The organism is Thermomonospora echinospora, assembly GCF_900108175.1.
In the GTDB taxonomy this organism is placed as follows: Bacteria; Actinomycetota; Actinomycetes; order Streptosporangiales; family Streptosporangiaceae; genus Thermomonospora; species Thermomonospora echinospora.
In genome coordinates, this window is the sequence record NZ_FNVO01000001.1 from 679,624 (window position 1) to 791,099 (window position 111,476).

A 111,476-nucleotide genomic window follows, 5' to 3' on the forward strand; every position below is an offset into this window, starting at 1 on the left:
CGACCATCCACTGGCGGCCGGCGAGACCTACGTGGTGGAGTACGAGTTCAGCTGTGGCGGCGGGCAGCCGGAGGCGCGCCGGTACGTGCGCGGCTTCCGGTTCCCCACCCGTGAGTACCTGCTCCAGGTGAGGTTCGCCGCGGAGGCGACGCCCCGGCGCTGCTTCCGGATCTGGCAGCCCAACATCGGCGCCGTCTGCACCGACCGGCAGGAGCTGCGGCTGAACAAATGGGACTCGGTCCACCTCCTCGAACATGGAGTGCAGCCCGGGCTGTACGGCATCCGCTGGGAGTGGGCCTAACGGCGGCCCTCCCGGTCCCCGGGCCCGGCGTCCGGCAGCCAGCGGCGCAGCTGGTCGCCGGTGAGGTTGGCGCCGCAGGCGACCGTGCCGACGGCCAGGCCGGCGAAGGCCGCCGGGTCGGCCAGCACCGCCGCCAGGCCGGCCGCCCCGGCGGGCTCGGTGACCAGGCCGAGCGTGCCGTGCAGCAGCCGCATCGCCGCCACGATCGCCTCGTCGGGCACCACGACGACCTCGTCCACGGCGCGCCGCATGACCGCCAGGGCGTAGGGGACCGGCACCCGCACCGCGATGCCGTCGGCGATCGTGTCCACCCCGGGCGTCCGGACGACGCCGTGCGCGCGCCAGGAACGGGCCATGGCGGGCGCGCCCTCGGCGGCGACGGCGATCACGCGTGTGCCGGGCCAGGCGTGCCTGAGCCAGGTCCCGACGCCGCCCGCCAGCGCCCCGTTCCCGAGCGGGACGAGCACCGCGTCCAGCGGGTCGCCGACCTGCCGGGTGAGCTCCCAGGCGATGGTGCCCGCGCCCTCGGCGACATACGGGTCGTCCCCGTCCACCACCAGCCGCCCACCGCCGTCGCGCGCGTACGCCACGGCCTCCGCCTTGGCCGCGTCGAAGTCGTCCCCGGCCAGGCGGACCCGGGCGCCCAGCCGCTGCATCGCCTCGATCTTCACCGGGCTGGCGGTACGCGCGGCAAAGACGGTCAGCTCCCGGCCGCGGCGCCGGGCCGCGTACGCCAGGCCCTGCCCGAAGTTGCCCACCGAAGCGGTCACCAGCGGCTCGTCGTCCGCCTCGGCCAGGTGCGCCACGAACCAGTCGGCGCCCCGCCCCTTGAACGAGCGGATCGGGGTGCGGGTCTCGTCCTTGACGACGGCGCGCCGCACCCCCAGGGCCTTGGCCGTCTCGTCGGCGTCGGCGACGGGGGTGCCGGTGAACACCGGGTCGATGGCGCGGGCGGCCCGCTCGATGCCGCCGACGTCGGGGAAGGGCCGGAGAGATGCGTCCATGTCCCCGAGCCTAGTGATCACCTGTGCGCGGAAAGTGCGCATACTATGCTGATCACGCAAGCAACGTGCGTATCGGGCCCCCAAGGCGGTGAACCATCGATCTGGACGAGGTGGACCGGCGGATCCTGGCACTGGTGCAGCGGGACGCCCGGCTCACCGCGGCGCAGATCGGCGAGCGGGTGGGCCTGTCGGCCTCGGCGGCGCACCGCCGGCTGCAGCGGCTGTGGCAGGGCCGGGTGGTGGAGGCCCAGGTCGCGGTGGTCAACCCCAGGGCGGTCGGCCGCCCGCTGGTGATGATCGTGGGCCTGGAGATCGAGCGGGAGCGCCCGGAGGACCTGCACGAGCTCAAACGCTGGCTGGCCGCCGAACCGGCGGTGCAGCAGGCCTGGTACGTCACCGGCGACGCCGACTTCACCCTGGTGATCACCGCGCGGGACACCGAGGACTACGACGGGTTCATGCAGCGCCTGGTCGCCGAGAACCGCAACGTCCGCAAGTTCAAGACCAGCGTGGTGCTGTCCACCCTCAAGCGCGGCCTGGCCGTTCCCGTGGACGGCGGGGACTGACGGCCACCGGCCGGTCGCGGCGGCGCCGGGAACGAGCCGCGGGGCGGGGTCAGCGCAGCGGGGCCACAGGGCCGTCCGGCCGCTCGTGGCGGGCGGCGACGACCGACTCGGCGAGCGCGGCCACGTCCTCCTCCGGCAGCCGCCGGTATCCGTCGGCGGTGACCGCCGCAATGATCGGGAAGACCCGGCGGGCCAGGTCGGGTCCGGCGGTGGCCGAGTCGTCCTCGGCGGCGTCGTAGAGGGCCTGCACGCACACCGCCGCGGCCTCGTCCTCGGTCAGGTCCGGCCGGTACAGCTTCTTGAGCGAGCCGCGGGCGAAGGGCGAGCCCGACCCCTCGGCGTGGAAGTCCGTGGACTCCTGCGGCATCCCGGTGACGTCGTAGCTGTAGATGCGGCCGGTCCCGGCGTCCAGGTCGTAGCCGGCGAACAGCGGCACGACCGCCAGGCCCTGCATGGCGTAGGCCAGGTTGGCCTGGACGATGGCGCCCAGCCGCCGCGCCTTGGCCGGCAGCGACAGCTTCGCCGCCTGCATCTTCTCGTAGTGCTCCAGCTCCACCTGCAGCAGCCGGACCATCTCCAGGGCCAGCCCCACCGTGCCGGCCAGCGCCACCGCCGAGTGCTCGTCGGCCGGGTACACCTTCTCCAGATCCCGCTGGGCGATCACGTTGCCGGAGGTGGCGCGGCGGTCGCCGGCCACCATCACCCCGCCGGGGTAGCGCAGCGCCAGGATGGTCGTGCCGTGCGGGATGTCCGGCCCCTCGCCGACCCGGTTGACCGGCAGCAGCCCCGGAGCCGACCGGCGGATCAGGTCCGTGAACGAGGCCGTGCCCACGGCGAAGAACTCCGGCGGTAGTCCCCGTCCCTCGGCCGAACCGGTCATCGCCGCCTCCTCTTGATGCCCGCGCGCTCCCGGTGCCCGCGCGTCGTCCATGATCCTCGCACGGCCGCGCGGTCGGCCGCACCACCCGCCGCACCGCCATCGGCGCGGGGTGAACGCGATCACCGGACAGGGCGCCGCGACCGGGGCGAAGATCGATATCGCCCCGACCCGGCCTAAGCTGACCCGCGACCCATGTGAGGAGACCTCCCGATGCCGCTCGTCCCCGCCTCCGGCGATCCCGTCCTGCAGATCAAGGACGTCGATCTGGTCCGTGACCGGCGGCTGCTCCTGGAACAGGTCTCGCTGCGGGTGCAGCCCGGCGAGCACTGGGCGCTGCTGGGCCCCAACGGGGCGGGCAAGAGCACCCTGCTGAGCATCCTGGGGGCCTACCGGCATCCCACGCGCGGCACCGCGGAGATCCTCGGCCAGTTGCTCGGCCGTGTCGACGTCCACCGGTTGCGCGGGCTGATCGGGCAGGTCAACCCCCACCACCCGGTGCAGTCGCAGTCCCGCACGGTCCACCAGGTGGTGCTGACCGGCGCCACCGGGACCACCGAGCCGGTGCCCCGCTGGACGCCGACCCCGGCGGAACTGGACCGGGCCGCGGAGCTGATGGCGCTCATGGGCCTGGAACGGCTGCGGGACGCCCGCTGGGCGAACCTGTCGCACGGCGAACGCGGCCGCACGCTGATCGCCCGCGCCCTGATGCCCAGCCCCCGGCTGCTCCTGCTGGACGAGCCCGCCACCGGCCTGGACGTGGCCGCCCGCGAACGGCTGCTGGAGAGCATCGACGGGCTGCGCGAGCGCCATCCCGACATGGCCAGCATCCTGGTCACCCACCATCTGGAGGAGCTGCCCGCCAGCACGGGACACGCGATGCTGCTGCGCGCCGGCCGGGTCCTGGCCTCGGGGGCCGTCGACGACGTCCTGACCACCGAGAACGTCAGCGCCTGCTTCGACCACCCCATCGCCATCCACCGGCGCGCCGGACGGTGGACCGCCACGGCGGGCCGGGTGCCTCAGCGGCCCGCCGAGGGCTGACGGGCCGGACGCACCGGCGGGGGACCACGGCGGATCTGTGTGCCGTTTGTGGCAGGTGAGACCCGATGCCATCAGTTGAGGGCAATTCACTTAATTTTTCGTACTTGATCGGTAACGGGTTGTTCATCACGATTTGGCGTGGATCCAGGGAGGGTCAACCGGACCCCTCCCTCCCCCGCAGGAGGCACAGTGAGGATGAGATCCGTCCACCCAGCCGCTCTGGCCGGCGCCGCCGCGATGGCGGCCGCCACCACACTGCTGGCCGTACCGGCGGCGAACGCCGCCCCGGCACGGCCCGACCCCGCCAAGCTGGCCACCACCCTGGCCGAGCGGCTGGGATCGCGCACCGCCGGCTCCTACTACGACTCCGCCAGCGGCAAGCTCGTGGTCACCGTGGCCGACGACACCGCCGCCCGGACCGTCAGCCAGACCGGCGCGGTGCCGCGCCGGGTCGCCCGCAGCGGCGCCGACCTGGAGAAGATCACCGCCGCCTTCGAGCGCTCCATCAAGGTGCCCGGCACCGCCTGGGCCGTCCAGCCCGCCGCCAACCAGGTGCTGCTGTCGGTCGACGAGAGCGTCACCGGCGCCAAGCTGGCCAAGGTGCGCGCCGTCGCCGCCAGGTACGGCAGCGCCGTGCGCATCGAGCGGGTCTCCGGCAAGTTCGAGACCACGATCGCCGGCGGCCAGGCCATCTACACCGGCGGCTCGCGCTGCTCCCTCGGTTTCAACGTGCGCAGCGGCAGCACCTACTACTTCCTGACCGCCGGGCACTGCACCAACATCGGCTCGACCTGGTACGCCAACTCCAGCCAGTCCACCGTGCTGGGCACCCGCGCCGGCAGCAGCTTCCCCGGCAACGACTACGGCATCGTCCGCTACACCAACACCAGCATCGCCAAGCCCGGCACCGTGTACCTGTACGGCAGCGGCGAGCAGGAGATCACCTCCGCCGGTAACGCCTACGTGGGCCAGGCGGTCCGCCGCAGCGGCAGCACCACCGGCGTCCGCAGCGGCACCGTGACCGCGCTCAACCAGACCGTCGTCTACTCGCAGGGCAGCGTCTCCGGCCTGATCAGGACGACGGTGTGCGCCCAGCCGGGGGACAGCGGCGGCTCGCTGTTCGCCGGCACCACGGCGCTGGGGCTGACCTCGGGCGGCAGCGGCAACTGCACCACCGGCGGGACGACCTTCTTCCAGCCGGTCACCGAGCCGCTGAGCGTCTACGGCGTCAGCATCTACTGATCCCCGGCCCCCCGAACCGAAGCTCCCGACCCGGCCGGCCGCAGGTCCCCGCTCGCGGCCGGCCGGCCGAAAACCGGCCCCCGCCCGCATGGCCCGCCTCCCTCCGGTCAAAACGTCCATTGGGACCGTGAGAGGAGGCCGATGTGCACGAACGTGTCTCCCCGGAGGTCGAGACCCTCTGGGAGGAGTTCCACCACGCCGTCAACATGAGTTCGCAGGAACTGCGGACGTGGCTGCTGACCGAGGCCAGCGGGGAGGTGGAGTTCCCCGCGGACCCCGACCTGAACGTGCCAGAACTGGGCGGCCGTGTGCTCCAGGTGCTCAGCAAGCGCAAGGTGGACCTGACCGGCGACGACATCGAGACGATGCGCCAGGTGGTCGGCACCGTGTCCCGCCGGCTGGCCGACCCGCCCCGCAAGGGGGCCGGGGACGACCACTGGCGGCACGCCCTGATGACTCTGGGGCACGACCCGCTCAAGCCCGCCTGACCCGCGTTCGGGGAACGGGCCTCGGCCCCCGGAACGCGGGTCGGGTGTTTCCCCTGGGCCGCTACCCGTCCAGGACGTGCTCGCGGAAGCGCTCCAGGCACAGCGCCAGGACCCGCGGGCCCGGCATCGCCCACAGCTCCTCGTTGAAGATCTCCACCTCGATCGGGCCGTCGTAGCCGGCCGCGTCCACCGCCTGCCGTAGCCGCCGCAGCTCCACGCAGCCGTCTCCGAGCAGGCCCCGGCCGGTCAGCACCCCGGCCGGCAGCGGGGTGGTCCAGTCGGCGACCTGGAAGATCGCCAGGCGGTCCTCTCGCCCGGCCCGGCCGATCATGCGGTAGGCGTCCGGGTCCCACCACAGGTGATAGGTGTCCACCACCACCCCGACCTGTTCGGGAGGGTGCGGTGCGGCCAGCTCCAGCGCCTGGCCGAGTGTGGCGACCACGCAGCGGTCCGAGCAGAACATCGGGTGCAGCGGCTCGATCGCCAGCCGCACCCCGTACCGGCCCGCGTACGGGGCCAGCTCGGCCAGCGCGTCGGCCACCCGGTCGCGGGCGCCGTCCAGATCCCGCGACCCGCCCGGCAGGCCGCCGCTGACCAGCACCAGCACCGGGGCTCCCAGCTCGGCCGCCTCCTCGACGGCCCGGCGGTTGTCGGCGAGCGCTCCGTCCGCGGTGAAGAAGCCGCCCCGGCACAGGGAGGTGGCCCGGACCCCGGCCTCCCGCAGCAGCTTGGCCGTGCGGGTCAGGCCGTACTCGGCGACCGGCTCCCGCCACAGCCCGACGCCCCGCACCTCGGCGGCGGCGCAGCCCGCCACGACGTCCGGCAACGGCCAGTACCGGGTCGTCCACTGGTTGAGGCTGAACCGCTCGATCACCGCTCCACCCCCTGGACGGCCAGCCAGGACCGCAGCCGGGTCACGGCCAACTCCGGGTCGGGCAGCAGCCCGGCCGCGTCCGCCAGCCGGTAGAGGCCGGCCAGGTGCGGCACCGAACGCGCGCTCTCCATCCCGCCGACCATGCGGAAGTGCCTCTGGTGCCCCGCCAGCCAGGCCAGGAAGACCGCGCCGGTCTTGTAGTGGCGGGTGGGCGCGGCGAAGACCGCCCGGGCCAGCGGCACGGTCGGCGCCAGGATCTCCCGGAACGCCGCGGGAGCATCGGCGTCCAGCGCCTGCAGCGCGGCGGAGGCGGCGGGGGCGATCACGTCGAAGATCCCCAGCAGCGCGTCGCTGTGCCCCGACCCGTCGCCGGCGATCAGCTCGGGGTAGTGGAAGTCGTCACCGGTGTACATCCGCACCCCGGCCGGCAGGCGGCGGCGCAGCGCCACCTCCCGGCCGGCGTCCAGCAGTGAGACCTTGACGCCGTCCACCCGGCCGGGATGCGCCTCGATGATCGACAGCAGCAGGTCGGCGGCGGCGTCCGGATCCGGCGAGCCCCAGTAGCCCGCCAGCGCGGGATCGAACATCGGGCCCAGCCAGTGCAGCACGGCCGGGCGGCGCAGCCCGCCCAGCAGCCGCCCGTAGACCTCGGCGTAGTCGTCCGGCCCCCGGGCGGCGGCGGCCAGTTGGCGGCTCGCCATGATCACTGGGATCGCCCCCGCGTCCTCCACCACCGCCAGCTGCTCCTCGTAGGCGGCGATCACCCGGTCGAGCGGGGCCGGGCCCGGCCCGAGCTGGTCGGTACCCGCCCCGCAGACGATCCGCCCGCCGCAGGCCCGTGCCTCCGCGCCGCTGCGCCCGATCAGCTCCCTGGCGGCCGGCCAGTCCAGGCCCATGCCGCGCTGGGCGGTGTCCATCGCCTCGGCGACCCCGAGCCCGTAGGCCCACAGATGGCGGCGGAACGCCAGCGTCGCCTCCCAGTCGACCGCGGCCGGGGAGCCGGGCGTGTTGTCGGCGAACGGGTCGGCCACCACATGGGCGGCCGCGTAGGCGATCCGCGAGGTCAGGGGGGACGACGGGCGCGGGTGGGCGCGCGGCTCACCCGGGGTGTGGGCGTACAGCGCGCCACCCTCGCCCGGCAGCCAGATCTTCACCTGGCCAGCTCCGGGACGTCGAGGCGGCGGCCCTCCCGCCAGGAGCGCAGGCCCAGCTCGGCGAGCTGGACGCCGCGCGCCCCCGCGTAGAAGTCCCACGGGAACGGGCCGTCCTCGGCGACATGGCGCAGGAACGCCTCCCACTGCACCCGGAAGCCGTTGCCGAAGTCGGCGTTGTCGGGCACCTCCTGCCACTGCGCGCGGAAGTCCTCGGTGGCCGGCAGGTCGGGGTTCCACACCGGCTTGGGCGTCGTCGCCCGGTGCTGGACCCGGCAGCGCCGCAGCCCCGCCACGGCGCTGCCCTCCGTGCCGTCCACCTGGAACTCCACCAGCTCGTCGCGGAACACCCGGGTCGCCCACGAGGAGTTGATCTGGGCGACGATGCCGCCCTCCAGCTCGAAGATCCCGTAGGCGGCGTCGTCGGCGGTGCAGTCGTAGGGCTTGCCGTCCTCGTCCACCCGTTCGGGGATGTGCACGGCGCCCAGGCACTGTACCGACCGCACCGGTGCGATGATCTCGTCCAGCACGTACCGCCAGTGCGCGAACATGTCCAGGATGACGCCGCCGCCGTCCTCGGCCCGGTAGTTCCAGCTCGGCCGCTGAGCCTGCTGCCAGTCGCCCTCGAACACCCAGTAGCCGAACTCGCCGCGCACCGACAGGATCCGGCCGAAGAAGCCGCCCTCCACCAGCCGCCGCAGCTTGCGCAGGCCCGGCAGGAACAGCTTGTCCTGCACGATGCCGTGCCGCACGCCGGCCTCCTCGGCCAGGCGGGCCAGCCGCAGCGCCTCCGCCAGTTCCTCGGCCAGCGGCTTTTCGGTGTAGACGTGCCGGCCCGCCGCGATGGCGGCCTCGATGCCCTGCACCCGCTCGGAGGTGACCTGGGCGTCAAAGTAGACCTGCACGTCGTGCCGGGCCAGCGCCGCCGCCAGGTCGGTGGACCACTCGGTGAGCGCGTGCCGCTCGGCGATGGCGCGCAGCTTGGCCTCGTTGCGGCCGACCAGGATGGGCTCGGGCCACAGCACCGTGCCGTCGGCCAGGGCCAGCCCGCCCTGCTCCCGGATCGCCAGGATCGAGCGGACCAGGTGTTGGCGGTATCCCATCCGGCCGGTCACGCCGTTCATGACGATCCCGATGGACCTGCGTGTCATCCCTGGGGGTTCCTTCCTGCCGGGGTACGGGGCGGACGTGTCATTCGGCGGCGTCCGGCGGGGGAGCGGCGCTGCCCAGGAGCCGGCGGATGCGGGCGGTGGCGTGAGCGAACTCCGGCCGCCCCACCGTCTCGGTGTAGTCCCGCTCGGCCGGCAGCCCGGGTTCGATGACCTCGGTGATGGTGCCGGGCCGGGCGCTCATCACCACGATCCGGTCGGCCAGGTAGACCGCCTCGGCGATGGAGTGGGTGACCAGCAGCACCGTGGTGCCGGTCTCCCGCCAGATCCGGCGCAGCTCGATGTTCATCTGCTCGCGGGTGAGGGCGTCCAGCGCGCCGAACGGCTCGTCCATCAGCAGCACCGGCGGCTCGTGCAGCAGCGCCCGGCACAGCGAGACCCGCTGCTGCATGCCGCCGGACAGCTCGTGCGGCAGTGCCTCCTCGAAGCCGCGCAGCCCGGTCATGGCGATCAGCTCGTCGGCGCGGCGGCGGGCCCGGTCGGCGGGCATGCCGCGCATCTCGGCCTGCAGCAGGATGTTGCGGCGGGCGCTGCGCCACTCCAGCAGCGCCGCCCGCTGGAAGACGTACCCGATGTCGTGCCGGGGGCCGGTGACCGGGTCGCCGTGCAGCCGCACCGTGCCCGAGGAGGGCTTCAGCAGCCCGGCCACCAGCTTCAGCAGCGTCGACTTGCCGCAGCCCGAGGGGCCGACGAGCGAGACGAACTCGCCCATGGGCACGCTGAGGTCGATCCGCTCCAGTGCTGTGACGTCCCGTTTCTTGGAACGGAACCGGACCGCCACGTCCTTCACATCGACGGCCGCGGGCTGCGCCTGCCGCGGCGCGGATTCCACCATCACCGGTTTTCCGACGGTCTCCTCGGCCACGCTCATCCCTTCAACGCCGCGTCGTTGGCCCAGTAGTCCGCGGGCGGCTTCGGGTCGGTGATCATTCCGGCCTGGGCGAAGACGTCGATGGTCTGCTGCCAGTCGGCCTCGGTGTTGACGCCGGGGGCCTTGCCTTGGGTGGAGTCGGTGTGCAGCAGCGTCAGCGTCGTCTTGAACTGGTCCGCCAGCACCTGGGGCGGCGGGAGCTGCTCGGAGGCGCCCTTCATGGCGTCCACCGCGCCCTGCGGGTCGGACTGTGCGGCCGTCCACGCCTCGCTGGTGGCCGCCACCATCCGCTTGGCCAGGTCGGGCTTGCCGGTGATGAGCCGGTTGCCGGCCAGCAGTCCGTTGGAGTAGAAGTTCAGGCCCAGCTCGGAGTAGCGCAGGTACGACACCGGCTTGCCGGCCTTGTGCTGCATGGTGGGGCCCTGGTCGCTGGCGTAGCCGATCAGCGCGTCGGCCTTGCCGGAGATGACCGCGGCGATCTTGCCGGCCGGGTCGACGTTCTGCAACTGGACGTCCTTGTCGGTCATCCCGTTGCGCTTGAGGAACACCGGGAAGGTTCGCGACAGCGCGTCCCCGGCGGTGATGGCGATCTTCTTGCCCTTCAGGTCGGCCGGGGACCGGTAGTTCTTCTCGGTGAAGAACTGCAGCGAGGCCGGGGTGGTCTGCAGGAAGACGCCCAGGCTCTTGACCGGCACGCCCTGGCCGACGCCCGCCAGCAGCGCCGGGGTGTCGGCCCAGCCGAAGTCGCTCTGCCCGGCGCCGGTGGCCTGCACGGTCTTCTGCGACCCCTGGCCGGGCCGGATCTGCAGGTCGATGCCGTGCTTCTCGTAGATCTTGCGGGTCTTGCCGTAGTAGAACGGCGCGTGCTCGCCGTAGGGGTACCAGTTGAGGGTCAGGGTGACCTTGTCGAGCTTCTTGCCCCCGGCGGTGGTGGTGGTCTCGCCGTCCCCGCCGCAGGCGGCGGTGGCCAGCAGGAACGCCGGGATCAGAGCGATGATGAGGCCGCGCGGTCGCATGGGCCCTCCTCGGTGGGGCGGGGGTGGTGGTCTCACAGAGTGGTGGTCACGGAGTCGGCGCGGCGGCTGGCGTGCCAGGGCAGCAGGACCTTCTCGGCCAGCTCCACCAGCGCGAACAGCACCACGCCGAGCAGGGACATGATCAGCAGCCCGGCGAACAGCATCGGGGTGTCGAGATTGCCGTTGGCCTGCAGGATGACGTAGCCCAGGCCCTCGTTGGCGCCGACGAACTCGCCGACCACCGCGCCGGTGACGGCCAGCGTCACCGCCACCTTGAGCCCGGCGAACAGATGCGGCAGCGAGGCCGGGAAGCGGATCTTGGCGAAGGTCCGCCAGGGGCCGGCGCCCATGGTGGCCGACAGCTCCAGCATCTCCGGGTCGATCGACTTCAGCCCGGTGACCATCGAGATCACCACCGGGAAGAAGGCGATCAGCACCGCCACCACGATCTTGGGGGTGATGCCGAAGCCCAGCCACACCACGAACAGCGGCGCGATGGCGATCTTCGGGATGACCTGGGCGAACAGCAGGACGGGGTAGAGGGTCTTCTCCAGTTCGGCCGAGTGCACCATCAGCACCGCCGACAGCACTCCCAGGACGACCGCGATGGCGAAGCCCAGCAGCGTCTCGTAGGTGGTGACCCAGCTGTGCTCCAGCAGGTAGCCGGCCCGGTCGCGGACGACCTGCAGCGTGGTGCCCGGTGAGGGCACCAGGTAGGGCTCCACCAGCCTGGCGGCCGAGACCGCCCACCAGGCGGCGAGGCAGGCCGCCAGCAGCGCGACCGGCCGCCAGGTCCGTTCGGCCGCGGCGGCGAGCCGCTCGCCGGCGCCGGGGCCGGCCCGCCGGGCGGGCGTGTCCGGCCCGCCGGTCCCGGACGGCGCGCCCGGGACGGGGGCCGTCGTGGAAGGGGTCTGCCGACTCACGTGAACTCCTCCGGTCCCCGCTCGCTTCCGCCGCGGTGATCTCGATGGTGGAAACGGCCGCGCTCCCGAGAAAGCGCATTCTGAAAGCGCTTTCTGATACCGTAGATACCGCCGCGCGGAGCGGTCAATAGGCAGCCGGAGGGTTTCCCCCAAAGATCCGGCGGACGGTCATCGGCTGGGACGGGGCGGCGCTGTGGGCGAACGGGAAGCACGGACGCATGTGACGTTGGAGGACGTGGCGCGCTCGGCGGGCGTGTCGCTGGCCACCGCCTCGCGGGTGCTGGGCGGCACCGCCCGGGTCCGCGAGGACCTGCGGGAACGGGTGTTGGCCGCCGCCGACCGGCTGTCGTACATCCCCAACGCGCACGCCCGGGCGCTGGCGGGCTCCTCCAGCCAGGTGGTGGGTGTCATCTGCCACGACGTCAGCGACCCCTACTTCGCGGGCATCGCCGGCGGGGTGATGCGCGCCGCCGCCGCACACGGCCTGCTGGTCATGCTGGCCAGCACGTTCCGCGACCCCGCCCAGGAGGTCGCCTACCTGTCGATGCTGCGCGCCCAGCGGGCCCGCGCCATCCTGCTGATCGGGTCCGGCTTCGAGGACCGGGCGTGGGAGCGCGCGATGAACGCCGAACTGGAGCCGTACCTGCGCAGCGGCGGCCGGGTCGCGGTGGTCAGCCGGCACCGCGCCCTGAAGGTGGACGCCGTCCTGCCGGAGAACCGGGCGGGCGGCGCGGCGCTGGCCAGGGCCATGCTCGACCTCGGCCACCGTGACTTCGCGGTGCTCAGCGGCCCGCGCACCCTCACCACCGTGGCCGACCGCCTGGCCGGGTTCCGCGAGGCGCTGGCGGAGGCCGGGGTGGAGCTGCCCGACGACCGGATCGTCGAGGAGTCCTTCACCCGCGACGGCGGCTACGCCGCGGCCACCGAGCTGATCCGCCGGGGGGTGCGGGCCACCTGCCTGTTCGCGGTCACCGACGTGATGGCCGTGGGGGCGCTGGCGGCCCTGCGCGACCACGGGCTGCGGGTGCCGCAGGATGTGTCCCTGGCCGGATTCGACGACATCCCCATCGTCCGCGACCTCACCCCGCCCCTGACCACCGTCGCCCTCCCGCTCGCCGAGATGGGGGAGCGGGTGATGGCGCTGGCGCTCCGCGAGACCCGGGGCAGCCGGGCCCGCATCGAACGCGTCGGCGGCGAGGTCATCCTCCGCCCCAGCACCGCCCCGCCCCGGCGTCCCTGACCCACCGGGTGCGGCGTCCGCGGGATACGCCGCGGCTGTGGAAGGACGCCCGGGAAAAGCGCACGGAAAGGCGTACGGGACGGCCCCGTCCCCGAGGTGGGGATGGGGCCGCCTGCGCCGGTGCCCGCTAGGGACGGCCGGCCATGCGCCGGTACTGTTTCCAGATCTCCTGGGCGCTGACCGTGCGGTCCAGGAACATGAGGCTGTCCATGCGGCAGTCGCACGGGTTCCGCTCGGCGGTGTTCTGCGGGAAGCTGCCGCCGATCTTGATGCCTCGGGGGTCGGTGGGCGAGGTCAGGTCCGGCTCCGGGGGACCGGAGACCCCCCACGGGTCGCCGGAGACCGTGAAGAAGCCGGTCAGCGGGCGGCCGTCCTTGTAGAGGGCCATGGTGCCCTGGTCGTAGTCGAACGTGGCGGCCAGGAACACCCAGCGGCCGATCGGCAGGATCGACCGCCAGTCCTCGTCGGCGGCGAAGGTCTGCGAGGCGCCGCCGTCCACCCGGCGGCCGAGGGCGACCACCCGCAGCTCGCCGCCGACGTTGATGATCTCCAGCAGAGCCCGCACGCCGTGCCCGTCGGAGTCCCCGGTGAGCACCCCGGCCAGCCCGATCGCGTTGTAGCGGTCACCGGGGTCGGCGGTGCCGGAATTGGGGGCCGGGCCCTCGCCGGTGCGCTTGAACCAGCCCATCACGGTGATCTGGCGCGCCCCGTTGAAGGCCCGCAGGGTCGGCACCCCGGTCGCCGAGTACACCCCGGCCTTCCAGTCGTCGTTGCCCGCGACCTGCGGATCGACCTGCCGGGTCTGGAGGGCCGAGCGGCTTCCCCGGTGGGCGTGGTCCTTGACGCGCATGGCCGCCCCGCCGTTCACCAGGTCCAGATCCGTCCCCGACCGGCCCCGGTCGCGTTCCCGCGCGGGGTCGCCGGGGACCGGGTGGTCGAAGTCGTAGTACATGACCAGGTGCGGCCGCAGGCTCGGCAGGACGTCGGGCCCGCCGGCCCGGGAGTGGGCCGACGCCGAGGCCGGGGTCCCCTGGACGGCACCGGCGGCCAGCGCACCGGCCAGCAGCGCGACCAGGAGGGCCGCCCGCAGGCGGCGCGTCATGCCGGTCTTCACATCGGTCATTGCGTCAGCTCTCCGCCGCCGTGCCGCGCACCCGCAGGTCGCGCAGCCGCCCGATGTTGTCGAATGAGCCGAAGCCCACCCGGCCGGAGCCGAACGTGGTATCCACCGCCGTCATCAGCGGGTCGCGGGCGCCGTCGACGTACACCGCGATCTCGCCGGTGTCCGCGCAGTGCGTCACCCGCACCCGGTGCCAGCCGGAGTCGGTGACGGCCGGGGGCGCGCCCTTGGACTTGAACGCGTTCCACTGGTCGTCGATGCGCAGCCGGTCGGCGTCGTTCACCACGAAGATCCCGTTGTGCGGGTAGATCCGGTTGTCCTGCGACAGATGGACGTAGTAGAAGCGGGTGTCCGACTGGTGGCCGAACACCAGGATCACGTCCCGGTTGCTCACCGAGGGCGGCGTGTCCAAGCGGACCTCGCCGTCGATGCGCACGGAGCCCAACCGCGGCCCCTTGGTCAGCACCGCGTACTCGAACGGGCGGCGCGGGCCGGGACGTTCGGTGCCGGCCTCGGCGAGGACGACCTCGCGCCCGGGGAACTGCCACTTGGCCGGGGTGACCGGAGCCCAGTCGGCGGCCTCATCGGCGTGAGAGACCTTGACGCCGCCCGTCTTGCAGTCGGCGAACGTGCGGGTGCCGACGACCTTCCAGATCGTGCCGGTGGCCTTGGCCAGCACGTACAGCTCACCGCGCAGGTCCTCACCGAACCGCAGGTCGACGCGGCTGCTGCCGACCAGTTCCTGCATGGTGGTGCGCTTGCCGTCGGCGTAGACCATCAGCTCGTGGATCGGCGCCCGGGGCTTGCCGCGGCGCATCTCGGCGTTGTCGGTGGCGAGGATGCGGCCGTTGACGATGTCCCCGAAGACGTACTTGCCGCGCAGCCCGGGCACGTCCTTGCCGCGGTAGACGTAGCCGCCGGCCACCGCGTTGCCGCTGTCGCTGGTGCACGGGTGGCCCGCCGGCGGGTCATGGTCGTAGGCGGCCACCGGGTAGTTGTAGCCGTACTGCGCGTCGTCGGCGGGCAGCGGGTAGAGGTTGCAGCGGTCCTCCTGCTTCCACACGAACGCGCCCTCGCGGCGGCTCCAGCCGAGGTTGTCACCGGCCCGCACGTCGTAGATCGCCTCGATGGCGTGCTCGCCGATGTGGCCGAGCAGGATGCGGTGGCCCTTGCCCGGGTCCCAGCTGAAGCGGTGCGGGTCGCGCATGCCGACGGCGTAGATCTCGCCCAGCGTGCCGGGCCGTCCCGCGAACGGGTTGTCGGCCGGGATTCCGTACTCGCCGTTGGCGCTGTCGCGGCCCATCGGGTCTATCCGCAGGATCTTGCCGTACGGCCTGCTCATGTCCTGCGGGTCGTTGCCGGTCACCCCGCGCCCGCCATCCCCGGCGGCGATGTAGAGCTTGCCGTACTCGGGCGAGCCGGGCCGGGCGTACGGGTTGAAGGAGATCTGCTGGAACCCGTGGATCTGGGTGCCGAAGCCGAACCGCATCACCTCGCGGCGGGTGCCCTGGAAGACGTCGGCCGACGGGTCCTCGGCGGTCCACTCGGTGATGACGCCGTGGTTGTGCGGGTTGTCCTGGTTCCAGTCGGGGGTCTTGGTCTGCAGCGCCGCCCCCCACTCGGTGTGGACGGTGTAGAGCTTGCCGTTGCGGGCGAAGTCGGGGTGGAACGCCACGAAGCCCGAGCCGGTGCCCAGGCCGCGTCCGGAGAAGAAGTCCGGGGCGAACGCCGCGCCGACGTCCAGGTAGACGCGCGGGGTCGGCTCCTTCGGGTCCAGCAGGTAGATCCTGCCGTTGAGGTCGGGGACGTACATCCGCCCGTCGGGCAGTTGGCCCAGATGGTTGATGCGGGCGTGCCGCATGAGCCGGGGGTCGGTAGGGGCGGGAGTCGGCTCGGTTTTGGGGAACTGGGCGAACTCCTCCAGCACGAGTCCGAGCCGGGACTGGACCGGGTCCTCGGGGATCGGGTCGGAGATGGGGGCGTCGTCTCGGGCGGCCGCCGGCGGGGCCGCCAGCGCGGCCAGGAGCACGGCGATCAGCAGCGGGAACCATCGGGGCTTCGGCATGTCGTCCACCCTGGGGTCGGAAGTGCTGAAAGCGCTTTCCGAAAGCGCTTTCCCGCACCGTACAGAGCCCCGCGAGGGCCGTCAAGCAATCGTTTGGTGAGTGCGCCGCATCCGGCGGCGGCCGGGATCGGGGCCGCACCACCGTGCGCGTGTCGCCGAGATGTCCCCTCGCGGGCCCTTCGCGGTGGGACACTGGACGCTGCGCACCATCCGTACCGACTCACCGTCCCAGGGGGCAGGTGTGAGAGCGCCGCAGCCGAACGAGGAGCCGTCTCCGGGGGCCCGTGTGCACCAGCTCGCCCAGAGCGGGCCGACCGTCCTGCGCATCCTGCTCGGCGGCCAGCTGCGCAGGCTGCGGGAGGCCAACCGGATCTCCCGCGAGGACGCGGGCGAGGCGATCCGCGCCTCCGGCTCCAAGATCAGCCGGCTGGAGCTGGGCCGGGTCGGCTTCAAGGAACGCGACGTCGCCGACCTGCTCACCCTGTACGGGGTGACCGACCCCGTGGAACGCGACACGCTGCTGTCGCTGGCCCGGCAGGCCAACGCGCCGGGCTGGTGGCACCACTACAACGACGTCCTGCCGCCCTGGTTCGAGGTCTACATCGGCCTGGAGGAGGCCGCCGAGCGGCTGCGCGTCCACGAGACCCGGTTCGTGCCGGAACTGCTGCAGACCGAGGAGTACGCGCACGCCGTGCTCAGGCTCGCCCACCCCGAGGCGCCGCCCGCCGAGATCGCCCGCCGGGTGAGCGTGCGGATGCGCCGCCAGCAGATCCTGCGGCGGCAGGACGCGCCCCAGCTGTGGGCGCTGGTGGACGAGACGGCGCTGTGGCGCCGCCCCGGCGGGACCGAGGTGCTGCGGGCGCAGCTGGCCGCCCTCCGCGAGGCGGTACAGGCCCGGCACATCACGCTGCAGGTGGTGCCGATGCAGCGCGGCGCGCTCGCGGCGGCGACCGGACCGTTCTCCCTGCTGCGCTTCGCCGAGCCGGCGCTGCCCGACGTGGTCTACGTCGAGCAGCTCACCAGCGCGCTGTACCTGGACAAGCCCGCCGACCTGGCCGTGTACAAAAAGCAGCTGGACCGGCTGTCGGTGCAGGCCCTGCCGCCGACCGCCACCTCCGGCATCCTCACCGGAATCCTGGAGGAGTTGGGCTGAGCCGGTCGGCGGTGACCTTTTTCCGCCTTTTCGTCATGGTTGCCAGCTTCCCACCACCCGCGCCACACTGGCCGCCGTAGCCCCGTCGACGACGCCGTCTGGGAGGCGCCCCCGTGACCGGTCAACCGCCCGGCCAGGAGCCGGACATCGAGCCCGAGATCGAGCCCGAGATCGAGATTGACACGACCGTGGCACACCCCGCGCGGGTCTGGGACTACTGGCTCGGCGGCAAGGACCACTACCCCGCCGACCAGGCCCTGGGCGATCAGCTCAACGAGACCATGCCCGAGGTGGTGATCTGGGCGCGCGCCGACCGGGAGTTCCTCGGCCGGGCCGTCCGGTACCTGGTCGCCGAGGCCGGCGTGCGGCAGTTCCTCGACATCGGCACCGGCATCCCCACCGCCGACAACACCCACGAGGTGGCCCAGCGGCTCGCCCCCGACAGCCGCGTCGTCTACGTCGACAACGACCCCGTGGTGCTGGCGCACGCGCGGGCGCTGCTGACCAGCACCCCGCAGGGCGCCACCGACTACATCGACGCCGACCTGCGCGACCCCGAGACGATCCTCAAGGCCGCCGAGCGCACCCTGAACCTGTCCCGGCCAGTGGCGATCATGCTGCTGGGCATCCTGGAGTTCCTGCCCGACGAGCAGGCCTATCCGATCGTGCGCCGGCTGGTGGAGGCGGTGCCCTCCGGCAGCCACCTGACCGTCGCCTGCCCCGCCTCCGACGTCAACACCGAGGCCATGGCCGAGGTGGTGCAGCGCTGGAACGAGAGCGGGGCGACCCCGGCGGTGCTGCGCAGCGGCGCCGGGATCGCCCGGTTCTTCGACGGGATGGAACTGCTGGAGCCGGGAGTGGTGCCCCTGCCCAAGTGGCGGCCCGACCCCGGCACCCTCTTCCTCGACCGCGAGATCGGCTTCTTCTGCGCGGTGGGCCGCAAGCCCTGAGGCGACGCCGTTCTGTGCCGTTTCGTCGGTCCCCGCCGCTACCGTGGCCGCGTCGCGGCGGGCGGAGGGAACGCGCGGTGCCTGCCGAGCATCGGTGACACGGCCCGCCGCCCGTCTCTGCGCACGTGTCCGTAGCGGGCGATCTCGCTCGTCGTCTGGGTACGGAAGCCACGAGCGAGAGAGGAAGACAGCCGATGCACAAGGTGACCTCCCGTGATGGGACGCCCATCGCGGTGGAGCGGCGGGGGGACGGCCCACCGCTGATCTCTGTGGGCGGGGCCTTCAACGACCGGTCGGCGGGCGCGCCGCTGGCCGAACTGCTGGCCGCCCGCTTCACGGTGTACTGCTACGACCGGCGGGGACGGGGCGACAGCGGCGACACCCAGCCGTACGCCGTCGGCCGGGAGATCGAGGACCTGCAGGCGGTCATCGCCGACGCGGGCGGATCGGCCTGCGTCTATGGCATGTCCTCCGGTGCCGCGCTGGCCCTGGAGGCGGCGGCGCGGGGCTCGGCCATCACCCGGCTGGCGCTGTTTGAGCCGCCGTACAACCCGGCCGGGGACGGCGAGCTGATGAGGGGCGCCAAGGAGTACGAGACCAAGCTCGTCGCGCTGCTGGCCGACCGGCGTCACGGCGAGGCGGTCGAGCTGTTCCTGACCGTCGTGGGGATGTCGCAGGAGATGATCGCCCAGGTCCGCACCGCGCCGATGTGGGCGGGCATGGTGGCGATGGCTCCCACGCTGGCCTACGAGGCGGCCGTCATGGGCGACAGCGAGGGCGGCTGCCTGCCCGCCGAGCGCGCCGCCGCCGTGGCGGTCCCCACGCTGGTGCTGTCCGGCGGCCGGAGCCCGCAGTGGATGGGTCAGGTGGCGCAGCAGGTCGCCGACGCCGTCCAGCACGGGCGGCACGCGGTGCTGGAGGACCAGACGCACGACGTGGACCCGCGGGCGCTGGCCCCCGTGCTGGAGGACTTCTTCGCCCGCTGACCGGTACCGCCGGGCCGCGATTCCCCGTGCCGGCATCACCCGGTCGGGTTCCAGGGGCTGCAGCCGTGCCGGCCGCGCCTCAGCCCGGTTCGCCGGGCTCCCGCGCTTCGCCGCCCCAACGCCGGCCCGCCTCATGGCCGCGAGGTCCGGTCATGAGGTACAGGAGAGCAGCCGCGGTGGAGCCGGAGCGGATCTCGCCCCGGGCGATCAGCTCCGGCACCGAGGCCAGCGGCACCCACTCGATCCGCTCGGCCTCCACGTCGGTCGGCTCCCCGGCGAGCACCGCGCCCTCGGCCCGGAAAATGTGATGAACGCCATCCGACAGGCCCGGGGAGGGATGCAGATCGAGCAGATGATGGAGCGGTCCCGGCCGCCAGCCGGTCTCCTCCTCCAACTCCCGGGCCGCGGTCTCGGCGGGGTCCTCACCTGCCTCGACGCGCCCGCCCGGGATCTCCCACCCCCAGCTGTCGCAGATGAAGCGGTGTCGCCAGATCAGCAGCGCATGGCCCTGTCCGTCGACCGCCACCACCCCCGCCGACGGCCTGACCCGCACCAGATGGTGGTCGAGCCGGCGGCCGTCCGGCAACTCCACGTCCGCCAGCCGCACGTCCAGCCACGGGCTGGCGTAGATGGACCGTTCTCCGTGCCGCGTCCACTCCATGGGGAGGACGCTATCGGGGCCCCGCGGATCCCGGCAGGTAGGGTCAGGAGCACCGGGACTGGAGGTGAGCGGGGTTGGAGACACCGGTCGAGCCGGTCGAACGGGTCACCGATCGCGTGTGGACGGTGCCCAACGCGCTGAGCTTCGCACGGCTGCTGGGGGTTCCGCTCTTCCTGTGGCTGGTGCTGGCCGGGCACGACTGGTGGGCGCTGGGCCTGCTGATGTTCGCCGGCCTGTCGGACTGGCTGGACGGCAGGCTGGCCCGCGTGCTGGGCCAGACCAGCCGGCTGGGCGTGGTGCTGGACCCGGCTGCCGACCGCCTCTACATCCTGGCCACCCTGGTTGGCCTGACCGTACGGGACATCATCCCGCTGTGGCTGACCCTGCTGCTGGTGGGCCGGGAGGTGGCGATCACCCCGATCGTCCCGGTAGTGCGCAGACTCGGTTACAACGGCACGCTGCCGGTGCACATGGTGGGCAAGGCGGGCACGATGTGCCTGCTGTACGCCTTCCCGCTGCTCCTGCTGGGCGACCACTCCGGCGCGGTGGCGACCGGAGCCAGGATCATCGGTTGGTCCTTCGCCATCTGGGGAACGGCACTGTACTGGTGGGCGGCCGTCCTCTACTGGGTCCAGGTGCGACAGCTGGCCGACCGCACCGGCAGACCCGATCCGCCCGGTGCCCCGCCGCGTGGTCAGGGCCTGGACCCCGGACCGTCGGCCGGCTGACCGAAGGGAGCGCGACACCCCCATGAAGGCCGTTGTGATGGCGGGCGGCGAGGGAACCCGGCTGCGACCGATGACCGCCAACCAGCCCAAACCGCTGCTGCCGGTCATCAACCGGCCGATCATGGAACACGTGCTGCGGCTGCTGCGCCGGCACGGTCTCACCGAGACCGTGGTGACCGTGCAGTTCCTGGCTGCGCTCATCCGCAACTACTTCGGCGACGGCGAGGAGCTCGGCATGTCGCTGAGCTACGCCACCGAGGAGATCCCGCTCGGCACCGCCGGTAGCGTCAAGAACGCCCAGGAGGCGCTGCGCGACGACCGGTTCCTGGTGATCTCCGGGGACGCCCTGACCGACATCGACCTCACCGACATGGTGAACTTCCACAAGGAGAACGGGGCGCTGGTCACCATCGGGCTCAAGCGGGTGCCCAACCCGCTGGAGTTCGGGATCATCATCGTGGACGAGGCCGGCCGCATCCAGCGCTTCCTGGAGAAGCCCACCTGGGGGCAGGTCTTCTCCGACACCGTCAACACCGGCATCTACGTGATGGAGCCCGAGGTCCTCGACCACGTCGCCGAGGGCGTGCCGGTCGACTGGTCCAGCGATGTGTTCCCCAAGCTGCTGGCCGAGGGCGCCCCGCTGTACGGGTACGTCGCCGACTGCTACTGGGAGGACGTCGGCACCCACGAGAGTTACCTGAAGGCGCAGGCCGACATGCTGTCGGGCCGGGTCGAGGTCGAGATGGACGGCTTCGAGGTCTCGCCCGGCGTGTGGGTGGCCGAGGGCGCCGAGGTCGACGGCGACGCCGTGCTCAAGGGCCCGCTCTACATCGGCGACTACGCCAAGGTCGAGGCCGGGGTCGAGCTGCGCGAGTACACCGTGCTCGGCAGCAACGTGGTGGTCAAGGAGGGTGCCTTCCTGCACCGCGCCGTGGTGCACGACAACGTCTTCGTCGGCCCGTCCACCAACCTGCGCGGCTGCGTCGTCGGCAAGAACACCGACGTGATGGCCGGCGCCCGGGTCGAGGAGGGCGCGGTCATCGGCGACGAGTGCGTCATCGAGGCCGAGGCGTACGTCTCCAATGGCGTCAAGGTCTACCCGTTCAAGACCATCGAGGCCGGCGCCGTCGTCAACACCAGCGTGATCTGGGAGTCGCGTGGCCAGCGCACCCTGTTCGGCCCGCGCGGGGTCTGCGGCCTGGTCAACGTGGAGATCACCCCCGAGCTGGCGGTCCGGCTGGCCAGCGCCTACGCCACCACCCTCAACAAGGGCGCCACCGTCGTCACCGGCCGCGACGCCTCGCGCGCCGCCCGCACCCTCAAGCGCGCCGTGATCAGCGCGCTGACCTCCAGCGCCATCAACGTGCAGGATCTGGAGGCGTGCGCGCTGCCGGTGGCCCGGTTCGAGACCGCCCGCGAGGACGCCGGCGGCGGCGTCTATATCCGCACCACGCCCGGCGACCCGCAGGGCGTGGACATCATCTTCCTGGACGCCGACGGCGCCGACCTGTCGCTGGGCGCCCAGCGCAAGCTGGAGCGGGTGTTCGGCCGCCAGGAGTTCCGCCGCGCCTTCCCCGGCGAGATCGCCCAGCTGAGCTACCCGGCCCGCATCCTGGAGACCTACACCCGCGACCTGCTGCGCTGCGTGGACCAGGACGGCGTCCGTGAGGCCGAGCTGAAGATCGTGCTGGACTGCGCCGGCGGCACCGCCTCGCTGGTGCTGCCCCCGCTGCTGGGCCTGATGGGCGTGGACGTGCTGACCATGAACAACCGGCTCGACGAGGCCAACCCCACCGAGACGCTGGCCGAGCGGATGCGCGACCTGCAGCGGCTGGGCGACCTGGTGTCGTCCTCGCGGGCGGCCTTCGGCGCCCGCTTCGACCCGGTCGGTGAGCGGCTGTCGCTGGTGGACGAGAACGGCGAGCTGATCAGCGACGACCGGGCGCTGCTGGTGTTCCTGGACCTGGTCGCCGCCGAGCGGCGCGGCGGCCGGGTGGCGCTGCCGGTCACCACCACCCGGGTCGCCGAGCAGGTGTGCCGCTTCCACGGCGTCCAGGTGGAGTGGATCTCCACCTCCCAAGACGTGCTGACCAAGGCCGCCGCCGCCCCCGACGTCATCTTCGCCGGGGACGGCCGTGGCGGCTTCGTGTTCCCCGAGTTCAGCAACACCGTCGACGGGATCGCCGGGTTCGTCCGGCTGGTCGGCCTGGTCGCCCGCACTCGGCTGACCCTGTCGCAGATCGACCGGCGCATCCCCGAGGCCCATCTGCTGCGCCGCTCGGTGCCGACCCCCTGGGCCGCCAAGGGCAGCGTCATGCGGCACGTGGTGGAGGCGGCCGGCAACCGCACCGTCGACACCACCGACGGCGTGCGGGTGGTGGAGGACGACGGCCGTTGGGTGCTGGTGCTGCCCGACCCGTCCGAGGCCGTCACCCACCTGTGGGCCGAGGGCTCCGACGACGACGGCGCTCAGGCCCTGCTGGAGGAGTGGGCCGACGTGGTCGAACGCGCCGGCTCGTAGTCGGAGGGCATGCCCCGCGGCGCCGCCCCCGGACCGGTGCCGCGGGGCGTGCTCGCCGACGGTGACCGGTCCGCTCCAGTAGAGTCTGGCGCCATGGCACTGACGAACGACCGGCCCATCTTCGTCGTCGGTTGCCCCCGGTCGGGGACGACCATGCTGCAGCTCATGCTGCACGGCCACCCGCGGATCGCCATCCCCCCGGAGACCCGGTTCCTGATCCCGGCCTACGAGGCCCGGGGCGAGTTCGGCGACCTGTCGGACCCCAGCAACCGGGAGAGGCTGGCCCGGTGGATCGTGGAGCGCAAGAGGACCCGCTTCGCCGACCTCGGGCTCGATCCGGGACAGGTCGTCGACGAGATCGTCGCCGGGCCCGGCACGCTCGGATCGGCGCTGGGGATCGTGCTGCGCGCCTACGCCCGGCGGTTCGGCAAGGACCGGTGGGGCGACAAGCGGCCCGGCTACTTCCAGAGCATCCCCGTGCTCGTCCGGCTGTTCCCCGACGCCCAGATCGTGCACCTGATCCGGGACGGGCGCGACTGTGTCGCGTCGCTGAAGGAGATGCCCTGGTACAGGCAGGACTCCTTCCACGCCCTGGCGACCTGGATCGAGGCGGTAGAGGCGGGGCGGCGCGCGGCCCGCGTGCTGGGACCCGGCTCCTATCACGAGATGCGCTACGAGGACCTCATCGACGACCCGGAACGGGAGCTCACCGGGCTGTGCCGTTTCCTGCAGGTCGACTACGACCCGCGGATGGCCGACCCTTCGGCGATGGCATCCGAGGCCGTGCCCAGCCGCAAGACCTGGCACCGGCGCACCCACGAGAAGGTCAGCGCGGCCCGCTCGGGGACCTGGGATCGGCGGCTCGAACCGTGGGAGATCGCCCTGTGCGAGGCCGAGGCCGGCCCCCATCTGCGGTCGCTGGGCTACGAGCTGTCGGGCGCGGCCCGGCCGTCGGCCGGGGACCGTGCACGGTTCCTGCGGGTGGCGGCCCGGCGGCGGCTGGCCGCCCACAAGCGGCGGATCCGGGACCGCTGGCAGCGGCTGCACGAGCCGTCCCCGGTCGAGGCGCTGCTCACCTCCGGGCAGCGGGCCGCCGTCGAGGGTGAACGGCGGGACGGGCTCTCCGCGGCCTGACCGGCCGGCCGCCTCCCGGCGTGGTCAGCCGATGGGCCAGGCCGCGATCTCCTCGTCGCTCAGCGGCAGCAGGCACCACAGGGCGTCCTGGTAGGTGGCGCACAGCGGGAGCCGCTCGTGCAGCCCGAAGGCGCGGAACAGCCCCTCCAGATAGGGGCGCAGGCCCACCATGGCCACCGGAACGTCCCGGCGGGCGCACTCGGCCGTCACGGCGGAGATCGTCCGCAGGGCGCTGCCGTCGCAGAAGGCGATCCCGCTCATGTCGAGGACCAGCGGCCGGTCCAGCCGCGCGGCCAGGTCCATCAGCCGCGCGTACACGTCCGGACCGGTGCAGCAGTCGATCTCGCCGCAGAGCATCGCGACGGTGTGCCCCTCGCGCTCCACGACGACCATGTCGACGACGATGTCTGCCATGGCTGTCCTGAGGCTGTAGTGACTGTTTCGGTTCCCGCGACATACCAGCATGGCGCGAATACCGTGCGTTGCCAAGACAGGGCGGGCGGCAGGCGACCGATCCTTTCTCGCTGCGCGTCTCGCCGCGCGGCGCGTTGCCGGTTCCGTCCGGAAGCGGGGATTTCGGCGTCCTGGGCCGCCGGGTCAGATCCTGCCGACCCCGGCGCCCGCGGTCACCACCGATTTGACGGTGGGGGCGCCGTCGGGCGTGTAGGGATAGGGGATCGCGGCGACCGCGGCGGAGTTGCGCGACACCGGGGAGCCGGAGTTCACCAGGTGGTTGTTCAGCAGCTTGATGTTGCCCGCCGCCGAGTCGCCGGTCTGGGTCACCGTCGGCTTGGCGGTGTTCTCGAAGTAGTTGCGCTCCACGTAGACGCCGGCGTTCTCGGTGGAGGCGACCCCGTAGCTTCCGATTCCGCTGTAGTAGTTGTTCAGCACGTGCACCGGGTTGGCGAAGCGGACCCGGGGATGGCGCTGGTTCGTACCGTCGAACCAGTTGTGCACGTAGGTCACCCGCAGACGCCCCCTGTCCTGCGCGCCGTTGTCGTCGGAATGCCCCAGCAGGAACGTCTTGTCGTGATGGTGCACGCGGTTCCAGGAGACCGTGACGTAGTCCGAGCCGCGTTTGACGTCGATCAGCCCGTCGGCGGCGCCGGACAGGTCGTTGTGGTCGATCCAGACGTTGCCGGACTCCTCGACGTTGATCGCGTCGTCTGGTGACCCGGTGAAGGTGAGATTGCGGATGATCACGTTCCGGGCGCCGCGCAGGGTGAGCCCGCCCCCGGTGATTCGGCCCGCGGTGCCCACCCCGATGATCGTCTTGTCGGAGGCGACCCGCTGCATCCCCGACAGTGCGACGGTGCCGCTCACCCTGATCACGTACCGCCCGCTCGCGCCGGCGTACTGGGCGAACTGGGACGCGCTGCTCACCGTCACCGTGGTGCCGCCCGCGCCGCCCGTGGTGCCTCCGTTGAGGCTTGCGTAGCCCACCGGGGCGCTTTCGTAGGCGGCGACCCGCCGTACGTGGACGGCGGGAACACAGGCCGTGACGGCCAGGACGAGCGCGGTGCCGCCGCCCACGAGCGCGGCCGAACGCGTGGTGGTCATGGGGCTCCTCCTCAGTTGCGGGGGCGTCAGTCCAGCACGGTCTCGTACGGCCGCTCCAGAGCCGGAGCGCAACTCTGGGAGCGCTACCACCACGCCGGCGGGAGCGGCTGTGAACCCTCACGCACGGCCGCCCGCGCCGCCCGGTCAGGCATGGAGGACGGCGTCGTGGGTAGGCGGGGTGACACCGGGCGACCGGCGCGAGGAACGACGGGGAGGGGATGGATGACGCGGCACCGGACAGCCGACGGTGAGCAGGTGCGGCAGATCTCGGTACCCGACACCGTGCGCCTGGGCGGCGCCCTGTTCGTGCCCTGGCGGACCTCCGGCCTCGTCCGGCGCCGCTCCCGCCTCGCCGCCCTCGCCGTCCGGTTCGGTACCGACCGTCGTGCCGTCCGTCTGCTGGCACGTCTGCGCCGCAGGTACGGCCCAGGGCCGCTGCGCATCCCCTGGCGCGGGCAGCGAATGGTGCTGTTGCTGTCGCGCGAGGACGTCCGCCGGATCCTGGCGGACAGCCCGGAGGAACTCTTCACCTCTCCGCAGTTCCTTCCCGCGGACACCGTGGCGAGGAAGGTGCCGGCGCGTTTTCAGCCCCACGGCGTGCCCGTCCCCCCGGGAGAGAACCGGGGGGAGCGGCGCCGCGCCGACGAGACGGCGCTGGACACCTACCAGCAGGTCCACGGATCCGCCGGCCCGTACATCGTGCGCGTCTACCAGGAGGCCCGCGCGCTCCTCGACGGGATCTCGGCCGAGGGCGTGCTCACCTGGGACGACTTCACCGCCACCTACGAGCGCGTCACCCGCCGGATCGTGCTCGGCGACTCCGCCCGCGACGACCGGATGCTCACCGACCTGCTCGTCCGGCTCGGCCGCGCCCGCCGGCCGTGGCGGGAGGGCGGGCGTGACGTGGCGCGCGACACGTACCTGCGCCGACTGCGGATGTACATCGAGCGCGCCGAGCCCGAGAGCCTGGCCCGGCTGCTCGCCCAAACCTCGCCGGGGTCGAGTGTCGAGCCGATGTACCAGGTCACGCGGTGGCTGGCAGGCTTCGGCGCGGCCGGGATCGTCGCCTACCGGGCGCTGGCGCTGCTGGCCGCCCACCCGGACCGGCTGAGACGGGCGCGCGCGGACCTCGCCGGGCTGCCCGGCGAATCGCTGCCCAGCCCGGTCGCGACACCCTACCTGGGCGCCTGCGTGCTGGAGTCGGCGCGGCTGTGGCCGCCCACCCGGGTGATCCTGCGGGAGAGCGCCGTCGGCACCCGCTGGCACGGTCGTGTCGTCCCGGCGGGGACCGTCTTCGTAGTCGTCGTGCCGTTCTTCGGCAGGGACCGCGCGGCGCTGGACTACGCCGACCGGTTCCTCCCGGAGGTGTGGCTGGACGACAGGGCCGCCACCGATGGGGCGATCGTGCCTTTCGGAGGAGGGACGGGCCGGTGCGCGGGGGAGAACCTGGCGATGCTGGTCGCCAGCACGTTCCTGGGGGCCTTGGTGCGCGGGCACGAGATCCGGCTGCTGGATCCCAAGAGGCTGCGGCGCTCCGGCCGTCCCGTTCCGTACGGCCTCGACCCTTTCGCGGTGCGCCTGGGCTTCAGGCCCCTGCCCCAGCGCTGATGGAGGGGACGCGGGAACGGATGCGACGATCACGATGCGCGGCCGGCGCCGTGCCGGCGGTGAGCCCGCCCGCCGGGCGGGGTGGCCGGAAGTGGCCCACAAAAGATCTTCAAGGTGACGACGGGGGCCGGGAGGAATATGACCTTCGCCACTGCTCGCGGGGGCGTTCCGGCCCGGATCCCGACCGTCGCCGTCGCCGCGCCGACCGGGCGGCGCCAGTGCCGCCCGCCACCGGAACCGACCCGACCGGTGTCCCGTCCCAGGACATCATGATCGACGCGATAGGGTCCGGGGGCCGTGCACCGGCCGCCGACGGGCGCAGGTCGTCCCGCGCGGCGGCGTAGACCTGCGATCATTGACAAAGTAGCTTGGGGGGTCCCGGTGCTCGGTGTCGGTTGACCCTCCGGGCTCACCCGGCATAAGTTGCGGCGACCGTCGTCTTGACGGGGCGGGAGCCGGGAAGAGCAGTGCGGGTCGTCGCGCTCGTGAACGCGGGCGCGAAGGAGTACGCCGAAGGTAGGAGGCCGAGCCGATCGATGCCGAGCGTCTACTGCACGCAGTGCGGTCACGCCAATCCGGATGATGCCCGCTTCTGCTCCCAGTGCGGAACTCCGCTGACCCGGAGTGCTCCGCCGCCCATGCCCCCGCGGGAGTCGCCTGGCGAGTCCACGTCCACGATCTCCATCAGCGGGATCGAGGCCTTCGAACCCGACGCCCAGCCCGTCGAGGAGCCGGGAGCCGACCACGTTGCGGTGGAGGCGCTGCCGCCCGGCACCGCCCTGCTGGTGGTCAAGCGCGGTCCGAACGCCGGCAGCCGTTTCCTGCTGGACAAGGACCGCACCTCGGCCGGCCGCCACCCCGAGAGCGACATTTTCCTCGACGACGTGACGGTCTCCCGGCGGCACGCCGAGTTCGCCCGGCACGGCGCCACCTTCTCGGTGCGCGACGTGGGCAGCCTCAACGGCACCTACGTCAACCGCGAGCGCATCGACCAGGCCGGTCTGTCCGGCGGCGACGAGGTCCAGATCGGCAAGTTCCGGCTGGTGTTCCTCACCAACCCGCACCACGGCTGACGGCGGCGGAGCGACCGGTGGCAGGCGCGTGAGCGGGCCGCGAGCGCAGTGGGCGGCGGGCGTTCCCGGCGCGCGGGCGGGACGCGCGGGCGTCCCCGGGACGCCGGAGGGTCCCCGGTGACCGCCGGGCCCGCCCGCGGGGCGATGACCATCGGGGACGCCCTCGGCCTGCTGCGGGCCGACTTCCCCGACATCACCGTCTCCAAGATCCGTTTCCTGGAGGCGGAGGGGCTGATCGAGCCGCAGCGCACCCCCTCCGGCTACCGCAAGTTCGGCCCGACCGATGTGGAGCGGCTGCGGTTCATCCTGTCCGCGCAGCGCGACCACTATCTGCCACTGCGGGTGATCAAGGAGTATCTGCAGGCCATCGATCGCGGGGAGACGGCGCCGCCGCCCTGGGCGGCCGGGCGCGGCCCGCGCCGGCTGGTGGCGGCCGACAGCACCGCCGAGTCCCCGGCGGGCGAGCCGGGCCCGCAGGTGCGGCTGACCCGCCGCCAGCTGCTGGACGGCGCCGCGATCGACGAGGACCTGCTGGCCGAGCTGGAGGAGGCCGGTCTGGTGCGACGCTCGGGCCGGCACTACGACGGCCATGCGCTGGTCATCGCCCGCACCGCCGCCGCGCTGGGCACCTACGGGCTGCAGGTGCGGCACCTGCGCGCGGTCAAGGCGGCCGCCGACCGCGAGATCGGGCTCATCGAGCAGGTGGTGGCCCCGCTGCTGCGGCGGCGCGGCCCCGGCGGGCACGAGGAGGCCGAGCGGACCGCCCGCGCCATGGCCGATCTGTCGCTGCGGCTGCACGCGGCGCTGGTCTCGACCGGGTTGCGGGAGAGTCTGGAGCCGTGATCCGGGGTACGGGCAGGTGAGCCCCGGCGGAGGAGCGCGACCGAGCGGAGGGTGTACGTTGGCATACAGGGTTCGTCAGGGGTCGATCTAGAAAGCCGAGAAGCAGCAGGGAGCCGCTGTGAAGCAGATGGAGGTCGTCGGCGTCCGGGTCGAGATGCCCTCCAACCAGCCGATCGTCCTGTTGAAGGAGACGGCCGGGGACCGGTACCTGCCCATCTGGATCGGCGCCGTGGAGGCCACCGCGATCGCCTTCGCCCAGCAGGGCGTGCTGCCCGCGCGGCCGCTCACCCACGACCTGTTCCGGGACGTGCTTGAGGCGCTCGGCGTACAGTTGCGCACCGTCAACATCACCGCCCTGCGCGAGGGCATCTTCTTCGCCGACCTGGTGTTCTCCAACGGGGTGGAGGTCAGCGCCCGGCCGTCGGACTCGATCGCGCTGGCCCTGCGCACCGGGGCCACCATCTTCGCCAGCGAGGACGTGCTGGAGGAGGCGGGGGTGGCCATCCCGGACGAGCAGGAGGACGAAGTGGAGAAGTTCCGCGAGTTCCTCAACACCATCTCCCCGGAGGACTTCGGCCGGTCCGGCTGAGCCGGCGCCGCACCGCGTCCGGGCCGCCGGCGCCCGCGCGGAGCGGCCGGATGCAAGATCATACTGTCCGGCGGGTGACCTTGCATCGTGTCCGGTATCGGCGGTTGGTTACTCTGGGAAACGGGGTAAGGGAACCAAGAGGGCGACAGCGCGCAGTTTGCCCACGTGAAGCCGGTTCATCCGGGCATGCGACGCGCCGACGCCGAACGTTGACCACACCCTGACCGGCACCTACCGTGCTGGTGGAACACCCGTGGTGTAATTCGTCAAACCCCCTTGACGAAGCGGCACGGGCTGATAGAAGCCGGAGGTCCGCGTGGCGGTGAGCAGCGGCGAGGGCAAGGCGCACTCTGAGCACCCTGACAGGCACGTCGCCTCACAACGTGCCGGAGAGCAGGGACTGCTGTTCGACACCCAGGTGTCCGCGCCGCCCGAGAACGTCGGTTACCGCGGCCCCACGGCGTGCGCGGCGGCCGGGATCACCTACCGCCAGCTCGACTACTGGGCCCGCACCCAGCTGGTGGAGCCCAGCGTCCGGGCCGCGCACGGGTCCGGCAGCCAGCGGTTGTACAGCTTCCGCGACATCCTGGTGCTCAAGGTGGTCAAACGGCTGCTGGACACGGGGGTCTCGTTGCAGCAGATCCGTACTGCGGTCTCGCACCTGCGCGACCGCGGGGTACGGGACCTGGCCCAGATCACCCTGATGAGCGACGGGGTCAGCGTCTACGAGTGCACCTCCGCCGACGAGGTGGTGGATCTGCTGGCCGGCGGCCAGGGCGTGTTCGGCATAGCCCTGGGCCGGGTCTGGCAGGAGGTCGAGGGCAGCCTTGCCGAGCTGCCCGCCGAGCGCGCCGTCCGTGACGAGGACCCCCACCCGCACGACGAGCTCGCCCGGCGCCGTGTCCGCCGCAGCGGATGACCTTCGCGAAACCCCCATATCCTCGCAAACGATCATACAACCGGATGAGTTCCCCCAGATACCGGCTTCCCTCCGCGCCATGGCCGGCGCGGGCTCAGATCGCCTCCTTGCGCTGCAGATAGGCGAACGCCGCCCAGCCCGGCAGGACCGGCAGCCAGAAGGTCAGCAGCCGGAACAGCAGTACCGCCGACGTCGCGGTCTCCGCCGGTAGCCCCGAGATCGTCAGCCCCACCGACAGCGCGCCCTCCACCGCGCCCAGCCCGCCCGGTGTGGGCGCCGCCGAGCCCAGCGCGTTGCCGGTCAGGAAGACCACCACGACCGCCGTCCACGCCAGTTCCCCGCCGAACGCGCGGATCGAGGCGTCCAGGCAGACCACGAACCCGGCGGTCAGCAGCAGCGTCCCACCGAAACCGGTGACCAGCTTGCGGGGCGTTTGCAGCACGTCCACCAGCCGCGGCACCACCCCGGAGAACATCGAGCGCAGCCGGTCGGCGACGATCCGGCGCACCGGGGGGATGGCTGCGGCGATCCCGGCCGCCACCGCCACCGCCAGCAGCACGATCACGATCATCCGGGAGGGGGCGAGGTTCTTGGTGGCGTTGTCGGTGGAGCCGGTGATGAAGCCGAACAGCACCAGCAGCAGGATGTGCACCGCCAGGCCGACGAGCTGCGAGGCGCTCACGCTGGCCACCGCGGGACCGGGCCGGATGCCGGCCCGCTGCAGGTAGCGGGTGTTCAACGCCACACCGGTGACTGCGGCGGGCGCCACCAGCTTCACGAACGAGGCGGCCAGCTGCACCAGCAGGGTGCGCCCCAGCGGCAGCCGCTCGGGTACGAACCCCATGAGCATCCAGGCCGCGGCCAGGTAGGTCGCCACCGTCCCGGCCGCCCCGACCGCGATCCACCACCACTCGGCCCGGGCCACCAGCCCGCCGATGTCGACATTGCTGAGCTGCGGGAAGACGATGTAGGCGGCGATGGTCAGGGCGACGATGCTGACGATGGTGCGCAGCCGGAACCGCTCCAGCCGGATCGGCGCGACCTCGATCTCCGGCTCCAGCCGCAGGATCTGCTCGCGGATCCGGGTGAGCAGCCCCCGGTCCTGCCGTAGCGCCGCCCTGGTGTCCCGGTTGAGCGCCACCCGCTGCAGCAGCGGCACGGCCGTGGCCAGCGTCCGGACGCCCAGCACCTCGACGGCGGTGCGGACGGCCCGCTCGGCCCCCACCCGCAGTGCCAGCGTGGTCAGCAGCTGCGCCAGGTCCAGCCGCAGCTGCAGGTCGGTGGCGGCGATCTCCCCGGCGCGCAGGTCGACGATCCAGGCGGTGCCGTCCTCACCGCGCAGGATCGCGTCCCGCTCCAGCCGCCGGTGCGCCAGCCGCGCCTGCTGCATCACCTCCAGCTGCCGCCACAGGTCGGTGAGGAAGCCATCGGTCAGCTCCTCGTCGTCCAGCTCGGCCAGCCTGCGGCCGGGGGCGTGCTCGTAGGCCAGCAGCGCCGCCTCGGTGCCCACCTCGCTGGTGCCGAGCAGCCGCGGGGTGCGCACCCCGGCCGCATGCAGCGCGTAGGCCATCAGCGACTCCTGCTCCAGCGAACGGCGCAGTGAGCGCACGGCACGGCGGGTGGAGCGGTCGCGCAGCCGCACCAGCCGCCACACCCGGTACAGCATCCCGGCGGTCTGCTGGTCCCGGTCCAGGACGGTGACCTCCAGCCGCCGCTCGCCGGCCGGGTGCCCGGCCCGCTCGCAGTCCTCGACCGCGACGTCGTACCGGCGCACCTCGTTCAGGTCCGGTAGCCGGCGGGCGCGCAGCGGCCGCAGGCCCAGCCGGCGCAGCGCTACCAGCACGGCGGTGCCGGGTGGCCGCGGGTTGGGGGTGCCGACCGCGTACAGCGTGCCGTAGCCGATCGCCCGTCCCAGGCAGTAGGTGGCCACCAGCGCCGACACCGAGGCGTACTGGGCGGTCAGCCCGGTCAGCGCGGCCAGCCCGATCATCGTCCAGGTGACGGCCTGCCAGCGGGGCCGTCCAGTCATCCGTACCGCCGTGACGAACGCGATGACCGGGGTGATGTCGGTGTGCAGCGGCGCGGTCTGCGAGCCGCCCCAGATCAGCGAGTCCAGCACCCCGCCGGGCGCGGCCGGCACCTCCCAGCCGTCCAGGGCCACGGTGAGCGCGAACGCGATCACCGCCGCCAGCAGTCCCACCGCCACCCGCAGCCCCTCCCGGCGCAGCAGCCGGTCGACGGCGAACGCCACCGGGACCGCCAGCACCCCGAAGCTGGACACCAGGGTGGCCAGGCTCAGCAGCAGGTGCGGGGCGCGCTCGGTGCCCTCCCGGATGTCGGTCTGCAGCCCCTGGGTGGTGCCCTGGGCGATGTTGACCAGCAGCAGCACCCCGGCCACCCCGGCGACCGAGGCGGCGAACTTGAAGGCGTCGGCCGGGCGGCGGATGCGCTGCGGCTGGGACGGCTCCTCCACGACGGCGGACGCCCCGGCGGTCGGGTCCGGTCCGTCCGGCACGCCGCCGGTCTGGCGCTCTGCGGGTCGTTCTGCGGGGGCTTCGGCGCGTACTGCGGGATCCTGTCCGCCGGGCTCGCCGGGGGAGGCGGCCACCGGGCGGGTCACCTCGTTGTCGTGGGCTGGTGTCACCTGGCACCGCCGTCCGGGTGCTTCATCGCGCTCAGCGTCCCAGAATCGGCGGCGACGCGTCGAGGGCCCCTCGCCAGCTCCACGTGCTGCCAAACCCCCAGCCCCGCCCGCCGTTCCCGGCCCTGGGGTTGTCGTAGTCCCTGTGTGCAGGGGCCATCGTAGCGGTCCTCTTGGCACCCTCCTCACCCCCATGGCCTGGGTTTTCCCCGGCGAGGACGGGTCGTTGAGATCGCTTGCCCGCGGTGTTGGATAGAGTTTCAGACGACAGCCGTCAAACCCTGTGCGGGAGAGATCCCACGCCGCCAGCGTGGGGCGCCGAAGGGGCAAACCTCCCCGGAACCTCTCAGGCAAAAGGACCGCACGGGCGAGGCATCTCTGGAAAGCAGGCGTGTTCCCGGCCCGGGAACGGCGTCTCACCGACGGTGCAAGTCCGTCCCGCGGGCCGGACGAAGCTCTCAGGTGCAGATGACAGAGGGGGAGACCGATCACCGGCCGCGCGCGGCCGGTGGTCCGGACGACCGCCAGCCCGCCGCGCCGGCCGCGGTGCAGCCCAGAGAGGCTCCCCAGCCATGACGACAGCCCAGACCACGTTCGCCGACCGGCACATCGGCCCCTCTCCCGACGACCACGCCCGCATGCTGGCCCGGATCGGCTACGCCGACGTGGACGCGCTGATCGCCGACGCCGTGCCGGCGGCGATCCGCACCGGCCGCCCGCTGGAACTGCCCGCCGCGCTGAGCGAGAGCGCCGCGCTGGAACGGCTGCGCGAGCTGGCCGCCCGCAACCGGGTGCTCACCTCCATGATCGGTCTGGGCTACCACGGCACGATCACGCCCGGTGTGATCCTGCGCAACGTGCTGGAGAACCCGGGCTGGTACACCGCCTACACCCCGTACCAGCCGGAGATCTCCCAGGGCCGGCTGGAGGCCCTGCTGAACTTCCAGACCGTGGTGTCCGACCTGACCGGGCTGCCGGTCGCCAACGCCTCCATGCTGGACGAGGGCACCGCGGCGGCCGAGGCGATGGCGCTGGCGCACCGGCTGTCGAAGTCCAAGGAACCCGGGGCGTTCCTGGTGGACGCCGACGTGCTGCCGCAGACCATCGAGGTGGTGCGGACCCGCGCGGTACCGCTGGGCATCGAGGTCGTGGTCGCCGACCTGTCGGCCGGGCTACCGGACGACGGCGCCCTGTTCGGCGTGCTGCTGCAGTACCCGGGCACGAGCGGGGTCGTCCGCGACTTGGCCCCGGTCGTCGCGCAGGCCAAGGAGCGCGGCGCCCAAGTGGTCGTCGCCGCCGACCTGCTGGCCCTGACGCTGCTGCGCCCGCCCGGCGAGCTGGGCGCCGACATCGCCGTGGGCTCCTCCCAGCGGTTCGGCGTCCCCTACGGCTTCGGCGGCCCGCACGCCGGGTACATGGCGGTCCGCGAGGGCATCCAGCGGCAGCTTCCGGGCCGGCTGGTCGGCGTCTCGGTGGACGCCGGCGGGCGCCAGGCGTACCGGCTGGCGCTGCAGACCCGGGAGCAGCACATCCGCCGCGAGAAGGCCACCAGCAACATCTGCACGGCGCAGGTGCTGCTGGCGGTGATGGCCGGGATGTACGCGGTCTACCACGGCCCGGAGGGGCTGCGGGTGATCGCCGAGCGGGTGCACGGGCACGCGCGGGCGCTGGCGGCGGGTCTGCGGGCGGGTGGCGTCGAGATCGTCCACGAGACCTTCTTCGACACCGTCCTGGCCCGTGTGCCGGGCCGCGCCGCCGAGGTCGTGGCGGCGGCGGTCGAGCGGGGGATCAACCTGCGGCCGGTCGATGCCGACCACGTGGGGGTCAGCTGTGACGAGACCACCACCGCCGAGCACGTCGGCCTGGTGCTGGAGGCGTTCGGCGCGGCCTCGGCGGCCGCCGAGCCGCCCGCCGGCGACCAGCTCGCCCCGCTGTGCCGCGACAGCCTCTACCTGACCCACCCGGTCTTCCACGCGCACCGCTCCGAGACCGCGATGCTGCGCTACCTGCGCCGCCTGCAGGACAAGGACCTGGCGCTGGACCGGACGATGATCCCGCTGGGCTCCTGCACGATGAAGCTCAACGCGACCACCGAGATGGAGCCGATCACCTGGCCGGAGTTCGCGCAGATCCACCCGTTCGCGCCGCTCGACCAGGCCCGCGGCTACCTGGAGCTGATCGCCGAGCTGGAGGACCGGCTGGCCGAGATCACCGGCTACGCCAAGGTCTCCGTGCAGCCCAACGCGGGCTCGCAGGGCGAGTTGGCGGGCCTGCTGGCGATCCGCGGCTACCACGCCTCACGCGGCCAGGAGCACCGCGACGTGTGCCTGATCCCCTCGTCCGCGCACGGCACCAACGCCGCCAGCGCGGTCATGGCGGGCATGCGGGTGGTGGTCGTCAAGTGCGACGCCGGCGGCAACATCGATCTGGACGACCTGCACGCCAAGCTCGGCCAGCACGGGGAGAAGCTCGCCGCGATCATGGTGACCTACCCGTCCACGCACGGGGTCTTCGAGGAGACCATCACCGACGTCTGCCGGGTGGTGCACGAGGCCGGCGGGCAGGTCTACGTGGACGGCGCCAACCTCAACGCGCTGGTGGGCCTGGCACGGCCCGGCGAGTTCGGCTCCGACGTCTCCCACCTCAACCTGCACAAGACGTTCTGCATCCCGCACGGCGGCGGCGGGCCCGGGGTCGGGCCGGTCGGCGTCCGCGAGCACCTGGCGCCGTTCCTGCCCAGCCACCCGCTGCGGGCCGAGGCCGGCCCCCAGGACACCGGGGTCGGGCCGATCTCGGCCGCGCCGTGGGGCTCGGCGGGCATTCTGCCGATCTCGTGGGCCTATATCGCGATGATGGGGCCCGACGGGCTGCGCGAGGCCACCGAGGGCGCCATCCTGGCCGCCAACTACGTGGCCCGGCGGCTGGCCCCGCACTACCCGATCCTGTACACCGGCCGCAGCGGGCTGGTGGCGCACGAGTGCATCGCCGACCTCCGCAAGATCACCAAGGACACCGGGATCACCGCCGAGGACGTGGCCAAGCGCCTGATCGACTATGGTTTCCACGCCCCGACCCTGTCGTTCCCGGTGGCCGGCACCCTGATGATCGAACCCACCGAGAGCGAGGACCTGGCCGAGCTGGACCGCTTCTGCGAGGCGATGATCGAGATCCGCCGGGAGATCGAGCGGGTGGCCGACGGCTCCTACGACCGCGCGGACAACCCGCTCAAGAACGCCCCGCACACCGCCGAGCAGCTGGTCGGCGACGACTGGAAGCACTCCTACGGCCGGGAGGAGGCCGCCTACCCGCTGCCGTCGCTGCGCGAGTCCAAGTACTGGTCCCCGGTGCGCCGCATCGACCAGGCCTATGGCGACCGCAACCTGGTGTGCTCCTGCCCGCCCCCGGAGGCGTTCGAGGACTGATCCGAGGACCGATTCGAGGACCGATCGGCCGGCCGGTCCCCGCCCGGACCGCGGGCGGGGACCGGCCGATGATCATTTCCGGCGGCGCCCGGCGTTTCCCCCGAGTGGGGGAGCGGTCGCTGGGTAGGCTCGGACGGACCCGCCAGCCGACCCCCAGAGGGCACCCATGAGCACGACGCCGGACGAGGCGACCGCAGACCCGTCGCTGTTGTGTGAACAGGCCCGCCGACTCGCCGAGAGCGGCGAGCCCACCGAGGCCGCCCGGTTGTTCGGGCGCGTGCTGGAGCTGGGCGAGGGCCCGCACCGGGCCCGCGCCGCGCTCGGACTGGCGGTCGTCCTCGACGACGTGGGGGACGTGGCCGGAGCCCGCGAGGCCGACTGGACCGCCATCGGCACCCAGGACCCCGAGTACGGCCCGCGCGCCGCCTACCATCTCGCGCTGCTGCACGAGCGGGCCGGCGAGCGGGACGAGGCGGGCCGGGCCTGGCGGATCGTGGTCGACTTCGGCAACCCCGGCTACCTGCCGCCGGCGCTGCTGGCGCTGGCCCAACTCGCCGACGACGACGGCGACTTCGAGGCGGCCCGGGACTGGTGGGAGCAGGTGATCGGCACCGGCCACCCGCAGTACGCCCCGGTCGCCGCGCACGATCTCGGACAGCGGCTGTTGGAACGGGGTGAGCCCGCTCGCGCCCAGCGGGTGCTGGCCGGGGCGCTGCGCCTGATCGACCGGGAGTCCTCCCCGTACGCCTACGCCCGGCTGGCCACCTGCATCGGCATCGCCTACCTCGACCAGGCGATCGGGGCGTTCGATGCGGTGCTGGACGACGAGGAGGCCGCCACCGACCCGGACGTGGGGCCGCTGGCCACCGAACTGCTGGCGCGCACCCTGCCGTTGCGCGGCCGCGCCGAGGAGGCCCGCGAGGTCTGGGCGCGGGGCCTGGCCAGGCCGGGCGTGGCCGGGCAGGTCCGGGCCAGGCTGCGCCGCGAATTCGCCGAGCCCGCCGGACGCGGCGAGGAGGCCGGGACGTCCTGGTGGGAGCCGCTGGTGGAGTCGGCGGTCGCCGATGGCAGCCTGCCCGCCCTCACCGGCGAGGCGTTCGGCGCCCTGGATCACATGTACGCGGTGGCGGCGCTGCGGCTGGCCCAGGGCCCGGCCGACGCTGGGGACGCCTATGAGGCGCTCGGCCAGGCGGCCGAGGTGCCCGGCGGCTACCCCTGGGGCGGCCTGCTCCACGAGAGCTTCACCGACCGGGCCCGCCGCGCCCTCGGCCCGGACGCGCCGAACGTGCCAGACGTGCCGGACCCGTCCGGCCGCTGACCGGCCCGCGGGCCTCAGTCCGCCCTCAGTCCGCCCTCAGTCCGCCCTCAGTCCGCCCTCAGTCCGCCCTCAGTCCGCCCTCAGTCCGCAATGTCCCGTTGGGCGACCACGTGCGTGATCCGCACCCGGACGAGCACCTCGCCGGGCACGGCGTTGCGGGCGCCGTACTCCTCGGCCCGGTCGGCGCCCATGTATCGGCGGCCCAGGGCCGTCGCCCACGGGCGCATCTCGTCCACGTCCTCGCTCAGCGTCGCCTCACCGTCCATCAGCACGAACGAGTACGGCGGCTTCTCGTCGTCCACGCAGAACGAGATGCGCGGATCGCGCCGCAGGTACCTGCCCTTGACGCCGTCGGCGGCGGTGGTGAACACCAGGTCGTCGCCGTCCAGCACGAACCACACCGGAGTGACGTGCGGCCGGCCGTCGGCGCGGACGACGGCGGCCTTGCCGGTGCGGGTGCCCTCGGACACGAACTGCCGCCACTCGGCCTCGGTCATCTTCTGCATGACGGGTACCTGCCCCCTCCGATGATCGACGAGTCCGTGCTGACGCTAGCGTGGGCGCATGCGCATCGCGACCGCCCACGGGCCCGCGGAGATCACCCTGGACGAGCCGGCCGGCCCCCGGTTCTGGCTGGTGCTCACCCACGGCTCCAACGGGGGAGTGCAGGCTCCGGACCTGCTGGCGGTACGGGAGGTCGCGCTGGGGCTCGGCGGGGCGGTCGCCCGTGTCCTACAGCCGTTCCGGGTGGCGGGGCGGCGGATGCCCGGCTCGCCCGCCCGGCAGGACGCGGCGTGGCTGGAGATCATCGGGGCGCTGCGCGGCCGTGTCGGCGACCGGCCGCTGATCCAGGGCGGCCGCAGCAACGGCGCGCGGGTGGCCTGCCGTACCGCGCGGGAGGCCGGCGCCGCCGGGGTACTGGCGCTGGCCTTCCCGCTGCACCCGCCGCGCAGGCCCGAGGTCTCCCGGGCCGACGAGCTGCGCGGGGCCGGGACCGAGGTGCTGGTCGTCAACGGGGACCGCGACCCCTTCGGCGTGCCCGACGCGGCGGACGCCGCGCATGTGACGGTGCTACCGGGGGAGCGGCACGAGCTGTCCAAGGACCCGGCCGCGGTCGGGGCGGCGGTGGAACCCTGGCTGCGCCGCTGGGCCGGTCTCGGCCACGGCGCAGCGGCCCAGACGGGATGAGGGCCGGGTGAGGGCCGGAGAAGAAGGGACTCCGGGCCGCAGGGGCCCGGAGATCCGCGGTCGGTAACCGGATCGATGGTGTCTACGGGCAGGTGGCGATGCCCCCGAGGATGATCACCCTGATGAACTAGTCCCCCGTGGGACGGCTCAGGCCGCGGGCGTGGCCGACCTCACGGACGGCCGGTGCGGTGCGATGACTTCCCCGTCGGGCAGCAGCTCACCGGTGTCGTCGAACACCACCACGCCGTTGCACAGCAGGCTCCACCCCTGCTCGGGGCGGCGGGCCAGCGTGCGTGCGGCGTCGCGGTCAGGTGCGTCGTGCGACGGACAAGGCGGCTGGTGCGGGCACATCGGCGTGCCTCCGGTCTTCAACTACAAGCGGGCGTATGGATCTGTCTCTGTAGGACGTTCACCAGTTTGCTGTGGTTCACGTCACCGCGGTATAGCCCGTTGGGACGATTGTCGATCTGGCACTTCGGGCGTACCCCGTGGCCGCGGCCCGGCCGGGAACGACCCCCGGTGATCATGAAACCTTCCTAAGATGCCGGGGGAGGGGAGGACCGATGCGTGTCGCGCTCTTCGTCGCATGCTTCAACGACGTGCTTTTCCCTCGTACCGGCGAGGCCGTCGCGTCCCTGCTGACCCGGCTGGGCTGCGAGGTCTCCTTCACCCCCGAGCAGACCTGCTGCGGCCAGATGCACTGGAGCACCGGCTACCAGAGGGAGGCCGCCGGGCTGGCTCGCGGGTTCACCGAGGTCTTCGGGCCGCAGGACGTGGTGGTGACCCCCGCGGCCTCCTGCGCGACCACGATCCGTGACGCCTATCCCCGGATCGCCGAGGCCACCGCGGACCCCGGGCTGGCCGGGGCCGCCGCCCGCCTGACCGTCTATGAGCTGACGGAGTTCCTGGTGGACGTGCTGGGCGTCACCGACGTCGGGGCGTACTTCCCGCACCGGGTCGCCTACCACCCCACCTGCCACTCGCTGCGGGCGCTGCGGCTGGGCGACCGTCCGCTACGGCTGCTGCGCGCGGTGCGGGGGCTGGAGCTGGCGGAGCTGCCGGCGGCCGAGGAGTGCTGCGGCTTCGGCGGTGCGTTCGCGATGAAGAACTCCGACGTGTCGGTGGCCATGGTGGCCGACAAGGTCCGGCACATTCGGCAGTCCTCCGCCGACGTGGTCTGCGCGGTCGACAACTCCTGCCTAGCCCACATCGGTGGCGCCCTGTCCCGGCTGCGCGGCGGTGTGCGGGCGATGCACCTGGCGGAGATCCTGGCCGCGACGGAGGCCTCCCGATGACGTCCGGTCCCATACCGCTGCCCATGCCGCGCGTGCTGGGCGCGCTGGGCGGAACGGGACCGGGCGAGGCCGCGCGGCCCAGGTTCGCCACCGCCGCGCGGGAGGCGCTGGCCGATACCGGCCAGCGCCGTAGTCTGCGCGAGTCCATGGCCGTGCTCCGCGGCCGCCGGGAGGCCGCCACCGCCGAGGCGGCCGACTGGGAGGAGCTGCGCGAGGCGGGCCGCGCCGTCCGCGACCGGAGCCTGCTCTCCCTGGACACCCATTTGGAAACCCTGGAAGGGGCCGTCACCGACGCTGGCGGCACGGTGCACTGGGCCGCCGACGCCGCCGAGGCGCGCCGGATCGTGGTCGGACTGGTCCGGGCGACCGGGCGGAGCGAGGTGATCGAGGTCCGGTCGCCGGTGACCCGTGAGATTGGGCTGGACCGGGCGTTGGCCGGGGCCGGGGTGGACGTCGCCGAGACCGGGGCGGCCGACCTGGCGGTGCGGCTGGCCGGCGAGCGGCCCGCGCACTTCCTGCTGCCGGCCGTCCACCGGGACCCGGCCGAGATCCGCCGGACGTTCCTGCGGCGGATGCCCGGCGCGCCCTCGGACCTGACCGACGACCCGCGGGAGCTGGCCGACGCCGCCCGGGCCCACCTGCGGCGGCGGCTGCTGTCGGCCGACGTCGCGGTGATCGGGGCGGCCTTCGCGGTGGCCGAGACCGGCACGCTGGTGATGCCGGAGGGTGACGGCGGCGGCCGGATGTGCCTGACCCTGCCCGAGACGCTGATCTGCGTGCTGGGCATCGAGCAGGTCGTGCCCTGCTGGCGGGACATGGAGATCCTGCTGCAACTGCTGCCGCGGTCGGCCACGGGCGAGCGGATGAGCCCGTACGTCAGCACGTGGACCGGCGTGTCCGCGCAGGACGGCCCCCGTGACCTGCACGTGGTGCTGCTGGACAACGGCCGTACCGCCGCGCTGGCCGACGAGGTGGGGCGGGCGGCCCTGCGCTGCATCGGCTGCGCGGCCTGCCTGTCGGTGTGCCCGGTGTACGAGCGGACGGGCGGCCACGCCTACGCGGCCGGCGGGTCGGTGCTGTCCGGGCCGATCGGCGCGATCTGGACCCCGCAGACCCGGGGCGTGCGCGGCGCCGCCGAGGCCTCGCTGCCGTTCGCCTCCACCCTGTGCGGGGCGTGCGGCGACGTCTGCCCCGTCAAGATCGACATCCCGGGGATCCTGGTGCACCTGCGCGGCAAGGTGGTCCAGGCGCGCCGCCACCGGCCGGTGCCGCCGCCGGAGATGGCGGTGATGCGCGCCCTGGCCTGGGCGATGGGCGACCGGCGGCGGTACGAGCCGGCGCTGCGCCAGGGCGTCCGCTGGGCGCGGCTGCTGTCGCGGGGCGGGCGCATCCGGCGGCTGCCGGGCCTGCTGGGCAAGTGGACCGAGGCCCGGGACCTGCCCGCACCGCCCCGGGACCCCTTCCGCGTCCGCTGGAGGGAGCGGTGAGCAGGGAGCGCGTTTTGCGGAGCGTGCGCGCGGCCCTCGGCGAGGCGCGCGGCACGGAGGTGAACGTCCCCCGGGACTACCATCACAGGCTCACCGGTGAGGAGGCCGGCAGCCGCGCCGACGTGGTCGCCCTGTTCAGCGAGCGGGTCGCCGACCACCGGGCGACCGTCCGTCATGTGGGCGCCGACGAGCTGGCCACCACGGTCGCCGCCGCGCTGTGGGCGCGGGAGGCCAAGCGCATCGTGGTGCCGGACGACCTCCCCTACGGCTGGTTGGCCCAGCTTGAAGGGGTGCAGGCGCTGGCCGACGCCGGCACCGTGGACGTGGCCGTGCTGGACGCCGTCGACGGGGTGGTCACCGGGTGCGCGGCGGCGGTGGCCCGGACCGGCACGGTCGTGCTGGACGGCGGCCGGGCGCAGGGCCGCCGGGCGTTGACGCTGGTGCCCGACTACCACCTGTGCGTGGTGCACGCCGACCAGATCGTCGGCACGGTGCCCGAGGCCGTCGCCCGCCTGGACCCGTACCGCCCGCTGACCTGGATCAGCGGCCCGGCGGCCACCCTCGATCTCGGGCTGCGCCGGGTGCCCGGCGTGCACGGCCCCCGCGAGTTGGAGGTCCTGGTCGTCGAGGACTGATGCCGCGGCCGGGCGGGTCCGGGTGTCTTTGGTCCCGGCAAAACATGTCTTCGGCCTGGGCAAAGGAGGACCCGTACCTCTGGCGTCGTGCACCGGGGTGGGGGAACCTGAAAGTAGGCCTGTGAGACGAGCGAGGGAGCTCGACTGGAGAACCTCTGAAAGGTCAGTCCCGACAGAGGAACGACAGGAGGGCTGAGAGGCCGGAACGTCGCAAGACGGTACGGCGACCCCTAGCCACCTGATCCGGACAATGCCGGCGCAGGGAGAACGCCTCACAGGTCTTCAGCATGCCCAGCGCGTGCCCATGCGGCCCTTGGCGCGGCACCGCCGGCCTGTCAGACCCCGGCGAAGAGCGCGTTTCCGCGACCGGCGATCCGTCCGCTCCGGTCAGCCCTGTCTCGCTCAACGTCCCGCCTTCCGTACAACCGGTCACCGAGCCCGCATGGTCACCGGCAGGGCCGGTGAGGAGCGTTCCGCCGGTTCCGTACGATGATCGGACCGTTCCCTTTCCAAGGCGCCGCCTTGACCTGCTCCCCGACGACGGGAACGGCGAGGACGGTGAACAGGCCCATGGGCTCCGCTCGGATGATCGCGTCGACGGCCGTCTCCCCGGATGCGGAGAGACGGCGGCTCGCCGCGGTGCGCCGGTACGCGGTCCTGGACACCCTCCCCGACGGTACGTTCGACAGGGTCACCTCGCTGGCCTCCCGGATCTTCGACACCCCCATCGCCACGGTGTCGATCGTGGACGAGCGCCGGGTGTGGTTCAAAGCTGCCCGGGGTCTGCCGCAGGGACTCCGGCAGACCACCCGGGAGCCGGGTCTGTGCGCCACGGCCATCCTCCACGAGGGCGCTTATGTGGTGAACGACACGCTGGCCGATCCGCACGCCGCCGTTCACCCGCTGGTGACGGGCGAGCCGGAGGCGCGCTTCTACGCCGCGGCCTCCATCACCACCTCCGACGGTCAGTGCCTGGGCACCGTCAACGTCCTGGACGTCCGGCCCCGGCAGGTGACCGACGAGCAACTCGCCGCCCTGGAGGACCTCGCCGCGCTGGTCATGGACGAGCTCGAACAACGTCTGGCCGCGGTGCGCACCCTCACCACCGAACGCAGGCTGCGCACCGACGCCGAACGCCTGGCCCGCACCCTCCAGCGCACCCTGCTGCCCCCGGCCCTGCCCAAGGTGCCCGGCCTGCAGGCGGCGGCTGCCTACCACACCGCCTCCGTCTACGAGGTCGGCGGCGACTTCTACGACCTGTTCCCGCTCAACGACGGCCGCTGGGGCTTCTTCCTCGGCGACGTGTGCGGGAAGGGCGCGGACGCGGCCGCCGTGACCTCCCTGGTCCGCTACACCCTGCGGGCCGCGGCCGTCTACGACCCCGACCCGCTCGCGGTGCTGGTCAATCTCGACACCGTCATGCAGCAGGAGACCCAGGACCACAACGCCCGCTACTGCACCGCCGTCTTCGGCCTGCTCCAGCCGGACGGTGACGACTTCGTCCTCACCCTCGCCGACGGCGGCCACCCTCCGCCCCTGGCGGTACGCCGCGACGGCGCCATCGAGCCGATCCACGCCCCCGGCGGGCAGCTCATCGGGATACTGCCCAAACCCAATTTCGTCCAGTCCACCGCCCGGCTGCATCCCGGAGACACCCTGCTGCTGTACACCGACGGGCTCACCGAGGCCCGCACCTCGACCGGGAGCATGCTGGGCGAGGAGGGCCTGACCGCGCACCTGGCCGCCCATCTGCCCGCCGCCCGTCCGGGCGCCCACGGCATCCTGGCGGCAGTCCACGAGCTCATCGACGGGCTGGGCGGCGGCGTCTCCGACGACACCGCGCTGCTGGCCCTGTCCGTGGCCGACCGACCGATCCACCCGTCCGCTGAGGAGGCACGGTGACCGAACACGAGCTGACCACCACCCTCCGGCTGCACCCCGCCGGTCCCCACGTGCTGACCGTGACGGGGGAACTCGATCATCACACCGCTCCCCGGCTGCGCACGGCTCTGGAGGAGATCGAACTCGAGGCCGGCTCGGCACTGGTGATCGACCTGTCCGCCGTCACCTACTGCGACTCCACCGGCATCACCGTCCTCGTCACCGCCTACCACCGCACCCAGGCGGAGGGGGCGTCGCTCGCGCTGGCCGGGCTGACCCCGGACCTCACCCGGGTGTTCACCGTCGTGGGGCTGGACCAGATCTTCTCCTTCCACCCCACCGCCGAAGACGCCGTGCGCGCGCTGAAGTCCTGACCGCGCTCCCCGGAGCGCCGGCGAGGGGCGCGCAGGGCGGCCGCCGGCAGAGCACGGCGGGCGGCCGCCGGTCGCGGACGCGGTGATCGCCGCCGCGATGTTGACGAGGACGGAGGGGCGTCTCTACCCTTCCGGTAAGTGGACAGACAGGTCTGTCTGTTCAAGGGCCGGGCGACCGCGGGCGGGAACGCCTCCGGGTGTCGAGGGCGCGGCGCCCGCGAGTGGAGCAGGAGTGCCCATGGGCGTGTACGACTTCGAGGTGACCACGGCGGACGGCGCCACCCGGAGCCTTGGTGACTTCTCCGGCAAGGTGCTGCTGGTGGTGAACGTCGCCAGCAAGTGCGGGCTGACGCCGCAGTACGAGGGACTGCAGGCGCTGTACCGCGAGTTCCGGGAGCGCGGGCTGGAGGTCCTGGGGTTCCCCTGCAACCAGTTCGGCGGCCAGGAACCGGGCACCGACGAGGAGATCCAGGACTTCTGCGCGACCAACTTCGCCGTCACCTTCCCGGTCTTCGGCAAGATCGACGTCAACGGCCCGAACGCCCATCCGCTGTTCGTCCACCTGCGCGCCGAGGCCCCGGGCGACTTCGGCCCCGACCACGGGTTCCTGTACGAGCACGTCAAGAACACCCGCCCGGAGGCCATCGGCACCGACGAGGTCAAGTGGAACTTCACCAAGTTCCTCGTGGGCGAGGACGGCGAGGTCCGGCGCCGCTACGAGCCGACGGTCACCCCAGAGGAGATCGGCAAGGACCTCGACGCCCTCCTGCCCGCCGCCTAGCGGCCGTACGCGGTGCAGGGCCGGCGCGGCCGCCACCCGGCCCGCCGGCCCTGCCCGCGCAGTGAGCCTGCCGTGGTGCTGGCCCGTCTCGGCCGGTGGTGCTGTCCCCACCACCGATCGGCGAGGCCGCACCACTGATCTTGGCGCCCGAAACGGGTTGGCTGGACTCAGGTGGGGCAGAAGGTGCCCGCCGGCCGGTCACTGTGGAGGAAACGATGGTTCAGGGCGTCGTCTCAGCCGGGCGTCCGTCCGCTCGGGGGATTCCCGGCCGGATGCCCGCCGTCGGTCGCGAGGCCGTCCGGTCATGGGCGGCGGGCCGGGGGCGGACCGTCGTGTGGGCGGTGGTCGGGGTCGGGTTCGCGGCGGGTGCGGGTCTGTTGCTGTCCAACGGCGAGGCGGCCGCCACGGTGTCCGGGGCGGCCGACGTCTTGGCCGAGGTGCACTGGGCCGTGGTGCCCGCGCTGGCCGTGCTCGTGTTCGTGCATTTCTGGTTCTCCGCCGTGGCCCTGCGCGGCGTCGCCGGCCGGCGCCTGCCCCTGCTGCACGCGACCATGGCCCAGTTCACCGGGGCGACGGCGAACAGGATCACCGGGGGCGGTGTCGGTACCGTGGCGGTCAACGCCCGCTACCTGTCCGGCCAGGGGGTCCCCGCGTCCCGCGCGCTGGCCTTGGCCGGCGTTCTCCAGGTCGGCGGCGCGCTCGCCGACCTATTGCTGTTCGCGGCGATGGTCCCGATCGCGATGACCGCGGGCGACGGCCTCCTGCTGCCGCATCTGGGGGAGCAACTGCGCGGCATGGCCCGCCCGGTGCTCATCATCGCCGCCGTCGTCGTGGTCCCGGCCGTGGCGGCGGCCTGGTTCCTGCGCGACCGGCTGTCCGGCCCCGTCGCCGCCGGGGCACTGCTGCTGCGCCGTCCCCGCGATCTGGCGGTCATGCTGGTCGCCTCGGCCGCCACCACCCTGGTCATGGGCGTGGCGTTCGCGCTGAGCGTGCTGGCGATCCCCGGCGCCGTCTCCTGGGACCGGTTCGGCGTCCTGATCGTCGTCTACATGGTCGGTGCCGCCGCCGGGGGCGTCATCCCGGGGCCGGGAGGTCTCGGCTCCACCGAAGCGGCGCTCGTGGCGCTGCTCGCCGCCACTGGCATGGAGACCACAAGCGCCGTGTCGGGCGTTCTCATCTTCCGGGCCGTCACCCACTGGGCACCCGTTCCCATCGGCCTCCTCACGGCCGCGACCGTCCGCAACCGCGGGAAGGCCGCCTCGGCGCCCGGCGACCGCCCCGAGGCACAGCACGGCCATGACGGACCCTGCGGCGAACACGGTCGGGTGGCTGCGCCACATGCTGAGCGCGGCCATGGCGGCGGGCGCGAAGCGGCCCTGTCAGGTGGGTGAGCGGTACATCGCGGTGAGCCCGGCGAGATCGTCGGGCCGGGAACGTCCGGGCCGGCCGGCGTGGGCCGGCCCGGACGTCACGGTCAGGACAGGTCGAACCGGTCCAGGTTCATCACCTTGTCCCACGCGGCGACGAAGTCCCGCACGAACTTCTCCTTGGCGTCATCGGCGGCGTAGACCTCCGCCAGCGCGCGCAGCTCGGAGTTCGACCCGAAGACCAGGTCGGCGCGGGTGCCGGTCCACTTGACCTCGCCCGTGGCGGCGTCGCGGCCCTCGAACGAGGTCGCGTCCTCGGACGTCGCCTTCCACGTCGTGCCCAGGTCGAGCAGGTTGACGAAGAAGTCGTTGGTCAGCGCCCCCGGGGTCTCGGTGAAGACGCCGAGCGAGGAGCCGTCGTAGTTCGCGCCCAGCGCGCGCAGGCCACCGACCAGGACCGTCATCTCCGGGGCGCTCAGGGTGAGCAGGTTCGCCTTGTCGAGCAGCAGGTACTCGGCCGGCAGCCGGTTGCCCTTCCCGACGTAGTTGCGGAACCCGTCGGCGATCGGCTCAAGCGCGGCGAACGACTCCGCGTCGGTCTGCTCCTGCGACGCGTCCACGCGGCCCGGCGTGAAGGGAACCTCGATGTCGTGGCCGGCGGTCCTGGCGGCCTGCTCGACGGCCGCGACCCCGCCGAGCACGATCAGGTCGGCGAGCGAGACCTGCTTGCCGCCGGTCTGCGCGGCGTTGAAGGACTGCTGGACGCCCTCCAGGGTGCGCAGCACCGTCGCCAGCTCGTCGGGGTTGTTGACCTCCCAGCCGTTCTGCGGCTCGAGGCGGATGCGCGCACCGTTGGCGCCGCCGCGCTTGTCGCTGCCGCGGAACGACGAGGCCGCCGCCCACGCGGTGGTCACCAGCTGGGACACCGACAGACCCGAGGCGAGAATCTGCCCCTTGAGGGAGGCGATGTCCTCGGCGTCGATGAGCTCGTGCGTCACCGGCGGCAGCGGGTCCTGCCACAGCAGCGTCTCGCTCGGGACCTCCGGGCCGAGGTAACGCGCGACCGGGCCCATGTCGCGGTGGGTCAGCTTGAACCACGCCTTGGCGAAGGCGTCCGCGAACTCGTCCGGGTTCTCCAGGAAGCGCCGCGAGATCTGCTCGTAGACCGGGTCGAACCGGAGCGCGAGGTCGGTGGTCAGCATCGTCGGGGCGTGCCGCTTGGACGGGTCGTGGGCGTCGGGCACGGTGTCGGCGCCGGCGCCGTCCTTCGGCCGCCACTGGTGCGCGCCGGCGGGGCTGGTGAACAGCTCCCACTCATAGCCGAACAGGGTCTCGAAGAAGCTGTTGTCCCACTGCACCGGGGTGGGCGTCCAGATGCCCTCCAGACCGCTGGTGATCGTGTCGCCACCCTTGCCGGTGCCGAAGCTGTTCCTCCAGCCCAGGCCCTGCTCCTCGAGCGAGGCGGCCTCGGGGTCGGGGCCGACGTGGTCCGACGGGCCCGCGCCGTGGGTCTTGCCGAAGGTGTGACCGCCCGCGATCAGGGCGACCGTCTCCTCGTCGTTCATCGCCATCCGGCGGAACGTCTCCCGGATGTCGCGGGCCGAGGCGACCGGGTCCGGGTTGCCGTTCGGGCCCTCCGGGTTGACGTAGATGAGGCCCATCTGGACCGCGCCCAGCGGGTTCTCCAGCTCGCGGTCACCGGTGTAACGCCGGTCGTCCAGCCAGGCGGTCTCCGGGCCCCAGTAGACGTCCTCCTCCGGCTCCCAGACGTCCTCACGGCCGCCGGCGAAGCCGAAGGTCTTGAAGCCCATCGTCTCCAGGGCGACGTTGCCGGCCAGGACCAGCAGGTCGGCCCAGGACAGTTGCTGGCCGTACTTCTTCTTGACCGGCCACAGCAGGCGGCGGGCCTTGTCGAGGTTGGCGTTGTCCGGCCAGCTGTTGAGGGGCGCGAAGCGCTGCTGGCCGGACCCTGCGCCACCGCGGCCGTCGCTGATCCGGTAGGTGCCCGCGCTGTGCCACGCCATCCGGATGATGAACGGGCCGTAGTGGCCGAAGTCGGCCGGCCACCAGTCCTGCGAGGTCGTCAGCACCTCGGCGATGTCCCGCTTCACGGCCGGCAGGTCGAGGCCGTTGAACGCCTCGGCGTAGTTGAACTCCTCGCCGAGGGGGTTGGCCACGGCGGGGTTCTTGGCCAGGATCTTCAGGTTGAGTCGTTCCGGCCACCACTGGCGGTTGCCGCCGCCCTGGGTCGGGTGCAGCGCGCGCTCGTGCGCGACCGGGCAGCCGCCCTCGCCCTCCGCCTTCGGGTCGACGACGATCGCATCATGGTTCTCGGTCATGGGAATCCTTCCGGAGTGGGCGGGTCACGGTGCTCAGGAACCGCCGGCGGTGGAACAGACGGGGCACAGGCCCCAGTAGATGACCTCGGCCTCGTCGATCGAGAAACCGTGGTCCTCGGACGCGGTCACGCAGGGCGCCTCGCCGACCGCGCAGTCGACGTCGGCGACGGTGCCGCACGACCGGCACACGAGGTGGTGGTGGTTGTCCCCGACGCGTCCCTCGAACCGAGCCGGGCTGCCGGCCGGTTCGATGCGGCGCACGAGTCCCGCCGCGGTGAGCGCGTGCAGGGCCTCGTACACCGCCTGGACAGAGACGTGGCCCACGCGCGCGCGCACTCCGGCGGCGATCGCCTCGACACCGAGGTGGTCGCCGTCCCGGACGGTCTCGAGCAGCGCGACGCGGGCGGCCGTCACCCGCAGGCCGGCACCGCGCAGCTCTTCGGCGGTGGTCGGGGTCTGGGATGCGGTCATGGCGCTCAACCTACAGCCATAAACACGAATGATTCAAGAGAACGAATCATCCAACTTTGGTGACGTGTCAGGTGGCGTCGCCAGCCGCGGCGTGACGTGCTGTCCGGGCCGCGGGTTGGAACGCGTCACGGTCAACTGTCGGGGACGGGACGAGGACGAGTATGCGCACGCGAGGCCGATGGCGGAAGAGGGCGGCGGCCGCCGCACCGGACCTTCTCCAGGTCGTGGCCGACGCTCGTGCGCACGCCCTGGACGTTGCGCGGGTCGTCGAACGGAGGGATGACGGGAGAGAGGGCCGAGTGGCAACAGGCGATGGCATCGCCGAGCGGCCCGTCAGCCGCGGACCAGGCCGAGCAGCCGCGCGGCGTTGTCCTTGAGGATCCTGGGACGGACCTCGGGCTTGATGTCGAGCGTGTCGAAGTCGGCCAGCCAGCGGTCCGGGGTGATGACGGGGTAGTCGGAGCCGAACAGCACCTTGTCCTTGAGCAGGCTGTTGGCGTACCGCACCAGCTGTGGGGGGAAGTACTTGGGCGACCAGCCGGACAGGTCGATGTGGACGTGCGGCTTGTGGGTGGCGACCGCCAGTGCCTCGTCCTGCCAGGGGAACGACGGGTGCGCCAGGATGATTCGCAGCTCGGGGAAGTCGACGGCCACGTCGTCGATCAGCATCGGGTTGGAGTACTTCAGCCGGATGCCTCCGCCGCCCGGCACGCCCGCGCCGATGCCGGTCTGGCCGGTGTGGAACAGCGCCGGGACGCCCAGCTCCTCGATCGCCTCGTACAGCGGGTAGGCCATCGGGTCGTCGGGGGAGAAGCCCTGGATGCTGGGGTGGAACTTGAACCCCCGTACCCCGTGCCGCTCGACCAGCCGCCGGACCTCCCGCACGCCCGCCCTGCCCTTCCACGGGTCGACGCTGGCGAACGGGATCAGCACGTCCGGATGGGCGGCGCAGCTCTCGGCGACCTCCTCGTTGGAGATGCGCGGCCATCCGGTGGCGTGCTCGGCGTCCACGGTGAACACCACCGCCGCCATGTTCCGCTCGCGATAGTAGGCGGCCATCTCGGCGATGGTGGGCTGCCGGTGGCCGTGCGCCTTGAAGTACTCCTCGGAGGCGCCGAACAGCTCCGGGCTCAGCGATCCGTGGCCGTCCCTGGAAATTTCCGCGTGGGTGTGCACGTCGATCGCGGTCAGCCGGTCGACGTCGATCGAGGGGGTGATCGCCAGGTCGTTCATCTCAGGCCTCCGGTGCCTTGGGAGCGGGGATGTCGCAGGTCTTGGGCTCGGCGCCCACGCCCGTGCGCCAGTGCTCGGCGATCCCACTCGCTTGCCCGGCGACGACCGCCACCCTGCCGTCCGGCCGCATACCCGTCCCCGTTCTCCCAATCGACAGGATTCCTGCTGGTTCGTAGTGTCAGGTCGATCAGGTTTCCTGTCAATCGTCTAGCCTGGACCGGTGGTGGGATCGTCGGGTGGGGAACCAGGGAGCGAGTCGACGCCGGCCGGCCCGGCCGCCGTCAAGGCGCCCCCGTCGCTGCTCTACATGGTCAAACGGCTGGAGCTGGCCGCCCGGTCGCGTCTGGAGGGGCTGGTGCGGCCCGCGGGCGTCACCGCGCTGCAGTACACGGCCCTCACCGTGCTGGAACGCCACGACGGCCTGTCGGCGGCCCAGCTGGCCCGTGACTCGTTCGTCACCGCCCAGTCCATGGCCGATATGGTCCGTGCCCTGGAGAACCGCGGCCTGATCCGCCGGGAGCGCAACCCCGCCAACCGCCGGGAACTGCTGATCCACCTCACCGACACGGGCCGGGCGCTGCTGGCCGACCTCGCCGAGCCCGTCCGCCGGCTTGAGGAGCACATGACCGGCGACCTGACCTCACAGCAGGTGGCGCAGTTCCGCCATGCCCTGTCCCGCACCTGGCGCACCCTCTTGTGAAACCCCCGGGCAACTCCCGGCCATCGGCAGGGGGTGCCGCTCGCCGGCCGCTCCGCGCCGCGGGGCGTCTGCTGCCCTATGCCGAGTGAGCCCTTTTCCGGTAGGCGTTGGGCCTCGCGTGCTTGCAGGGCGCAGATGGCTTTGGCGATGTGGTCGGCGTGATGGGGCGACGGCGGAGTCTGCGTAAAATTGCCCCGGTCTTCAGCCGGGCGATGACACGCCGCCACGGCCGTGGAGCAGCGGGTTTTTTCTGCGGCTCATGCTTGTCGCGATCGAGATGGCGTCTGCGGCGCGGGCGACCCGCGCGGGGACGCACTGTGCGAATCGTTGCCCGTGCCGTCGCGTCTTTGCTCCTGCCGAGTCGGCGCCGCCGGCCGCTCAGGCGGATATCGGCTGATTCTGGAGACCGGCCACCGGACTCCCGCCAGTGGATATAGTCTGCATCGTCATGTGAATGCGCGTTGAAAAGGAGAATACCTTGGCACAGAAGGTTCAGGTCCTGCTGGTCGATGACCTCGACGGCGGCACCGCGGACGAGACGGTGAAGTTCGGCCTCGACGGCGCCGAATACGAGATCGACCTCAGCGGCGACAACGCCAAGAGGCTCAGGGAGGCCCTCGACCCCTTCGTCGACCATGCGCGCAAGGCGTCACGCGGGCAGGGTCGCAGCCGGAAGGCGCGGCCGACCGGCAGCCGTGAGCGCAGCGCCGACATCCGGGCATGGGCCAAAGCGCGCGGCATCCAGGTCAATGAGCGCGGACGTATCCCGGCCTCGGTCGTGGAGCAGTACGAAGCCGCCCACTAGAGGTATTGATTACGGCGTTGCCGGCGGTCGCGGGAACATCGTGAAGTCCTCCAGTGCGGTGGAGCCGTTCAGGACCGCACCACACCGGAGGCCTTCACACCCCACCGTAATACCCGGCCGACCGTTCACGGCGGACGGTTTCTCCTCGCCGTGGTGGCCGGCGTGACGATGGTCGTCGTATGAGCCGCCTCAGGAGGGATCTGGTCGATGGCCCGCCGGCATCCGTTGTTCGCCCGCTACTACGCCCGGGCCAGCCCGCGGTGGGAAGGCCGGATGGCCGTCCACCGCCACAGTCTGTCGGCCGGCCTGGCCGGGCGCGTCATCGAGATCGGGGCGGGCACCGGTGCCGGCTTCGCTCATTACCCGCCCGAGGTGACCGCTGTCCTCGCCGTCGAACCCGAACCCCACCTGCGCCGCCTCGCCCAGGCCGCCGCCCGGCGGGCCCCGGTGCCCATCGAGGTGATCGACGGCGTCGCCGAACGGCTCCCGGCCGACGACGCCTCCTACGACGCCGTGGTCTCCTCCCTGGTGCTGTGCTCGGTCCCCGACCAGGCCGTCGCGCTGGCCGAAATCGCGCGGGTCCTGCGTCCGGGCGGGCAACTGCGGTTCTTCGAGCACGTCGCCGCCGCCACCCCGGGCCGCCGCCGCATCCAGCGCGCCCTGGACGCCACCGTGTGGCCGCGGCTGGGCGGCGGCTGCCACACCGGCCGCGACACCGCCGCCGCCATGGAGCAGGCCGGCTTCACCATCACCCGCCTGCAACGGCTCACCTCCGCCGACACCGGCATTCCCTTCCCCGCCGCCCCGCAGATCCTCGGCACCGCCACCGCCCCCGCAGCGCACCCGTGACCGCGCCCGTCGCCGCTTCAGCGGCTACCGGCGGGCGAGGTGGCGGGAGATGACCAGGCGCTGGATCTGGTTGGTGCCCTCGAAGATCTGCATCACCTTGGCCTCGCGCATGTAGCGCTCGACCGGGAAGTCGCGGGTGTAGCCGGCGCCGCCGAGCACCTGGACGGCGTCGGTGGTGACCTTCATGGCGTTGTCGGTGGCGACCAGCTTGGCGATCGAGGCGTGCCGGCCGTAGGGGTGGCCGGCGTCCTTCAGCCGTGCCGCCGCCAGGTAGGTGGCCCGCGCCGACTCCACCGCGGCGTCCATGTCGGCCAGCACGAACGCCAGCCCCTGATGGTCGATGATCGGCTTGCCGAACGCCTCACGCTCCCGGGCGTAGGCGACGGCGGCGTCCAGCGCCCCCTGGGCCAGGCCGGTGGCGACCGCGGCGATGCCCAGCCGCCCGGCGTCCAGGCCCGCCAGTGCGATGGACAGGCCCTGCCCCTCCTGCCCGATCAGGTGGTCGGCGGGGATGCGCGCGTCCACCAGGCGGACGGTGGCGGTCGTGGACCCCATCAGGCCCATCTTGTCCTCGGGCCGGTCGAACTCCAGGCCCGGGGTGTCGGCGGGCACGTGGAAGCAGGAGATGCCGCGCGCACCCTCGTCGGACGTACGGGCCATGACCGTGTAGAAGTCGGCCTCGCCGCCGTGGGTCGTCCAGGCCTTGGCGCCGTTGAGCACGTAGGAGTCGCCGTCCCGTACCGCCTTGGCGCGCATCGCGGCCGGGTCGGAGCCGGCGTGCGCCTCCGACAGGCAGTAGGCGCCCAGCCGCGTCCCGGACAGCATGTCGGGCAGCCACCTGGCCCGCTGCTCGTCCGTCCCGAACGCCAGCAGCGGGAAGCACGACAGCGCGTGCACGCTCACCCCGACGCCCACGCTCGCCCACACCGCGCCGATCTCCTCCAGCACCTGCAGGTAGACCTCGTAGGGCTGGTCGCCGCCGCCGTACCGGCCGGGGTAGGGCAGGCTCAGCAGTCCCGCCTCGCCCAGCGTCGCGAACACCTCACGCGGGAACGTCCCGGTGCGCTCGGCGGCGTCCACCCGGGGCGTCAGCTCCTTGGCGGCGATCTCGCGGGTGAGCGCGATGAGGTCCGCCGACTCGGGGGTGGGCAGATGCCGGGTGGCTGGCATGAGGGACTCCTTTCGCCCTACCGGAGAATACCAACCTTAGTACCGAGGAACCGTTTTTGGTACTCTCCGGCCATGGCCACGGCATCCCGGACGAAGGCGGAACGGCGGCGCGAGGCCCTCGTCGACCGGCTCATCGAGGTGTTCCTCGATCGGGGGTTCGCCGAGCTGAGCGTGGCCGACCTGGCCGCCGCCCTGCGCTGCTCGAAGACGACGCTGTACCTGGTCGCCGCGAGCCGGGAGCAGATCATCGTCACCGTGGTGCGGGCGTTCTTCCGCCGCGCGGCCGAACGCGTGGAGGCGGCCGTCGACACCGGCGCCGACCCGGGCCGGCGGGTCGGCGCCTATCTGCGCGCGATCTCGGCCGAACTGGCGCCCGCGTCACCGGCCTTCTTCACCGACCTGGACGCCTTCCCCCCGGCCCGGGAGATCTACCGGCAGAACACCCAGATCGCGGCGCGGCGCGTGCGGGAACTGGTCGGCGAGGCCTCGCCCGACGCGGACGCCTCCTTCGTCGGCGCCGTCGCCGGCCTGGTGATGGAGGCCGTCCACCGCGGCGAGATCAAGGCGATGACCGGCCTTGCCGACTCGGCCGCCTACGCGGCGCTCGCCGACCTCATCATCGCCCGCATGTCCACCGCCTCCGGCCGCGAGGCTTGAACCGCCGGCCGCCTCGTCTTTGACCGCGCTCTCACGACGGATGCTGTGCCAGGAGCAGTGCGGCGGCGTGCTCGACGACGATGTCCAGATCGTCGCCCAGGCCGCCGGCCAGCCATTGCTGGGCGAGTTCCACCATCGCGCCGGTGAACATCGCGGCCCGCACCCGTGCCAGGCGCGGGTCGGCCGCGGGGTGCGTGCGGGTCTCCTGCTGCAGGACGGCGTCCATCAACGCCGTCTGGGTGGCCTCCCGGCGGCCGGCCAGCACGGGGTTGGCGCGGGCCTCGGTGAACAGCACCCGGCCCCGGCGCGGGTCGGCCGAGCTGAACTCCAGCACGCCGTGGATGCCCGCCCGGAGCCTTTCCGCCAGGTCGTCGCCGGTCGCCTCCAGGGCCGTCCTCAGGCGTTCGGTCAGCTCGGCGGCCACCTTGTCGTAGACCGCGCCGAGGAGCTGGTCGGTGTCGGCGAAGCTCTCGTAGAAGTAGCGGGCGTGCAGCCTGCCGGCCCGGCATACCGCGCGTACCGACACTCCTGCCTCGCCCTCCGTGCCGAACAGCGCGAACGCCGCCGCCACCAGCCGGGCGCGGCGCTCGTCGCGCCGGGCGGCCAGCGGCATGCCCGCCCACCGGGTCGCCGCGGTCTCCGTGTCGTTCGCCACCGCCTCAGCCTAGCCGTCCCAACTCTGGCTACACCCGTAGCCAGAAATGCCGTATTCTGGCCACACCTGTAGCCAGAGTTGGGAGCCGGCATGATCCCCCTGCCTCATCGTGCGCTCGCCCGGACCCTCGCAGAACGGTTCGACGGCTATTTCGACACCCAGGTACGGTCCCGCTTCTTCAGGGGGCTCGACTTCGCCGGGCCCGTGGGCGACCCCGGTTGGTTCGGTCCCGACAGCGCCGTGTGGTACGTGCACTCCCACACGCCGATCTTGTCCTTCGGGCTGGCGTGCGCGGCCTATCTGGAAGGGCTGGACCCCAGCATCTACTGGATGGGCGTCGACCACTCCAGGCTCACCGCCAAGGACGCCGAAGGACGTCCCACCGGCGAGTTCGACATCGAAGGGGCCGCCGTGCGGTTCGGGCACTCCCTGTCGTTCTTCATCGGCACCGCCTACGGATCCACCGAGACCGCCGAACGCCTCGCCCGGACCGTGCGCGCCATGCACCACACCGTCAAGGGCCACCGCCCCGACGGTCTCGCCTACGACGCCGACGACCCCGACTGGCTGCGCTGGAACTACGCCACCGTCGTGTGGGGCCTGGCCACCGCACACGAGCGCTACCACCCCCGTCCGCTCCGCGGGAAGGACCTGGACGGCTACTACCGCGAATTCGTCCGCGTCGGCCATGCCCTCGGCGGCACCGACCTTCCCACCACCAAGGCCGAAACCCTCGAATGCCTGCGGGCGTACCTGCCCCGCTTGGCTGTCACCCCCGGCAAGGCCGCCCGCACCGGCCCCAACCTCCGCGACACCCCCACCACCCTGCTCACCGGCCCGTTCATGGACTGGGCCGTCCGCGACACCCTTCCCGACTGGGCCGCCCGCATGGTCATGCACCTGCCGCCCAACCCCGTCGAAGGAAGAGCCCGCCGCACCGTCCTCTGGCTGGCCCTCAACGCCCCCCACGCCATCTCCGGCCCGATCAAGGAATTCCAGCAGGCACAGGCCAGAGTCGCCGCCGGCACCACCGGCGCCCCCACTGCACCCGGCTACGAGCCCGGCACCGACCCCGTCCGCAGCCGCGCCGAGGCTGAAGCCATGGCCTGAGAGCAGGCCGCGTCGTCAACGGTCCCCGCGAGCCGGGCGGTACGGCGGTGGAGAACGGCGCAATGGCAGACTTCGGGAAGCATTTCACCGATCGTCGGACGGCCGGGCGCCGCTCGAAGCGCCTGGCCTCCGGGTCGTACGAGGAGTTCCCATGGCCTACGACGTCGCCGCCGTCCGCGCGCAGTTCCCTTCCCTGAAGGCCGGGTGCGCCCACTTCGACGGGCCCGGTGGCACGCAGACGCCGCTGCCCGTCATCGACGCCATCGCCGACGCGCTGGCGAACCCGCTGTCGAACCGCGGGCACGGCACGCCAGGGGAGCGCAACGCGGACACGATCGTCGGCGACGCCCGGCAGGCCATGGCGGACTTCCTGGGCGCGCACCCGTCCGGCATCGTCTTCGGGCGCAGCGCCACGCAACTGGCCTACGACTTCGCGCGGGCCCTCGCCAAGACGTGGTCCCCGGGCGACGAGGTCGTCGTCACGCGCTTGGACCACGACTCCAACATCCGGCCGTGGATCCAGGCCGCGCAGAGCGCCGGGGCCACGGTGCGCTGGGCGGACTTCGACCCCGCGACCGGCGAGCTGCACCCCGAGGCGATCGGCGCGGTGCTGTCCGAACGCACCCGCCTGGTGGCGGTCACCGCCGCCTCCAACCTGATCGGCACCCGTCCGGCGGTCGCCGAGATCTCCCGGTCAGTCCATGACGCCGGAGCGTTGCTCTACGTCGACGGTGTGCACTACGCCGCGCACGTGTCCGTCGATGTCGAGCGGCTGGGCGCGGACTTCTTCGCCTGCTCGCCGTACAAGTTCCTCGGTCCCCACCTGGGTGTGCTCGCGAGCCGCCCCGAGCTTTTGGACACTCTGCGGCCGGACAAGCTGCTGCCCTCGACGGACGTGGTCCCCGAGCGGTTCGAGCTCGGCACCCTTCCCTACGAGCTGCTGGCGGGCGCCCGCGCCGCGGTCGACTTCATCGCCGGTCTCGGCCCGCGGACCGAAGGCGGACGCCGTGCGCGGCTCGTCTCCGCGTTCGCGGCACTCGAGGAGCACGAGGACGTGCTGCGGCGCCGCATCGAGGAAGGACTGTCGGCGCTGGAGCCCGTCACCGTGCACTCACGGGCGGCCGAACGCACCCCGACGCTCCTGATGACCATCGACGGCCGCAGCACGGTCGACGCCTACCACCACCTCGCCGAACGCGGCGTCGTCGCACCGTCCGGCTCCTTCTACGCGCTGGAGGCGTCGCGCAGGATCGGCCTGGGTGACGACGGAGGGCTCCGCGTGGGCCTGGCCCCGTACAACAACGCCGAGGACGTCGACCGCCTGCTCCAGGGACTGGCGGACTTCCTGCGGCAGCCCGGCTGAGGAGAATCACCTCGGTTCCCCGCCGCCGGGGAGGTCCGCGCCCGGCACGCCCGCGACCTGCCTGCGCTCAGACAGCGCCGGCCAAGATCTTCGTCAGGCTCCTGGTGAGTGCTCGGCCGGTACCGGGGATGCCTCCACCCTGTCGGCCAGGCCGGAGACGTCCACGGAATCCAGTGGGATCGGCGAGAACATCGGCGGCTCCTCCTCCGGCGTCAGCGCCGTGGGGCCATAGATCCAATCGGTGAAGGAGTAGTCGTAGGTGTCACGGGCCCGTAGGAGCGTGTTGCGCTGGAGGCGGGCGACGCCGTCCAGATGCCACAGCTCGCCCCAGGCGCGGGCCGTGGTCAGGACGCGCCGGCAGTGCTCGGGGCGGACGGCCTCGTAGGCCGCCAGGGCGCCCTGCCAGTCGATCGAGCCGTCCTCGGCGCGGCGCGCGGCGACGTGCTTGGCGAGCACCCAGCCGTCCTCGATGGCCATGATCGCGCCCTGCGCCATGTACTGCAGCGGCGGGTGGGCGGCGTCGCCGAGCAGCGCGATGCCGCCGTCGCCCCACGTCATGATGGGGTCGCGGTCGAACATCCGCCACCAGCGGTCGCGCCACATCAGCGGGATGCCGGCCTGGACGTCCGGGCAGGTCGCGGCGAAGGCGTCGTCGAGTTCGTCGGGTGTGCCCCAGTCCTCCTCGCCCGCGAGGGCCTTGGGGGACTGGAAGACCGCGACCTGGTTGAGCATCGCGCCGCCGCGCAGCCCGTAGCGGACGAAGTGGCAGCGCGGGCCGACGTGGACCGAGACCTCGCTGAGGTCGACGTCCCGGCCGACCTGTTCGATGGGTAGGGCGGCGCGGTAGGCGACGTAGGAGGAGCTGACCGGCTCGTCGTCGACCAGGAGCCTACGCGCGACGGAGTGCAGGCCGTCGGCGGCGATGACGATCCGGGCCTTGTCGACGCGGCCGTCCGCCAGCAGGACCCGGGCGCCGGACACGGTGTTCTCGTAGCCGCTGACCCGGGCGTCGGTGATCAGGTCGACTCCCGCGCGCCGGCAGGCGCGCAGGAAGATGCCGTGCAGGTCGCTGCGGTGGATGACCATGTACGGAAAGCCGTACTCGCGTTCCAGGTCGACCAGGTCCAGACGGGTCAGCTCGCTGCCGTCGACGGCGTCGCGCATCACCATGCTCTTCGGCAGCACGCCGAGGTGCTTGGCCTCGTCGAGCAGGCCGTAGTCGTGCAAGATCCGGGTGCAGTTGGGCGCGATCTGGAGGCCGGCGCCGACCTCGCCGAACTCGCGGGCCTGCTCCAGCACGCGCACCCGCAGGCCCTCGCGGGCGAGGGCGAAGGCCGCGCTCAGGCCGCCGATGCCGCCTCCGACGATCAGGACGTCAACGGGGTACGCAGAAGGGGAGGTGGTCACGTTGCTCTCCTCGGTGCCGTGGACGCTCACAACCACGCCGGCAGCGTCGGAGCGGGGGAGCCGTCGGTCGCGGTCAGGGTGTGCGGACGGCCGGCGAGGTACGCCGTGACCTCTGCGAGGGGGCCGGCGACCGCGGTGGCGTCGTCTTCACCGAGCAGTTCCCAGCGGTCGCCAGTGTCGGCGGCGGTGAGAACGAGCGCGGGCCCGGGAGCGTTGCCGCGCTTGCCCGTGATGTCGTCGGCCAAGGCGGCCAGGAAGCCGGCGGGAAGGTCGGCGAAGGAGACACCGGTGGCCAGGTCGACGGTGTGTACGCAGACCTCGCGCGAACGCAGCCATGGGATCTCGGTCGCGGGGACCGTGCGGCCCTGGGCGGTGACCACTTCGGCGTTCCACTGGGCGGAGCTCAGGGCGGCGGTGCCGACGGCGAGCCGGTCCGCGGACTCGTGCAACCAGGCGGCCAGTTCGGCGGCCGGCTTCTGGGAACCGGCCTCGATGTCGGCGTTGCGCTGTTCACGCGAGGAGTACATCGGGGTCTCCTCACCGGTCGCGGCCCAGCGCACCAGGTTGCCCAGCGCGTCGGCGTTCGCCGCCACGTGCGCCACCAGGTGCTTGCGGGTCCAGTCGGGGAGTCCGGAGGGGGCGAGGTACTGCTCCTCACCCCACCCGGCGACCGCGTCGAGGAACAGTTCGGTGCCGGCCGCGCTCCAGCTCAGCGCGTCCTCGAAGGTGCGGCGCATCAGGCTGCGCTCTCCTCGGCCACGGTGTTCTCGAGCCGGCCGATGCCCTGGATCTCGGTGACGACGCGCTCGCCGCCGGTCAGATAGCGCTTGGGGTCGCGGGCGTGGCCGACACCGCCGGGCGTGCCGGTGGCGATGATGTCGCCGGGGTGCAGGCGCACCACCGTCGAGACGTACTCCACCAGCGCGACCGGGTCGAAGAGCAGATCGCCGGTGTTGTCGTGCTGCATGACCTCGCCGTCGACGCTGAGCCTGACCTCGAGCTCGGGACGTACGCCGCCGGGCAACTCGTCCGGGGTGACGACGTACGGGCCGACCGGGGTGGAGGAGTCCCACATCTTGCCCTGCAGCCACTCGCGGGTGCGGAACTGCCAGTCCCGGCAGGTGATGTCGTTGAGGACGGTGAACCCGGCAATCGCGGCCTCGGCCTCCGCGCCCCTGGCGCGGCGGGCCGGCGCGCCGATCACCACGGCGAGTTCGACCTCCCAGTCGAACTCGGTGGTCTCCTCCGGGCGGGCGATCTCATCGGTGGCGCCGATGAGGCAGTCGGCGAACTTCGCGAACAAGGTGGGATACTGCGGAAGCTCGCGGCCCATCTCCTGGATGTGGTTCTTGTAGTTGAGCCCCACGCAGACGACCTTCGAGGGGCGCGGCACGACCGGCGCGAAGTCCGCGCCCTCGGCGGGGTAGGTCCTGGCAGCGCTCGCGTCGACGGCCGCGGCGTTGGCGGCCCAGCCGCCCTGGGAGAGCAGTTCGCCGAGGTCGGCGGCGCCGAGGTCGACCAGCCGGTCGCCGTCGAGCCGTACGGCCCGGGTCGAGCCGTCGACGCGGAGGGTGGCGAGCTTCATCGGGTGGTCCCTTCGGTGCGGGTGTCGTGCTGGGTGCGGTTGAGCCGGAGGGCTTCGAAGACGGGGGAGTCGCTGAACCGGAACAGGTCCAGCGCGCCCGAGTCGGAATCGGTGGAGCCGGCCTCGGAGCGGGCGGAGAAGGATTCCCAGGACGGGACGACGAACAGGTCACCGCGGGTGACCGACCAGGTCCTGTCGCCCACGGTGACGGTGCCGGAGCCATCGAAGACCTGGTAGACCGACGAGCCGGTCTCGCGGACCGGGGTCGTCTCCGCGCCGCGGACGATGCGGTGCATCTCGACACGGATCGTGGGCAGGACGTCGGCGCCGGTGGCCGGGTTCGTGTAGCGGACGGCGGCATGGCCGGGCTCGACGGTGCCTCCGAAGCCCTCGGACTCCAGGGAGAGCTGGTCGGTCAGGGCGCGGTCGGTGAACTCCCACTTGTAGGACAGCAGCGGGGTGCCCGGGCCGGGTTCGCCGGCCGACAGCGGACGTAGCCCGGGGTGGGCCCACAGCCGCTCGGAACGGGAGCGCTCGGGCGTGATCCGCTCGGCGTCGCCGATCTCATCGCGGCCGAACTCGAAGAACTGCGCCTCACAGGCGTACTGGAGCGGGATGTCGAGGCCGTCGATCCAGGCCATCGGCTCGTCGGCCGCGTTGTGGTGGGCGTGCCAGTTCCAGCCGGCCTGCGGCAGGAAGTCGCCGCGGCGCATCGGGACGGCGTCGCCGTTCACGACCGTCCACACCCCCTCGCCCTCGACGACGAAGCGGAAGGCGTGCTGGGTGTGACGGTGCTCGGGGGCGTCCTCGCCGGGCATCAGGTACTGGATCGCGGCCCACAGCGTGGGGGTTGCGAAGGGCCGGCCGCCCAGGCCCGGGTTGGCCAGCGCGATCGCCCGCCGTTCCCCGCCGCGGCCGACCGGGACGAGGTCGCCGGCCCGCTCGGCGAGCCCGCGCAGGTTCTCCCAGCGCCACAGGTGCGGTACCGCGCGCGAACGGGGATGCGCCGGCATCAGGTCGCCGATCTCCGTCCACAGCGGCACCAGCAGCTCCCGCTCGAAACCGCGGTAGAGGTCTTCGAGCGCGGGGGTGACGTCGGGCTGGCCCGGCGCGTCGGTCGCCCGGAGCCGCACCGGGGACGCTGGCGTGGTCACAGGGGTGCTCATACGGTTAATGTTGCTGCTGTCTCACTCTGAAGAACGGCTAATTCTGCTGTGCAGAATCGAGAGGCCATGGACAAGCCGCTGAAGAATCCGCCCACCTACCTGATCACCAGTGTCGATCATGCGTTGCGGATCGCCGCGATGCTGCAACTGGAGGGCGAGCTGACCGTCTCGGAGGTGGCCGAGCGGCTGGGCGTGGCCCGTTCCACCGCGCACCGGCTGCTCGCGATGCTGGTGTACCGGGACTTCGCGGTCCAGGACGAGCGGCGCCTCTACCGGGCCGGCCCGGTCCTGGAACTGGCCGCCCACTCGCCCTCGGTCGCGTCCCGGCTGCGGGCGGCGGCCCTGCCGCACCTGCACCGGCTGGTCGACGTGCTCGACGAGTCCGCCAACCTGGCGGTGCGCACCGGGGACACGGTCCGGTTCATCGCCAGCGTCGAGTGCACGCAGAGCCTGCGGGTGGGCTCCCGAGAGGGCATGGTGTTCCCGGCCCACCGCACCACGGCGGGACTGCTGCTGCTGGCCGAGCTGACCGACGAGGAGCTCGCGGCGGTCTACCCGGCCGAGCGGTACGCCGACCGCCCCGAGGACCGGCCCGATCTGGCACGGCTGCGGACCCGGCTGGCCCGGGTGCGGCGCAACGGTTTCGTGCTCAACCAGGGCCGCTCGGAGCGCGGCGTGGTGGCGCTCGGCGTGCCGATCCGGGCCCCGGACGGGGACGCCCTCGCCGGGCTGTCGGTGTCGATGCCGAGCGGACGCTACGACCGGCGCCGGCTGCCGGCACTGGTCGACATTCTTTCCCGCGCCGCGGGCGCCGTCGGGGCCGACCTCGCCCGCTCGGCCTGAACGGATACCGGGTGAAGCGATGCGCCGCCGTGGAACGAGGCGGCGCGCCGGCTTCCGCCGCGTGGCCGAACGCCGTGCTCGGCCACGTTCGGCTACCCGTTCTCCGCCGCGGTGCGCTTCGTGAACGGCAGTACGAGCCGGGACCGGTGGGCGGCGTCGCGATAGATCTTGTGGGTGACGGGGCGGCCCACCGGCAGGTGGAACGCGTCCGGCGGCAGCAGCGAGTTGTGCGCGTCGGCCAGCGGTTCGTCGTTGGACAGCTCCACCACCAGCCGGTGGCCGGGGGCGAACGTCGCCGCGAACGGGTAGAGCCGCAGGACGTACTCCTCGATCTTCCCGGGCACCACCGGTACGGCGCGGGTGTGCGGGTGGTACGGGTCGCCCTCGGTCGTCCGGTCGTCCAGCTCGCGGTGCGACGCCTTGAGGAAGCCGGTGGTGATCAGCTGGCGGCCTCCGTTCGGGGCGACGTCCCACAGCCGCATGATGAAGTTCGTGTCGTCCTGGTCGATCTCGGCGAACAGGTGCGCCGCACCGGTGCCGATGAGCTCCGTGGGCTCCTCGAACGGCTCGGTGCTCCAGCTGACGATCTCCACCTTGTCGGTCACCGTCAACGGTGCCTGGTAGAAGCCGTCCGGGGCGGCGTGCTCGGCGCCCATCAGCTCGGGCTCCCAGGAGAGCCGGTGGCGCGGGCGCAGGTACAGCGGCCTGTACTCGATCTCCTTCGGCGGCCACTGCTGCGCGGTGACCACCTCACGCGAGCCCTCGACGAAGACGCTCACGGCCGGCTCGTCCATGATGCCGTTGTCGATGCCCTTGAGCCAGTACTCGTACCAGCGGAACATCTTGTCGTGCTCCTCGATCCAGGGGCGCGACTGCATCGGCGGGTAGGAGCCGATGTCCAGCTTCTTGGGACCCTTCAGCACGTTGAACAGCTCGATGTGGCCGTCCACGGTCCAGCCGCGTCCCTGGTCGATCTGCAGATAGACCGGGATGTCGATGTTCTCGGCCAGCGTGATGGGGTTGCGCTCCTCGTACCACTGCCCGTCGAGGTCGTTCATCACGATGTCGAACCAGAACTCGCGGTTCTTCGGGTACTTCAGCACGTGCACGAGGTTGGGCCACGCGGCCACGTCCGGATCCCGGAGCCGCTCGTCGACGAGTTTCTTGAGCTCCTCCGGGGAGTGGACCTCCTGCATACGGGACCTGACGTCGGTGTGCGCGATGCCGGAGTCGCCGCCGCGCCCCTCGCGGGCGGCCCGCGGCATGAACCACATGACGCCGCCGTGGTAGGTGGTCTCGTAGAAGTCGAAATGGCCGCCGCTGACGAAGATCGCCTTCAGGTGCGGCGGCCGCTCGGCCGCGGCGACCACCTGCATCGACCCGAAGTAGGAGATGCCGATCATGCCGACGTTCCCGTCGCACCACGGCTGCTCGGCGACCCATTCGATGAGGTCGTACAGGTCCTGACCCTGGGGGACGCCACCGGCGTTGTAGTTGCCGATCATCGCGCCGCCGGAGTCACCGGTGCCGCGCATGTCACCGATGACGTGGACGTAGTCCTCCTTGACGACGCGCGCGATGTCACCGGCCTCGATACAGCCGTCCCACATCGGGCTGGGGCGGCGCTGCGGCGGCGTGGTGAGGGCGAGGGCCTGCAGCTCCTTGCCGTAGGCGCTCATCGCGATCAGGGCCGGCCGCGGCCTGTCCTCCGTGCCGTGGTAGGCGTCCACCGCGAGGGTGACCCCGTCGCGCATCGGTACCCGCAGGTCCTTGCGGACGGCGATCGTCTGCTCGCCCGCCTGGATCGTCTGGAAGTCGGCCATGAGTGCGAGATTCCTTGTCCTCTGTCAGGAGTTCTGGTCGAAGTGCGTGCGGTAGCCGTGCATCGACGTGAAGAACGGCGACGGTTCGAGCGTGGGATCGCCGGTGTAGCCGAGCCTCTCGGCGACAGGGGCGAACGGGGAGTACGGCGAGTTCGTCTCCCGCAGGCCGTCCTGAAGGCAGCGGCACGCCGCTTCGCCGACACCGGCCTCGATGTCCAGGCTCCCCTGGAGCGCCTCCCGAGCCTGGTCGGCGTCGAGCTCGACGCCGTACGGCATGCCGTCCGCACGGCGGTACGGGTGCCCCAGGTACAGGTGCCGCGGGCGGATCTCGTCGCGCAGGTACCGCAGGCTGGCGCGGTACGCGGCCGGATCCATGTAGCCGGGGAAGCCGTTGGCGGCCCCGTGGACCTGGACGGCGTCGCCGACGAACACCGAACGCTGGCCGTCGATCACATAGGCCACCGATCCGGGCGTGTGGCCGGGGACCGCGTGGACGGAGACGGTGACGCCGCCACCGAGCGAGAGGGTCTCGCCGCCCTTGAGCAGCATGGTCGGCTCCATCTCGCCGGAGATGACCGCATTGGCCGCGGCCGTCACCTTCGCCTCGCCCTCGGGGTCGTTCAGGTAACGCGCCCGACCGTGGAGGTACTCGTCCACATGCGCCCGGCGTGAGCGCAGCATTGGGGCGTCGGCCTGGTGAATGACCACCTGCGCGCGCCGGCCGGTGAGTTCCCACAGGGCGTGGGCGCCGCCGACGTGGTCGATATGACCGTGGGTCAGCAGGATCCAGCGCACGTCCTCGATGCGGCGCCCGACGGCCTCCAGCGCGGGGGCCATGCCCTCGGTGGGTGAGGAGGCGATCCCCGTGTCGACGATGGCCGGCTGGGGGGCGTCGATGAAGAAGCTGTACAGACCGAACCGACCCCACGGCGAGACCAGGGGATGAACGTTCACGTGCGTCATGACTCGCCCTTCAGGAAGGCGGCCGTCTCCTCGAAGACCCGGTGGTATTCCGGGATCCAGGAGAAGTGCTGCACGAATCCGTGGCCGGCGCCCGGGTAGCGGCTCACCGTGGCGTCGACTCCGGCCCCCTTGAGACGCCGGCCGTAGAGTTCGCCCTCATCACGCATCGGGTCGTACTCCGCGGTCACGATCAGCGCGGGCGGCAGCCCGGTGAGGTCGGCCCGCTTGATCGGCGAGACCAGCGGATCGGCGGGGTCGGCGCCGCTGCCGAGGTAGAAGGCGTTGAACGGCTTCAGCCCCGCCGTCTCCAGGCCGTAGCCGACGGCGTTCTCGCGCAGCGAGGCGTAGCGGTCGACGTCGAAGTCCAGATCGAGCGAGGGGTAGAACATCACCTGGTGGGTGATCCGGTCGAAGCCGTCGTCGTGCGCCATGCCGGCGACCGCGGCGACGAACGTGCCGCCGGAGCTGTCACCGGCGACGGCCAGCGTCGTGCCGTCCCAGGCCAGGGTCCCGCCGTTCTCGGCGGCCCATCGGACCGCGGCGTAGCAGTCCTTGAGACCGGCCGGGAAGGCGTGCTCGGGCGCCAGCCGGTAGCCGACGGAGACGACCTTGAGCCCGGTCTCCTTGGCCAGGGAGCGCGCGACGTGGTCGTGCGTTTCGAGGCTGCCGAGGAAGAACGCGCCGCCGTGGAAGTAGATCAGCAGGCCGTACGTGTCGGCCTCGACCGGCGTGTAGATCCGCACGGGGACCTCGCGCGCCGGAGTCCGCGCCGTGGTGTCCTCGACCGAGTGGAGTGGCAGGCGCTCCTCCAGAGGAAGAACCTGCGCCTCCTCCGCTGCGCGCATGGCGACCGGGTCGAGCGGGCCGGGAGGCGGCGCCGGCAGGCCGGCGAGGATCTGGGCGATGTCGGGGTGCAGCGGCATGGCGTCAGGCCTCCGGCTTCGGGGACGCGGGCTTCTGGGAGGCGGGCTTCTGGCCCGGGAAGACGTCGTTGATCTCGTCCTCGGTCCAGCCCTGGCGCGAGATGCGCTGTAGCTCGTCGGTCACCGGCTTGCGGGTGGCTTGGTAGAGCGCCAGCGCCTCCCCGACGGAGCCGGCCTCCTGGAGGGCGTCGGCGAGGGCGCCGGCGTCCAGGATCGCCGAGTTCGCGCCCTGGCCCTGGTGGTGCAGCATCGAGTGGGCCGCGTCGCCCACGAGGACGACGGAGTCCGAGTGCCACGTGTCGACCGGGTCGATGTCGTAGACCGCGCGGCAGTTGACGGCGTCCAGGTCCAGGCCGCGGGTGATGTTCACGATCCGCTCGTCGAAACCCTCGACGGTTTTCAGCAGGTCGTCCTTGGTGACGGCGGGCGTCCAGGTGCTGTCCGGACACAGGGCGGTGATGTCGAACGAGACCTGGCCGCGGTGGCGCAGCGGCAGGAAGTAGACCTTCGTGCCGCGGCCGAGGTACATCCGGAGGTTGTCGTCGACGGCCATCCCGTGGGCGTCGTCGACGGAGATCACCGCGCGGTAGGCGTGCTCGCCGGAGAACACCGGCCGGCCGCCACCGAACAGCTGCCCGCGCACGACCGACTTGATGCCGTCGGCACCGACCACCAGGTCGGCGGTGACCGACTCGCCGTTGGCGAAGGTCAGCGTCGCCTTGTCACCCTCGTCTCCAACGCTCTCCAGCTTGTGACCGAGGTGCACCATGCCCTCGGGGAGCACGCCCAGGAGGGCCTCGATGAAGTCCCCGCGGTGGATCAGGTGGGTCCGCTCGCCGAAGGTGTCGATCTCCGGCCACGGCTCCTTCATGATCGGGTCGGCGGTGGCGGTGAGGATCTCGAAGTAGTCGCTGGGGGAGCTGACCTGCTGGATGGCGTCGACGATGCCCCACTGGCGGAACCGGTCCATGGTGGACGGCCGCAGGCCGATGCCGGCCCCGACCTCGCGGATCCGGCTCGCCTGTTCGTAGACGTTGACGGTGGCGCCGAGGAGGCTCAGGGCCTTGGCCGCGGCGGCGCCGCCGTACCCCGCGCCGACGACGGCGATGGTCAGGTTCTTCAGCTCTGCGGGCTGCATGGCTCGGTCCTTGTCAGTTTTTGATCGAAAGGAAGTCGGCGGGGTTGTCGACGAAGATCGTCTTGATGGCGGCCTCGTCGAGACCGGCGGCGCGCAGGTCCGGGATGAGGTCCTCGAAGAGGTAGTTGACGGTGTGGCCCCGCACGCCCGGCCAGCCCAGCGGGCTGCAGTTGGCGTCGGCCGAGGCGAGCACCTGCCTGATGCGGCCCTCGCCGCTGATGAACCGGAGGAAGTGGTCCAGGCGCTCCTTGCGCGGACGGGCCCAGAACGGCGGGTCCGGAAGCTCGGTCTCGTAGCCGAAGGTGTCGAAGCCGATCCGGCCGCCCTGGTCGGCGATCCAGGTGTCGCGGGTCTTGTCGGCGTTGACGCCGTCGTCCACGTGCCCGAACAGCACACGGTCGAGGGGAAGGCCCTCCTCGTTGAAGATCGCGATCGCGTTCTCGGCGTCGACGGCCAGGTGGGTCAGGATGCCGACCCCGGTGGTCAGGGCGGCGCGGGCGGCCGCGCGGTAGATGCGCTTGTCCAGGTCCGTCATGCGGCCACCGCGGCTCACGCCCACCTTGATGATGCCGGCGCGGCCGCCGGTGTCGCCGATGCCGACGGTGATCTCGTGGACGAAGTGCTCGGCCAGGTACTCCACGCTCGCCCGGGCGAAGAACGGCAGCGCGGTGTCGCCGCCGACGAAGCCGGTGCTTGCGACGATGTGCACGCCGGTCTTCGCGGACAGCGACCGGTAATAGTCGACGTCCCGGCCGTTGCAGATGCCGGTCGCGTCGACGAACGTGCCGCCGCCGTACTCATGGAACCGGCGCAGCTTCGGAACGGTCTCCGCGTACCGCTGCTCGGGGGTCTTCCACCACGTGGTGTCCAGCTCGGAGCCCGGCATGCCGTACCCGATGTGCTCGTGGACGGCCACGAGACCCAGCTCCTCGGTCGGGATCGGCCCCAGGACGGTGTTCACTCTCGACACAACACTCACCTTTGAGGGAAGAAACTCGATGGTCGTGGGCTGCCGCGCGCTCAGCGCGTCGACAGCAGGTCGCGCGGGTTGCCCACGAGGATCCGCTGGACGTCCTCGTCGCCGAGGCCCTGTGCCTTGAGAAGGGGGACGAACGCGGTCAGGACGTGGCTGTAGCGCACCTCGTTGGCCGGGTGGCCCTTGGCGACGCCGGTCGCGTTGCTGGAGAGCAGGATCCGGCCGCCGTGGCCGGCCTCGATCAGCTCGGCGACCAGGGCGGCGCGCTCGGCGTCGGTGACGTGGGCGTCGTCCTCGGTGCCCACGTGGTCGAGGGCGACGTAGGCGCCGAGGGCCGCGACCTTGATCGGCGCGCCGGCCGCGACGGCGTCCCTGCGGTCGAGCCCGCCGACGACGACGCGGCCGGCCGGCAGCTTCTCGTCCAGGACGACCCGCAGGTCGCGTACGGCATCGTTCCCGTAGCGGATGGACACCGGGACGCCGGTGGTCAAGGCGGCGCGGGCCGCACCGCGGAACAGGCTCTCGTCGGTCGCGGTCATGCCCGCGAGGCTCGCGGCGGTGGCCACGAGGCCCGCGGCGCCCCGCCGCTCGACACGGGGGACCACCATGCCCTCGGTGACCTCCTTGGCGAAGAGGTCGGCGAACTTCTCGGCCGGCCATGGCGTCGGGGGGTCGGTCTGCGGCGTCAGGAAGTAGCCGCCGAGCATCTCCTCGGGGCCCTGGCCCGTCGACGCGACGATGTGCACGCCGGTCGTGCGCGAGAGGGCCTCGTACAGCCGCACATCGCGCCCGTGGAACATGCCGGTGCTGTCGACGATCGTCCCGCCGCCGTGCCTGCGGAAGTCCTGCAGCTTCTCGGCCAGGGTCGCGAAGATCTCGGCACGGTCGAGGGTGATGTCGAACGCGTACTCCGCTCCCGGAACCACCGACAGCAGGGCCTCGTGAATCGAGACGACCCCCAGCTCCTGCGCGGGAACGGGGCCGAGGACGGTGTTGACGGTGGCGTTCTCGGCGGTCTGGGCACCTGTCACGGGCACTCCTTTCGGTCTCGGCGAGTGACCGTGGTCACGCCGTGATGTGAATGGTGTCACGTGTGTTTACATCACGTCAAGTAAACTATCCATGCGTCAAGACTGCGAGCAGCACGTATCAAGAGTGAGCAGTGAGAGCGGAACCCGGCCGGTGTGCCCTATGCTGGCGGCGTGGCGACGCTTCGTGAGGCGCAGAAGGAGATGACGCGAAAGCTCCTGCTCGACGCCGGCCTGGACCTGTTCGCGTCGAAGGGCTATGCGGCGACGACGGTCGACGAGATCGCCTCGGCGGCGGGGACGACGCGGGTGACCTTCTACGCGTACTTTCCCTCCAAGGTCGATCTGATGAAGGCCCTCATCTCGGAGCGGCTCAACGCCGCGCTCGACCGGGTCCCCTCCGCCGAGCACGGGTCGACCGGGCGTGAGCTGGTCGCCGTGGTCGAGGACGGCTCGCGAGAGCGGATCCGCGCGTGGCTGGCCTCCACCTCACAACGCTGGGACGAGATCCGCCCCTACACCACGACCGCCTTCGAGGCCGCGGCCGTCGACCCCGAGATCCGCGCGCTCTTCGACGAGTGGCTGAACGAGGCCATCGGCGACATCAAGGACGGGCTCGACCGCGCCGACCGGTTCCCGGCCGGCACCCGCCACTTCCGCAGCGTCATCGCCATCACCGAGCTCGACTATGTCGCACGCCATTGGACACCGGGGACCTGGGGCGTCGGGTACGACGAGATGCTCGACGTCCTCACCGAGAGCTGGTTCGGCGCGATCGGACGCCACTGACCCGCGCCGCCTGGACGAACCCTCGCCTCATCCGCGCCCCGGCGACTCGGGGCCGATGCCCGTCAGGGCCTCGCCGCGTCGAACAGGAGCTGGCGTAGCCAGGCGATGAAGTGGTGGTCGCCCAGATGCGGGTTCCAGACCATGTCGATGCCCAGCCCGGGGAGCGGGAACGGGAACTCCTCGATCCGCAGCCCGACGAGCGTCCGCATTTCCGAGGCGACCCGGAAGCGCAGGAGGGCGACACCGCCGGCACGTCCGACCAGGTAAGGGACGAGCAGGAAATCGGAGATCAACTGGCCGACACGGTAGGTGACCCCCCTCTCGTCGAGCACCGAGTACGGGAAGACCCGCCGCTCGGTGTCCACGACGACATGCGGCTGTGTGGTCAGCAACTCCAGCGCGCTCGCTTCGGGGGGCGTGTCCGCCGAGGCCACCACCACGCACCGGTCGTCGTACAGGCGCTCCCGCGGGTACGGCGACGCGATCCCCTCGGAGAGCAGGACGACGTCGACGCCGTGCTCTGTGAAGGTGGACTCGGTCGGCACGGTGATCGTGCGCAGGCGGAGGGTCGCGTTCGGGGCCCGCTCCGCCACGAGCCGCCCCAGCCGGGCTCCGAGGACGAAGGCCGTGCTGGTGGTCATCGCGATGGTGATGACGCGGCGATCCGTCGCCGGATCGAAGCCGGGAAAGTTGATCACGTCCGCGGCCTGCTGGAGGGTCGCCCGCAACGGTGCGATCAGCTCCATCGCACGCGGGGTCAGCGTGACACCGTTCCCCTGCCGGACGAGAAGGTCGTCGCCGAGTAGACGCCGCATGCGCCCCAGGGCGTGGCTCATCGCGGACTGGGAGAGACCGACACGCTCGGCGCCCCTGGTCACCGAGCGCTCCTCCAGCACTGCGAGGAGGGGCACCAGCAGGTTGAGGTTGACCGACGCCAACCGGTCCAGCCTGGAAGCTGCGGTGCTCGCCCCCTCGTCGTCCATCGCGGTGAACCCTACCCGGTGCCCTGACTCAGACGGCGCAGCCGGGGGATCGGGATCCGGTGGTTCAGCGCCACCGCCGTACCGGAGCCGTCGTCGTGAGACCAGCGCATCAGGGAGGATCCGCCGGGTCCTCCCTCGACATATGTCGGCTCTCCCTGCACCGGAAGATAGCCCACGGCCTTGAGGCTGAGCCCGAACTGCTCGGTCCAGAAGTACGGCTGGAACCGGAGCGGTGGTGCCTCGTCCCCTCGAACGAGGGCGGCCGCGGCCACCTTCGCCTGCTCGATCGCACTGCTCCACAGCGGGATGCGCCGCCGGCCGTACGGCGTCGGGAACGCCGCCGGGTCGCCGACCGCTGCGATGTCAGGGCGCACGAGTCCGCGCGAGTCGACCTGGAGGACACCCTTCTCCACCATGCCCGTGTCCGCGAGCCAGTCCGTGTTGGGGACATCGCCGACCGCGGAGATCACCAGCCCGGCCTGGAGGACGGCGCCGTCCTCCAGCACGACGCGAGCATCTCCCGCCTGCCCTTCGAGCCGCGCACCGCCGGTCTCGACGACGGTGAGCCCGCGGTCCAGCGCGGCCTTGACGAAGACGTCAGCCAGATACGGCCCCAGTTGCACGATCAGTGGAGTCCCCTGAGAGACGAGCGTGACCCGGCAGCCCGCCGCCAGGCACCCCGAGGCGATCTCCATGCCGAGCGGACCGCCGCCGACCACGACGACCGACGGACTTGCAGCGAGTCGACCGCGCAGGGTCAGCGCATCGTCGAGTCCGCGCAAGGTGAGCTCCTCGGGCAGGTCGGACAGCCGCCGTGCGCGGGAACCGGTGGCGATCACGAGCCGGTCGTACGGCAGGGCGGTGCCGTCCTCAAGGCTGACAAGCCGACGCTCCACGTCGAGTCCAGAAGCCCTGACCCCGCGGATCTCGTTCGCCCCGTGCGTGGGCGGCGGGAGCTCATGGGACGACATGTCGTCGCCGTCGAGCAGGAGTGCCTTCGACAGCGCCGGACGGCTGTACGCCGGGTGCGGCTCGTCACCGACGATGGTCAGCTCCCCGTCGAAGCCGCTCTCCCGCAGCGAGTCCGCCGCGGTGAGGCCGGCGATGCCGTTGCCGACGACGACGACACGCTTGATCGGCGTGCTCATGCGATCCGCAGGGCCGCGACCGGGCAGACCCGGACGGCGGCGTTGGCCAGTGAGGCGTCGGCGTCGCTTATCTCCTCGCGGTCGAGGACGAGTTCGCCGTCGTCGTCGAGGTGCATCAGCTGCGGCGCGGCCTCCTCGCACAGGCCGTGTCCTTCGCAGCGGGGGCGGTCAATGACGATCTTCATCTGGATGTCCTTGAGCGTGGAAACCTCGGGCTTTAGCCCTGGGGACGAAACGCGGCACGGCGCCGCACGGTGGATGCGAACACATGTACGAGACTTAACTGATCGCCTGGCAACATGTGAGGCATGGCGCAGATCGTGAAGCGGGCCTATAAGTACCGCTTCTACCCGACTCCCGGGCAGGCCGAAGAGCTTGCCCGGACGTTCGGCTGCGTCCGCCTCGTCTACAACAAGGCGTTGGAGGAGCGCACCCGCGCCTACACGCTGGAAGGCCGCCGCGTCTCCTATGTGGAGTCCTCGGCCGCGCTCACGCAATGGAAGCGCGCCGACGAGTTGGCGTTCCTGAACGAGGTCTCCAGCGTCCCGCTTCAGCAGGCGCTGCGGCACCTGCAGTCCGCGTTCGCGAACTTCTTCGCGCGCCGGGCCAAGTACCCCACCTTCAAGTCCCGCAAGAAGTCCCGGGCGTCGGCCGAATACACCCGGTCGGCGTTCCGCTGGCGGGACGGTCGGCTCACCCTCGCCAAGATGAGCGATCCGCTGGACATCGTGTGGTCGCGTCCGCTGCCCGAGGGGGCGGAGCCGTCGACCGTGACCGTGTCCCAGGATGCGGCCGGGCGATGGTTCGTGTCCCTCCTGGTCGAGGAGAAGATCGCCCCGCTCGACCCAACCGGGAGCCTGGTCGGGGTGGACGCCGGAATCACCTCCCTGGTCACCCTGTCCACTGGGGAGAAGGTGACCAACCCCCGGCATGAGCGGGCCGATCGGCGCAAGCTGGCCAAGGCTCAGCAGGCACTCGCCCGCAAGGCCAAGGGGTCGGCGAACCGCGCCAAGGCCCAGCTGAAGGTGGCCCGGGTGTATGCCCGGATCGCCGATCGCCGCCGCGATCACCTGCACAAGCTCACCACTCGACTCGTCCGCGAGAACCAAACGGTCGTGATCGAGGACCTCACCGTGCGCAACCTGGTCAAGAACGGCTCGCTGGCCCGCGCCATCTCCGACGCGTCCTGGCGGGAACTCCGCTCGATGCTGGAGTACAAGGCGGCCTGGTACGGGCGGGAACTGCTGGTGATCGACCGGTGGTTCCCCTCTTCCAAGCTGTGCTCGGCCTGCGGCGCTCTGCAAGAGTCGATGCCGCTTGCCGTCCGGGAGTGGGCATGCGCCTGCGGCGCAGCCCACGACCGGGACGTCAACGCCGCGAAGAACATCCTCGCCGCCGGGCTGGCGGAGAGGTGAAACGCCTGTGGAGCTGGCGTAAGACCTCAAGGGCGCAAGCCCGGCGGGCGGCTGGCAGTGAAGCAGGAAGACCAACCCGTGAGGGTCGGAACCCCCCGGCTTCAGCCGTGGGGAGAAAGTCAAGCGGGGATCACTTCCAGGACGGGGAGCTTTTCGATGCTCCGGGTGATGTTGCTCGGCACCCGTACCTCGGTGCCGACGACGAGCCGCTCGACGCGGTGTGACAGGGCTTTGATGACCGCGTGGGCCTCAAGGCGGGCCAGGCCCTGGCCGGCGCAGCCGTGCGGGCCGTAGCCGAACGACAGGTGGTCGGTCGGGTTGCGCTCGACCAGGAACTCCTCGGGATTCTCGTAGTGGCGCGGGTCCCGGTTGCCGGCACCGAACAGGATCGCGACCTGCGCCCCTTCCGGGACCAGGACACCATCGATCTCCACATCCCGGGTCGTACGACGCCCCCAGGCGTGGACCGGGGCCCAGTAGCGGAGCACCTCGTTGAACGCGGCCGACACCAACGACGGGTTCTCTCGCACCCGCGCGAGCTGGTCGGGGTGTGCGGCGAAAAGGGCGACGAGGTTCCCGATGGAGGCGATCGTGGTGTCGACGCCGGCGCCGAGGTACTGGTGGATGATGTGGCCGGACGTGCCGGGCGGGATGTCACCGCGGGCCTCGGCCTCGAAGATCCCGCGTCCGACCGAGCCGGGCGCCAGATCATCGGCGGTGACGCCCGAGCACCAGTCGTACAGCTCCCCCGCGATCGGGAAGCTCTCCGCGGTGCGCCGGTTCATCGGCCCGATGACCTGCATCGCCGCCTGGCCCCAGCGGAGCATGTTGTCGCGGACGTGACCGGTGAACCCGATGAGATCCGCGACGACCTCGAGCGGGAAGGCGCGGGCCAGCGCGTCGATCGCCTCGAACGAACCCTTGTCGACCAGTTCGGCGACGAACGCGTCGGCCTTGGCGTCGATGCCGTCCTTGAGCCCGCGGAGCGCCCGCGGTGACAAGTTGGCGGTCAGGGTCGCACGCAGCCGGGTGTGCACCGGCGGGTCCGAGGCCAGGGATGTGCCGGTCAGCGCCTCGTTGACCGTCGGGTTGAAGCCGATGGCCCCGGCGGAGGAGAAGCTCTCCCAGTCGCCCAGGGCGTTGCGGATCACGTCGTACCTCGTGAGCGCGTAGACGTCGTTCGCCGGGAGGCGGACGACGCCTCCAAGGGCGCGCAGCGCCGCGTAGGACGGGTAGGGGTCCACGAGCACCTCGTCGTCGAACAGGTCGAGATCGGAGACGGGAGGGGTCGGGTCGGACATCGGTTCACCTCGGGTCGGTAATCGGTGAACACAGTGAAGTGACCGCACTCACATTATGCAAGCGCATACTTTGCATGCCCCGACATGAATCTCCTGCATGACTGGTGTCTCGTATCGAAATATGTTCGCCACGAGTCGTCGTCCGGCGGCTTTTGGCGCCTCGATGGGCACGTGTCCATGGCCGTTCGGTACGGTTCCGATCCACGTGCGGTGAATCTCATGACGCCGCCCCCGCGCCGGGCTGGAGGACGACGACGGCGGTGACGGCTGCTACCCGCCGGTCGTCGGGGGTGTCGACGACGGCCCCGCGGACGGCGAGGTGGGATTCATGAGCGGGTTCTTTTCGAGGAGAAGGCGCCGTGCCGGCCCTCGCCGGCGGTGAACCGGGCGGCCCCCGCCACGCCCTCGGCCGCCACGATGGGGACGCCCGCCGCGCCTTCGGCGCGCAGCGCCTCGGCCAGCGGAAGGTCCAGGGCGGCGTAGGTGGAGGACCGGTCGGCCAGCACGCAGCCGAACGGGAATCCGGCGATCTCCGCGGCCAGCTCGCGCGCCGCCCGTACCGCCTCACCCGGTTCCACGACCCGGTTGGCCAGGCCGATCGCCAGGGCCTCGTCCGCCTGCACCGGACGCCCGGTCAGGATCATGTCCAGGGCGCGGCCGAGGCCGACGATCCGCGGCAGCCGGACCGTGCCGCCGTCGATCAGCGGCACGCCCCACCGGCGGCAGAACACCCCCAGCACCGCGTCGCGCTCGACCACGCGCAGGTCGGCCAGCAGCGCCAGTTCCAGCCCGCCGGCCACCGCGTGCCCGCTGATCGCCGCGATCAGCGGCTTGCTCAGCGCCATCCGGGTGGGCCCCATCGGGCCGGTGCCGCCGCCGTCGGGGTCGAGCTCGTTGCGCCGCGCGGGGTCGCCGACCGCGGTGAGGTCGGCGCCCGCGCAGAACGTCCCGCCGGCTCCGGCCAGGACCGCCACCTGCTGCCCGGGGTCGGCCTCGAACGCCTGGAACGCCTCCCGCAGCTCGGCCGCCATCGGCCCGTCGACGGCGTTGCGGCGCTCGGGCCGGTCCAGCCAGATCGTGGTGATCGAGCCCTGGATCTCGACCCGCACGTCACCCATCACTACCTCCGGCGCATCCGGACCACGGCAGTCCTACAGTGGAGAACGACACCCGCCTGCGCAACCTCTGGAACACCGGCGACCTCATCGCCCGCCCGGAGGCCGCCACCATCGTCCACGACCCCCTCCTGCCCGACGACCTCCGCGATCCCGCCCAGGGCCGATCACGCGGCTCCCGGACCAATCGCCGCGCGCATCGCCGGCCGCCGCGTGGGGATCGCCTGGTCGTAGCCATCGGCGTACGTCGTCGAACCGCTGCTTGTCCGCCGTCATGGGCACCGCCCGCCTGTCAGATGGCCCGGACCTCGCCCCGGCTGAAACCCGAGGATCACCTGTCAAGCACCCATTCGAGGTGCGCCCTGTGGACCTGTGTCAAGGAAGACGCGTGACTTTGCGAATCTTTTAACTACAGGTTTATCGTGAGTAACACCAGCACCACCAGTCACAGTCCTCCCTGATGGTCTGTAACTGAAAAGTGACTGTGCATGACATCGGCGGCGATCGAGGGCCGGGTGTTGACCTTTCTTCTGTTCATTTGACAGGATTTGAGTCGAAAGGGGCGTAGCTGATCTTTCGTGCGATGGTCAGTGTATTGTCACGCGATCGTTTCGAGCCGATGCGGGAGCCGACTCAGAAGCCATCCGATCAAGCAGCGTTGATCAGGGCAGTCGTCGATAACCATGCCCCTCCGTGCGTCTTTGCCTCCTTCGTCCGGGGTGGGCACATCGTCGGTGGTCAGTAGCCGGGCGATTGTAGACGGCGGCCGCGACGGGATTCTTGTCATCCGGAGACAAGGGGCGCAAGGGGTGTCGAGGTCAATGGAGCGTTGCCAGCACCGGGAAATCGATTCACCGGACCTGGCATCATTGGTGGAAGCGGAAAGGATGAGATTCAGGGCCGCCTGCGAGCGTGCCCTCGACGCGATGGACGGGCCGATCGCGGCCGACGCGGCGGCCCGCCGGCGGTTGCTGGCCGAGTCCGAGCTGATCGTCTGCGACATGGTGGAGAGCCTGCGCGCCGGACGGCCCCGGGTGGCCGAGCCCAGCCTCGCGACGGGCGGCCGGCAGGCCGACCCCCGCGACTCCCTGCTGTTCTGGGAAACGTTCTTCTCCATCGTGCTGCGGCGGCTGATCACCTACGCCGACATCGGTGACAGGTCGCGTGAACCGTTCACGCTGGCGGTCTTGGTCCTCTACGAGAGCATCACCTCACGGCTGTCGGAGGGCCTGGTCTCCTACTCGGGCCACCTGCTCGACAAGGTGCACGAGGCGCAGCTCGACGAGCGGAACCGCATCACGCGTGAGCTGCACGACCGTGTGGGGTTCTGGCTCAACACCGCCTTCCGGCAGATGGAGCTGTTCGAGGTGGCCCGAGAGCGCGGGGCCGACCTGTCGGGGGCCACCGAACGTGTGGAGAAGGCGCGGTTCGCGGTCCGGGAGGCCATGCGGAGCCTGCGCGCGACGACCACGGGACTGCGGTTGCAGGAGCCGGTGCGGCATCTGGAGAGGGCCCTGCTGACCGCGTTCGCGGCGCTCCCCGCCAACGAGGCGATGGTGCGGCTCAACATCAACGGAGACGAGGACTGGGCGCCGGACGGCGTCAAAGACGAGGTCTTCCTCATCGTCCGGGAGGCGGTCCGCAACGCGGTCGTGCACGGACGTCCCCGGCTGGTGGTCGTGGGCGTGCACATCGCCCCGTACGAGCTGCGCGTTTACGTCGATGACGACGGCGCCGGGTTCGACGTCAAGACCCTGGCCAAGGGCAAGGGCATCGGCCTGTCGGTGATGCGGGAACGCGCCGAGGCACTGAACGGAACGCTGACCGTGGCGGGGACACAGGGCAGAGGAACCCATGTCGAGCTCTATGTTCCGCTCCCCGAGCACGCCGATCCGCAATGACTCCGGCAATCCGAAGTTACCCGTGAGAAAGGAAGGCAAGGATGCCTGATCCGACGCGGACCGGAATCCTGATCGTGGACGACCACGCCCTCGTGCGGGACGGCGTGCGGGAGATCCTGGAGACCCAGGAGGACATGGGAGTCGTCGGGGAGGCGAGTGACAGCCACTCGGCCGTCGCGCTCGCCGCCGAGACCAAGCCCCAGGTCGTGCTGCTCGACATCGGCATCCCGGGCGACGACGCCGTCACCACCGTGGGCCGCATCCGGGCGCTCTCACCCGGGACGGCGGTCGTCATCCTCAGCATGTTCGAGGGCCCGTACCTGCTGCGCAGCCTGCTGGACGCGGGAATCCGGGGCTACCTGCTCAAGAGCGCCACACGCCAGGAACTGGTCGCCGCGATCCGCAGCGTCGTCGCCGACAAGGCGCGCACGGTGCTCTCGGTCTCTCAGGAGAGCCTGCTCCACCTGCGCGGCCCCGCCGAGGACGTGCTGACACCGCTGGAGCGCGAGATCCTCCAGCTCACTGCGGAGGCGCTGAGCAACGCCCAGATCGCCGCCCGGCTGTCGCTGACCGAGGCGGCGGTGAAGCGGCATCTGGGCAAGATCTTCGGCAAGCTGGGCGCCGTCTCGCGGATCGACGCGGTGAACAAGGCGGCGGCTGCATCGCTGATCACCGTGGCGACGGTGCCGCCGGCCCCCGCCGCGCCCGAGGGAGGCGGCCGGCGAGGGCGTCGGCGGGGGCCGGCGGAAAGCGAGCGGAATTCGAGGTGAAGGCGCCTCGGGAGCCCGATGACCGGCGATCCGCGAACTGTCGTCCCGGCTCTGCCGCGTCGACAGTTCGCGGTCGACGGACTTTGGTTGTGCGCTCTTGTGAGGGACGGAGTTGCTGAGTAGTTTCGGTGACGTCTGCACCGATTTATTTGCTCTGGGGGCTTCGTGGACTTTCGCGTGCTCGGTCCGGTGGAGATTATCAGTAACGGGCACAATGTGTTGCCCACCGCATCAAAACCGCGTCAGGTCATTTCCCTCTTGCTGCTTCGCAGGAACACCGTCGTGCGGACCGACGAGCTCATCGACGAGCTCTGGGAGGAAAGTCCGCCGATGAGCGCCATGACGACGCTCCAGACCTACATATACAAACTGCGGAAGATCTTGGCCGGGCTGGGCGCCGAGGAACTCCTCAGCACCCGGCCGGGAGGATATCTGCTGGCGATCCCCGACCACTCGATCGACCTGTACCGGTTCGAGCAGGACGCGACCCTGGGACAAGCGGCGCTCGAGGGCGGCGACGCGGCCGGCGCCGCCGAGACGCTGCGCCGGGCGCTGGGGCTGTGGCGCGGCCAGGCCTTGGCCGACGTCGTCCAGGGCGGGCTGCTGTCCTCCTACGCGACCCGGCTCGAGGAGCTGAGGTCCCGCGCCCTGGAACTGCGCCTGGAGGCCGACCTCCAGCTCGGCCGCCACCGCGAGCTGATCAGTGAGCTCAGGTCGCTGGTGCTCACCCATCCCCTGCACGAGCACCTCCACGCCGCCTTGATGATCGCCCTGCACCGCTCGGGGCGGCGGCACGAGGCGCTGGAGGTCTACCGGGTGCTGCGCGAGAACATGATCGAGAACCTCGGTCTGGATCCGGGCCGTGAGCTGCGCGAGCTCCACCAGGCGCTGCTGGCGGATGCCCCGTTCGGCGGGCCGTACGAGCAGGAGCGGGTCACCGTGGTCGCCCAGGCGACGGCGGACGTCGTGGCCCGTCCCGTCCGCCTGGCCGACGAGGCCGTCCTCCCTGGCGCCTTCCTCAACGGCAACGGCCACGGCTACGGCCACCCCAATGGCGAGGGCCACACCAACGGCCATGCCAAGGCCAATGGCGACCGCAACGGCGACGGCCACGCCAACGGCAGCGGCGTTGGTGTGGTCGCCGCCGCTCCCGACATCGCCGGATCGTTCGTCCGGCCCGAGCCTCTGGCCGTGCCCGCCGAGCCACCCGGTGACGCCGAGCCCGAGCCGCTCGGGCTCGTGATCCCGCCGCTGGGGCCTCCGGCGCAACTGCCGGCCGACATCGCCGACTTCACCGGGCGTACGGAGATCGTCGAGGAGGTCCTGGCGGGCCTGGCGTCCGCGGGAGCGGTCCGGAACTGGACCGCCACCCCCGTCGTCACCGTCAGCGGAACGCCCGGAGTGGGCAAGACCGCGCTGGCGATCCATCTCGCCCACCGCCTGCGACCCCGGTTCACCGACGGGCAGCTTTACGCCGACCTGCGCGGTTCGGTCGACGGCTCGCGCGACCTGCCGGAGGTGCTCGGCGGCTTCCTCCAGGCGATGGGCGTCCCGGAGGCGCACATCCCCTTCGGGCTCGAGGAGCGCAGCACGCTGTTCCGTTCGGTCACCGCCGGGCGGCGTCTGCTCATCGTCCTGGACGACGCGCCCTCGTCGGCGTACGTGCGGCCGCTCATCCCGGGCGACCCGGGGTGCACCCTCATCGTCACCAGCAGGCGCCGGCTGCACGGGCTGGCCGGGAACTGGGACGTCGACCTCGACGTCATGGACCACGCCGAGGGCGTCGAGCTGCTGGGCCGCGTGGTCGGACGCGCCCGGCTCGACCGGGCGCCGAGCGCGGCCGACCGGCTGGTGGAGCTCGGCGGCCGGCTGCCCCTCGCCCTGCGGTGCATCGGCAGCCGCCTGGCCACCATGCCCGACGTCTCGATCACCGAGATGGCCGAGCGGCTGGCCGAGACGCCGCGGTCCCTGGACCTGCTGAGCGTCGGCGAACTGGACCTGCGCGCCCGCTACGACTCCAGCTACGGCGCGCTGAGCCGCCGGGAGCAGGCGGTCTTCCGGCTGCTCAGCATGTTGCCGTCGCCGCGGTTCACCGCGCGGGAGGCCGCCGAACTGCTCGGCTGGGACGCCGCCGACATCCGGCCCGCTCTCGAAGGCCTGGTGGACCATCGCCTGATCCGAGCGGCGCAGGGCGAGGACGGGCAGATCCGTTACCGGTTCCCCGAACTGGTGCTCAGCTACGCCCGTGAACGGCTGAACGAGGCGCTGGACCCCGGCCCCTCCCGGGCGAGCCGCGAACACCCCGTTCCGACCGGCTGACAGTCGAGCGCCCTTCAAGGGGTTGTGCAGCGGAGGTCCCTAGATTCGGTCGCGGACGTCGGAAGACCGCGAAGGGGGAACGATGACGGCTTCCGCGATCGGCCGTCCGGCGGTGGCGGACCCGGGTTCGCGGGACGCGGCGCAGAGGTTGTCCCGGCTGCTGGACCCCGGCTCCCTCAGCCCGCTCCGGGAACCGGGCGCCACGGGCGTGCACACGGCGCGCGGGCTCATCGAGGGCGCGAAGGCGGTGGCCTTCTGCACCGACGCGACCGTCATGGGCGGCGCGCTGGGCGCGGCCGGTTGCGACGACATCGTCGCCGCGATCGACACCGCCGTCCGCGAGCGCTGCCCGGTCATCGGGATCTGGCACTGCGGCGGGGCCCGCATCGACGAGGGGGTGCGGTCGCTGGAAGGCGTCGGACGCGTGTTCGCGGCGATCGTCCGGGCCTCGGGCCGGGTGCCGCAACTGTCGGTCGTGGTCGGCCCGGCGGCGGGCGGCGCGGCCTACGGCCCGGCCCTCACCGACCTGGTGATCATGGCGCCGGACGCGCGGCTGTTCGTGACCGGGCCGGACGTGGTGCGCGACGTCACCGGCGAGGACGTCACCATGGCCGACCTCGGCGGTCCCGAGCCGCACGGGCGCCGGTCCGGCGTCTGCCACGTGCGCGCGGACTCCGAGGACGACGCCTACGTCCGTGCCCGGCGTATCGCCACGCTGCTCGGCCGCCCGGGAGTCTTCGACCCGCGCCTCGTCCAGGACGAGGACGACCTGCGCCAACTGCTGCCCGCGCGTCCCAACCGCGCCTACGACGTCAAGCCGTTGCTGCGGCGGATCCTCGACGGCCCGGCCACGGGCGCGGAGGGCCTGGAGGAGGTGCAGGCCGCGTGGGCGCCGAACATGGTCGTCGGGTTCGGCCGCCTCGGCGGTCGAACCGTCGGCGTGGTGGCGAACAACCCGCTGCGCAAGGGCGGCTGCCTGGACTCCCTGTCCGCCGAGAAGGCCGCGCGGTTCGTGCGCATGTGCGACTCCTTCGGAGTTCCCCTGGTGGTCGTCGTGGACGTGCCCGGTTTCCTTCCCGGCGTGGGGCAGGAGTGGGACGGTGTGATCCGGCGCGGCGCCAAGCTCCTGCACGCCTTCGCAGAGGCGGTGGTCCCACGGGTGACGCTGGTGACGCGCAAGTCGTACGGCGGCGCCTATGTCGCCATGAACTCTCGCTCGCTCGGCGCCACGGCGGTGTTCGCGTGGCCTGAAGCGGAGACGTCCGTCATGGGAGCGGAGCCCGCAGTGCGGATCCTGTACAGGCGCAGGCTCGCCGCCGCTCCGCCCGAGGAGCGCGAGGCCCTGCGGGCCGCTCTCGTCGCGGAGCACCAGCGCACCACCGGCGGGCTCCATGTGGCCGTGGCACAGGGAGCCGTTGACGAGGTCATCGACCCGGCCCGGACCCGCCGCACGCTCGCTGAGGCGCTCGCCGGAGCCCCCGCCGGACGCGGCTCCCACGGCAACATCCCGCTCTGACGCCCCGAGGAGAGTTCCATGCGGGTTCTGTTCTTCGCGCCCCCCGCGAAGGTGCATGTCTTTGCCCAGGTGCCCCTCGCCTGGGCCCTGCGAGCGGCGGGGCACGAGGTGCGCGCCGCGAACCGGCCTAACATGCTGGACGACATCACCCGGGCCGGCCTGGCGGCGGTACCGGTAGGCCCCTCCTTCGACCCCGGGTCGTTCGTCGGCGAGGAGGAGCGGGAGCCGCTGCCCTGGGAGTCGTGGCAGGAGGTGCTGGAGTTCGCCGAACTGCGCCCCGAGAAGCTCACCTACGACTACATGCACGCGGTGTTCGCCGCGTGGACGCTGGTCTTCCAGGGCGTCTCACCGCCCGAGGTCATGGCGGACCTCGTGCGATTCGCCCGGTCGTGGAAGCCTGACCTGGTGCTCTGGGACACGCTGGCCTTCGCGGGTCCCGTGGCGGCCCGGGCGTGCGGGGCGGCCCACGCCCGCCTGTTGTTCGGTCTCGACGTGATCGGGCGGATGCGCGGAACCTACCTGGAGGCGGTTCGGCGGCGGCCCGTCGAACTGCGCGAGGACCCCCTTCAGGAGTGGCTGAGCCCCGTTCTCGAACGGCACGGCGGCGGCTTCGACGAGGACGTCGTCATGGGGCGGTGGACCGTCGACCCGCTCCCGTCGTCGCTGCGGCTGGAGGTGGACCATCACTACGTGCCGATGCGGCACGTGCCCTACCACGGCCCCGCCGCCGTTCCGGACTGGCTGCTGGAGCCGCCCAAGCGGCGCCGCGTGTGCCTCACCCTGGGGCTGTCGGTCCGCGAGGTGCTGGGCGGCGACAGGGTGTCGATCGGCGACCTGCTGGAGGCGGTGGCGGACCTGGACGCCGAGGTCGTGGCCACGCTGAACGCCGACCAGCTGGCTGGGATCCGCCGGCTTCCGGACAACGTGCGCGCGGTCGACTTCGTCCCGCTGAACGAGCTGCTGCCGAGCTGCTCGGCGATCCTGCACCAGGGCGGCTTCGGCACCCTTCAGGCGGCGGTGACGCACGGCGTTCCGCAGGTGATCCTGCCGCCCCGGGCGGGGGACTGGGACAGCCGGATCTGGGCGCACCGGGTGCAGGGCGCCGGGGCCGGGCTGAGCGCGCCCGACTCCAGGCGGGTGACGGCGGGCGAGGTGCGCGCCATGCTCGACCGGGTACTGGCGGAGCCCTCCTTCGGGGCGGGCGCCGAGCGGCTGCGCACCGAGATGATCGGCACCCCGGCGCCGCGCGAGGTCGTCCCGGTCCTGGAGAGGCTCACCGCGCGCTGCCGCACGCTCTAGCCGTGCCCGCGCGGGACCCCCGCAACGTGTTCCACCACGCGCCCGCAATCCGCCGGCCGGTCCGCCGGCCGGTCCGCCGGCCGGAGTGACGACCGCCCGCCGTGCGCCCGGCCCCGCGCCTCAGGCGGCCGCCAACTCCTCCAGCGACTCGACGAACGTGGCCGGAGTGGGACGGGCGAGCATCTCGCGGCGGAGGCGATCGGCCGTCACCCGGTAGGAACGGTTGGACAGGAGGTCACCCACCGAGTCGCGGATGGTCTCCCGGTCGGCCAGGTGCCCGAGCGCGTGTCGGCCGGCCCCGGCGGCGGCCACCCGTTGACCGGTGACCGTCTGCTCGGCGGCGAAGGTCGCGATGAACTGGGGAATTCCGGCGCACAGCGCCGTCATCGCGCTGCCACTGCCGCCGTGGTGCACGACGACGTCGCACTGGGGGAGCACCATCCGCAGCGGTACGTGCTCGACGACGCGCACCGACACCGGCACCGGGCCGAGCGCCGCCACGTCCGCGGCGGTCGCGGTGACGATCACGTCGCAGTCCAGGCCGCGTAGCGCGTGAATCACCTCGGGGAGCAGGTAGGAGTCGGGCCCGGACACCGTGGACAGCGCCGTCGACCAGGTGACGCAGACGCGCGGCCGGTCCGCCGGGTGCAGCAGCCAGGTCGGGGCGGGCCGGTTGCCGTTGTAGGGCACGTAGCGGACGGGCAGCCGCACCGCCGCGGTCGGCGGGGCGAGCGGGTCCGGGCAGGGGTCCACCACGCGCTCGATCATGCCGAGGTCGAACTCGCCCAGGCCGTGGCGGGGGAACGAGCCGCTGTGGTCGGTCGGCACGATGCGCATGTGCTCGGGTTCGTGCGTGCCGACCGGACCCCACAGGCACAGCGCGGCGGGCACCCCGACGACCTGGGCGGCGAGCAGCCCCTCCAGGCTCGCCGGATCGTGCAGCACGAGGTCCGGCCGCCACGCGCGGGCGAACTCGACGGCGGCGTCGAAGCTGCGCGCGGCCCGGGCGGCGAGCTCGGGCGCGACCCTGGCGCGGAAGTCGTCGACGTCGAAGTCACCCAGGTCGCGGAGCCGTTCCCCGGTCAGCGGGTGCGGCGGCAGCCAGGGATAGGGCCACACCCCGGCGACCGCCTCCTCGTAGTACTGGAGCCGCAGCCGTGTGACGACATCCATGCCGTCCAGCACCGGGACGGGCGGCAGCGCGGCCTGGCTGACCGGGCCGACCTGCGTCGGTGTGCACAGCACGCGGACCTCGTGCCCTGCGGCCTGCAACGCCCACCCCAGCGGCACCATCGCCGAGTAGTGGGTCGGCCACGACGACACCGTGAACAGCAAGCGCATGAGTACTCCTCGACGTTCCGACTCAGGCGTCGGTCGCTCCCAGCGCGTCCCACGCAGCCACGTCCATCCAACCGGGCAGGCCGTCCTCGCCGTTAGTGCCCTTCTCCACGAAGGCGATGTTGTGGTAGACGTGCACCCCGGTCACCGAACGCTGGGTGATGCTCGGCTCCGCGCCGTTCCGGCGGGGACGCTCACGGTGGTGCAGGTCGTCCAGAAGCCCCTTGACGAGCCCGACCGAGGTGCCCGGTCCCGCGGAGTCGCCGGGGCTGCCGCCGAAGCTCGGCAGGTAGGACGTCTGCATGTCCTCGATCACGTAGATCCCGCCGTCGCGGACGTAGGGGAACAGAGCGGCGAACGAGGTGTGCACGTGCTCGTTCATGTGGCTGCCGTCGTCGATGACGATGTCGAACGGTCCGTGTCGCTCGGCCAGGGCCACCAGGCACTCGGGGTCGTTCTGGTCGCCGACCAGCGCGGTCAGCCGCGGCTCGGTCAGCTCGGTCTTGTCGAAGATGTCCAGTCCGAAGATCAGGCCGCGGTGGAAGTAGCGCTTCCACATCCGCAGCGAGCCGCCGCCGAGTTGCTCGTCGTAACCGCCGATGCCGATCTCCAGCACGCGCACCGGCTCGTCGCGGAACCGCGCGAAGTGCCGTTCGTAGTGCGGCGTGTACCAGTGGAAGCTCGCCCACTTGTCCGACCCGGAGCGCACCGACAGGCTGCCGAGGTCGGCGCTGTGGGCGGCGCATCCCGCGATGACCGTGCCGGTCGCCTGGGTCGCGGAGTTGAAGATCTCCGGCAGCTCGAAGTACATGTCCTGCGGCGACGGGGCGTCCGGCACGAACGAGTTGTGGAAGTCGCCGGTGCGGCGGTGGTCGGTCCGGCCGTAGAGGCGGCGGATGAGGTCGGTCACGGTGATGCCGAGGCGGCTCCAGACCACCGGCGCGGGCTCGTCCACGACCCGGACCGGCTCGTCGCGGTGCACCCGCAGCACCACCCGGCGCCGTTCGTCCCCGTGGTCGACGTCCAGGGCGATGTGCACGGCCTTGATGTTCACCGGCTGCTCGCAGCGGGAGAGGATCTCCTCGACCAGGGCCGCGACCACCGCGTCCAGCCCGGCGTCGTCGACCAGCTCGGCGATCTCGCGGTCCGAGGCGGTCCCGGCGAGGATGAGGCGTTCCGTCAGCGTCGTGCTCGTCTTCGGCATTGACCGTCCCTCTTCCTGCTTCCTGTCTCGGGTGCCTGGCAGCCTGCCGGGGTCTCCTCGGACCGGGCTCAACGATCGCTCGGGACCGGGCCGCGCCCGGCCGTCCGGGCGTCAAGCGCGGCACGAGCGGCCGGTGCGAGGCTCGCCTCCGGATTCCGCCGAGGCCGGCGCCTCGGGCGGGTCCGTCCCGGGCTTGGCCGAACCACAGGGAGCGCTCATGACCAGCGGAGAGACCAGGGTCGCCGTCGTCACCGGAGGGACGAGCGGCATCGGGCTGGCGGTCGCGCGGCTGCTCGGCCGCAGTGGCCTGCGGGTCTTCCTTTGCGCCCGCAGCGCCGACGACGTCGCCCACGTCGTCAAGGAACTGCGCGACGAGGGCGTCGAGGCCGACGGGCAGGCGTGCGACGTGCGCTCCACCGAGCAGGTGGAGGCGTTCGTGCGCGCGGCCGTGGACCGGTACGGCCGGGTGGACGTGCTGGTCAACAATGCCGGCCGCAGTGGCGGCGGACCCACCGCCCAGCTCACCGACGAGCTGTGGTTGGACGTCATCGACACCAACCTCACCAGCGTGCTGCGGGTGACCCGCGCCGTGCTCACCCGCGGCGGAATGCTGGAGCGGGGCCGCGGACGGGTGATCAACATCGCCTCGACCGGCGGCAAGCAGGGCGTGGTGCTCGGGGCGCCGTACTCGGCGTCCAAGCACGGCGTGGTCGGCTTCACCAAGGCCCTGGGCCTGGAGCTGGCCAAGACCGGCATCACGGTGAACGCCGTCTGCCCCGGCTATGTCGAGACCCCGATGGCCCAGCGCGTCCGGCAGGGCTACGCGCAGGTCTGGGAGACCACCGAGGACGAGGTCCTGGAGAGGTTTCAGGCCAAGATCCCGATCGGCCGCTACGGCACGCCGGAGGAGGTGGCCGGGATGGTCGGCTATCTGGTCAGCGAGCCCGCGGCCCCCATCACCGCGCAGGCCATCAACGTCTGCGGAGGCCTCGGTAACTACTGACCTCGGGAACTACTGACCTCGGGAACCACCGAACGGAGGGAAGGGCATGCAGGAGACGACGCGGGCCGGCAACGTCCACCGGACCGAGCACCAGATCACCATCGAGGCCGCGGCCGGGGACGTCTTCGCCCTCGTCGCGGACGTGACGCGGTGGCCGCGGATCTTCCCGCCGACCGTGTACGCCGACTACGCCGAGCGCGGCGAGAGCGAGGAGCGCATCCGCCTCTGGGCGACCGCCAACGGGGAGGTCAAGAGCTGGACGTCGCGGCGTCACCTCGACCGTGACCGCCTCCGCGTCGCCTTCCGGCAGGAGGTCTCCCAGCCGCCGGTCGCCGCCATGGGCGGGGAGTGGCTGATCGAGCCGCTCTCGCCGGGCAGGACCCGGGTCAGGCTGCTGCACGACTTCCGGGCCGTCGGCGACGATCCGGAGAAGGTCGCGTGGATCCGCCGGGCCGTGGACCGCAACAGCGACGCGGAACTGGCGGCGCTGCGGTCGGCGGCCGAGCACGAGGACCCCGAGCTGGTGCTCTCCTTCGACGACACCGTCCACGTGACCGGAGCGGCCGAGGACGTCTACGACTTCATCTACGACGCCGGCCGCTGGGCGGAACGGCTGCCGCACGTGGCCAGGATCGCGCTGACGGAGGACACCCCGAACGTGCAGACCCTGGAGATGGACACCCGGACGGCCGACGGTTCCACCCACACCACGACGTCCGTGCGCATCTGCTTCCCGCACGGCACGATCGTCTACAAGCAGCTCCAGACCCCGGCGCTGATGTCGGCGCATACCGGCCGGTGGCGGATCGAGGAGGACGCGGACGGTGTCGTTGTCACCTCCGCCCACACGGTCGTCATCCGGCCGGAAGCGATCCCGTCGGTGCTGGGAGAGGGGGCGACGGTCGCCGACGCCCGCACGTTCGTCCGCGGTGCCCTCGGGCGCAACAGCACCGCCACCATGAACCACGCGAAGGCGTACGCGGAGCGGAACGCCGCGGCCTCCGGCGCCGCCGCGTCCTGAGGAACCGGGAGGGACGCCGTGCGAGTCCTGTTCGTGACGCTACCGACCAAGGCCCATGCGTTCGCGCAGGTCCCGCTTGCGTGGGCGCTGCGGGCCGCGGGGCACGAGGTGTGCGTGGCCAGTCAGCCCGAGCTGGTCGACGACATCACCCGGACGGGGCTGACCGCCGTGCCGATCGGCCCCGAGCTGGACCAGGCGGGCATGGTGGAGGAGAACCGCCGCCAGCGCGAGGCCGCCGAACAGGCCGACCTCGACGTCCCCGATCCCGAACTGCTGCTCAAGCTGGACGGGCTGCCTCCCGAGGCCGTGACCTACGACTACATGCAGGGCCTGTTCACGGTCATGACCACGCTGGCCTTCAAGGCGCTCTCCCCGCAACACGCCATGGACGAGCTGGTGCGCTTCGCCCGTGAATGGCGTCCCGACCTGGTCGTCTGGGACACCCTGGTCCTCGCCGCGCCGGTGGCGGCGAAGGCGTGCGGGGCGGCGCACGCCCGCCTCCTGTACAGCCTGGACCTGCTGGGTCGGATGCGGGAGCGCTATCAGAGCGAGCTGGCGCGTCGGCCGGTGGAGGTCTGGGACGACCCGGTGCGGGAGTGGCTGGAGTCGACGCTCGATCGCTATGGCTGTGGCTACTCCGAGGATCTGATGTTGGGTCAGTGGACGATCGATCCGGTTCCGTCGTCGATGCGGTTGCCGGTGGATCTGCCGTATGTGCCGGTGCGTTTCGTCCCGTACAACGGCCGCGCCGAGCTGCCGGGCTGGCTGCGGCGGTCCCCGGAGAGGCGGCGGATCTGCCTCACCTTGGGTCTGTCGTTCCGCGAGATGCTCGGCGGTGACCGCGTGTCGGTGGCGGAGTTGTTGGACGCGGTGGCGGATCTGGATGTCGAGGTGGTGGCGACGTTGAACGCCGAGCAGTTGGCGGGGGTGGACAAGGTTCCCGACAACGTGCGCGCGGTGGACTTCGTGCCGTTGAACGAGCTGTTGCCCGGTTGTTTGGCGATCGTGCATCAAGGCGGGTTCGGGCAAGTACAGACGGCGATGGCCCATGGCGTCCCGCAGGTCGTGTTGCCCAACGGGACCTGGGACACCGTTCCCCGGGCCTGGCAGGTGCAGGACTTTGGGGCCGGGCTGGTCGTGGATGATCCTGATCGGGTGAGTGCGGCGGAGATCAGGGAGAAGGTGGTGCGGGTGTTGCAGGAGCCGGGGTTCGCCGTGAGTGCGGCGCGGCTTCGTGAGGAGATGCTGGCCACGCCGGCCCCGGCCGAGATCGTGCCGTTGCTGGAACGGCTGACCGCCGAACACCGCGCCCGCTGACCCCGTTGGGCGCGGGTTCCGCGCGGTCCTCGCCCGATCCGAAGGGTCAGGCCGTCCTGTCGAGGTGTCCGGTCTCGGCGAGGTAGCGGTTGAGGGCGTGCCGGTGGTAGCCAGGCCCGAGACCCATCTCCCCGAACGCGGGCAGGACCGCCCGGAGCTTGTCCACCGACGGGCAGTGCGAGACGTGCGAGCCCTCGACGATCTGGTGCTCGGGGAAGAGCCTGAGCCGCCGTTCGATGTGCTCCACGACGTGGAGGATCTCCGCGCAGTCGCCCGAGGCGACGTTCAGGATGTCGTTGGCGACGCCCGCGCCGAGCAGCCCGTCGAGCACCGCCACGAAGTCGGAGACATGCAGCATGTCCCGGCGGGCGCCGCGCAGGATGCGCACCCGCCCGGACAGGATCTGCTTCATCAGCGCCGGGACCAGCCGGAAGTCGGGGCCGTTCGGTCCGAGGACGTAGCCCAGGCGGAGGATGAGATGGTCCACGCCGGACTCCCGTATCCGTAGCTCCAGGTCTCGCTTGTGGGCGCCGTAACGGGTGGACGGGACGATCGGATCGTCCTCCAGCCCACGGCATCCCGGGGCGCCGTACATGCTCGCGGTGGAGAAGAACACCAGCGTCCGCCGCTGCCGCAGGCCACGCCGGATCATGTCGTCCACCAGGGCGACCTCGCGCCGGTGGTCCCGGTCGGGCAACTGCTGGCGCGGGACGCCCGCCGCGAGGACGAGGTACCCGGGATGGGCGTCGCGCAACGGCTGGAGATGATGCGCGAGGAATCCGTTTCCGATGATCTCCATGTCCCCGTACCTGCCGTGTCCCTGGCCTCCTGGAGGGACTCCCCGGAGCCGGACCCACCGTAGGCCGCCCGGTTGGCGCGTCCTTGGTGGCGCGCTCGACTCCGCCTGGGACGGCCGGCGGCGGACACGGAACGATCTTCCAGCCCGCCACCACCGGGGACTGGCAGGGTCGTCCGCAGAACGGCTCGCCGACCCTGGAGATCCCATGCCTGCAAGAGTCCGGCCCGCCGGGGGGCGCGTCGCCGTGCTCGGCGGCACCGGCTGGGTCGGCCGGTTCATCTGCGCGGCGCTGGCCGAGCGCGGGCAGGACCCGCTCGTCGTCGCGCGCAACCGCGTGCCGCACGTCGCCGGCTACGACTTCCGGTCGATCGACCTCGTCACGGCCGATGTCGGCACGCTGGCGAAGGTGCTGCGCACCGAGGGCGTCGACATCGTGATCAACGCGACGGACGGGGCCAACACCAACGACGGCTGGGACCGGACCGAGGCGGAGCTGAGACGGGCGAACGCGGAGGCGGTCCACCGCGTGCTGGGCGCGATGGCCGAGCTGCCGTGGCGGTCGAGGGTGGTACACATCGGGACGATCCACGAGTACGGCCCGGTCGGCGTTGGCACCCCCGTCGCCGAGTCCGTCACCCCCAGACCGGTCAACGCCTACGCGCGCACCAAGCTCGCCGGGTCGGTCGCGACGCTGGAGGCGGTGCGCGAGGGCGTCGTGGACGGGGTGGTGCTGCGGCTCGCCAACGTGTGCGGGCCTCATCCGTCGCCCGCGAGCTTTCCCGGCAAGCTGCTGAGCCTGTTCCGCGAGGCGGCGGCCGGAGGCCGGGTCGAACTGAGCATCGCCGACGCCCGGCGCGACTTCGTGGACGTCCGTGACGTCGCCGACGCCGCCGTGAAGGCCGCCGAGGCGTCGGTGACCGGCCGGGCCGTCAACATCGGCAGCGGCATGGCGGTGGAGATCCGCGATCTGGTCGCCCACCTCGCCGAGGCGGCCGGAGTCCCGCCGGACGCCGTCAAGGAAACCGGAGCGCCCGTTCCGAGCCTGGGCGGAGACTGGATCCAGGCCGACATCCGGCTGGCCGCCCGCGTCCTGCGCTGGCGGCCTCACATCGGTCTCGCCGAGTCCCTGCGCGCCATGTGGGAGACGGGCTAGCGGCCCGGTCGGCGGCCAGCCCGCGTCGAGCCCTGCGCGAGAAGCCGCGGCTAGCTTCATGGGGTCACTCCGGCTCGCAGCCCACTGGAGGGATTGTGCTGAGCACCGCCGAGACCCTGTCCCCCGAGACCGTCGCCGGCTACCGGCGGGACGGCTTCGTCCACGTCCCGCGTGTGCTGCACGCGGCGGAGATCGAAGAGTTCCTGTCGGACGCGCTGGACGTCCTGGCCGCCGAGGAGAAGACCCGGTGGGGCGAGGACGGCGCCACCGTGCTCGACTTCGTCGAGAACAGCCAGCTCAAGAGCGAGGCGATGCGCCGTCTCGCGCTCCACCCGCGCATCACCGGCGTCGCTGAGCGCCTGGCCGGGGCGCCGCTGCGGCTCTTCAAGTCGGAGCTGCTCCGCAAGAGCGGCGGGTCAAGGCCGACCGAGGCGCACTTCGACGAGTTCGCCCTTCCGTTCTCCGGCGCCGAGGTGGGGTTGACCGCCTGGGTCGCCCTCGTCGACGTGCCGATGGAACGAGGCTGCCTCACCTTCGTGCCGGGGTCGCACCGGCTGCCGCCGTCGGAGCGGGCCGCCGACGCGTGGGACGCCTACGGCCGCGAGGAGGTGCGGTGGATGCCGCGGGTCGCGGTGCCGGTCCGGGCCGGCGACTGCACGTTCCACCACACGCGCGTGGTGCACGCGGCGGGCGGGAACGCCACCGACCGTACCCGCATTTCTGTGGCCACCGTCTACATGGACGCCGCCGCCGTCTTCCGTCCGACGGGCAACGAGCACATCGACGGCCTAGCCGGCGGCGGCGAACCGGTGGCGGGGCAACCCCTCCAGGGCGAGCGCTTCCCCCTGGTGGGGGAAGGTCACTCGCCCTGAGGGAGGGCCACGCCGCTCAGGTAGTCGACGGCGTCCGGGTAACCGAAGGGATGCATGAACCCTCCGGCCCGGACGTCGCGGTAGTAGCGCGACAGCGGGTTGGCCGCGGTGTACGAGGCCCCGCCGATCATGGTGAGACAGCCGTCCACGATGTCGGGCGCCAGCCGGTTGACCATCAACTTGGTCCGCTGGAAGGCGTGCATCATGCGCCGCCCCCGCTCACCGGAGTCTCCGGTGAACTCATAGGAGAGGTAGTCGGCGTTCGCCAGGCACGCGGCCACGGTCGTCCGCAGCGCGTACAACTGGGCGTCGATCTCGGCGACCAGCGTGCGCACGCCCGCCTTGGGCGTGCCGCCGCGCCGCCGCAGCATGCCGACGGCGGTGTCGCGCGCCGCCTGAGCGATGCCGGTGTAGATGCCGAGCATGGTGATCGAGCTCACCGTCTGACCCGCCAGCGCCGCGTCGTCGCGGACGCTGACGGGGCCGCGCAGGAAGACGTCCCCGGCCGGCACGGCGCAGCCGTCCATGATGACGTCGACGCTGCCGGACGCGCGCATGCCCAGGCCGTCCCAGTCGTCCAGCACCGCGAAGCCGGGGGACTGCCGGGACACCACCGCCGCGGCGGTGTGCGGCGGACCGTCGGCCTGCTCGATCAAGGCGGAGATGACGAAGTGCGTGGCGATCGGGGCCATGCTCGCGAGCGTCTTACGGCCGCGCAGCACCCAGCCGCCGGGTGCGGGGGCCAGCGTGGTGCGGATGCGGGGGGCGTCCTTGACCGTCGTGCAGATCACGCCCTCGCCCGAGCCCATCGCGCGCAGCAGCCGTTCGGCGAGCGTTCGTGCGACGTCGTCGCCGTGCCGCCACTCATAAGCGAGCGTCACCCCTCGGCTCAGCTGCATGTGCAGCGCGAGCGCGGTCGAGGCGTCGGCCTCCGCCACGGTCAGCAGCGCCAGGCAGACGTCGTGCAGGCAGCTCAGGCCGAGACCGCCGAGCTCAACCGGCACGGTCGCGCCGAGCGCGCCGTCCTTCCGCAGGTTCGTGAACGTCTCGGCGGGAAAGGCGCCCCGCCGGTCGTTGTCCTGGGCGTCCGCCCGGATCTGGGCGAGATGCCCGGTCAGCAGGTCGAGCAGCGCGCGGCCCTGAGAGGTCCTCGGCTCGCGCAGTTCTCCCGGCCCCGAGGGGTCGCCTCCGTGCACCGCCATCGTCTGCCCCGCTTTCTCCGGTCGATGTCCGGTCCGGTCCGCCCGATGGTTCCGCGACCCCTTCGAGGCTCGGTGGAAGCCGGGCTTCGCCGGCGGGCTCCAGCGGGCTTCCACGTCTTCTCCAGAGGCCGTGGAGAGCATGAGGGCCGGTCAAGGGCCGCCGCCCTCCCGGGCTTCCGAGTCGGCGGGGCGCGCCCCGCTCACGTCGGAGGGTGGGTACTTTGCGAGTCTTGTTCGTCACGCTGCCGGTGAAGGCGCATCTGTACGTGCAGGTCTCGCTGGCGTGGGCGCTGCGGGCCGCGGGGCACGAGGTGTGCGTGGCCGGCCAGTCCCAGGTGGTCGACGACATCACCCACACCGGCCTGACCGCCGTGCCGATCGGCGCGCCGCTGGACCACGAGGCGGCGATGGCCGAGGTCCGCCAGCGCCAGGAGGAGTCGCAGGAGGCCGAGGAACGCGGCGAGGAGGCGCACCCCTGGGAGACCGAGTGGGAGAAGGTGCTCGACATCACCGAGTCCCGGCCCGAGAAGCTGACCCACGACTACCTGCACGGGGTGAACACCGTCTGGACGTTCAACATCCAGACCCTGTCCCCACCGGACATGACCGACGACCTCGTGACGTTCGCGCGCACGTGGCGGCCGGACCTGGTGATCTGGGACGCGCTCATCTACGCGGGACCGGTGGCGGCGAAGGCGTGCGGGGCGGCGCACGCCCGGATGCTGTTCAGCCTGGACCTGCTGGGCCGGATGCGGCAGCGGTACAAGGGCGAGCTGGCGCGTCGGCCGGTGGAGGTCTGGGACGACCCGATGGAGGAGTGGCTCGGGGCGACGCTCGATCGCTATGGCTGTGGGTATTCCGACGATCTGATGTCGGGTCAGTGGACGATCGACCCGGTTCTGCCATCGATGCGGTTGCCGGTGGATCTGCCGTACGTGCCGGTGCGTTTCGTCCCGTACAACGGCCGCGCCGAGGTGCCGGGCTGGCTGAGCGAGCCCGCCGAGAGCCGCCGTCTATGCCTGACTCTCGGCCTCTCACTGCGCTCCATGGGCGGCGACCGCGTGTCGGTGGCGGAGTTGTTGGACGCGGTGGCGGATCTGGATGTCGAGGTGGTGGCGACGTTGAACGCTGAGCAGTTGGCGGGGGTGGACAAGGTTCCCGACAACGTGCGCGCGGTCGATTTCGTGCCGTTGAACGAGTTGTTGCCCGGTTGTTCGGCGATCGTGCATCAGGGCGGGTTCGGTCAGACGCAGACGGCGATGGCCCATGGCGTCCCGCAGGTGGTGCTGCCCAATGGTTACTGGGACACCGTTCTGCGAGCCGGGCAGGTGCAGGACTTCGGGGCCGGGTTGGCGGTGGGTGATCCTGATCGGGTGAGTGCGGCGGAGATCAGGGAGAAGGTGGTGCGGGTGTTGCAGGAGCCGGGGTTCGCCGTGAGTGCGGCGCGGCTGCGTGAGGAGATGCTGGCCACGCCGGCCCCGGCGGAGATCGTGCCGTTGCTGGAACGGCTGACCGCCGAACACCGCGCCCGCTGACCTCGCGGGACGAACGAGAGGACGGGAGAAACGGTGGGGAGCCAATCGGGCGTGGCCATGGTCCTGGGGGCCACGGGCTTCGTCGGCGGCGCGGTGGACGAGGCGTTCACGGCCGCCGGGTACGACGTCGTCCGCGTCGCCCGCAACCGCCCGGCGCGCCTGCCGGAGACCTCGTTCGTTCCGCTGGACGTCGCGACCGCGTCGCCGGCCGCCATCGCGCGGATCGTGACGCGGTGGCGGCCGGAGGTGCTGGTCAACGCGACGGGCGGCTGGCTGGCCTCCGAAGAGGCCAACCGCCTGCACCACGAGACCCTCGTGGAGAACCTCGTGGCCGGGCTGGCACTGACCGACGCCCCACCACGGCTCGTGCAGGTCGGCTCGATTCACGAGTACGGCCCGGTGTCATCCGGCGCGCCGATCCATGAGGGGATCAGCCCACGTCCCCTCACCCCGTACGCCCGCACCAAGCTGGCCGGTTCGGAAACGATCCTGCGCGCCACGCGGAAGAAGCTCGTGGACGGCGTCGTGCTGCGGTCGGTCAACCTCTGCGGCCCCCACGTCACCCCCGCGAGCTTCCTCGGCTTCGTGCTGTCCGAGCTGCGTGCGCTGCCGCCGCGTCAACGGCTGACGCTGCGCATCGCCGACGACCGGCGCGACTTCCTGGACGTGCGCGACCTCGCGGACGCGGTCGTCCGAGCGGCGCGGGCGCCGGTCTCGGGACGGGTCGTCAATGTCGGACGCGGTGTCGCGGTCGCGGTCCGGGAGATGGTCTCCCTGCTCGTCGCCGTGGCGGGGTTCCCGCCCGAGGTGCTCGACCTCGACGGGGACGGGGAGCCGGTGGCCTCACGGGGAGGCGGCTGGACCATGGCCGACATCCGTCTCGCCGGTGAGCTTCTGGGCTGGGCCCCCCGAATCGGCCTTCACGAATCTGTTCGGGACATGTGGGAGGCGGCCGCGCGCTGACCCCCGGTCCCCGGTACCCAACCAGGAGAGCTCTCATGGCGGAACTGTCGGCGGGGTCCTCGGTCGTCCCGACCGGGACGAGAGGCGACACGGCCCTGCGGATCGCGGAGTCGGCGATGTGCCGGGACGGGCGGGTCATGGACCTTGAGACCTTCCACAAGTGGTTCGCCGACCTCGGGCGCCGCATCTACACCCGCGCCGAGCGGGTCCCGATCGACGAACTGGAGGGCTGGGACAGCGACCCGGTGACCGGCAACATCGGCCATCGCAGCGGCGGGTTCTTCACGATCGAGGGGCTCGACGTGCACATCGCCGACGTTGCGGTGCCGGACTGGAGCCAGCCGATCATCAACCAGCCTGAGGTCGGCATCCTCGGCATCCTGGTCAAGGAGTTCGACGGGGTGCTGCACTGCCTCATGCAGGCGAAGGTGGAGCCGGGCAACTGCGACGGCCCGCAGCTCTCGCCGACCGTCCAGGCCACCCGCAGCAACTACCGCAGGGTGCACCGGGGGAGGGCGACGCCCTACCTGGAGTACTTCCGCGACACCGCGCGGCACCGCGTGATCGCCGACGTGCGCCAGTCGGAGCAGGGGTCGGCGTTCCACCACAAGCGCAACCGCAACATGGTCGTCGAGGTCACCGAGGACGTCGAGCCGCTCGACGGCTTCTGCTGGCTGAGCATCGGCCAGCTCCACCGGCTGCTGGCCGACGACGACATGATCAACATGGACGCCCGGACGGTGCTGGCGTGCCTCCCGGTGGCGCACACCGGGCTCGCGGACGTACTGCGGCCGGGGGCGGACGGTTTCCGCGCGGCGCTCGTCCGCTCGTGCGACCCGGACGCACCGGGGGTCTGGTCGATGGGCGACGTGCTGAGCTGGATCACCGACACGCGCAGCCGCACCGACGTGCGCATCCGGCGGGTGCCGCTCAAGGCCCTGCCGGGATGGCGCCGCGTGGACGGGCGGATCTCGCATGAGAGCGGCCGTTTCTTCGACGTCATCGGGGTGCGCGTGGAGGCGAGCGGGCGCGAGGTGTCCCGATGGTGCCAGCCGATGGTCGAGCCGCACGGCATGGGCGTCGTGGCGTTCCTGGTCAAGCGCGTCGACGGAGTGCTGCACGTCCTCGTCCACGCGCGTGTCGAGGCCGGTTACGTGGACATCGTGGAGCTGGCTCCCACCGTCCAGTGCACACCCGCCAACTACGAGGTCCTGCCGGGCCCGGCCCGCCCGCGGTTCCTGGACGCGGTACTGGCGGCGGACCGCGGGCAGATCAGGTACGAAGCCGTTCTCTCGGAGGAGGGCGGGCGCTTCTATCACGCGCGGAACCGGTACCTCGTCATCGAGGCGGACCCGGGACCCGGCGCCCAGTCCGGCGACTACCGCTGGCTGACCGTGCACCAACTCGCCGACCTGCTGCGGCACAGCCATTACGTCAACGTCCAGGCGCGCAGCCTGATCGCCTGCCTCTACAGCCTCGCCGCCGCGCCCGCCGAGGCGTGAGAGAGGGAATCGAGGGAGGTTATAGCGCCTGCTCCTACGTTGGCCGCATGGTGCAGACAGCGACGGACAGCAAGCTCGGCGACAACCTGCTGACGCTCCGCGGTGTCCAGTGGATTCTCGGGACCAAGGACGACCCGTACGCCCTGCTGCTGCGGGCGGCCAGCGACGACCCGCGCGAACTGGGCCGGCGGATCCGCGAGCGCGGTCCGCTCTCCTTCAGCCACGCGATGGCCTGGGTCACCGCCTCCGCGGAGCCGGGGGAGGCCGTCCTCGGCGACGCGCGGCTGAGCCCGCGGCACCCCGACGACCGGACGGAGACGGCCGAGGACGCGGACGCCGGCGCCGAGGCGATGCCCTGGGACATCCCCGTCCTGCGCAAGGTCCTGCCGCTCCGGGACGCCTTCGTGACACTGGACCGGGCCGACTACGTCCGGCTGGCGCGCTGGGCGGAACCGGTGATCGCGGGCGCGCTGGCGCGTCGCCGAGAGGTGATCGCCGACCGCTACCGCGCCCGCGTGCGGGACCTGCCCGGCGAGTTCGACCTGATGACCGGCCTGGCGCGCGACGTGTCGGCCGCCGTGGTCGCCGACCTGCTCGGCCTCCCCGCCGGCCGCAGGGAACGGTTCGCTCAGCTGTGCGCCGGGACGGCCGGGACGCTGGACGCGACGCTCTGCCCGCCGCGCCTGGCTGCGGCCCGTGACCTGCTGACCTCCCTGGCCGAGATGCGGAAACTGCTCGGTGAGGCCGTCGAGTCGGCGCGGACCTCGCCGGGGGAGGGCCTGGCCGGTGAACTGCTGCGGGCGGCCGCGGACGACGCCGAGACCGGGCCGGACGACGTGCTCGCCGTCTGCGTGCTGCTCGCCGTCGTCGGCTCCGACACCGCGGCCAACCTCGTCTGCGAGACGGTCGCGGCGCTGCTCGACCACCCGGACCAGTGGAAGCTGGTGCGCGCCGATCCCGGCCTGGCGGCCGCGGCGGTCGAGGAGACGTTGCGCTACGCGCCCCCGATCCGGCTGCACCAGCGCTACGCCCAGGAAGATCTCGAACTGGCGGGACAGCGGATCGAGACGGGACAGGAAGTGGTCGTCGTGGCCGAGGCCGCGAACCGCGACCCGGCCGTGCACGGCGACCCCGACGGCTTCGACATCCGGCGGCCGCGGATCCGGCATCTGACGTTCCCCGAAGGCTCGCCCGTGGCCCTGGCCGCCTCGCTCGCGCGCGCCCAGGCGGCGGCCGCCGTCACCGCCGTGGCGACCGGGCTGCCCGACCTCCGCCGCGCCGACGGCGTGCTCCGCCGCCTGCGGTCGCCCGCCACCGCGGCGGTCCTGCGACTGCCGGTTCGCACCGGTTGACATCGAGAGAGGGGCCATTCATGGGTGCCAGCGGCGGCGGCGTGCGGAAGGTCGTGGACTGCCGGGTCTGCGGTGGAACCGACTGGCAGGAGGTCGTGTCCTTCGGGCCGGTTCCCCTGGCCAACGGGTTCCTGGACCCGACGGACTCCTACGACGGCGAACCGTACTACCCGCTCGGCGTCATCTCGTGCCGGTCCTGCCGGCTGCTGAGCGTGACCCACATCGTCGACCCGGAGATCCTCTACCGCGACTATCCCTACGTCACCTCGGACTCCGACACCATCACCCGGCACATGAGGTACGTCGCGGACACCTGCCGGGAACGGTTCGGGCTGTCCCCGGGAAGTTTCGTCGTGGAGGTCGGGAGCAACACCGGGTCGCAGCTCATGCCCTTTCAGGACGCCGGGATGCGCGTCCTGGGCGTCGACCCGGCGCGCAATCTCGCTCGCGTGGCGGCCGAGAGGGGCGTGGAGACCCTGCCGGACTTCTTCTCCGCCGAGACGGCGAGCGCGATCGCTCGCGGCCACGGCCGGGCGCGGTTGATCCTGGCCCGCCACGTCTTCGCCCATATCGACCACGTGGCGGGCGTCGTCCAGGGGGTGCGCGGTCTCCTCAGCGAGGAGGGGGTGTTCGCCGTGGAGGTGCCCTACCTTCTCGACCTCTTCGGGCAGAACGCCTTCGACACGATCTACCACGAGCATCTGTCCTACTTCAGCGTGGGCACGCTGGTCTCGCTGTTCGAGCGGCACGGCATGCGGCTCTTCGACGTCGAGCGGCTTGCGGTGCACGGCGGTTCGATCCTGGTCTTCGTCCAGCGGGACGACGGGCCGTGGCCGGTGCGCCCCGCGGTCGGCGAACTGCTGGAGCTGGAACGCCGGGCCGAACTGGACGGTGACGCCGTCTACCGGGACTTCGCCCTCAACGTCGACCGGGTCAGGGACGAGTTGCCGGCCCTCGTGCGGCGCCTGGCGGCCGAGGGGAAGCGCATCGCGGGCTACGGCGCCTCCGCGAAGGGGAACACGATCCTGAACGTGTGCGGGTTCAGGCCGGGGGAGCTCGAATTCTGTAGTGACACCACATCCCTGAAACAGGGGAAGGTGCTGCCGGGGACGCACGTCCCGGTGTGCTCTCCCGAGTACGCCAAGGCCCACGCCCCGGACTACTACCTGCTCCTGGCCTGGAATTACTCCGACGAGATCCTCCGTAAGGAGGCGGGCTTCCTCAGCGGCGGAGGACGGTTCATCCGGCCGATACCCAAGCCCGTCGTCGTCTCGGCCGACGCGCTCTGACCACCCGCCGAAGGCCGTGCCCCGCAAGTCCGGGGCACGGCCTTGAACGTGTGGCGGAGAACGGTCAGCGGGTGGCGGTGACGAGGGCGTAGCCGAGCCGCACCGCGCGCAGCATGGGCACCGTCGAGGCGACCTGGTCGACCAGCTCGGCGCCGAACCGCTCGACGAAACGCGCACGGTCGGCGGTGATCTTCTCCTCGATGCGGTCGAGGGTGCGCCCGACCGACTGCTCGGTGATGTCGGTGGTCTCGACCGGGGTGAGCCCGGCCCGCTCCAGCAGCGGCGGGTAGTCGTGGAGCTGAATCGGCTCGCCGAACAACGACGAGTAGGGTTTGTCCGGCACATCGTGGGCCGGAGAGGTCAGCACGTCGGTGAGCGCCAGCCGTCCGCCGGGCCGGAGCACCGCCGCGGCCTGGCGGAGCGGTCCGATCCGGTCGGGCATGTGGAAGATCGACTCGAACAGCCACACGGCGTCGAAGGACTCCGTGGGGAACGGCAGGTCCATGGCGTCGGCCTGCTGGAAGGTCACCCGGTCGCCCAGACCGGACGACTCCGCCAACGCCCTGGCCTTCTCCACCTGTACCGCGCTGATGGTGACGCCCACGACCGTCGCGCCCGTCTCGCGGGCGAGCCGGACGGCGGGCCCGCCCGTGCCGCAGCCGATGTCCAGCACCCGGTCGCCGGGCCGCACCGCGATCTTCTCGATCATCAGGTCGGTGAGCTGCCGGGAGGCGACCTCCATCGGAGCCTCGTCGGAGGGGGCGGTCCAGTAGCCGAAGTGCAGGCTCCCACCCGTCAGCTCAGCGAGGAACAGGGTGGACTGCTCGTAGAAGTCGGCGACGTCCTCTTGCTGGGGTGTGCGGGTCGAGGTCATCGTTCCCTCTCTCGTGGGGCGTGCGGGACCGCGACCGCGGCGCCTTTGACGGCACGGTGGCGGCGGGCCTTGCCGCCGTTCGCGGCGCGGCGGTGTTTGAGCGGCTCCCACCAGTCACGGTTCTCGCGATACCAGGCGACCGTGGCGGCGAGGCCAGGGACGAAGTCGTGTCGCGGGGCGTAACCGAGCTCCGCGCGGGCCTTGCCGCAGTCGAGGGAGTACCTCAGGTCGTGGCCCTTGCGGTCGGTGACATGCCTGACCATGCTCCAGTCGGACTCGCAGGCGTCCAGCAGGCGTTCGGTGAGCTCGCGGTTGGTCAGCCGGGTTCCGCCGCCGAGGTTGTAGACCTGGCCGGGGCGGCCCCGGGCGCGCGCCAGTTCGACGCCGCGGCAGTGGTCCTCGACGTGCAGCCACTCGCGGACGTTCCGCCCGTCGCCGTACAGCGGCACGGGCTCCCCGTCGAGCAGGTTGGTGATGAAGAGCGGGATCACCTTCTCGGGGAACTGGTGGGGGCCGTAGGTGTTGGAGGCCCGGGTGATCCGCACGTCGAGGCCGTGGGTCCGGTGGTACGACAAGGCCAGCAGGTCGGAGGCCGCCTTGGAGGCCGAGTACGGCGAGTTGGGAGCCAGCGGCCGGTCCTCGGTCCAGGAGCCGTGCTCGATCGAGCCGTAGACCTCGTCGGTCGAGACGTGGACGAACCGTTCCACCCCGTGGCTCAGCGCGGCGTCGAGCAGCGTCTGGGTGCCCAGCACGTTCGTGCGGACGAAGTCGCCCGCCTCCTCGATCGAGCGGTCCACGTGCGACTCGGCGGCGAAGTGCACCACCTGGTGCACTTCGGTCATCAGCTTGCCGACCAGGGCGGCGTCGCAGATGTCGCCCTGGACGAACCGCAGCCGCGGGTGGCCGCCGACGAGGTCGCCGAGGTTGCTGACGCTCCCCGCGTAGGTGAGCTTGTCGAGCACGGTGACCTGCGGCGCGTCCGGGGCGTCGGAGCGCAGCAGCATGCGCGCATAGGCGGAGCCGATGAAGCCGGCGGCCCCGGTGACGAGGAGGTTCATTCGGTCTCCTCCCCGCGGGGCCGGGTGAGGGCTCGGGCCAGTCCGCGATAGAAGGCCAGCACGCCGGGCTCCTTCGGGCTGAGGTGCCCCCGGCCGGTGAAACGTGAGCCGATCGTGCGCTGCACCGCCTCCAGGCCGTCGCGGTCCTCGTCGTTGACGGTGGCCGCACTCGCCTCGTGCTCCTTGCGGAGGGCCTCGGCGTCGGCGCCGTCCAGCAGCGCCGGCGGCAGCAGCACTCCGCCGCGAACCTCGGTCCGGTCGATCGACAGCGGCACGAAGCTGATCCAGACGATGGAGTCGGCGAACGTGGCGATGCTCCCGGACGGGAAGACGCAGTAGTTGTCCATGAAGGCGCGCTGCTCGTCCCGGAGCGGCAGCACGCCGGGCGGCATGGGCTCCTTGAAGGGACTGCGCAGGCGGGTCGCCCACGGCGAGTCCGCCCGGACGTCCATGTCACCGCCGCCGCGCGGAGTGATCAGCGCGACCGTGGTGGGGTGCAGGCCCATGACGTGGTAGTTCTCGTGCGCGTTCTCGACCGCGAGCTTCCAGTTGACGCGCCACTCCTCCCGCCAGGAGGCGACCTGCACCATGGAGTCCAGCCCGTAGTCGGCCGTCTCCTCCTCCGCCCGGCCCAGATGGGGGGTCAGCGGCTCGGCGTCCGGATCGAGGTTGACGAACACGAAGCCGTGCCACTCCTCGACCGCGAAGGCCGGCAGACGGCAGGCCGCCGGGTCGAACGCCGCGTTCTCCCGCATGAAGGTCGCACCGAGCAGCCGCCCGTCCAGCCCGTACCGCCACAGGTGGTACCGGCAGGTGAACGCGTTGGCGCGACCGGTGCCCGGCTCGACCAGCGGCATGTTCCGGTGCCGGCAGATCGGCGCCATCGCGTGCAGTGCGCCGTCCCGCCCCCGGGTCACCAGGACGGGTTCGCCCGCCACCGTCAGCGCGAGGTAGTCTCCCGGCTCCGCGAGCCGGCTCGCGTGCCCCACCAGGACCCAGGACCGGCCGAAGATCTGTGAGCGTTCCAGCTCGTAGAACCCGGGATGGGTGTAGGCGTGCGGCGGCAGGCCGATCGCCGGTGTACCGGCGTCCGAACCGGCGTCCGAACCGGCGTCCGAACCGGCGTCCGAACCGGCGTCCGAACCGGCGTCGCCCAGGTAGCGGCCCAGCTCACCGATGAGTTCCTCCATCAGCATGCGATTCCCTCCAGCAGGCGCTCGGCCGTGAGCCGCTCGATCGTCGGCACGATGTCGTTCGGCGTTCTCATGGCGAGGAGCTCTTCGCGCACGCGCATCGCGTTCGCGGCGAACGACGGGTCCTCCAGGACCCGCTCCAGCCGCTCGCGGAGCAGCTCGGCGGTGAACTCGCGGAGCGGGATCGACAGGAGCGTGCCCTGTCCTTCGTAGTCGCGGCCCATGCCCTCGCTGACCCACTCCCACCCGGTGACGATCACCTGCGGGACGCCGTGCAGCTCCGCCGTGGCCTTGGTCTGGTAGCCGCCGTGGTGGACGACGGCCGCGCAGGTGGGCAGCAGGTCGTCGATCGGGACGAAGTCCACGACCCGGACGTTGTCCGGGATCTGCCGGAGCAACGCCCGCTGCTTCGCCGCGATGGCCGCCACGACCTCGATCTCCATGTCCGCCAGCGTGCGCATCAGGGCGTTGAGCATGGTGTTCAGGTCGAACAGCGCATAGTCGCCGTCGATGCTCGTGCCGAGGGTGAGGCACACGCGGGGCCGGTCGGGCGGGGGCTCCCGCAGCCATGCGGGCACGACGCACCGCCCGTTGTACGGGACGTACCGCACGGGCACGGTGGGAACCCCGAGATCCTCGCGCATGCTCGGCGGCCGGCTGTCGATGATCCACTGGCCGGTCAGCATCGTCTCGTCGAAGCGGCGGTCACAGCCGACCCGCTCCAGCGTCCAGTCGAGCCAGTCTGCCGTCGGATCCTCGCGGTTCTCCGGCGGCAGCTCGCGCAACCGCCGGACGAACTCGCGTCGCGGCCCCATCTGCAGGGCCATGTCGGGCCCGGAGACCATCCGCGCGTGCGCCGCGCCGCAGGCGAGGGCCGCCACGGGCCCGCCCATGCAGAAGCTCTCCCAGAGCACCAGGTCCGGCTGCCAGAACCGGGCGTACTCCACCAGACCGTCGATCATCTCATCGCGGTTGAGCCGCGCCCACAACGCCGGGACCACGAGGCTCTCGTAGGCGAGCAGCGTCTCCCACGTCGGCCGTGCCCGGACGGCGTCCGCGACCCCGGGGGCCTTCGGGCCGATGCGCTCCAGCTCGGTGGTCTCCAGCTCGTTGCAGCGGGCGAGAGCCTCCTGGTGGAACCGGCCGAGCCCCTCCTGCCAGGGCGGGCAGTCCACCGGAACCGCCGTCAGCCCGGCCTGGGCGACCGCGTCGACCAGGCCGCGTTTGCAGACCACCCGGACCTGGTGGCCCGCGGTGCGCAGCGCCCAGGCCATCGGCACCATGAGCTGGAAGTGGCTGCCTTCGAGCGAGGCGAACATCACTTTCATCAGGGGCCGCTCATCCGACCGGTGGGAACTTCTCGCCCCCCAGCCGCTGCCCGGGCTGGAAGTGGGTGAGGTACTGGTCTTGGACGCCGGGCTGGTAGGTGGCCTCCTCGTCCGCGTAGATGACCCCATGGGCCATGCGCGGCACGTCGGTGGTGTTCGGCCCGGCCATGTGCACGGTACGGAAATGGTGGAAGGCGACGTCCCCGGCGCGCAGCGGCACCGAGACCCTCGGCCGCCACGGGAAGTCCGGCCAGACCTCCTCCATCGGGCGGTAGTCGGCGAAGCTCTCCATGCGGATCTGCCGGTCGGAGTCCGGGCGCAGGTGGGAGCCCGGCACGTAGCTCAGGCATCCGCGCTCCACCGGCACGTCGACCAGCGCGACCCACGCCGTGAGCGTCCGCGACAGGTTCGCCAGCGGCAGTCCCGCCTCGTCGTCGTGGACCAGTGTGGGAAGGGCCTCCCGCGGCTTCTTGACCAGCACGTCGCTGCTGTAGAGGCGCAGCGGCCCACCGGCGAGCCGCCGGGCCAGGCCGATGAGGCGCGGATGCAGCGCCAGCCCGCGCAGCGTGTCGCTCTTGAGCCAGGCCTCCTCGATGTAGTGCACCTGGGCCTCGGCCTCGTCGGCACCCCAGATCGTGGGCGTCTCCTTGCGGAGCAGCTCGTCGGACGCCGCCCGGAACGCCGCCACCTCGTCCTCGGACAGGACGTTCGGGACATGGACGAAGCCCTGATCACGGTAGCGCCGGACGATGTGGTCGGGCAGCGTCTCGGCCGTGCTCGGCCCGGCTTGGACGGTCATGCCGATCGACCGTCCCCTCGTGCGTCCGCCGCCGCCACGGCGGCGCCCTGCCCCGCCAGCTCGGCGAGCCGGGGGACCAGCTCGGCCGGTGCGGGCATCGACCGCAGCTCGTCGCGAACCCGCCGTGCCGCGTCCCGCATGGCCTCGTCCTTCAGCAGCGTGTAGCACTCGGCGGCGCCCAGCGACGCGGCGTCGGCCAGGAAGCCGATGCCGAGCTCGGCGATCACGTCGACGTCGCTGTGCTGGTAGGAGCCCTGGGGCAGGACACACTGCGGGATGCCCGACTGGATGGCGGTCATCGACGTCCCGCTTCCGCCGTGGTGGATGACGGCCTCGCAGGTCTCCAGGAGGGCGTCCAGCGGAGCCCACTCCACGACGCGGACGTTCGGCGGCAGCGTTCCCAGCAACGACACGTCGCCGCCGCCGAGGGTGAGCACGAACTCGGCGTCGACCGCTCCGGCGGCGGCCATCAGGGGCGCGAGCACCGCGATGCCGCCCCACTGGGCCTCGATGGTGCCGAGCGTGACCGCGATCCGGGGACGCTCGGGCCGTCGGCGTAGCCAGTCCGGAAGGATGGACCCGCCGTTGTAGGACACGTGCCGCATGGGCCAGGCATCGTTGGGTCTCCGCTCGGCGGGGAGGTGCTCGACGAAGCTTGGCAGGCAGGTGCTGATCCGTGCGGTCGCGGGCGGGCGGCCGGTGACGCCGTGGCGCTCGTAGTGCTCGCTCATGGCCTCGCGCACCATGTCGGGCAGGTCGTGCCGGGCGTCGTACAGGCCGACGGGCATGTCCACGTACGGGATGCCCAGCGCGGCGGCCGCGAGCGGTCCCGCGCCCTGGAGCGGCGGGGCGAAGATGAGGTCGGGCGACCATGCACGGGCGGCGTCGAGGACGCCGTCGACCATGACCCCCGACACGCGGCCGAAGAGGCGGGCGAGCATCTCGTCCTCGGGGTCGTCGGCGTGGATCGGCTGGGGGCCGTCGCCCCCGCCCCCCTCGATGAAGATCGGGGCGTAGTCGAGGCCCGGCGTGACGTCGAAGACGGTGAATCCCGCCTCGGACGCGGCGACGCTGAGGCCTCCGGTGGCGTAGCGGACCTCGTGTCCGGCGGCGCGGATCGCCTGCGCGAGGGGCACCGTCGGGAAGAGGTGCCCCAGACCTGGGGAGGCGACGAACAGTACTCGCATGATTCCTCCAGCGGAGTTCTGGTTGCTCGGTTCGTGCTCGGACCTAGGTCCGGGGACGGCCGGTGGTCCGGTCGGGCACCCCGTCGGCCACTCGCTCGGCCGTACGGCGGGCCAAGGCGTGGAGGAACCGCGCGGCCATGGCGATGGGCATCGCCTGGAGGCGTGCCAGCCAGAAGCGCGCGAGCCCGTTCCCGCGGTCCGCCCACCGGTCTCGGATCCTCGTCATCTCCTTCTCCGGCGCCTCAGGTGAGGGACAGTCCGCCGTCCACCGGCACCACCGCGCCCGTGAGGTAGGCGGCCTGGGGGAGGGTCAGCTGCGTGATCCACCACGCGATCTCCTCGGGGGTGCCGACGCGGCCGAGCGGCGTGCGCGCGGCGATCTGCTCCAGGAAGCCGTCGTAAGCCTCCTCGGACAGGCCCATGCGCGGGGCGGACCTGGTGTCGATCACCCCGGGGGCGACGGCCACGACCCGGATGCCGCGCGGAGCCAGCTCCACGGCCCAGGTCCGGGTGAGGAAGTCGAGCGCGACCTTGGCGGCGCCGTACACGCCGTTGTCCGGCCACGAACGCATGCCCAGCGACCCGGCCGTGCTGACGTTCACCACGGTGCCGCCGGCCGCCTCCAGCGCGTCGAGCGCGCACCGGGTGAGCAGGATCGGGGCGATGAGGTTGGTGCCGAGCTGGAGGTCGACGAGATCCCGGTCGACATGGGCCAGCGGGCGGTAACCGAGCGCGGCGGCGTTGTTGACGAGCACGTCGATCCTGCCGAACTCGCGGAGCGCGGCGTCCACGACCAGCCGGGGGCCGTCGGGTTCGGTGACGTCGGCCGTCAGCACGCGGATTCCGTCGTGGTCCTTGGCGGTCTCGATGAGGGCGGACTCGGTCCGCCCGACCACCAGGACGCCGTCGCCGCGGTCGGCGAACGCTCGGGCGGTGGCGCGGCCGATGCCGGTGCCGCCGCCGGTCACGATCACGGCGCGCGACCTCGCGCCATCGTTCGTCGTCGTCATGCCCGGCACCGTAGAAATCGCTGCTCGAACGCGGATCGACTCCGGCTGAGCCGCCCGGGCGGCGTCCGGTCGCCGGTCATCGGGCATCGGCCCGGCCGTCGGTGCCCGAGGCGGGCTGGAGGTCGGGGCGGTCGTCGCGGGTGACCCGCCGCTCGCGGACCCGGAGTTCGCCGTCCACGCGGACGAGCACGTCCGCACAGACGCACATCAGGTGCAGCCGGGCCGCGCCGTCCCGGGGGGTGGCGATGACCTGGGCGTAGCTGCGCACGTGCAGGGAGCCGTCGGGTTGCGGCTCCACCGTGACCATGCTCAGCAGGTGCCGGTGCACCTCTCCCGCGGCGGTCAGTTTCGCGAAGGACTCGCGGACGCCCGCCGCGAGGTTCGCCCGCCCCCTGACCGGCTCCGGTGCCGAGGGCGGCGCGAAGACACCGTCCTCGGTGAACGTCGCCGCCCACTCGTCGGCGGCCCCGGCGTCGAGCAGGTGCATGTGCCGGGCGTAGAACTGCTGGACGTCGGCGTAGACCGCGGCGAGCGGCGGGCCTTCGGCCGGGATGGACACGGCGCCTCCTGGTGCATCGATCTCATGGCCGGGCGGGGCCGATCGTGCGCGGTGGACCCGGAGCCCCGGTGGAGCTCGGTCGCCGGCGCGGGTTCGAGTGAGGCTCCAGGCGTTCGCTGGTGGCGGGGACGACGATCGGGACGTTCCGTGGCGCTCGCTCTCCGGAGGCCCGTGTGCGGCTCATCGACCTGTCATCACCGGTGGACTCCTCGTCCTACGAGCCGGATCCCGTGACGCACGAGGTCCTCACTCCGCGCGAGGGCGCCGTCCATATGAGCTCGGAGATGCGCGAGCATTTCGGGATCGAGTTCGATCCGGCGGAGCTTCCGGACGCGGAGTTCCTCTCGCTCGACCGGATCGCGCTGACCACCCACACGGGCACCCACGTCGACGCCCCCTCCCACTACGGCTCACGCGCCTCCTATGGCGACGGCGTGCCGAAGCACATCGACCAGATGCCGCTGGAGTGGTTCTTCAACCCGGGCGTGGTGCTGGACCTGACCGACGCCGCCACCGGAGCCGTCGGCGCGGACCGGGTGAAGGAGGCGCTCGACCGCGTCGGCTACACGCCACGTCCTTTCGACATCGTGCTGCTGCACACCGGGGCGCAACGGCACGCCGGCACGTCGCGCTACTTCACCGACTTCGCCGGGCTCGACGGCTCGGCCGTGCACCTCCTGCTGGACATGGGGGTGCGCGTGATCGGCACGGACGCGTTCAGCCTGGACGCCCCGTTCGGGGACATCATCGCCAGGTACCGGGCGACGGGGGACCGCTCGGTGCTGTGGCCGGCCCATTTCGCCGGACGGGACCGCGAGTACTGCCAGCTCGAGCGGCTCGCCAACCTGGAGAGCCTCCCCAGACCCCACGGCTTTCGCGTGGCGTGCTTTCCCGTGAAGATCGCCGGGGGCGGTGCGGGCTGGACGCGCGCGGTCGCCGTCCTCGACGACTGACCGCGGCGGACCGACCCGCGAAGGAGACGTGATGTTCAGCCACGAGCTCGCCGACGTCTACGAGCTGATCTACGAGAGCCGGGGGAAGGACTGGGCCGACGAGGCCGAGCGGACCGGCCGGCTGATCAGGTCGCGGCTGCCGGACGCCGACTCCCTGCTCGACGTCGCCTGCGGGACGGGGGCCCACCTGGAGACCTTCGGCAAGCTGTTCGCCCACACCGAGGGGCTGGAGCTGGCTCGGCCGATGCTCGACCTGGCCGTGCGGCGGCTGCCCGGCGTCCGGCTGCACGCCGGGGACATGCGCGACTTCGACCTCGGCCGTACCTTCGACGCGGTGGTCTGCATGTTCACCGCCATCGGCTATCTGCGCAGCGTGGCCGACATGCGGTCCGCCGTCCGGGCGATGGCCCGGCACCTGGAACCGGGCGGGGTGCTCGTCGTGGAGCCGTGGTGGTTCCCCGAGCGGTTCATCGAGGGCTATGTCGCGGGCGACCTCGCCCAGTCGGGGAGCAGGACGGTCGCCCGGGTATCGCACTCGACGCGGCAGGGGCGGACCACCCGTATGGAGGTCAAGTTCCTCGTAGGGGACTCAACGGGCATCAGGGAGTTCACCGAGGTCGACCTGCTGACGCTCTTCACCCTGGAGGAGTACCTGACGGCGTTCGCCGACGCGGGATGCCCGGCGGAGTTCATCCAGGTCGGCTGGAGCGAGCGGGGAATGTTCATCGGCCGTCGGGTGTGACCCCGCCGGCTCTCACCCCGCCGGTCCGGTCGCGCTCACGCCGCCAGCTCGTCGGCTATGGCCATGACGTACTGGCCATAGGCCGACTTGCCGATGCTCGCCCCGAGCCGATGGCACTGCTCGGCCCCGATGTAGCCCATCCGCAGCGCCACCTCCTCGATGCAGGCGATGCGCACACCCTGGCGTTCCTCCAGGGTCCGCACGTACATGCTGGCCTGGAGCAGCGACTCGGGGGTGCCGGTGTCGAGCCAGGCGAAGCCGCGGCCGAGGTCGACCAGCCTCGCCTGCCCCCGCTTGAGGTACGCGTGGTTCAGGTCGGTGATCTCCAGCTCGCCGCGCCCGGACGGGCGCAGATCCCTGGCCAGTTCGAGCACGTCGTTGTCGTAGAAGTACAGCCC

General features: G+C 72.0%; 103 protein-coding genes, 1 pseudogene and 2 riboswitches (2 of these 106 only partly in view). Of the genes and pseudogenes, 53 read left to right on the top strand and 51 right to left on the bottom strand.

What is annotated here, in order from left to right:
• Positions 1-301 carry the 3' portion of a helix-turn-helix transcriptional regulator gene (locus tag C4U03_RS03080; RefSeq protein WP_103936035.1) on the top strand. 635 nt of this gene lie to the left of the window's left edge, so 301 of the gene's 936 nt are visible here — the last part of the coding sequence; its start codon lies beyond the left edge, outside the window; it ends in the stop codon at positions 299-301.
• Here C4U03_RS03080 and C4U03_RS03085 read toward each other — a convergent pair.
• Positions 298-1,305, bottom strand: coding sequence for a threonine ammonia-lyase (locus tag C4U03_RS03085; protein ID WP_103936036.1), 1,008 nt, complete (start codon positions 1,303-1,305; stop codon positions 298-300). The two genes, C4U03_RS03080 and C4U03_RS03085, sit on opposite strands and share 4 nt — an antisense overlap.
• A 110-nt stretch (positions 1,306-1,415) precedes the next feature.
• Here C4U03_RS03085 and C4U03_RS03090 point away from each other — a divergent pair, with 110 nt between their 5' ends.
• The gene (locus C4U03_RS03090; RefSeq protein ID WP_200826993.1) at positions 1,416-1,871 is read left to right on the top strand and encodes an Lrp/AsnC family transcriptional regulator; all 456 of its coding nucleotides are present in this window, start codon (positions 1,416-1,418) and stop codon (positions 1,869-1,871) included.
• Positions 1,872-1,920: 49 nt separating this feature from the next.
• Here C4U03_RS03090 and prcB read toward each other — a convergent pair whose 3' ends face one another.
• Positions 1,921-2,751, bottom strand: a complete 831-nt coding sequence (prcB, locus tag C4U03_RS03095) for a proteasome subunit beta (protein WP_103936038.1) — start codon at positions 2,749-2,751, stop codon at positions 1,921-1,923.
• 210 nt (positions 2,752-2,961) lie between these two features.
• Between prcB and C4U03_RS03100 the strand changes: the two genes are divergently transcribed.
• The 3 genes from C4U03_RS03100 to C4U03_RS03110 all read left to right on the top strand — a co-directional run bounded on the left by C4U03_RS03100 (position 2,962) and on the right by C4U03_RS03110 (position 5,522).
• Positions 2,962-3,792 carry an ABC transporter ATP-binding protein gene (locus tag C4U03_RS03100; protein WP_103936039.1) on the top strand — a complete coding sequence of 277 codons (831 nt, stop codon included), beginning with the start codon at positions 2,962-2,964 and terminating at the stop codon, positions 3,790-3,792.
• A gap of 195 nt (positions 3,793-3,987) precedes the next feature.
• Positions 3,988-5,034: a S1 family peptidase gene (locus C4U03_RS03105; RefSeq protein ID WP_103936040.1), complete on the top strand. Its 1,047-nt coding sequence runs from the start codon at positions 3,988-3,990 to the stop codon at positions 5,032-5,034.
• A gap of 143 nt (positions 5,035-5,177) precedes the next feature.
• Positions 5,178-5,522, top strand: a complete 345-nt coding sequence (locus C4U03_RS03110) for a DUF3140 domain-containing protein (protein WP_103936041.1) — start codon at positions 5,178-5,180, stop codon at positions 5,520-5,522.
• A gap of 61 nt (positions 5,523-5,583) precedes the next feature.
• Here the strand turns inward: C4U03_RS03110 and C4U03_RS03115 are convergent, their stop codons facing one another.
• The 6 genes from C4U03_RS03115 to C4U03_RS03140 are packed head-to-tail and all read right to left on the bottom strand — an operon-like array spanning position 5,584 to position 11,526.
• Positions 5,584-6,396 (bottom strand): sugar phosphate isomerase/epimerase family protein, encoded by an 813-nt coding sequence (locus C4U03_RS03115; protein ID WP_235017603.1) that lies wholly within the window; start codon positions 6,394-6,396, stop codon positions 5,584-5,586.
• Positions 6,393-7,550, bottom strand: a complete 1,158-nt coding sequence (locus C4U03_RS03120) for a dihydrodipicolinate synthase family protein (protein ID WP_103936042.1) — start codon at positions 7,548-7,550, stop codon at positions 6,393-6,395. Before C4U03_RS03120 ends, C4U03_RS03115 begins: the two co-directional genes overlap by 4 nt.
• Positions 7,547-8,698 carry a Gfo/Idh/MocA family protein gene (locus C4U03_RS03125; protein ID WP_103936043.1) on the bottom strand — a complete coding sequence of 384 codons (1,152 nt, stop codon included), beginning with the start codon at positions 8,696-8,698 and terminating at the stop codon, positions 7,547-7,549. The genes C4U03_RS03120 and C4U03_RS03125 overlap by 4 nt, the downstream gene beginning before the upstream one ends.
• A gap of 40 nt (positions 8,699-8,738) precedes the next feature.
• Entirely contained in the window at positions 8,739-9,581 is an 843-nt protein-coding gene (locus tag C4U03_RS03130; protein WP_235017604.1) for an ABC transporter ATP-binding protein, read from the bottom strand.
• A 2-nt stretch (positions 9,582-9,583) separates the two neighbouring features.
• On the bottom strand, positions 9,584-10,603 hold the full coding sequence (locus C4U03_RS03135) for an ABC transporter substrate-binding protein (protein ID WP_103936044.1): 1,020 nt from the start codon (positions 10,601-10,603) through the stop codon (positions 9,584-9,586).
• 32 nt (positions 10,604-10,635) lie between these two features.
• Positions 10,636-11,526 carry an ABC transporter permease gene (locus C4U03_RS03140; protein ID WP_103936045.1) on the bottom strand — a complete coding sequence of 297 codons (891 nt, stop codon included), beginning with the start codon at positions 11,524-11,526 and terminating at the stop codon, positions 10,636-10,638.
• A gap of 220 nt (positions 11,527-11,746) precedes the next feature.
• Between C4U03_RS03140 and C4U03_RS03145 the strand changes: the two genes are divergently transcribed.
• The gene (locus C4U03_RS03145) at positions 11,747-12,766 is read left to right on the top strand and encodes a LacI family DNA-binding transcriptional regulator (protein ID WP_103936046.1); all 1,020 of its coding nucleotides are present in this window, start codon (positions 11,747-11,749) and stop codon (positions 12,764-12,766) included.
• A 127-nt stretch (positions 12,767-12,893) separates the two neighbouring features.
• On the opposite strand, the gene C4U03_RS03150 is transcribed toward C4U03_RS03145, so the two are convergent.
• Positions 12,894-13,889: a LamG domain-containing protein gene (locus C4U03_RS03150; protein WP_235017606.1), complete on the bottom strand. Its 996-nt coding sequence runs from the start codon at positions 13,887-13,889 to the stop codon at positions 12,894-12,896.
• 4 nt (positions 13,890-13,893) lie between these two features.
• Complete coding sequence (locus C4U03_RS03155) at positions 13,894-15,951, bottom strand: PQQ-dependent sugar dehydrogenase (RefSeq protein WP_103936047.1); 2,058 nt, start codon at positions 15,949-15,951, stop codon at positions 13,894-13,896.
• A gap of 241 nt (positions 15,952-16,192) precedes the next feature.
• Between C4U03_RS03155 and C4U03_RS03160 the strand changes: the two genes are divergently transcribed.
• The 3 genes from C4U03_RS03160 to C4U03_RS03170 all read left to right on the top strand — a co-directional run bounded on the left by C4U03_RS03160 (position 16,193) and on the right by C4U03_RS03170 (position 19,040).
• Positions 16,193-17,104, top strand: coding sequence for a helix-turn-helix domain-containing protein (locus C4U03_RS03160; protein WP_235017607.1), 912 nt, complete (start codon positions 16,193-16,195; stop codon positions 17,102-17,104).
• 113 nt (positions 17,105-17,217) lie between these two features.
• Entirely contained in the window at positions 17,218-18,054 is an 837-nt protein-coding gene (locus tag C4U03_RS03165) for an SAM-dependent methyltransferase (RefSeq protein WP_235017608.1), read from the top strand.
• Positions 18,055-18,248: 194 nt separating this feature from the next.
• Positions 18,249-19,040, top strand: a complete 792-nt coding sequence (locus tag C4U03_RS03170) for an alpha/beta fold hydrolase (protein ID WP_103936049.1) — start codon at positions 18,249-18,251, stop codon at positions 19,038-19,040.
• 79 nt (positions 19,041-19,119) lie between these two features.
• On the opposite strand, the gene C4U03_RS03175 is transcribed toward C4U03_RS03170, so the two are convergent.
• A complete protein-coding gene (locus C4U03_RS03175) occupies positions 19,120-19,701 on the bottom strand; it encodes an NUDIX hydrolase (RefSeq protein ID WP_103936050.1) in 582 nt (193 codons plus the stop codon).
• 74 nt (positions 19,702-19,775) lie between these two features.
• On the opposite strand from C4U03_RS03175, the gene C4U03_RS03180 reads away from it, so the two are divergent.
• The 3 genes from C4U03_RS03180 to C4U03_RS03190 all read left to right on the top strand — a co-directional run bounded on the left by C4U03_RS03180 (position 19,776) and on the right by C4U03_RS03190 (position 24,084).
• Complete coding sequence (locus C4U03_RS03180; RefSeq protein WP_103936051.1) at positions 19,776-20,429, top strand: CDP-alcohol phosphatidyltransferase family protein; 654 nt, start codon at positions 19,776-19,778, stop codon at positions 20,427-20,429.
• Positions 20,430-20,451: 22 nt separating this feature from the next.
• Positions 20,452-22,950 carry a mannose-1-phosphate guanyltransferase gene (locus C4U03_RS03185; RefSeq protein WP_103936052.1) on the top strand — a complete coding sequence of 833 codons (2,499 nt, stop codon included), beginning with the start codon at positions 20,452-20,454 and terminating at the stop codon, positions 22,948-22,950.
• 93 nt (positions 22,951-23,043) lie between these two features.
• The gene (locus C4U03_RS03190; RefSeq protein WP_200826995.1) at positions 23,044-24,084 is read left to right on the top strand and encodes a sulfotransferase family protein; all 1,041 of its coding nucleotides are present in this window, start codon (positions 23,044-23,046) and stop codon (positions 24,082-24,084) included.
• Positions 24,085-24,108: 24 nt separating this feature from the next.
• Here the strand turns inward: C4U03_RS03190 and C4U03_RS03195 are convergent, their stop codons facing one another.
• Together C4U03_RS03195 and C4U03_RS03200 are read right to left on the bottom strand one after the other, a co-directional pair.
• Entirely contained in the window at positions 24,109-24,498 is a 390-nt protein-coding gene (locus tag C4U03_RS03195) for an STAS domain-containing protein (protein ID WP_160146898.1), read from the bottom strand.
• A gap of 183 nt (positions 24,499-24,681) precedes the next feature.
• The gene (locus C4U03_RS03200; RefSeq protein WP_103936054.1) at positions 24,682-25,644 is read right to left on the bottom strand and encodes a pectate lyase family protein; all 963 of its coding nucleotides are present in this window, start codon (positions 25,642-25,644) and stop codon (positions 24,682-24,684) included.
• A gap of 222 nt (positions 25,645-25,866) precedes the next feature.
• Between C4U03_RS03200 and C4U03_RS03205 the strand changes: the two genes are divergently transcribed.
• From C4U03_RS03205 to C4U03_RS03225, 5 genes are all read left to right on the top strand, one after another.
• The gene (locus C4U03_RS03205) at positions 25,867-27,252 is read left to right on the top strand and encodes a cytochrome P450 (RefSeq protein WP_160146899.1); all 1,386 of its coding nucleotides are present in this window, start codon (positions 25,867-25,869) and stop codon (positions 27,250-27,252) included.
• A 536-nt stretch (positions 27,253-27,788) separates the two neighbouring features.
• On the top strand, positions 27,789-28,325 hold the full coding sequence (locus C4U03_RS03210; RefSeq protein WP_103936056.1) for an FHA domain-containing protein: 537 nt from the start codon (positions 27,789-27,791) through the stop codon (positions 28,323-28,325).
• A 117-nt stretch (positions 28,326-28,442) separates the two neighbouring features.
• On the top strand, positions 28,443-29,168 hold the full coding sequence (gene ftsR, locus C4U03_RS03215; protein ID WP_200826996.1) for a transcriptional regulator FtsR: 726 nt from the start codon (positions 28,443-28,445) through the stop codon (positions 29,166-29,168).
• A 118-nt stretch (positions 29,169-29,286) separates the two neighbouring features.
• Positions 29,287-29,757 carry a bifunctional nuclease family protein gene (locus C4U03_RS03220; protein WP_103936057.1) on the top strand — a complete coding sequence of 157 codons (471 nt, stop codon included), beginning with the start codon at positions 29,287-29,289 and terminating at the stop codon, positions 29,755-29,757.
• A gap of 316 nt (positions 29,758-30,073) precedes the next feature.
• Positions 30,074-30,676 (top strand): MerR family transcriptional regulator, encoded by a 603-nt coding sequence (locus tag C4U03_RS03225; protein WP_103936058.1) that lies wholly within the window; start codon positions 30,074-30,076, stop codon positions 30,674-30,676.
• Positions 30,677-30,770: 94 nt separating this feature from the next.
• On the opposite strand, the gene C4U03_RS03230 is transcribed toward C4U03_RS03225, so the two are convergent.
• The gene (locus C4U03_RS03230) at positions 30,771-33,320 is read right to left on the bottom strand and encodes a lysylphosphatidylglycerol synthase transmembrane domain-containing protein (protein ID WP_103936059.1); all 2,550 of its coding nucleotides are present in this window, start codon (positions 33,318-33,320) and stop codon (positions 30,771-30,773) included.
• Positions 33,321-33,593: 273 nt separating this feature from the next.
• Positions 33,594-33,689: riboswitch (glycine riboswitch) on the top strand.
• Positions 33,690-33,802: riboswitch (glycine riboswitch) on the top strand.
• A gap of 87 nt (positions 33,803-33,889) precedes the next feature.
• Here C4U03_RS03230 and gcvP point away from each other — a divergent pair.
• Together gcvP and C4U03_RS03240 are read left to right on the top strand one after the other, a co-directional pair.
• The gene (gene gcvP / locus C4U03_RS03235) at positions 33,890-36,739 is read left to right on the top strand and encodes an aminomethyl-transferring glycine dehydrogenase (protein ID WP_103936060.1); all 2,850 of its coding nucleotides are present in this window, start codon (positions 33,890-33,892) and stop codon (positions 36,737-36,739) included.
• Between the two features lie 166 nt (positions 36,740-36,905).
• Positions 36,906-38,057 (top strand): tetratricopeptide repeat protein, encoded by a 1,152-nt coding sequence (locus tag C4U03_RS03240; protein ID WP_103936061.1) that lies wholly within the window; start codon positions 36,906-36,908, stop codon positions 38,055-38,057.
• An 80-nt stretch (positions 38,058-38,137) separates the two neighbouring features.
• Here the strand turns inward: C4U03_RS03240 and C4U03_RS03245 are convergent, their stop codons facing one another.
• Complete coding sequence (locus tag C4U03_RS03245) at positions 38,138-38,563, bottom strand: PPOX class F420-dependent oxidoreductase (RefSeq protein WP_103936062.1); 426 nt, start codon at positions 38,561-38,563, stop codon at positions 38,138-38,140.
• Between the two features lie 58 nt (positions 38,564-38,621).
• Between C4U03_RS03245 and C4U03_RS03250 the strand changes: the two genes are divergently transcribed.
• Positions 38,622-39,245 (top strand): alpha/beta hydrolase family protein, encoded by a 624-nt coding sequence (locus tag C4U03_RS03250; RefSeq protein ID WP_103936063.1) that lies wholly within the window; start codon positions 38,622-38,624, stop codon positions 39,243-39,245.
• A gap of 147 nt (positions 39,246-39,392) precedes the next feature.
• Here C4U03_RS03250 and C4U03_RS03255 read toward each other — a convergent pair whose 3' ends face one another.
• Positions 39,393-39,596 carry a DUF5999 family protein gene (locus C4U03_RS03255; protein ID WP_103936064.1) on the bottom strand — a complete coding sequence of 68 codons (204 nt, stop codon included), beginning with the start codon at positions 39,594-39,596 and terminating at the stop codon, positions 39,393-39,395.
• 212 nt (positions 39,597-39,808) lie between these two features.
• Between C4U03_RS03255 and C4U03_RS03260 the strand changes: the two genes are divergently transcribed.
• From C4U03_RS03260 to C4U03_RS03290, 7 genes are all read left to right on the top strand, one after another.
• On the top strand, positions 39,809-40,540 hold the full coding sequence (locus C4U03_RS03260; protein WP_103936065.1) for a (Fe-S)-binding protein: 732 nt from the start codon (positions 39,809-39,811) through the stop codon (positions 40,538-40,540).
• A complete protein-coding gene (locus C4U03_RS03265) occupies positions 40,537-42,027 on the top strand; it encodes a lactate utilization protein B (protein WP_103936066.1) in 1,491 nt (496 codons plus the stop codon). The genes C4U03_RS03260 and C4U03_RS03265 overlap by 4 nt, the downstream gene beginning before the upstream one ends.
• Before the next feature lie 14 nt (positions 42,028-42,041).
• Positions 42,042-42,662, top strand: coding sequence for a LutC/YkgG family protein (locus C4U03_RS03270; protein ID WP_235017609.1), 621 nt, complete (start codon positions 42,042-42,044; stop codon positions 42,660-42,662).
• Between the two features lie 585 nt (positions 42,663-43,247).
• The gene (locus tag C4U03_RS03275; RefSeq protein ID WP_103936068.1) at positions 43,248-44,564 is read left to right on the top strand and encodes a PP2C family protein-serine/threonine phosphatase; all 1,317 of its coding nucleotides are present in this window, start codon (positions 43,248-43,250) and stop codon (positions 44,562-44,564) included.
• On the top strand, positions 44,561-44,917 hold the full coding sequence (locus C4U03_RS03280) for an STAS domain-containing protein (protein WP_103936069.1): 357 nt from the start codon (positions 44,561-44,563) through the stop codon (positions 44,915-44,917). The genes C4U03_RS03275 and C4U03_RS03280 overlap by 4 nt, the downstream gene beginning before the upstream one ends.
• Before the next feature lie 238 nt (positions 44,918-45,155).
• Positions 45,156-45,698, top strand: a complete 543-nt coding sequence (locus C4U03_RS03285) for a glutathione peroxidase (protein ID WP_103936070.1) — start codon at positions 45,156-45,158, stop codon at positions 45,696-45,698.
• Positions 45,699-45,970: 272 nt separating this feature from the next.
• The gene (locus tag C4U03_RS03290) at positions 45,971-47,089 is read left to right on the top strand and encodes a lysylphosphatidylglycerol synthase transmembrane domain-containing protein (RefSeq protein WP_160146900.1); all 1,119 of its coding nucleotides are present in this window, start codon (positions 45,971-45,973) and stop codon (positions 47,087-47,089) included.
• Positions 47,090-47,172: 83 nt separating this feature from the next.
• Here the strand turns inward: C4U03_RS03290 and katG are convergent, their stop codons facing one another.
• The 4 genes from katG to C4U03_RS42370 all read right to left on the bottom strand — a co-directional run bounded on the left by katG (position 47,173) and on the right by C4U03_RS42370 (position 51,238).
• Entirely contained in the window at positions 47,173-49,404 is a 2,232-nt protein-coding gene (gene katG / locus C4U03_RS03295) for a catalase/peroxidase HPI (protein WP_103936072.1), read from the bottom strand.
• A 33-nt stretch (positions 49,405-49,437) separates the two neighbouring features.
• On the bottom strand, positions 49,438-49,875 hold the full coding sequence (locus C4U03_RS03300) for a Fur family transcriptional regulator (RefSeq protein WP_103936073.1): 438 nt from the start codon (positions 49,873-49,875) through the stop codon (positions 49,438-49,440).
• A gap of 333 nt (positions 49,876-50,208) precedes the next feature.
• Positions 50,209-51,081, bottom strand: a complete 873-nt coding sequence (locus tag C4U03_RS03305; protein WP_146087247.1) for an amidohydrolase family protein — start codon at positions 51,079-51,081, stop codon at positions 50,209-50,211.
• Positions 51,082-51,109: 28 nt separating this feature from the next.
• A complete protein-coding gene (locus C4U03_RS42370) occupies positions 51,110-51,238 on the bottom strand; it encodes a hypothetical protein (RefSeq protein ID WP_268817482.1) in 129 nt (42 codons plus the stop codon).
• Positions 51,239-51,328: 90 nt separating this feature from the next.
• Between C4U03_RS42370 and C4U03_RS03310 the strand changes: the two genes are divergently transcribed.
• From C4U03_RS03310 to C4U03_RS03320, 3 genes are all read left to right on the top strand, one after another.
• On the top strand, positions 51,329-51,808 hold the full coding sequence (locus tag C4U03_RS03310) for a MarR family winged helix-turn-helix transcriptional regulator (protein WP_235017610.1): 480 nt from the start codon (positions 51,329-51,331) through the stop codon (positions 51,806-51,808).
• A gap of 478 nt (positions 51,809-52,286) precedes the next feature.
• Positions 52,287-52,613, top strand: coding sequence for a histone-like nucleoid-structuring protein Lsr2 (locus C4U03_RS03315; RefSeq protein ID WP_103936075.1), 327 nt, complete (start codon positions 52,287-52,289; stop codon positions 52,611-52,613).
• 207 nt (positions 52,614-52,820) lie between these two features.
• Positions 52,821-53,462 (top strand): class I SAM-dependent methyltransferase, encoded by a 642-nt coding sequence (locus tag C4U03_RS03320; protein ID WP_103936076.1) that lies wholly within the window; start codon positions 52,821-52,823, stop codon positions 53,460-53,462.
• 24 nt (positions 53,463-53,486) lie between these two features.
• Here C4U03_RS03320 and C4U03_RS03325 read toward each other — a convergent pair whose 3' ends face one another.
• Entirely contained in the window at positions 53,487-54,632 is a 1,146-nt protein-coding gene (locus tag C4U03_RS03325) for an acyl-CoA dehydrogenase family protein (RefSeq protein WP_103936077.1), read from the bottom strand.
• A 72-nt stretch (positions 54,633-54,704) separates the two neighbouring features.
• Between C4U03_RS03325 and C4U03_RS03330 the strand changes: the two genes are divergently transcribed.
• Positions 54,705-55,289 carry a TetR/AcrR family transcriptional regulator gene (locus tag C4U03_RS03330; RefSeq protein WP_103936078.1) on the top strand — a complete coding sequence of 195 codons (585 nt, stop codon included), beginning with the start codon at positions 54,705-54,707 and terminating at the stop codon, positions 55,287-55,289.
• Positions 55,290-55,320: 31 nt separating this feature from the next.
• On the opposite strand, the gene C4U03_RS03335 is transcribed toward C4U03_RS03330, so the two are convergent.
• Positions 55,321-55,944: a TetR/AcrR family transcriptional regulator gene (locus tag C4U03_RS03335; protein WP_235017611.1), complete on the bottom strand. Its 624-nt coding sequence runs from the start codon at positions 55,942-55,944 to the stop codon at positions 55,321-55,323.
• A 90-nt stretch (positions 55,945-56,034) separates the two neighbouring features.
• On the opposite strand from C4U03_RS03335, the gene C4U03_RS03340 reads away from it, so the two are divergent.
• Both C4U03_RS03340 and C4U03_RS03345 read left to right on the top strand, forming a co-directional pair.
• Entirely contained in the window at positions 56,035-57,054 is a 1,020-nt protein-coding gene (locus C4U03_RS03340; RefSeq protein WP_103936079.1) for an oxygenase MpaB family protein, read from the top strand.
• 151 nt (positions 57,055-57,205) lie between these two features.
• Entirely contained in the window at positions 57,206-58,417 is a 1,212-nt protein-coding gene (locus C4U03_RS03345; protein ID WP_103936080.1) for a cysteine desulfurase-like protein, read from the top strand.
• A gap of 93 nt (positions 58,418-58,510) precedes the next feature.
• Here C4U03_RS03345 and C4U03_RS03350 read toward each other — a convergent pair whose 3' ends face one another.
• Genes C4U03_RS03350 through C4U03_RS03365 form a run of 4 tightly spaced genes read right to left on the bottom strand, consistent with a single transcriptional unit; the run spans position 58,511 to position 62,575 of the window.
• Positions 58,511-59,860, bottom strand: a complete 1,350-nt coding sequence (locus C4U03_RS03350) for an FAD-dependent oxidoreductase (RefSeq protein ID WP_235017612.1) — start codon at positions 59,858-59,860, stop codon at positions 58,511-58,513.
• Positions 59,851-60,561 carry a maleylpyruvate isomerase family mycothiol-dependent enzyme gene (locus tag C4U03_RS03355; RefSeq protein WP_103936081.1) on the bottom strand — a complete coding sequence of 237 codons (711 nt, stop codon included), beginning with the start codon at positions 60,559-60,561 and terminating at the stop codon, positions 59,851-59,853. Before C4U03_RS03355 ends, C4U03_RS03350 begins: the two co-directional genes overlap by 10 nt.
• Complete coding sequence (locus tag C4U03_RS03360) at positions 60,561-61,409, bottom strand: fumarylacetoacetate hydrolase family protein (protein WP_103936082.1); 849 nt, start codon at positions 61,407-61,409, stop codon at positions 60,561-60,563. Before C4U03_RS03360 ends, C4U03_RS03355 begins: the two co-directional genes overlap by 1 nt.
• Positions 61,406-62,575 (bottom strand): cupin domain-containing protein, encoded by a 1,170-nt coding sequence (locus C4U03_RS03365; RefSeq protein WP_103936083.1) that lies wholly within the window; start codon positions 62,573-62,575, stop codon positions 61,406-61,408. The genes C4U03_RS03360 and C4U03_RS03365 overlap by 4 nt, the downstream gene beginning before the upstream one ends.
• 66 nt (positions 62,576-62,641) lie before the next feature.
• Between C4U03_RS03365 and C4U03_RS03370 the strand changes: the two genes are divergently transcribed.
• On the top strand, positions 62,642-63,418 hold the full coding sequence (locus C4U03_RS03370; RefSeq protein WP_103936084.1) for an IclR family transcriptional regulator: 777 nt from the start codon (positions 62,642-62,644) through the stop codon (positions 63,416-63,418).
• Between the two features lie 92 nt (positions 63,419-63,510).
• On the opposite strand, the gene C4U03_RS03375 is transcribed toward C4U03_RS03370, so the two are convergent.
• From C4U03_RS03375 to C4U03_RS03400, 6 genes are read right to left on the bottom strand one after another with little or no spacing between them, the layout of a single operon-like run.
• Positions 63,511-65,241, bottom strand: a complete 1,731-nt coding sequence (locus tag C4U03_RS03375; protein ID WP_103936085.1) for a CocE/NonD family hydrolase — start codon at positions 65,239-65,241, stop codon at positions 63,511-63,513.
• 24 nt (positions 65,242-65,265) lie between these two features.
• The gene (locus C4U03_RS03380; RefSeq protein WP_103936086.1) at positions 65,266-66,204 is read right to left on the bottom strand and encodes an MBL fold metallo-hydrolase; all 939 of its coding nucleotides are present in this window, start codon (positions 66,202-66,204) and stop codon (positions 65,266-65,268) included.
• Entirely contained in the window at positions 66,201-67,127 is a 927-nt protein-coding gene (locus tag C4U03_RS03385; protein ID WP_103936087.1) for an alpha/beta hydrolase, read from the bottom strand. The genes C4U03_RS03380 and C4U03_RS03385 overlap by 4 nt, the downstream gene beginning before the upstream one ends.
• Before the next feature lie 4 nt (positions 67,128-67,131).
• Positions 67,132-68,265 (bottom strand): FAD-dependent oxidoreductase, encoded by a 1,134-nt coding sequence (locus C4U03_RS03390; RefSeq protein WP_103936088.1) that lies wholly within the window; start codon positions 68,263-68,265, stop codon positions 67,132-67,134.
• 13 nt (positions 68,266-68,278) lie between these two features.
• Positions 68,279-69,235, bottom strand: coding sequence for a phosphotriesterase family protein (locus C4U03_RS03395; protein WP_103936089.1), 957 nt, complete (start codon positions 69,233-69,235; stop codon positions 68,279-68,281).
• 50 nt (positions 69,236-69,285) lie between these two features.
• Entirely contained in the window at positions 69,286-70,272 is a 987-nt protein-coding gene (locus C4U03_RS03400) for a phosphotriesterase family protein (RefSeq protein WP_103936090.1), read from the bottom strand.
• 201 nt (positions 70,273-70,473) lie between these two features.
• On the opposite strand from C4U03_RS03400, the gene C4U03_RS03405 reads away from it, so the two are divergent.
• Positions 70,474-71,058, top strand: a complete 585-nt coding sequence (locus C4U03_RS03405) for a TetR/AcrR family transcriptional regulator (protein WP_200826997.1) — start codon at positions 70,474-70,476, stop codon at positions 71,056-71,058.
• Positions 71,059-71,120: 62 nt separating this feature from the next.
• On the opposite strand, the gene C4U03_RS03410 is transcribed toward C4U03_RS03405, so the two are convergent.
• Genes C4U03_RS03410 through C4U03_RS03420 form a run of 3 tightly spaced genes read right to left on the bottom strand, consistent with a single transcriptional unit; the run spans position 71,121 to position 73,374 of the window.
• Positions 71,121-72,041 carry a LysR family transcriptional regulator gene (locus tag C4U03_RS03410; RefSeq protein WP_103936092.1) on the bottom strand — a complete coding sequence of 307 codons (921 nt, stop codon included), beginning with the start codon at positions 72,039-72,041 and terminating at the stop codon, positions 71,121-71,123.
• A gap of 11 nt (positions 72,042-72,052) precedes the next feature.
• Positions 72,053-73,189: an NAD(P)/FAD-dependent oxidoreductase gene (locus tag C4U03_RS03415; RefSeq protein WP_103936093.1), complete on the bottom strand. Its 1,137-nt coding sequence runs from the start codon at positions 73,187-73,189 to the stop codon at positions 72,053-72,055.
• Positions 73,186-73,374 carry a ferredoxin gene (locus C4U03_RS03420; protein ID WP_103936094.1) on the bottom strand — a complete coding sequence of 63 codons (189 nt, stop codon included), beginning with the start codon at positions 73,372-73,374 and terminating at the stop codon, positions 73,186-73,188. The genes C4U03_RS03415 and C4U03_RS03420 overlap by 4 nt, the downstream gene beginning before the upstream one ends.
• Before the next feature lie 123 nt (positions 73,375-73,497).
• On the opposite strand from C4U03_RS03420, the pseudogene C4U03_RS03425 reads away from it, so the two are divergent.
• Positions 73,498-74,685 (top strand): annotated as a pseudogene (locus C4U03_RS03425) (RNA-guided endonuclease InsQ/TnpB family protein); the annotation flags it as partial.
• A 38-nt stretch (positions 74,686-74,723) separates the two neighbouring features.
• On the opposite strand, the gene C4U03_RS03430 reads toward C4U03_RS03425, so the two are convergent.
• Both C4U03_RS03430 and C4U03_RS03435 read right to left on the bottom strand, forming a co-directional pair.
• Complete coding sequence (locus tag C4U03_RS03430; RefSeq protein WP_103936096.1) at positions 74,724-75,905, bottom strand: cytochrome P450; 1,182 nt, start codon at positions 75,903-75,905, stop codon at positions 74,724-74,726.
• A gap of 326 nt (positions 75,906-76,231) precedes the next feature.
• The gene (locus tag C4U03_RS03435; RefSeq protein WP_103936097.1) at positions 76,232-77,023 is read right to left on the bottom strand and encodes a crotonase/enoyl-CoA hydratase family protein; all 792 of its coding nucleotides are present in this window, start codon (positions 77,021-77,023) and stop codon (positions 76,232-76,234) included.
• An 884-nt stretch (positions 77,024-77,907) separates the two neighbouring features.
• Between C4U03_RS03435 and C4U03_RS03440 the strand changes: the two genes are divergently transcribed.
• The 5 genes from C4U03_RS03440 to C4U03_RS03470 all read left to right on the top strand — a co-directional run bounded on the left by C4U03_RS03440 (position 77,908) and on the right by C4U03_RS03470 (position 84,825).
• On the top strand, positions 77,908-78,921 hold the full coding sequence (locus C4U03_RS03440) for a sensor histidine kinase (protein WP_160146901.1): 1,014 nt from the start codon (positions 77,908-77,910) through the stop codon (positions 78,919-78,921).
• Between the two features lie 41 nt (positions 78,922-78,962).
• Complete coding sequence (locus C4U03_RS03445; protein ID WP_103936099.1) at positions 78,963-79,691, top strand: response regulator transcription factor; 729 nt, start codon at positions 78,963-78,965, stop codon at positions 79,689-79,691.
• Between the two features lie 216 nt (positions 79,692-79,907).
• Positions 79,908-82,010, top strand: a complete 2,103-nt coding sequence (locus C4U03_RS40275; protein WP_268817486.1) for an AfsR/SARP family transcriptional regulator — start codon at positions 79,908-79,910, stop codon at positions 82,008-82,010.
• 82 nt (positions 82,011-82,092) lie between these two features.
• A complete protein-coding gene (locus tag C4U03_RS03465) occupies positions 82,093-83,526 on the top strand; it encodes an acyl-CoA carboxylase subunit beta (protein WP_103936100.1) in 1,434 nt (477 codons plus the stop codon).
• 18 nt (positions 83,527-83,544) lie between these two features.
• Positions 83,545-84,825, top strand: a complete 1,281-nt coding sequence (locus C4U03_RS03470; RefSeq protein ID WP_103936101.1) for an activator-dependent family glycosyltransferase — start codon at positions 83,545-83,547, stop codon at positions 84,823-84,825.
• Positions 84,826-84,945: 120 nt separating this feature from the next.
• Here C4U03_RS03470 and C4U03_RS03475 read toward each other — a convergent pair whose 3' ends face one another.
• Both C4U03_RS03475 and C4U03_RS03480 read right to left on the bottom strand, forming a co-directional pair.
• On the bottom strand, positions 84,946-86,166 hold the full coding sequence (locus C4U03_RS03475; RefSeq protein WP_103936102.1) for a nucleotide disphospho-sugar-binding domain-containing protein: 1,221 nt from the start codon (positions 86,164-86,166) through the stop codon (positions 84,946-84,948).
• A 22-nt stretch (positions 86,167-86,188) separates the two neighbouring features.
• Entirely contained in the window at positions 86,189-87,367 is a 1,179-nt protein-coding gene (locus tag C4U03_RS03480; protein ID WP_103936103.1) for a class I SAM-dependent methyltransferase, read from the bottom strand.
• 217 nt (positions 87,368-87,584) lie between these two features.
• Here C4U03_RS03480 and fabG point away from each other — a divergent pair, with 217 nt between their 5' ends.
• Genes fabG through C4U03_RS03495 form a run of 3 tightly spaced genes read left to right on the top strand, consistent with a single transcriptional unit; the run spans position 87,585 to position 90,708 of the window.
• Positions 87,585-88,370, top strand: a complete 786-nt coding sequence (gene fabG / locus C4U03_RS03485) for a 3-oxoacyl-ACP reductase FabG (protein ID WP_103936104.1) — start codon at positions 87,585-87,587, stop codon at positions 88,368-88,370.
• A 46-nt stretch (positions 88,371-88,416) separates the two neighbouring features.
• Positions 88,417-89,391, top strand: coding sequence for an aromatase/cyclase (locus tag C4U03_RS03490; protein ID WP_103936105.1), 975 nt, complete (start codon positions 88,417-88,419; stop codon positions 89,389-89,391).
• 18 nt (positions 89,392-89,409) lie between these two features.
• Entirely contained in the window at positions 89,410-90,708 is a 1,299-nt protein-coding gene (locus C4U03_RS03495; RefSeq protein ID WP_103936106.1) for an activator-dependent family glycosyltransferase, read from the top strand.
• Between the two features lie 46 nt (positions 90,709-90,754).
• Here the strand turns inward: C4U03_RS03495 and C4U03_RS03500 are convergent, their stop codons facing one another.
• The gene (locus tag C4U03_RS03500) at positions 90,755-91,507 is read right to left on the bottom strand and encodes an NAD-dependent epimerase/dehydratase family protein (RefSeq protein ID WP_103936107.1); all 753 of its coding nucleotides are present in this window, start codon (positions 91,505-91,507) and stop codon (positions 90,755-90,757) included.
• 205 nt (positions 91,508-91,712) lie between these two features.
• Between C4U03_RS03500 and C4U03_RS03505 the strand changes: the two genes are divergently transcribed.
• A complete protein-coding gene (locus tag C4U03_RS03505) occupies positions 91,713-92,660 on the top strand; it encodes an NAD-dependent epimerase/dehydratase family protein (protein WP_103936108.1) in 948 nt (315 codons plus the stop codon).
• A gap of 95 nt (positions 92,661-92,755) precedes the next feature.
• Positions 92,756-93,532 (top strand): phytanoyl-CoA dioxygenase family protein, encoded by a 777-nt coding sequence (locus C4U03_RS03510; RefSeq protein ID WP_200826998.1) that lies wholly within the window; start codon positions 92,756-92,758, stop codon positions 93,530-93,532.
• Here C4U03_RS03510 and C4U03_RS03515 read toward each other — a convergent pair.
• Positions 93,520-94,734 (bottom strand): acyl-CoA dehydrogenase family protein, encoded by a 1,215-nt coding sequence (locus C4U03_RS03515; RefSeq protein ID WP_103936109.1) that lies wholly within the window; start codon positions 94,732-94,734, stop codon positions 93,520-93,522. The genes C4U03_RS03510 and C4U03_RS03515 overlap by 13 nt on opposite strands.
• Positions 94,735-94,964: 230 nt before the next feature.
• On the opposite strand from C4U03_RS03515, the gene C4U03_RS03520 reads away from it, so the two are divergent.
• Genes C4U03_RS03520 through C4U03_RS03540 form a run of 5 tightly spaced genes read left to right on the top strand, consistent with a single transcriptional unit; the run spans position 94,965 to position 101,375 of the window.
• Positions 94,965-96,269 (top strand): activator-dependent family glycosyltransferase, encoded by a 1,305-nt coding sequence (locus tag C4U03_RS03520; RefSeq protein ID WP_235017614.1) that lies wholly within the window; start codon positions 94,965-94,967, stop codon positions 96,267-96,269.
• Positions 96,270-96,302: 33 nt separating this feature from the next.
• On the top strand, positions 96,303-97,232 hold the full coding sequence (locus tag C4U03_RS03525; protein WP_200826999.1) for an NAD-dependent epimerase/dehydratase family protein: 930 nt from the start codon (positions 96,303-96,305) through the stop codon (positions 97,230-97,232).
• Positions 97,233-97,267: 35 nt separating this feature from the next.
• Entirely contained in the window at positions 97,268-98,734 is a 1,467-nt protein-coding gene (locus C4U03_RS03530; RefSeq protein ID WP_103936111.1) for an NDP-hexose 2,3-dehydratase family protein, read from the top strand.
• A gap of 47 nt (positions 98,735-98,781) precedes the next feature.
• Positions 98,782-100,086 (top strand): cytochrome P450 family protein, encoded by a 1,305-nt coding sequence (locus tag C4U03_RS03535; protein WP_103936112.1) that lies wholly within the window; start codon positions 98,782-98,784, stop codon positions 100,084-100,086.
• Positions 100,087-100,106: 20 nt separating this feature from the next.
• Positions 100,107-101,375, top strand: coding sequence for a class I SAM-dependent methyltransferase (locus C4U03_RS03540; RefSeq protein ID WP_103936113.1), 1,269 nt, complete (start codon positions 100,107-100,109; stop codon positions 101,373-101,375).
• 64 nt (positions 101,376-101,439) lie between these two features.
• On the opposite strand, the gene C4U03_RS03545 is transcribed toward C4U03_RS03540, so the two are convergent.
• The 9 genes from C4U03_RS03545 to C4U03_RS03585 all read right to left on the bottom strand — a co-directional run bounded on the left by C4U03_RS03545 (position 101,440) and on the right by C4U03_RS03585 (position 109,383).
• Entirely contained in the window at positions 101,440-102,249 is an 810-nt protein-coding gene (locus C4U03_RS03545; RefSeq protein ID WP_103936114.1) for an SAM-dependent methyltransferase, read from the bottom strand.
• Positions 102,246-103,307: a dTDP-glucose 4,6-dehydratase gene (gene rfbB, locus C4U03_RS03550; protein ID WP_103936115.1), complete on the bottom strand. Its 1,062-nt coding sequence runs from the start codon at positions 103,305-103,307 to the stop codon at positions 102,246-102,248. The genes C4U03_RS03545 and rfbB overlap by 4 nt, the downstream gene beginning before the upstream one ends.
• Entirely contained in the window at positions 103,304-104,503 is a 1,200-nt protein-coding gene (locus tag C4U03_RS03555; protein WP_200827000.1) for an aromatic ring-hydroxylating oxygenase subunit alpha, read from the bottom strand. Before C4U03_RS03555 ends, rfbB begins: the two co-directional genes overlap by 4 nt.
• Positions 104,497-105,828, bottom strand: a complete 1,332-nt coding sequence (locus tag C4U03_RS03560; RefSeq protein ID WP_103936116.1) for an activator-dependent family glycosyltransferase — start codon at positions 105,826-105,828, stop codon at positions 104,497-104,499. Before C4U03_RS03560 ends, C4U03_RS03555 begins: the two co-directional genes overlap by 7 nt.
• A 10-nt stretch (positions 105,829-105,838) precedes the next feature.
• Positions 105,839-106,627 carry a phytanoyl-CoA dioxygenase family protein gene (locus C4U03_RS03565; RefSeq protein WP_103936117.1) on the bottom strand — a complete coding sequence of 263 codons (789 nt, stop codon included), beginning with the start codon at positions 106,625-106,627 and terminating at the stop codon, positions 105,839-105,841.
• Complete coding sequence (locus C4U03_RS03570; RefSeq protein WP_103936118.1) at positions 106,624-107,814, bottom strand: nucleotide disphospho-sugar-binding domain-containing protein; 1,191 nt, start codon at positions 107,812-107,814, stop codon at positions 106,624-106,626. Before C4U03_RS03570 ends, C4U03_RS03565 begins: the two co-directional genes overlap by 4 nt.
• Positions 107,815-107,857: 43 nt before the next feature.
• A complete protein-coding gene (locus C4U03_RS03575) occupies positions 107,858-108,040 on the bottom strand; it encodes a hypothetical protein (RefSeq protein WP_103936119.1) in 183 nt (60 codons plus the stop codon).
• Between the two features lie 16 nt (positions 108,041-108,056).
• On the bottom strand, positions 108,057-108,824 hold the full coding sequence (locus tag C4U03_RS03580; protein ID WP_235017615.1) for an SDR family NAD(P)-dependent oxidoreductase: 768 nt from the start codon (positions 108,822-108,824) through the stop codon (positions 108,057-108,059).
• Positions 108,825-108,900: 76 nt separating this feature from the next.
• A complete protein-coding gene (locus tag C4U03_RS03585; RefSeq protein ID WP_200827001.1) occupies positions 108,901-109,383 on the bottom strand; it encodes a nuclear transport factor 2 family protein in 483 nt (160 codons plus the stop codon).
• A 173-nt stretch (positions 109,384-109,556) separates the two neighbouring features.
• On the opposite strand from C4U03_RS03585, the gene C4U03_RS03590 reads away from it, so the two are divergent.
• Both C4U03_RS03590 and C4U03_RS03595 read left to right on the top strand, forming a co-directional pair.
• Complete coding sequence (locus tag C4U03_RS03590) at positions 109,557-110,336, top strand: cyclase family protein (protein WP_103936121.1); 780 nt, start codon at positions 109,557-109,559, stop codon at positions 110,334-110,336.
• A gap of 31 nt (positions 110,337-110,367) precedes the next feature.
• Positions 110,368-111,078 (top strand): class I SAM-dependent methyltransferase, encoded by a 711-nt coding sequence (locus tag C4U03_RS03595; protein WP_103936122.1) that lies wholly within the window; start codon positions 110,368-110,370, stop codon positions 111,076-111,078.
• Positions 111,079-111,113: 35 nt separating this feature from the next.
• Here the strand turns inward: C4U03_RS03595 and rfbA are convergent, their stop codons facing one another.
• A protein-coding gene (gene rfbA / locus C4U03_RS03600) for a glucose-1-phosphate thymidylyltransferase RfbA (RefSeq protein ID WP_103936123.1) crosses the window boundary here: on the bottom strand, positions 111,114-111,476 show its end. The gene runs 513 nt beyond the window's last position; the window shows 363 of its 876 coding nt (coding positions 514-876); its start codon lies off the right edge, out of view; it ends in the stop codon at positions 111,114-111,116.

What these genes read in the sequence shown, in the direction of transcription:
- C4U03_RS03085 (WP_103936036.1), bottom strand. Translation starts at nt 1,305, where the DNA reads ATGGACGCATCTCTCCGGCCCTTCCCCGACGTCGGCGGCATCGAGCGG.
- prcB (WP_103936038.1), bottom strand. Translation starts at nt 2,751, where the DNA reads ATGACCGGTTCGGCCGAGGGACGGGGACTACCGCCGGAGTTCTTCGCC.
- C4U03_RS03100 (WP_103936039.1), top strand. Translation starts at nt 2,962, where the DNA reads ATGCCGCTCGTCCCCGCCTCCGGCGATCCCGTCCTGCAGATCAAGGAC.
- C4U03_RS03105 (WP_103936040.1), top strand. Translation starts at nt 3,988, where the DNA reads ATGAGATCCGTCCACCCAGCCGCTCTGGCCGGCGCCGCCGCGATGGCG.
- C4U03_RS03125 (WP_103936043.1), bottom strand. Translation starts at nt 8,698, where the DNA reads ATGACACGCAGGTCCATCGGGATCGTCATGAACGGCGTGACCGGCCGG.
- C4U03_RS03135 (WP_103936044.1), bottom strand. Translation starts at nt 10,603, where the DNA reads ATGCGACCGCGCGGCCTCATCATCGCTCTGATCCCGGCGTTCCTGCTG.
- C4U03_RS03150 (WP_235017606.1), bottom strand. Translation starts at nt 13,889, where the DNA reads ATGACCGATGTGAAGACCGGCATGACGCGCCGCCTGCGGGCGGCCCTC.
- C4U03_RS03155 (WP_103936047.1), bottom strand. Translation starts at nt 15,951, where the DNA reads ATGCCGAAGCCCCGATGGTTCCCGCTGCTGATCGCCGTGCTCCTGGCC.
- C4U03_RS03170 (WP_103936049.1), top strand. Translation starts at nt 18,249, where the DNA reads ATGCACAAGGTGACCTCCCGTGATGGGACGCCCATCGCGGTGGAGCGG.
- C4U03_RS03175 (WP_103936050.1), bottom strand. Translation starts at nt 19,701, where the DNA reads ATGGAGTGGACGCGGCACGGAGAACGGTCCATCTACGCCAGCCCGTGG.
- C4U03_RS03185 (WP_103936052.1), top strand. Translation starts at nt 20,452, where the DNA reads ATGAAGGCCGTTGTGATGGCGGGCGGCGAGGGAACCCGGCTGCGACCG.
- C4U03_RS03190 (WP_200826995.1), top strand. Translation starts at nt 23,044, where the DNA reads ATGGCACTGACGAACGACCGGCCCATCTTCGTCGTCGGTTGCCCCCGG.
- C4U03_RS03195 (WP_160146898.1), bottom strand. Translation starts at nt 24,498, where the DNA reads ATGGCAGACATCGTCGTCGACATGGTCGTCGTGGAGCGCGAGGGGCAC.
- C4U03_RS03200 (WP_103936054.1), bottom strand. Translation starts at nt 25,644, where the DNA reads ATGACCACCACGCGTTCGGCCGCGCTCGTGGGCGGCGGCACCGCGCTC.
- C4U03_RS03205 (WP_160146899.1), top strand. Translation starts at nt 25,867, where the DNA reads ATGACGCGGCACCGGACAGCCGACGGTGAGCAGGTGCGGCAGATCTCG.
- C4U03_RS03210 (WP_103936056.1), top strand. Translation starts at nt 27,789, where the DNA reads ATGCCGAGCGTCTACTGCACGCAGTGCGGTCACGCCAATCCGGATGAT.
- gcvP (WP_103936060.1), top strand. Translation starts at nt 33,890, where the DNA reads ATGACGACAGCCCAGACCACGTTCGCCGACCGGCACATCGGCCCCTCT.
- C4U03_RS03240 (WP_103936061.1), top strand. Translation starts at nt 36,906, where the DNA reads ATGAGCACGACGCCGGACGAGGCGACCGCAGACCCGTCGCTGTTGTGT.
- C4U03_RS03245 (WP_103936062.1), bottom strand. Translation starts at nt 38,563, where the DNA reads ATGCAGAAGATGACCGAGGCCGAGTGGCGGCAGTTCGTGTCCGAGGGC.
- C4U03_RS03250 (WP_103936063.1), top strand. Translation starts at nt 38,622, where the DNA reads ATGCGCATCGCGACCGCCCACGGGCCCGCGGAGATCACCCTGGACGAG.
- C4U03_RS03255 (WP_103936064.1), bottom strand. Translation starts at nt 39,596, where the DNA reads ATGTGCCCGCACCAGCCGCCTTGTCCGTCGCACGACGCACCTGACCGC.
- C4U03_RS03260 (WP_103936065.1), top strand. Translation starts at nt 39,809, where the DNA reads ATGCGTGTCGCGCTCTTCGTCGCATGCTTCAACGACGTGCTTTTCCCT.
- C4U03_RS03265 (WP_103936066.1), top strand. Translation starts at nt 40,537, where the DNA reads ATGACGTCCGGTCCCATACCGCTGCCCATGCCGCGCGTGCTGGGCGCG.
- C4U03_RS03275 (WP_103936068.1), top strand. Translation starts at nt 43,248, where the DNA reads ATGATCGCGTCGACGGCCGTCTCCCCGGATGCGGAGAGACGGCGGCTC.
- C4U03_RS03285 (WP_103936070.1), top strand. Translation starts at nt 45,156, where the DNA reads ATGGGCGTGTACGACTTCGAGGTGACCACGGCGGACGGCGCCACCCGG.
- C4U03_RS03290 (WP_160146900.1), top strand. Translation starts at nt 45,971, where the DNA reads ATGCCCGCCGTCGGTCGCGAGGCCGTCCGGTCATGGGCGGCGGGCCGG.
- katG (WP_103936072.1), bottom strand. Translation starts at nt 49,404, where the DNA reads ATGACCGAGAACCATGATGCGATCGTCGTCGACCCGAAGGCGGAGGGC.
- C4U03_RS03300 (WP_103936073.1), bottom strand. Translation starts at nt 49,875, where the DNA reads ATGACCGCATCCCAGACCCCGACCACCGCCGAAGAGCTGCGCGGTGCC.
- C4U03_RS42370 (WP_268817482.1), bottom strand. Translation starts at nt 51,238, where the DNA reads ATGCGGCCGGACGGCAGGGTGGCGGTCGTCGCCGGGCAAGCGAGTGGG.
- C4U03_RS03320 (WP_103936076.1), top strand. Translation starts at nt 52,821, where the DNA reads ATGGCCCGCCGGCATCCGTTGTTCGCCCGCTACTACGCCCGGGCCAGC.
- C4U03_RS03325 (WP_103936077.1), bottom strand. Translation starts at nt 54,632, where the DNA reads ATGCCAGCCACCCGGCATCTGCCCACCCCCGAGTCGGCGGACCTCATC.
- C4U03_RS03330 (WP_103936078.1), top strand. Translation starts at nt 54,705, where the DNA reads ATGGCCACGGCATCCCGGACGAAGGCGGAACGGCGGCGCGAGGCCCTC.
- C4U03_RS03340 (WP_103936079.1), top strand. Translation starts at nt 56,035, where the DNA reads ATGATCCCCCTGCCTCATCGTGCGCTCGCCCGGACCCTCGCAGAACGG.
- C4U03_RS03345 (WP_103936080.1), top strand. Translation starts at nt 57,206, where the DNA reads ATGGCCTACGACGTCGCCGCCGTCCGCGCGCAGTTCCCTTCCCTGAAG.
- C4U03_RS03355 (WP_103936081.1), bottom strand. Translation starts at nt 60,561, where the DNA reads ATGCGCCGCACCTTCGAGGACGCGCTGAGCTGGAGCGCGGCCGGCACC.
- C4U03_RS03360 (WP_103936082.1), bottom strand. Translation starts at nt 61,409, where the DNA reads ATGAAGCTCGCCACCCTCCGCGTCGACGGCTCGACCCGGGCCGTACGG.
- C4U03_RS03365 (WP_103936083.1), bottom strand. Translation starts at nt 62,575, where the DNA reads ATGAGCACCCCTGTGACCACGCCAGCGTCCCCGGTGCGGCTCCGGGCG.
- C4U03_RS03370 (WP_103936084.1), top strand. Translation starts at nt 62,642, where the DNA reads ATGGACAAGCCGCTGAAGAATCCGCCCACCTACCTGATCACCAGTGTC.
- C4U03_RS03375 (WP_103936085.1), bottom strand. Translation starts at nt 65,241, where the DNA reads ATGGCCGACTTCCAGACGATCCAGGCGGGCGAGCAGACGATCGCCGTC.
- C4U03_RS03380 (WP_103936086.1), bottom strand. Translation starts at nt 66,204, where the DNA reads ATGACGCACGTGAACGTTCATCCCCTGGTCTCGCCGTGGGGTCGGTTC.
- C4U03_RS03385 (WP_103936087.1), bottom strand. Translation starts at nt 67,127, where the DNA reads ATGCCGCTGCACCCCGACATCGCCCAGATCCTCGCCGGCCTGCCGGCG.
- C4U03_RS03390 (WP_103936088.1), bottom strand. Translation starts at nt 68,265, where the DNA reads ATGCAGCCCGCAGAGCTGAAGAACCTGACCATCGCCGTCGTCGGCGCG.
- C4U03_RS03405 (WP_200826997.1), top strand. Translation starts at nt 70,474, where the DNA reads ATGACGCGAAAGCTCCTGCTCGACGCCGGCCTGGACCTGTTCGCGTCG.
- C4U03_RS03410 (WP_103936092.1), bottom strand. Translation starts at nt 72,041, where the DNA reads ATGGACGACGAGGGGGCGAGCACCGCAGCTTCCAGGCTGGACCGGTTG.
- C4U03_RS03415 (WP_103936093.1), bottom strand. Translation starts at nt 73,189, where the DNA reads ATGAGCACGCCGATCAAGCGTGTCGTCGTCGTCGGCAACGGCATCGCC.
- C4U03_RS03420 (WP_103936094.1), bottom strand. Translation starts at nt 73,374, where the DNA reads ATGAAGATCGTCATTGACCGCCCCCGCTGCGAAGGACACGGCCTGTGC.
- C4U03_RS03430 (WP_103936096.1), bottom strand. Translation starts at nt 75,905, where the DNA reads ATGTCCGACCCGACCCCTCCCGTCTCCGATCTCGACCTGTTCGACGAC.
- C4U03_RS03435 (WP_103936097.1), bottom strand. Translation starts at nt 77,023, where the DNA reads ATGGGTGACGTGCGGGTCGAGATCCAGGGCTCGATCACCACGATCTGG.
- C4U03_RS03440 (WP_160146901.1), top strand. Translation starts at nt 77,908, where the DNA reads ATGAGATTCAGGGCCGCCTGCGAGCGTGCCCTCGACGCGATGGACGGG.
- C4U03_RS03445 (WP_103936099.1), top strand. Translation starts at nt 78,963, where the DNA reads ATGCCTGATCCGACGCGGACCGGAATCCTGATCGTGGACGACCACGCC.
- C4U03_RS03465 (WP_103936100.1), top strand. Translation starts at nt 82,093, where the DNA reads ATGACGGCTTCCGCGATCGGCCGTCCGGCGGTGGCGGACCCGGGTTCG.
- C4U03_RS03470 (WP_103936101.1), top strand. Translation starts at nt 83,545, where the DNA reads ATGCGGGTTCTGTTCTTCGCGCCCCCCGCGAAGGTGCATGTCTTTGCC.
- C4U03_RS03475 (WP_103936102.1), bottom strand. Translation starts at nt 86,166, where the DNA reads ATGCGCTTGCTGTTCACGGTGTCGTCGTGGCCGACCCACTACTCGGCG.
- C4U03_RS03480 (WP_103936103.1), bottom strand. Translation starts at nt 87,367, where the DNA reads ATGCCGAAGACGAGCACGACGCTGACGGAACGCCTCATCCTCGCCGGG.
- fabG (WP_103936104.1), top strand. Translation starts at nt 87,585, where the DNA reads ATGACCAGCGGAGAGACCAGGGTCGCCGTCGTCACCGGAGGGACGAGC.
- C4U03_RS03490 (WP_103936105.1), top strand. Translation starts at nt 88,417, where the DNA reads ATGCAGGAGACGACGCGGGCCGGCAACGTCCACCGGACCGAGCACCAG.
- C4U03_RS03500 (WP_103936107.1), bottom strand. Translation starts at nt 91,507, where the DNA reads ATGGAGATCATCGGAAACGGATTCCTCGCGCATCATCTCCAGCCGTTG.
- C4U03_RS03505 (WP_103936108.1), top strand. Translation starts at nt 91,713, where the DNA reads ATGCCTGCAAGAGTCCGGCCCGCCGGGGGGCGCGTCGCCGTGCTCGGC.
- C4U03_RS03515 (WP_103936109.1), bottom strand. Translation starts at nt 94,734, where the DNA reads ATGGCGGTGCACGGAGGCGACCCCTCGGGGCCGGGAGAACTGCGCGAG.
- C4U03_RS03530 (WP_103936111.1), top strand. Translation starts at nt 97,268, where the DNA reads ATGGCGGAACTGTCGGCGGGGTCCTCGGTCGTCCCGACCGGGACGAGA.
- C4U03_RS03535 (WP_103936112.1), top strand. Translation starts at nt 98,782, where the DNA reads ATGGTGCAGACAGCGACGGACAGCAAGCTCGGCGACAACCTGCTGACG.
- C4U03_RS03540 (WP_103936113.1), top strand. Translation starts at nt 100,107, where the DNA reads ATGGGTGCCAGCGGCGGCGGCGTGCGGAAGGTCGTGGACTGCCGGGTC.
- C4U03_RS03545 (WP_103936114.1), bottom strand. Translation starts at nt 102,249, where the DNA reads ATGACCTCGACCCGCACACCCCAGCAAGAGGACGTCGCCGACTTCTAC.
- rfbB (WP_103936115.1), bottom strand. Translation starts at nt 103,307, where the DNA reads ATGAACCTCCTCGTCACCGGGGCCGCCGGCTTCATCGGCTCCGCCTAT.
- C4U03_RS03555 (WP_200827000.1), bottom strand. Translation starts at nt 104,503, where the DNA reads ATGCTGATGGAGGAACTCATCGGTGAGCTGGGCCGCTACCTGGGCGAC.
- C4U03_RS03560 (WP_103936116.1), bottom strand. Translation starts at nt 105,828, where the DNA reads ATGAAAGTGATGTTCGCCTCGCTCGAAGGCAGCCACTTCCAGCTCATG.
- C4U03_RS03565 (WP_103936117.1), bottom strand. Translation starts at nt 106,627, where the DNA reads ATGACCGTCCAAGCCGGGCCGAGCACGGCCGAGACGCTGCCCGACCAC.
- C4U03_RS03570 (WP_103936118.1), bottom strand. Translation starts at nt 107,814, where the DNA reads ATGCGAGTACTGTTCGTCGCCTCCCCAGGTCTGGGGCACCTCTTCCCG.
- C4U03_RS03575 (WP_103936119.1), bottom strand. Translation starts at nt 108,040, where the DNA reads ATGACGAGGATCCGAGACCGGTGGGCGGACCGCGGGAACGGGCTCGCG.
- C4U03_RS03580 (WP_235017615.1), bottom strand. Translation starts at nt 108,824, where the DNA reads ATGACGACGACGAACGATGGCGCGAGGTCGCGCGCCGTGATCGTGACC.
- C4U03_RS03595 (WP_103936122.1), top strand. Translation starts at nt 110,368, where the DNA reads ATGTTCAGCCACGAGCTCGCCGACGTCTACGAGCTGATCTACGAGAGC.